Origin of the sequence: Streptomyces sp. SD31, from assembly GCF_052068475.1 — a bacterium.
Lineage (GTDB): Bacteria > Actinomycetota > Actinomycetes > Streptomycetales > Streptomycetaceae > Streptomyces.
The window spans coordinates 1-115343 of record NZ_JBQHCX010000024.1; the positions used below are offsets into that span (position 1 = coordinate 1).

The 115343-nt window shown below is 70.4% G+C and carries 93 protein-coding genes, 1 pseudogene and 2 riboswitches (1 of these 96 running past the window's edge); of the genes and pseudogenes, 53 read left to right on the top strand and 41 right to left on the bottom strand.

Features of this window, described 5'->3' with window-relative positions:
- Nucleotides 1–844, bottom strand: an 844-nt coding sequence (locus ACTMVF_RS38575; protein ID WP_441275752.1) for a maltotransferase domain-containing protein, incomplete at its 3' end; no start/stop codon positions are given.
- Nucleotides 845–1073: 229 nt separating this feature from the next.
- Entirely contained in the window at nt 1074–2276 is a 1203-nt protein-coding gene (locus tag ACTMVF_RS38580; protein WP_441275753.1) for a S8 family peptidase, read from the bottom strand.
- Between the two features lie 341 nt (nt 2277–2617).
- On the opposite strand from ACTMVF_RS38580, the gene ACTMVF_RS38585 reads away from it, so the two are divergent.
- A complete protein-coding gene (locus tag ACTMVF_RS38585) occupies nt 2618–5236 on the top strand; it encodes a glycosyltransferase family 1 protein (RefSeq protein ID WP_441275754.1) in 2619 nt (872 codons plus the stop codon).
- A 26-nt stretch (nt 5237–5262) separates the two neighbouring features.
- Here the strand turns inward: ACTMVF_RS38585 and ACTMVF_RS38590 are convergent, their stop codons facing one another.
- The 10 genes from ACTMVF_RS38590 to glgX all read right to left on the bottom strand — a co-directional run bounded on the left by ACTMVF_RS38590 (nt 5263) and on the right by glgX (nt 23595).
- Nucleotides 5263–5775 carry a DUF1990 family protein gene (locus ACTMVF_RS38590; protein WP_441275755.1) on the bottom strand — a complete coding sequence of 171 codons (513 nt, stop codon included), beginning with the start codon at nt 5773–5775 and terminating at the stop codon, nt 5263–5265.
- A 71-nt stretch (nt 5776–5846) separates the two neighbouring features.
- Nucleotides 5847–7508, bottom strand: coding sequence for a M4 family metallopeptidase (locus ACTMVF_RS38595; protein ID WP_441275756.1), 1662 nt, complete (start codon nt 7506–7508; stop codon nt 5847–5849).
- A gap of 212 nt (nt 7509–7720) precedes the next feature.
- Nucleotides 7721–9787 carry a M4 family metallopeptidase gene (locus ACTMVF_RS38600; protein WP_441275757.1) on the bottom strand — a complete coding sequence of 689 codons (2067 nt, stop codon included), beginning with the start codon at nt 9785–9787 and terminating at the stop codon, nt 7721–7723.
- A gap of 356 nt (nt 9788–10143) precedes the next feature.
- A complete protein-coding gene (locus tag ACTMVF_RS38605; protein WP_441275758.1) occupies nt 10144–12189 on the bottom strand; it encodes an NAD(+) synthase in 2046 nt (681 codons plus the stop codon).
- A gap of 59 nt (nt 12190–12248) precedes the next feature.
- The gene (locus ACTMVF_RS38610) at nt 12249–13994 is read right to left on the bottom strand and encodes an ABC transporter ATP-binding protein (protein ID WP_441275846.1); all 1746 of its coding nucleotides are present in this window, start codon (nt 13992–13994) and stop codon (nt 12249–12251) included.
- Nucleotides 13995–14128: 134 nt separating this feature from the next.
- On the bottom strand, nt 14129–15850 hold the full coding sequence (locus ACTMVF_RS38615) for an ABC transporter transmembrane domain-containing protein (protein WP_441275759.1): 1722 nt from the start codon (nt 15848–15850) through the stop codon (nt 14129–14131).
- Between the two features lie 38 nt (nt 15851–15888).
- Nucleotides 15889–17745: an ABC transporter ATP-binding protein gene (locus ACTMVF_RS38620; protein WP_441275760.1), complete on the bottom strand. Its 1857-nt coding sequence runs from the start codon at nt 17743–17745 to the stop codon at nt 15889–15891.
- Complete coding sequence (locus ACTMVF_RS38625; RefSeq protein WP_441275761.1) at nt 17742–19583, bottom strand: ABC transporter ATP-binding protein; 1842 nt, start codon at nt 19581–19583, stop codon at nt 17742–17744. Before ACTMVF_RS38625 ends, ACTMVF_RS38620 begins: the two co-directional genes overlap by 4 nt.
- Before the next feature lie 203 nt (nt 19584–19786).
- Nucleotides 19787–21208, bottom strand: coding sequence for a sulfatase family protein (locus tag ACTMVF_RS38630; RefSeq protein ID WP_441275762.1), 1422 nt, complete (start codon nt 21206–21208; stop codon nt 19787–19789).
- Between the two features lie 131 nt (nt 21209–21339).
- Nucleotides 21340–23595, bottom strand: a complete 2256-nt coding sequence (glgX, locus tag ACTMVF_RS38635; RefSeq protein ID WP_441275763.1) for a glycogen debranching protein GlgX — start codon at nt 23593–23595, stop codon at nt 21340–21342.
- Nucleotides 23596–23753: 158 nt separating this feature from the next.
- Here glgX and ACTMVF_RS38640 point away from each other — a divergent pair, with 158 nt between their 5' ends.
- From ACTMVF_RS38640 to ACTMVF_RS38665, 6 genes are all read left to right on the top strand, one after another.
- Complete coding sequence (locus tag ACTMVF_RS38640; RefSeq protein ID WP_441275764.1) at nt 23754–24995, top strand: L,D-transpeptidase; 1242 nt, start codon at nt 23754–23756, stop codon at nt 24993–24995.
- 190 nt (nt 24996–25185) lie between these two features.
- Nucleotides 25186–26436, top strand: a complete 1251-nt coding sequence (locus ACTMVF_RS38645; RefSeq protein ID WP_441275765.1) for a L,D-transpeptidase — start codon at nt 25186–25188, stop codon at nt 26434–26436.
- A 191-nt stretch (nt 26437–26627) separates the two neighbouring features.
- Nucleotides 26628–27395, top strand: coding sequence for an enoyl-CoA hydratase/isomerase family protein (locus ACTMVF_RS38650; RefSeq protein WP_128437360.1), 768 nt, complete (start codon nt 26628–26630; stop codon nt 27393–27395).
- 326 nt (nt 27396–27721) lie between these two features.
- Nucleotides 27722–28225, top strand: a complete 504-nt coding sequence (locus ACTMVF_RS38655; RefSeq protein ID WP_441275766.1) for an ATP-binding protein — start codon at nt 27722–27724, stop codon at nt 28223–28225.
- Nucleotides 28226–28697: 472 nt separating this feature from the next.
- A complete protein-coding gene (locus tag ACTMVF_RS38660; RefSeq protein ID WP_441275767.1) occupies nt 28698–29885 on the top strand; it encodes a YncE family protein in 1188 nt (395 codons plus the stop codon).
- A gap of 91 nt (nt 29886–29976) precedes the next feature.
- Nucleotides 29977–30609 carry an ADP-ribosyltransferase gene (locus ACTMVF_RS38665; protein ID WP_441275768.1) on the top strand — a complete coding sequence of 211 codons (633 nt, stop codon included), beginning with the start codon at nt 29977–29979 and terminating at the stop codon, nt 30607–30609.
- On the opposite strand, the gene ACTMVF_RS38670 is transcribed toward ACTMVF_RS38665, so the two are convergent.
- A complete protein-coding gene (locus tag ACTMVF_RS38670) occupies nt 30591–31250 on the bottom strand; it encodes a GNAT family N-acetyltransferase (RefSeq protein WP_441275769.1) in 660 nt (219 codons plus the stop codon). The two genes, ACTMVF_RS38665 and ACTMVF_RS38670, sit on opposite strands and share 19 nt — an antisense overlap.
- Nucleotides 31251–31308: 58 nt before the next feature.
- On the opposite strand from ACTMVF_RS38670, the gene ACTMVF_RS38675 reads away from it, so the two are divergent.
- On the top strand, nt 31309–32223 hold the full coding sequence (locus ACTMVF_RS38675) for a helix-turn-helix domain-containing protein (protein WP_441275770.1): 915 nt from the start codon (nt 31309–31311) through the stop codon (nt 32221–32223).
- A gap of 69 nt (nt 32224–32292) precedes the next feature.
- Complete coding sequence (locus ACTMVF_RS38680) at nt 32293–32511, top strand: EF-hand domain-containing protein (RefSeq protein WP_441275771.1); 219 nt, start codon at nt 32293–32295, stop codon at nt 32509–32511.
- Between the two features lie 53 nt (nt 32512–32564).
- Here ACTMVF_RS38680 and ACTMVF_RS38685 read toward each other — a convergent pair whose 3' ends face one another.
- Entirely contained in the window at nt 32565–33488 is a 924-nt protein-coding gene (locus tag ACTMVF_RS38685; RefSeq protein ID WP_441275772.1) for an AraC family transcriptional regulator, read from the bottom strand.
- A gap of 101 nt (nt 33489–33589) precedes the next feature.
- Here ACTMVF_RS38685 and ACTMVF_RS38690 point away from each other — a divergent pair, with 101 nt between their 5' ends.
- On the top strand, nt 33590–34597 hold the full coding sequence (locus ACTMVF_RS38690; protein WP_441275773.1) for a zinc-dependent alcohol dehydrogenase family protein: 1008 nt from the start codon (nt 33590–33592) through the stop codon (nt 34595–34597).
- A gap of 115 nt (nt 34598–34712) precedes the next feature.
- Here ACTMVF_RS38690 and ACTMVF_RS38695 read toward each other — a convergent pair.
- The 10 genes and pseudogenes from ACTMVF_RS38695 to gcvT all read right to left on the bottom strand — a co-directional run.
- A pseudogene (locus ACTMVF_RS38695) lies at nt 34713–34820 on the bottom strand (MOSC domain-containing protein); the annotation flags it as partial.
- Nucleotides 34787–38413 carry a HEAT repeat domain-containing protein gene (locus ACTMVF_RS38700; protein ID WP_441275774.1) on the bottom strand — a complete coding sequence of 1209 codons (3627 nt, stop codon included), beginning with the start codon at nt 38411–38413 and terminating at the stop codon, nt 34787–34789. The gene ACTMVF_RS38700 and the pseudogene ACTMVF_RS38695, both read right to left, overlap by 34 nt.
- Nucleotides 38414–38474: 61 nt before the next feature.
- Nucleotides 38475–38858: a toll/interleukin-1 receptor domain-containing protein gene (locus ACTMVF_RS38705; RefSeq protein ID WP_441275775.1), complete on the bottom strand. Its 384-nt coding sequence runs from the start codon at nt 38856–38858 to the stop codon at nt 38475–38477.
- 130 nt (nt 38859–38988) lie between these two features.
- Nucleotides 38989–39546, bottom strand: a complete 558-nt coding sequence (locus ACTMVF_RS38710) for a glycoside hydrolase family 25 protein (RefSeq protein ID WP_441275776.1) — start codon at nt 39544–39546, stop codon at nt 38989–38991.
- A gap of 293 nt (nt 39547–39839) precedes the next feature.
- The gene (locus tag ACTMVF_RS38715) at nt 39840–41291 is read right to left on the bottom strand and encodes a family 43 glycosylhydrolase (protein ID WP_441275777.1); all 1452 of its coding nucleotides are present in this window, start codon (nt 41289–41291) and stop codon (nt 39840–39842) included.
- Nucleotides 41292–41492: 201 nt separating this feature from the next.
- Nucleotides 41493–41741 (bottom strand): hypothetical protein, encoded by a 249-nt coding sequence (locus tag ACTMVF_RS38720; protein WP_441275778.1) that lies wholly within the window; start codon nt 41739–41741, stop codon nt 41493–41495.
- A gap of 92 nt (nt 41742–41833) precedes the next feature.
- Complete coding sequence (locus ACTMVF_RS38725) at nt 41834–43201, bottom strand: L-serine ammonia-lyase (protein ID WP_441275779.1); 1368 nt, start codon at nt 43199–43201, stop codon at nt 41834–41836.
- 86 nt (nt 43202–43287) lie between these two features.
- Nucleotides 43288–44559: a serine hydroxymethyltransferase gene (gene glyA, locus ACTMVF_RS38730; RefSeq protein WP_441275780.1), complete on the bottom strand. Its 1272-nt coding sequence runs from the start codon at nt 44557–44559 to the stop codon at nt 43288–43290.
- Between the two features lie 15 nt (nt 44560–44574).
- Nucleotides 44575–44952: a glycine cleavage system protein GcvH gene (gene gcvH, locus ACTMVF_RS38735; RefSeq protein WP_441275781.1), complete on the bottom strand. Its 378-nt coding sequence runs from the start codon at nt 44950–44952 to the stop codon at nt 44575–44577.
- Between the two features lie 165 nt (nt 44953–45117).
- Entirely contained in the window at nt 45118–46239 is a 1122-nt protein-coding gene (gcvT, locus tag ACTMVF_RS38740; RefSeq protein WP_441275782.1) for a glycine cleavage system aminomethyltransferase GcvT, read from the bottom strand.
- Nucleotides 46240–46277: 38 nt separating this feature from the next.
- A riboswitch (glycine riboswitch) is annotated at nt 46278–46400 on the bottom strand.
- A riboswitch (glycine riboswitch) is annotated at nt 46401–46499 on the bottom strand.
- A 169-nt stretch (nt 46500–46668) separates the two neighbouring features.
- Between gcvT and ACTMVF_RS38745 the strand changes: the two genes are divergently transcribed.
- The 9 genes from ACTMVF_RS38745 to ACTMVF_RS38785 all read left to right on the top strand — a co-directional run bounded on the left by ACTMVF_RS38745 (nt 46669) and on the right by ACTMVF_RS38785 (nt 56500).
- Entirely contained in the window at nt 46669–47343 is a 675-nt protein-coding gene (locus ACTMVF_RS38745; RefSeq protein ID WP_441275783.1) for an AAA family ATPase, read from the top strand.
- Between the two features lie 81 nt (nt 47344–47424).
- Nucleotides 47425–48228 (top strand): enhanced serine sensitivity protein SseB, encoded by an 804-nt coding sequence (locus ACTMVF_RS38750; protein ID WP_441275784.1) that lies wholly within the window; start codon nt 47425–47427, stop codon nt 48226–48228.
- Between the two features lie 216 nt (nt 48229–48444).
- Nucleotides 48445–49245: an enhanced serine sensitivity protein SseB C-terminal domain-containing protein gene (locus ACTMVF_RS38755; protein ID WP_441275847.1), complete on the top strand. Its 801-nt coding sequence runs from the start codon at nt 48445–48447 to the stop codon at nt 49243–49245.
- Between the two features lie 362 nt (nt 49246–49607).
- Entirely contained in the window at nt 49608–50606 is a 999-nt protein-coding gene (locus tag ACTMVF_RS38760) for an ABC transporter permease (protein WP_441275785.1), read from the top strand.
- A 58-nt stretch (nt 50607–50664) separates the two neighbouring features.
- Nucleotides 50665–52413 (top strand): ABC transporter substrate-binding protein, encoded by a 1749-nt coding sequence (locus ACTMVF_RS38765; RefSeq protein WP_441275786.1) that lies wholly within the window; start codon nt 50665–50667, stop codon nt 52411–52413.
- A 69-nt stretch (nt 52414–52482) separates the two neighbouring features.
- On the top strand, nt 52483–53490 hold the full coding sequence (locus ACTMVF_RS38770; RefSeq protein ID WP_441275787.1) for an ABC transporter permease: 1008 nt from the start codon (nt 52483–52485) through the stop codon (nt 53488–53490).
- The gene (locus tag ACTMVF_RS38775; protein ID WP_441275788.1) at nt 53487–54578 is read left to right on the top strand and encodes an ABC transporter ATP-binding protein; all 1092 of its coding nucleotides are present in this window, start codon (nt 53487–53489) and stop codon (nt 54576–54578) included. Before ACTMVF_RS38770 ends, ACTMVF_RS38775 begins: the two co-directional genes overlap by 4 nt.
- On the top strand, nt 54575–55780 hold the full coding sequence (locus ACTMVF_RS38780) for an ABC transporter ATP-binding protein (protein ID WP_441275789.1): 1206 nt from the start codon (nt 54575–54577) through the stop codon (nt 55778–55780). The genes ACTMVF_RS38775 and ACTMVF_RS38780 overlap by 4 nt, the downstream gene beginning before the upstream one ends.
- Before the next feature lie 63 nt (nt 55781–55843).
- The gene (locus tag ACTMVF_RS38785; protein ID WP_441275790.1) at nt 55844–56500 is read left to right on the top strand and encodes a trimeric intracellular cation channel family protein; all 657 of its coding nucleotides are present in this window, start codon (nt 55844–55846) and stop codon (nt 56498–56500) included.
- On the opposite strand, the gene ACTMVF_RS38790 is transcribed toward ACTMVF_RS38785, so the two are convergent.
- Nucleotides 56409–57656, bottom strand: a complete 1248-nt coding sequence (locus ACTMVF_RS38790) for an alpha/beta hydrolase (protein ID WP_441275791.1) — start codon at nt 57654–57656, stop codon at nt 56409–56411. The two genes, ACTMVF_RS38785 and ACTMVF_RS38790, sit on opposite strands and share 92 nt — an antisense overlap.
- A gap of 133 nt (nt 57657–57789) precedes the next feature.
- Between ACTMVF_RS38790 and ACTMVF_RS38795 the strand changes: the two genes are divergently transcribed.
- On the top strand, nt 57790–58653 hold the full coding sequence (locus tag ACTMVF_RS38795; protein ID WP_441275792.1) for a thioesterase family protein: 864 nt from the start codon (nt 57790–57792) through the stop codon (nt 58651–58653).
- A 531-nt stretch (nt 58654–59184) separates the two neighbouring features.
- On the opposite strand, the gene ACTMVF_RS38800 is transcribed toward ACTMVF_RS38795, so the two are convergent.
- Nucleotides 59185–59811, bottom strand: coding sequence for a TetR family transcriptional regulator (locus ACTMVF_RS38800; protein ID WP_441275793.1), 627 nt, complete (start codon nt 59809–59811; stop codon nt 59185–59187).
- Between the two features lie 148 nt (nt 59812–59959).
- Here ACTMVF_RS38800 and ACTMVF_RS38805 point away from each other — a divergent pair, with 148 nt between their 5' ends.
- The 3 genes from ACTMVF_RS38805 (at nt 59960) to ACTMVF_RS38815 (ending at nt 62035) form a co-directional block, all read left to right on the top strand.
- Nucleotides 59960–60112, top strand: coding sequence for a hypothetical protein (locus ACTMVF_RS38805; RefSeq protein WP_167364381.1), 153 nt, complete (start codon nt 59960–59962; stop codon nt 60110–60112).
- Nucleotides 60113–60155: 43 nt separating this feature from the next.
- Nucleotides 60156–60434 carry a DUF4190 domain-containing protein gene (locus ACTMVF_RS38810; protein WP_441275794.1) on the top strand — a complete coding sequence of 93 codons (279 nt, stop codon included), beginning with the start codon at nt 60156–60158 and terminating at the stop codon, nt 60432–60434.
- Between the two features lie 425 nt (nt 60435–60859).
- Nucleotides 60860–62035: a cysteine desulfurase family protein gene (locus ACTMVF_RS38815; RefSeq protein WP_441275795.1), complete on the top strand. Its 1176-nt coding sequence runs from the start codon at nt 60860–60862 to the stop codon at nt 62033–62035.
- A 351-nt stretch (nt 62036–62386) separates the two neighbouring features.
- On the opposite strand, the gene ACTMVF_RS38820 is transcribed toward ACTMVF_RS38815, so the two are convergent.
- A complete protein-coding gene (locus tag ACTMVF_RS38820; RefSeq protein WP_301996709.1) occupies nt 62387–63052 on the bottom strand; it encodes an N-acetylmuramoyl-L-alanine amidase in 666 nt (221 codons plus the stop codon).
- 60 nt (nt 63053–63112) lie between these two features.
- On the opposite strand from ACTMVF_RS38820, the gene mnmA reads away from it, so the two are divergent.
- A complete protein-coding gene (gene mnmA, locus ACTMVF_RS38825) occupies nt 63113–64243 on the top strand; it encodes a tRNA 2-thiouridine(34) synthase MnmA (protein WP_441275796.1) in 1131 nt (376 codons plus the stop codon).
- Between the two features lie 40 nt (nt 64244–64283).
- Here the strand turns inward: mnmA and ACTMVF_RS38830 are convergent, their stop codons facing one another.
- Both ACTMVF_RS38830 and ACTMVF_RS38835 read right to left on the bottom strand, forming a co-directional pair.
- Entirely contained in the window at nt 64284–65066 is a 783-nt protein-coding gene (locus ACTMVF_RS38830; RefSeq protein ID WP_441275797.1) for an alpha/beta fold hydrolase, read from the bottom strand.
- A gap of 37 nt (nt 65067–65103) precedes the next feature.
- A complete protein-coding gene (locus ACTMVF_RS38835; RefSeq protein WP_441275798.1) occupies nt 65104–65427 on the bottom strand; it encodes a DUF427 domain-containing protein in 324 nt (107 codons plus the stop codon).
- 50 nt (nt 65428–65477) lie between these two features.
- Here ACTMVF_RS38835 and ACTMVF_RS38840 point away from each other — a divergent pair, with 50 nt between their 5' ends.
- The 9 genes from ACTMVF_RS38840 (at nt 65478) to gatB (ending at nt 76381) form a co-directional block, all read left to right on the top strand.
- Nucleotides 65478–66017, top strand: coding sequence for a TIGR00730 family Rossman fold protein (locus ACTMVF_RS38840; protein ID WP_441275799.1), 540 nt, complete (start codon nt 65478–65480; stop codon nt 66015–66017).
- Nucleotides 66018–66044: 27 nt separating this feature from the next.
- Nucleotides 66045–66734 (top strand): SDR family oxidoreductase, encoded by a 690-nt coding sequence (locus ACTMVF_RS38845; protein ID WP_441275800.1) that lies wholly within the window; start codon nt 66045–66047, stop codon nt 66732–66734.
- Nucleotides 66735–66926: 192 nt separating this feature from the next.
- Nucleotides 66927–67928, top strand: a complete 1002-nt coding sequence (locus ACTMVF_RS38850) for a methionine synthase (protein WP_441275801.1) — start codon at nt 66927–66929, stop codon at nt 67926–67928.
- A gap of 15 nt (nt 67929–67943) precedes the next feature.
- A complete protein-coding gene (gene ligA, locus ACTMVF_RS38855; RefSeq protein WP_441275802.1) occupies nt 67944–70136 on the top strand; it encodes an NAD-dependent DNA ligase LigA in 2193 nt (730 codons plus the stop codon).
- Nucleotides 70137–70408: 272 nt separating this feature from the next.
- Nucleotides 70409–72643 carry a putative bifunctional diguanylate cyclase/phosphodiesterase gene (locus tag ACTMVF_RS38860; protein WP_441275803.1) on the top strand — a complete coding sequence of 745 codons (2235 nt, stop codon included), beginning with the start codon at nt 70409–70411 and terminating at the stop codon, nt 72641–72643.
- Between the two features lie 171 nt (nt 72644–72814).
- Entirely contained in the window at nt 72815–73111 is a 297-nt protein-coding gene (gatC, locus tag ACTMVF_RS38865; protein ID WP_007384860.1) for an Asp-tRNA(Asn)/Glu-tRNA(Gln) amidotransferase subunit GatC, read from the top strand.
- A gap of 7 nt (nt 73112–73118) precedes the next feature.
- On the top strand, nt 73119–74612 hold the full coding sequence (gene gatA, locus ACTMVF_RS38870) for an Asp-tRNA(Asn)/Glu-tRNA(Gln) amidotransferase subunit GatA (RefSeq protein ID WP_441275804.1): 1494 nt from the start codon (nt 73119–73121) through the stop codon (nt 74610–74612).
- Nucleotides 74609–74851, top strand: a complete 243-nt coding sequence (locus tag ACTMVF_RS38875; RefSeq protein ID WP_086767189.1) for a hypothetical protein — start codon at nt 74609–74611, stop codon at nt 74849–74851. Before gatA ends, ACTMVF_RS38875 begins: the two co-directional genes overlap by 4 nt.
- 15 nt (nt 74852–74866) lie before the next feature.
- Nucleotides 74867–76381, top strand: coding sequence for an Asp-tRNA(Asn)/Glu-tRNA(Gln) amidotransferase subunit GatB (gatB, locus tag ACTMVF_RS38880; RefSeq protein ID WP_441275805.1), 1515 nt, complete (start codon nt 74867–74869; stop codon nt 76379–76381).
- A gap of 62 nt (nt 76382–76443) precedes the next feature.
- Here the strand turns inward: gatB and ACTMVF_RS38885 are convergent, their stop codons facing one another.
- Nucleotides 76444–77247: a methyltransferase domain-containing protein gene (locus tag ACTMVF_RS38885; protein ID WP_441275806.1), complete on the bottom strand. Its 804-nt coding sequence runs from the start codon at nt 77245–77247 to the stop codon at nt 76444–76446.
- 188 nt (nt 77248–77435) lie between these two features.
- On the opposite strand from ACTMVF_RS38885, the gene ACTMVF_RS38890 reads away from it, so the two are divergent.
- The 7 genes from ACTMVF_RS38890 to ACTMVF_RS38920 all read left to right on the top strand — a co-directional run bounded on the left by ACTMVF_RS38890 (nt 77436) and on the right by ACTMVF_RS38920 (nt 85348).
- Nucleotides 77436–77822 (top strand): hypothetical protein, encoded by a 387-nt coding sequence (locus ACTMVF_RS38890; RefSeq protein WP_441275807.1) that lies wholly within the window; start codon nt 77436–77438, stop codon nt 77820–77822.
- 211 nt (nt 77823–78033) lie between these two features.
- Complete coding sequence (locus ACTMVF_RS38895) at nt 78034–80280, top strand: MMPL family transporter (protein WP_441275808.1); 2247 nt, start codon at nt 78034–78036, stop codon at nt 80278–80280.
- On the top strand, nt 80258–80863 hold the full coding sequence (locus ACTMVF_RS38900) for a GNAT family N-acetyltransferase (protein ID WP_441275809.1): 606 nt from the start codon (nt 80258–80260) through the stop codon (nt 80861–80863). Before ACTMVF_RS38895 ends, ACTMVF_RS38900 begins: the two co-directional genes overlap by 23 nt.
- A gap of 35 nt (nt 80864–80898) precedes the next feature.
- Entirely contained in the window at nt 80899–81477 is a 579-nt protein-coding gene (locus ACTMVF_RS38905; protein WP_441275810.1) for a hypothetical protein, read from the top strand.
- 207 nt (nt 81478–81684) lie between these two features.
- Nucleotides 81685–81867 carry a hypothetical protein gene (locus ACTMVF_RS38910; RefSeq protein ID WP_441275811.1) on the top strand — a complete coding sequence of 61 codons (183 nt, stop codon included), beginning with the start codon at nt 81685–81687 and terminating at the stop codon, nt 81865–81867.
- A gap of 176 nt (nt 81868–82043) precedes the next feature.
- Nucleotides 82044–85103 carry a helix-turn-helix transcriptional regulator gene (locus ACTMVF_RS38915; RefSeq protein WP_441275812.1) on the top strand — a complete coding sequence of 1020 codons (3060 nt, stop codon included), beginning with the start codon at nt 82044–82046 and terminating at the stop codon, nt 85101–85103.
- A 38-nt stretch (nt 85104–85141) separates the two neighbouring features.
- Nucleotides 85142–85348 (top strand): DUF6191 domain-containing protein, encoded by a 207-nt coding sequence (locus ACTMVF_RS38920; RefSeq protein ID WP_441275813.1) that lies wholly within the window; start codon nt 85142–85144, stop codon nt 85346–85348.
- A gap of 10 nt (nt 85349–85358) precedes the next feature.
- On the opposite strand, the gene ACTMVF_RS38925 is transcribed toward ACTMVF_RS38920, so the two are convergent.
- Both ACTMVF_RS38925 and ACTMVF_RS38930 read right to left on the bottom strand, forming a co-directional pair.
- Entirely contained in the window at nt 85359–86489 is a 1131-nt protein-coding gene (locus ACTMVF_RS38925) for a PQQ-dependent sugar dehydrogenase (protein ID WP_441275848.1), read from the bottom strand.
- A 490-nt stretch (nt 86490–86979) separates the two neighbouring features.
- The gene (locus ACTMVF_RS38930) at nt 86980–87978 is read right to left on the bottom strand and encodes an aldo/keto reductase (protein WP_441275814.1); all 999 of its coding nucleotides are present in this window, start codon (nt 87976–87978) and stop codon (nt 86980–86982) included.
- A gap of 162 nt (nt 87979–88140) precedes the next feature.
- Here ACTMVF_RS38930 and ACTMVF_RS38935 point away from each other — a divergent pair, with 162 nt between their 5' ends.
- The 6 genes from ACTMVF_RS38935 to serA all read left to right on the top strand — a co-directional run bounded on the left by ACTMVF_RS38935 (nt 88141) and on the right by serA (nt 98124).
- A complete protein-coding gene (locus tag ACTMVF_RS38935; RefSeq protein WP_441275815.1) occupies nt 88141–89082 on the top strand; it encodes a 2-hydroxyacid dehydrogenase in 942 nt (313 codons plus the stop codon).
- Between the two features lie 393 nt (nt 89083–89475).
- A complete protein-coding gene (locus ACTMVF_RS38940) occupies nt 89476–92487 on the top strand; it encodes a putative bifunctional diguanylate cyclase/phosphodiesterase (protein ID WP_441275816.1) in 3012 nt (1003 codons plus the stop codon).
- Nucleotides 92488–92724: 237 nt separating this feature from the next.
- The gene (locus tag ACTMVF_RS38945) at nt 92725–94581 is read left to right on the top strand and encodes an acetolactate synthase large subunit (protein WP_441275817.1); all 1857 of its coding nucleotides are present in this window, start codon (nt 92725–92727) and stop codon (nt 94579–94581) included.
- Between the two features lie 25 nt (nt 94582–94606).
- Nucleotides 94607–95131: an acetolactate synthase small subunit gene (gene ilvN, locus ACTMVF_RS38950; protein ID WP_441275818.1), complete on the top strand. Its 525-nt coding sequence runs from the start codon at nt 94607–94609 to the stop codon at nt 95129–95131.
- Nucleotides 95132–95307: 176 nt separating this feature from the next.
- Nucleotides 95308–96306 (top strand): ketol-acid reductoisomerase, encoded by a 999-nt coding sequence (gene ilvC, locus ACTMVF_RS38955; RefSeq protein WP_399109052.1) that lies wholly within the window; start codon nt 95308–95310, stop codon nt 96304–96306.
- Between the two features lie 228 nt (nt 96307–96534).
- On the top strand, nt 96535–98124 hold the full coding sequence (gene serA, locus ACTMVF_RS38960; RefSeq protein ID WP_441275819.1) for a phosphoglycerate dehydrogenase: 1590 nt from the start codon (nt 96535–96537) through the stop codon (nt 98122–98124).
- Nucleotides 98125–98176: 52 nt separating this feature from the next.
- Here the strand turns inward: serA and ACTMVF_RS38965 are convergent, their stop codons facing one another.
- Nucleotides 98177–99709, bottom strand: a complete 1533-nt coding sequence (locus ACTMVF_RS38965; protein WP_441275820.1) for an MFS transporter — start codon at nt 99707–99709, stop codon at nt 98177–98179.
- 85 nt (nt 99710–99794) lie between these two features.
- Between ACTMVF_RS38965 and ACTMVF_RS38970 the strand changes: the two genes are divergently transcribed.
- On the top strand, nt 99795–100379 hold the full coding sequence (locus ACTMVF_RS38970; protein WP_441275821.1) for a TetR/AcrR family transcriptional regulator: 585 nt from the start codon (nt 99795–99797) through the stop codon (nt 100377–100379).
- Here the strand turns inward: ACTMVF_RS38970 and ACTMVF_RS38975 are convergent.
- The 5 genes from ACTMVF_RS38975 to ACTMVF_RS38995 all read right to left on the bottom strand — a co-directional run bounded on the left by ACTMVF_RS38975 (nt 100366) and on the right by ACTMVF_RS38995 (nt 106608).
- The gene (locus ACTMVF_RS38975; protein ID WP_441275822.1) at nt 100366–101046 is read right to left on the bottom strand and encodes an ATP-binding cassette domain-containing protein; all 681 of its coding nucleotides are present in this window, start codon (nt 101044–101046) and stop codon (nt 100366–100368) included. The two genes, ACTMVF_RS38970 and ACTMVF_RS38975, sit on opposite strands and share 14 nt — an antisense overlap.
- The gene (locus ACTMVF_RS38980; protein WP_441275823.1) at nt 101043–102020 is read right to left on the bottom strand and encodes an ABC transporter ATP-binding protein; all 978 of its coding nucleotides are present in this window, start codon (nt 102018–102020) and stop codon (nt 101043–101045) included. The genes ACTMVF_RS38975 and ACTMVF_RS38980 overlap by 4 nt, the downstream gene beginning before the upstream one ends.
- On the bottom strand, nt 102010–103773 hold the full coding sequence (locus ACTMVF_RS38985; protein ID WP_441275824.1) for an ABC transporter permease subunit: 1764 nt from the start codon (nt 103771–103773) through the stop codon (nt 102010–102012). The genes ACTMVF_RS38980 and ACTMVF_RS38985 overlap by 11 nt, the downstream gene beginning before the upstream one ends.
- Complete coding sequence (locus tag ACTMVF_RS38990) at nt 103770–105260, bottom strand: ABC transporter substrate-binding protein (protein ID WP_441275825.1); 1491 nt, start codon at nt 105258–105260, stop codon at nt 103770–103772. The genes ACTMVF_RS38985 and ACTMVF_RS38990 overlap by 4 nt, the downstream gene beginning before the upstream one ends.
- Before the next feature lie 115 nt (nt 105261–105375).
- Nucleotides 105376–106608 (bottom strand): PucR family transcriptional regulator, encoded by a 1233-nt coding sequence (locus ACTMVF_RS38995; RefSeq protein WP_441275826.1) that lies wholly within the window; start codon nt 106606–106608, stop codon nt 105376–105378.
- 173 nt (nt 106609–106781) lie between these two features.
- Between ACTMVF_RS38995 and ACTMVF_RS39000 the strand changes: the two genes are divergently transcribed.
- Together ACTMVF_RS39000 and pruA are read left to right on the top strand one after the other, a co-directional pair.
- Nucleotides 106782–107708, top strand: coding sequence for a proline dehydrogenase family protein (locus ACTMVF_RS39000; protein WP_441275827.1), 927 nt, complete (start codon nt 106782–106784; stop codon nt 107706–107708).
- Nucleotides 107709–107894: 186 nt separating this feature from the next.
- Nucleotides 107895–109526, top strand: coding sequence for an L-glutamate gamma-semialdehyde dehydrogenase (gene pruA, locus ACTMVF_RS39005; protein WP_441275828.1), 1632 nt, complete (start codon nt 107895–107897; stop codon nt 109524–109526).
- Nucleotides 109527–109594: 68 nt separating this feature from the next.
- On the opposite strand, the gene ACTMVF_RS39010 is transcribed toward pruA, so the two are convergent.
- A complete protein-coding gene (locus ACTMVF_RS39010; protein ID WP_441275829.1) occupies nt 109595–109801 on the bottom strand; it encodes a DUF5988 family protein in 207 nt (68 codons plus the stop codon).
- Between the two features lie 87 nt (nt 109802–109888).
- Here ACTMVF_RS39010 and ACTMVF_RS39015 point away from each other — a divergent pair, with 87 nt between their 5' ends.
- Both ACTMVF_RS39015 and ACTMVF_RS39020 read left to right on the top strand, forming a co-directional pair.
- Entirely contained in the window at nt 109889–110446 is a 558-nt protein-coding gene (locus ACTMVF_RS39015) for a GNAT family N-acetyltransferase (RefSeq protein ID WP_441275830.1), read from the top strand.
- A 258-nt stretch (nt 110447–110704) separates the two neighbouring features.
- Nucleotides 110705–110845, top strand: coding sequence for a hypothetical protein (locus ACTMVF_RS39020; RefSeq protein ID WP_383827991.1), 141 nt, complete (start codon nt 110705–110707; stop codon nt 110843–110845).
- 104 nt (nt 110846–110949) lie between these two features.
- Here ACTMVF_RS39020 and ACTMVF_RS39025 read toward each other — a convergent pair whose 3' ends face one another.
- Nucleotides 110950–112524, bottom strand: a complete 1575-nt coding sequence (locus ACTMVF_RS39025; RefSeq protein ID WP_441275831.1) for a purple acid phosphatase family protein — start codon at nt 112522–112524, stop codon at nt 110950–110952.
- A 142-nt stretch (nt 112525–112666) separates the two neighbouring features.
- Between ACTMVF_RS39025 and ACTMVF_RS39030 the strand changes: the two genes are divergently transcribed.
- Both ACTMVF_RS39030 and ACTMVF_RS39035 read left to right on the top strand, forming a co-directional pair.
- Nucleotides 112667–113710 carry a 3-isopropylmalate dehydrogenase gene (locus tag ACTMVF_RS39030; protein WP_441275832.1) on the top strand — a complete coding sequence of 348 codons (1044 nt, stop codon included), beginning with the start codon at nt 112667–112669 and terminating at the stop codon, nt 113708–113710.
- A 262-nt stretch (nt 113711–113972) separates the two neighbouring features.
- Nucleotides 113973–115061 carry a branched-chain amino acid aminotransferase gene (locus ACTMVF_RS39035; RefSeq protein WP_441275833.1) on the top strand — a complete coding sequence of 363 codons (1089 nt, stop codon included), beginning with the start codon at nt 113973–113975 and terminating at the stop codon, nt 115059–115061.
- A 77-nt stretch (nt 115062–115138) separates the two neighbouring features.
- Here ACTMVF_RS39035 and ACTMVF_RS39040 read toward each other — a convergent pair whose 3' ends face one another.
- On the bottom strand, nt 115139–115343 hold the 3' portion of the coding sequence (locus tag ACTMVF_RS39040) for a cytosine permease (protein ID WP_441275834.1). It continues 1256 nt past the right edge of the window; only the last 205 of its 1461 coding nucleotides appear in the window; the start codon falls outside the window, past its right edge; it ends in the stop codon at nt 115139–115141.

Here is a 115343-nt window from a genome sequence, read left to right on the forward strand (position 1 = left end):
GCGGCAGGTAGACCACGTCGAAGCCCATCGCGGCGATCGCCGGGAGCCGGCGCGCGGCGGTGCGGAAGGTGCCGTGGGGGTGCTGCGGGGTGCCTTCGGAGCGGGGGAAGAACTCGTACCAGGAGCCGTACAGGGCCCGCTCCCGCTCGACCAGCAGCGGCAGCGGATCCGACGCGGTGACCAGATCCCGCAACGGATACCGCCCCAACACCGCATCGACCTCCGGCGTCAACGCGGCCGCCAACCGCCAGGCGGCCGGGCGGCTCTCGTCCCGCAGCGCTTCGGCGGCCGCGAGGATCACCGGCTGACCCTCGTCCTCGGGCACGTCGGCGGCCGCCCGCTCGTACAGCCGCGCGCCCTCCTCCAGGACCAGGTCGGTGTCCATGCCGGCCGGGATCTTGATCTGGGCGTGGTGCCGCCAGGTCGTGACCGGATCACCCCAGGCCTCGACCCGGTAGCTCCAGTGGCCGGGCTCGCCGGCGGTGACGGTGGCGCCCCAGCGGTCGGTGCCCGGGGCCAGTTCACGCATCGGTGTCCACGGGCCCGGACGGCCCTCCGGGTCGGTCAGGACGACATTGGCGGCCACGGCGTCATGGCCCTCGCGGAACACGGTCGCCGAGATCTCGAAGGTCTCGCCGGTCACCGCCTTCGCGGGCCTGCGTCCGTGCTGGACGATCGGGCGGACGTCGAGGACGGGTATGCGCCCCACGCCGCCGGCCGTGTCGCTCGCGGAGGGGTGCTCCGGAGTCGGCGGTCCGGGGTCGGCGGTGACGGCGCGGGGCACGGGGGGCGCGTCGGTGCTGGACGTCGGGGGTGAGGACGACTGGTGGTGCATGGCGGGCATGACCGCTCCTGTCCGCGTCAACTTGGGTGGGCGGATGGCTGTGGGGAGGTGGGTCCTGCGTGGGGCGCGCCCGGGGGCGCACAGCTGCGGTGTACCGGAGGAGCCTTCCCACCCTATTCGGGTACGCAATCCGGCACTTTGTTAACTACTCACGCGTATGTCTACACACAAGACCGGCCCCGTTCCTCGGGGAACGGGGCCGGTGTTCGAGGTTGGCCGACAACAGACGCTACGAGCCCGGCACTTGCAGGAGTTTGTTCGGTGAGCCGAGCCCTCTGCCGGAGACCTTGCCGGACGCCGCCTGCGCCACCAACGCCTTGGACACCTGTGCGGGCCCGGCCTTCGGGTGGTCGGCCAGATAGAGCGCGGCCACGCCCGCCGCGTGCGGCGACGCCATCGACGTACCGGAGAAGGTCGCCTTGCCGGTGTCGCTCGCGTACGACGTGGAGGTGATCGAGACGCCCGGGGCGAACAGGTCCAGGGCGGAGCCGAAGTTGGAGAAGCTCGCCCGCGCGTCCTTCTTGTCGGTGGCGCCCACGGTGATGGCCTCCCTCACCGCCGCGGGGGAGTACAGGCCGGCCGGCAGCCCGTCGTTGCCCGCCGCGACCGTGTAGGTGACGCCGGACGCGATGGAGTTGCGTACGGCGGCGTCGAGCTGCGTGTTGCGGTAGCCGCCGAGGCTGACGTTGGCGACGGCCGGCTTCTTCGCGTGCTTGGTCACCCAGTCGATGCCCGCGATGACCTGGGCCGTGGTGCCACCGCCGGCGTTGTCGAGGACGCGTACGGCGACGAGCTTGGCGTTCTTGGCGACGCCGTACTGCTTGCCCGCGATCGTGCCGGCGACATGGGTGCCGTGGCCGTTGCCGTCGCTCGCGGTCCGGTCGTTGCCGACGAAGTCCCAGCCGTAGCTCGCCCGGCCGCCGAAGTCCTTGTGCGAGATGCGGATGCCGGTGTCGATCACGTACACCGTCACTCCGGTGCCCGCGGACTCGGGCCAGGTGTAGCTCTTGTTCAGCGGCAGGTTGCGCTGGTCGATGCGGTCGAGCCCCCAGGTCGGCGGGTTCTTCTGGGTGTGGGCCGGCGTCACACGGGTGTCCTGGACGACCGACGCGACGCGTGAGTCGGCTGCGAGCCGCTTGGCTTGTCTCTCGTTGGCCTGCACGGCATAGCCGTTGAGGACCGTGTCGTAGGTGTGGCTTATTTTCGCCCCGTACTTCTCGGCGAGGCTCTTTCCGGCCGCCGACGGAGCCTTCGTTCCCCCCTTGAGTGTCACCAGGTAACTTCCGCTGACGGAGCCGGGGTCCCCGGCGCCGAGTATCTGCCCCTCCGGTGCGGCGTGCGCGGGCATGGTGGTGGCCGAAAACGCGGCGACACAGGTCACCGCGGTCAGGCCACCGGCCCAGCGCAGACGCCGTATGCGCGTCCGTGCCATGGTGTGAGTCCCCTCCTCAACTCGGCGCACGGCGGCCCTCGTTCGTCGGGTGCACCCGACGTGGACCGGTACGCCACCGTCAGCCTCTCGTGACGTGAGAAGTCGCCACAAGGAGGCCTACGGGGGCGGAATCGGCCATATCGGCTATGAGGGATGCGTAAAGGTTGCGGCGCTTTTCGGACGGACGTGCTCTTTACCACCCACTTGACAGCCGCGACCGGCCAGTGACAGCCACAAAAAGGCACGGTGGTTACGAAGCCCCGCATACCGATACCGTCGGGGGCGATGACGGGACGCACACCGCCGTGCGTCCCCTGCCACGCGCTGCCCGAGGTGGAACCGTGAAGGCGATCCGTCGATTCACCGTCCGTCCTGTCCTCCCCGAAGCCCTCCGGCCGCTGAGCGATCTGGCCCGCAATCTGCGCTGGTCCTGGCATGCCGAGACCCGCGAGCTCTTCCAGTCCGTGGACCCCGAGTGCTGGGCCGCCTCGGGCAACGACCCCGTACGGCTGCTGGGCAGCGTGTCGCCCGGGCGGCTCGCGGAGCTGGCCGAGGACCACGACTTCCTGCGCCGGCTGACCGCGGTCGCCGGTGATCTCGACGACTACGTCACGGGCGAGCGCTGGTACCAGGACCAGTCCGCCGAACTCCCCGCCGCCGTCGCCTACTTCTCGCCCGAGTTCGGCATCACGGCCGCCCTGCCCCAGTACTCCGGCGGCCTCGGCATCCTCGCCGGCGACCACCTCAAGGCGGCCAGCGACCTCGGCGTACCCCTCATCGGGGTCGGACTGCTGTACCGGCACGGCTACTTCCGCCAGACCCTCTCCCGGGACGGCTGGCAGCAGGAGCACTACCCGGTCCTGGACCCCAACGAGCTGCCGGTGGCCCTTCTGAAGGAGCCCGACGGCACCCCCGCCCAGGTCTCCCTCGCCCTGCCCGGCGGCAGGCAGCTGCACGCCCGCGTCTGGCTCGCCCAGGTCGGCCGCGTCCCCCTGCTGATGCTCGACTCGGATGTCGAGGAGAACGACCTCGGCGAACGCGGCGTGACCGACCGCCTGTACGGCGGCGGCAGCGAGCACCGTCTGCTGCAGGAGATGCTGCTGGGCATAGGAGGGGTACGGGCGGTCCGGACGTACTGCCGCCTGACCGGCCACCCGGCTCCCGAGGTCTTCCACACCAACGAGGGCCACGCCGGCTTCCTCGGCCTGGAGCGCATCGCCGAACTCTGTGCCGATGGCCTGGACTTCGACTCGGCGCTGGAAGCCGTCCGCGCCGGCACGGTCTTCACCACCCACACCCCGGTCCCGGCCGGCATCGACCGCTTCGACCGCGAGCTGGTCGCCCACCACTTCGGCCCCGACGCCGAACTGCCGAGCATCGACGTCGAGCGCATCCTCCAACTCGGCATGGAAACCTACCCGGGCGGCGAACCCAATCTCTTCAACATGGCCGTGATGGGCCTGCGCCTGGGCCAGCGGGCGAACGGCGTCTCCCTGCTCCACGGCAACGTCAGCCGCGAGATGTTCTCGGGACTATGGCCGGGATTCGACCCCGACGAGGTCCCCATCACCTCGGTCACCAACGGCGTCCACGCCCCGACCTGGGTCGCCCCCGAGGTCTTCCGCCTCGGCGCCCGCCAGATCGGCGGCCGGCGTACCGAGGACGCGATGACCGTCGGCGGCTCGGACCGCTGGGACGCGGTTGCGGAGATCCCCGACCAGGACATCTGGGAGCTGCGCCGCAACCTGCGCGAGCAGCTGGTGACGGAGGTACGGGCCCGCCTGCGCACCTCCTGGCGGCAACGCGGCGCCGGGACGGCTGAGTTGGGCTGGATCGACGGCGTCCTGGACCCCGACGTCCTGACGATCGGATTCGCGCGCCGAGTCCCGTCGTACAAACGCCTCACGCTCATGCTCCGCGACCGGGACCGCCTGATGGACCTGCTCCTGCACCCGGAGCGGCCGATCCAGATCGTGGTGGCGGGCAAGGCGCACCCGGCGGACGACGGCGGAAAGCGCCTGATCCAGGAGCTGGTGAGGTTCGCGGACGATCCGCGGGTGCGGCATCGGATCGTGTTCCTGCCGGACTACGGCATGGCGATGGCGCAGAAGCTGTACCCCGGGTGCGACATCTGGCTGAACAACCCGCTCAGGCCGTTGGAGGCGTGCGGCACGTCGGGCATGAAGGCGGCCTTGAACGGGTGCTTGAACCTGTCCGTCCTGGACGGCTGGTGGGACGAGTGGTTCCAGCCGGACTTCGGCTGGGCCGTGCCTACCGCGGACGGCACCGGCACGGACCCGGACCACCGCGACGACATAGAGGCGGCGGCGCTGTACGACCTGCTGGAACAACGCGTCACGCCCCGCTTCTACGAGCGCGGCCAGGGCGGTCTGCCGGACCGCTGGATCGAGATGGTCCGCCAGACCCTGACGCTGCTCGGCCCGAAGGTCCTGGCGGGCAGGATGGTCCGCGAATACGTCGAGCGCCTCTACACCCCGGCCGCCCACGCCCACCGGGCGATGACACCGGACGCGGCGCGCGAGCTGGCGGGCTGGAAGGCGCGGGTCCGCTCCGCCTGGCACGGCGTCACGGTCGACCATGTGGAGACGTCCGCCTTGACCCCCACCGCGGAACTGGGCTCGACGCTCGCTCTCCGGGTGCGGGTGGGCCTGGGCGACCTGGGGCCGGACGACGTCGAGGTCCAGGCGGTTTCGGGGCGGGTGGACTCCGAGGACCGCATCGCGGACGCGTCGACGGTGCCGCTGAAGTCGGTGGGGAGCCCGGACGCGGAGGGGCGGTGGGTCTACGAGGGGCCGCTGTCCCTGGACCGCACCGGGCCGTACGGCTATACGGTCCGAATCCTTCCGGCACATCGGTTGCTGGCGTCCGGCGCGGAGTTGGGGTTGGTGGCGGTGCCTTCGGAGGGGACGGGGGAAGGGGCCGGGGTGCTGCTGCGGTGACACATCGGGGAGGGCCGGGGTGTCCCTCAGCTCTCCCCGAACTCGCGCTGGCACAGCTGCCGCAACACGTTGCCGCACCGCCGCGCATAGGCATGCTGCAACCCTCGCGTAGCCGCCCCGCCCGCCCGGGCGTACCACTTGGCCCCCCGGCTGAAGGCCCGCACGGTCAGCCAGACAGTGCCGTCCCCCGTGCGCTCCACGAGGAACGCCTCCTCGCCGCACTCGGGATGGCCGGAAAGCGTCCCGTAGGCCCAGCCGATGCGCCGGTACTCCTCCACCGTCCACACCACCCGGCACGGTGCCTTGATCAGGCCGGCGAGGGTGACTGTGACGTCGACGTCGGGGGCCGCGCGGTCGGCCGAGGCGTCCATGCCGACGCCCATCGCGCGGTGCATCTCCCAGGTCATGACCGCTTCGGCGGCTCTGCGGAAGACCTCCTCGCCCTCGCCTATGCGGGTGCGCACGTGCAGGGGGTGGAAGCCGGGCGGGCAGAAGCCGTGCTCCCGGGTCGCGCCGACGTGGTCGTACGTGAAGGACATGGGTCCCAAGCGTAAGGCGGCACTCGGAGATGCCTTCGTCCCGGGTGCCGCCCCTGTCAACTACGCCTGCTTCAGGTGACGTTGACCGCCGACCAGGCCGACGCCACCGCGTTGTACTCCGTGCTGCCGGACCCGTACAGGGCGGACGCCGCGCTCAGGGTCGCCGTACGGGCGGCCTTGTAGTTGGTCGTCGACGTCATGTACTCGGTCAGGGCCTTGTACCAGATCGCGGCGGCCTTGGCGCGGCCGATGCCGGTGACCGTGGAGCCGTTGGACGTCGGGGAGTCGTAGCTCACCCCGTTGATCGTCTTCGCGCCGCTGCCCTCCGAGAGGAGGTAGAAGAAGTGGTTCGCGGGGCCCGAGGAGTAGTGGACGTCCAGGCCGCCCAGCGAGGAAGACCAGTAGTCGGCCGAGTTGCCGTCCTTGCTCGGCTTGTCCATGTAGCGCAGCGGGGTGCCGTCGCCGTTGATGTCGATCTTCTCGCCGATGAGGTAGTCGCCGACGTCGGACGAGTTCGCCGCGAAGAACTCCACCGCCGTGCCGAAGATGTCGGAGGTCGCCTCGTTGAGGCCGCCCGACTCTCCCGAGTAGTTCAGGCCCGCCGTGTTCGACGTGACGCCGTGGGTCATCTCGTGGCCGGCCACGTCGAGGGAGGTCAGGGGCTTCGTGTTGCCCTCGCCGTCGCCGTACGTCATGCAGAAGCACTGGTCGGACCAGAAGGCGTTGACGTAGGCGTTGCCGTAGTGGACGCGGGAGTAGGCGGCCTTGCCGTCGTTCTTGATGCCGCTGCGGCCGAAGGTGTTCTTGTAGTAGTCCCAGGTCGTCTGGGCGCCGTAGGCCGCGTCGACGGCCGCGCTCTGGTCGCTGGAGGAGCTGGAGGCCGCTCCGGTGCCCCACGTGTCGTCCGCGTCGGTGAACAGCGTGCCCGCGGAGCTGCTGGTGCTGCGTGCCTTGTTGTAGGTCTTGTGACCGCCGCGCGTCGTGTCGTACAGCTGGTACGTCGAACCCGACAGCGTCGTGCCGAGGGTGACCGTGCCGGAGTACACGCTCTTGCCGGTGCCGGTCTCGATGCCCTGGTACTCGTACAGCTTCTTGCCGGTGGCGGCGTCGGTGATGACGTGCAGCTCGTTCGGGGTGCCGTCCTCCTGGAGGCCGCCGACGACCGTCTCGTAGGCGAGGGTCGGCTTGCCGTTCGCGGCCCAGATGACCTTGCGGGGCGCGCTGTCCGCCTCGGTCTTCTCCGAGCCGGCCGCCTTGGCCAGCTTCACGGCCTGGCCCTCGGCCTTGGCCGCGGTGATCGTCGGCTTGAGCGAGGCGACCTTGATGGTGGCCTTCGTCGCCTTGGTGACGCCCTTGGTGGCGCCCGACGCCGACTCGTGGACGACCAGGTCGCCGCCGAGGACGGGGAGGCCCGCGTAGGTGCGCTCGTAGCGGGTGTGGAGCGTGCCGTCGGCGTCCTTGACGACGTCCTTGACGACCAGCTTCTCCTGGGCGCCGAGGCCTATCGCGTCGGCGGTCTCGGGCGCCTCGGCCTGCTGGTCCTTGATGAGGGTGGTGCGGGCCGCGGGAGCCAGCGCGACCGGGACGGCGAGCGGGGTGGCCTTGGTGCCGGCGTCCGCGGGAGCGGCGGCCGAAGTGCCGGTGGTCAGACCGGTGGTGAGGAGGGCTCCGGCCGCCACGGCGGTGGCGATGGCCAGAGTGGTGCGCTTGTGACGCGCGTAGAGGGGGGTCACACGAGCTCCTTATGTGGGGGAAGTGCAGGGAGTGCTTGTGCGGCGGGTGCCCGAAGAGTGACACCTGGGATGCGTACATGTCAGGAGGGTGCGGTGATGTTGGCCGAAAGTTGACTGTCCGGTAAATGTTTCTGACATGTGAATGGGCGCCGCCCCGGCGGGAGTTGAACCCACCGGGACGGCGCCCTGTCCTGGGCAGACCGCGAACGGGCCTACGGGAAGGTGAGCTTCCAGCTGTTGATGTAACCGGTGTCGACGGCCGCGTTGTCCTGGACGCGCAACTTCCAGACTCCGTTGGCGACTTCGGAGGAGGCGTTCACCGTGTACGTGGTGTTGAGGTTGTCCGTGCTGCCGCCGGTGCCGTACCCCTTCAGCGTGTACGCCGAGCCGTCGGGGGCGATCAGGTCCACCTTGAGGTCACCGATGTAGGTGTGGACGATGTCCACGGCGACCTGGAGGTTGGACGGCGCGTTGCCGGTCCGGCCGGAGACCGTGATCGGGGACGTCACCGCCGCCCCGTTGTCCGGAATCGACACGTCGGTTCCGCTCTCGAAGGACGTACCGCCACCGCCGCCGCCCCCGTCGGAGCGCGCGCCCACGTTGACGCCCGCCCAGGCGTCCTGCACCGCCTTGTACTCGGCGCTCGTGGTGCCGTACAGCTCGCCGGTCGCCGCGAGGGTGCCGGTGCGGGCGGCCGCGTAGTTGGTCGTGGAGGTGAACTTGGTGGTCAGCGCGCGGAACCAGATCTTCTCCGCCTTGTCCCGGCCGATGCCGGTGACCGGAAGGCCGTCCGAGGTGGGCGAGTTGTAGGTGACACCGTTGATGGTCTTGGTGCCGCTGCCCTCGGACAGGAGGTAGAAGAAGTGGTTGGCGGGGCCCGACGAGTAGTGCACGTCGATCGAGCCGATGCCCGAGTACCAGGCGTCCTTGGACGAGCCGTCCTTGCTGGGCTTGTCCATGTAGCGCAGCGGGGTGCCGTCGCCGTTGATGTTGATCTCCTCGCCGATGAGATAGTCACCGACGTCGGAGGAGTTGTTGGCGTAGAACTCGACGGTCGCGCCGAAGATGTCCGAGGTGGCCTCGTTCAGGCCGCCGGACTCGCCCGAGTAGTTCAGGCCCGCGGTGTTGGACGTGAGTCCGTGGGTCATCTCGTGCGCGGCCACGTCGATCGACGTCAGCGGGTTGGCGTTGCCCGAGCCGTCGCCGTACGTCATGCAGAAGCAGCTGTCGGACCAGAACGCGTTGACGTAGTTGTTGCCGTAGTGGACCCGGGAGTACGCGCCGACGCCGTCACCGCGGATGCCGCTGCGCCCGTGCACGTTCTTGTAGTAGTCCCAGGTCAGTGCGGCACCGTAGTGCGCGTCGGCGGCCGCGGACTCCAGGTTGGATGGGCTGCCGTTGCCCCAGACGTCGTCGGAGCCGGAGAAGAGGGTGCCGGTCCCCGAGGTACCGCGGTTCAGGTTGTACGTCTTGTGGTTGCCGCGCGCGCCGTCGGTGAGGTTGTACGTCGAACCCGACTGCGTGGTGGTGAGGTTGACCGTGCCGCTGTACACCGTGTTGCCGGTGCCGGTCTCGATCGCCTCCCACTCGTACAGCTTCTCGCCGGTGGTGGCGTCGGTGATGACGTGCAGTTCCTGCGGAGTGCCGTCGTGCTGGAAGCCGCCGACGACCGTCTCGTACGCCACGGTCGGCTTGCCGTTCGCGGCCCAGATCACCTTGCGGGGCGCCCGGTTGACGTCCGGGCTCTTGGCGTCCTCCGCCTTCGCGGCGGCCAGCGCCTGCTTCTCCGCCTTGGCGGTGGATACGGCGGCCTTCGTGGTCGCCGGCTTGATGGCGGCGCGAGTGGCCTTGACGACGGCCTCGGTCGCGCCGGACTTCGCGGTCTCGACGACCAGGTCGCCGCCGAGGACGGGCAGACCGTCGTAGGTCCGCTCGTAGCGGGTGTGGACCGTGCCGTTGCCGTCCTTGAGGACGTCACGGACGACCAGCTTCTCCTTGGCGCCGAGGCCCAGGTCCTTGGCGGTGTCCGCCTTGGTGGCATTGGCCTCGCGTATCAGCGCGGCGCGCTGGGCGGGGGAGAGCTTGACGGACTCCGCGCCCGGTATGACCTTGCCCGCGGCCGACGGTGCCTTCTCCGGAGCTGCGGTGGCGGCGCCCGACTGGACGGCCGCGGCGATCAGGGCGGATACGCCGACGAGGGCGACGGCGGCGGCCCGGCGGTGCGTGGTGTGACGACGCGTCGTGTGGGAGGTGCGTCTGTGGGAGGAACTGTCTCTCAACACTGACTCCTTCTGCGCGGCCGCGGATCACGCGGCCAGGGGAGACCGGCCGGCGGGTGGGCCGTCCGGGCAGAGCGAGGTGCGAGGTGGTACGCAGAACGGCGTGCGCGTGCGGAATGCGACGTGCGCGTGCGGGAGTTCAGCCGCGAGCACCACCGTGTGACGGTGCTGTGGGGTTGCTGTGTCGCGGCCGTGGGAAGAGTGCCAGCTGATTGCGGTTACTGTCAGGACCGCGTCAGGAAGTTGGCCGGAAATCGTTCGTTGTCCGGGAGTTCATGTTCGGTATACGGACCGGAACGGTAGGGGCCCGCCCATCCGAGCCGGATGGATGAGCCCACATGCCCCCGCCGCAGCGCCTACTGCTCGGCGCCCAGCACTTCGAAGCGCTCGAGATCCCGCAGCCACGCATGCGCCGTACCGTCGGACGGTGCCCGCCAGTCGCCGCGCGGGGAGAGCGAACCGCCCGCCGAGACCTTCGGCCCGTTCGGCATGGCCGAGCGCTTGAACTGTGCGAACGCGAAGAAGCGACGGCAGAAGACCTCCAGCCAGCGCCGGATCTCGGCCAGGTCGTACGCCACCCGCTTGGCCTCGGGGAAGCCCGGCGGCCAGGCGCCGGCCTGCGGGTCGTGCCAGGCGTGCCAGGCCAGGAAGGCGATCTTCGACGGCCGGAAGCCGTACCGCAGCACATGGAAGAGCGTGAAGTCGTGCAGCGCATACGGGCCGATCTTGGACTCGGTCGACTGCATCTCCTCGCCCGGCACCAGCTCCGGGCTGATCTCCGTGTCGAGGATCGCGGCCAGCGTCCTGCCGGTCTCCTCGTCGAACTGGCCGCTGGTGATGACCCAGCGGATCAGATGCTGGATCAGCGTCTTCGGCACACCGGAGTTGACGTTGTAGTGGCTCATCTGGTCGCCCACGCCGTACGTCGACCAGCCGAGCGCCAGCTCCGACAGGTCGCCGGTGCCGAGCACGATGCCGCCGCGCTGGTTGGCGAGCCGGAACAGGTAGTCGGTGCGCAGGCCGGCCTGCACGTTCTCGAAGGTGACGTCGTACACCGGCTCGCCGGACGCGAACGGGTGGCCCATCTCCTTGAGCATCAGCCGTGCGGTCGGCGTGATGTCCAGCTCGGCCGCGGTGACGCCGAGCGAGTTCATCAGCTTGTGGGCGTTGTCCTTGGTGTGGTCGCTGGTGGCGAAGCCCGGCAGGGTGAAGGCCAGGATGTCGCTGCGCGGGCGCCCGGCGCGGTCCATCGCCCGGGCGGCGACGATCAGGGCGTGCGTGGAGTCCAGGCCGCCGGACACCCCGATGACCACCTTCGGGCCGCCGATCGAGGCCAGCCGCTGCTGGAGGCCCGCGACCTGGATGTTGTATGCCTCGTAGCAGTCCAGGGCGAGCCGCTCGGCGTCCGCGGGCACGAACGGGAAGCGCTCGACCCGGCGCTGCAGCCCCAGGTCCGCCGTCGGCGGGTTCAGCCGGAACCGCACCCGCCTGAAGTCCCCGGTCCGCGCGGCGTGGGCGCGGCGGTTGTCGTCGAACGTGCCCATCCGGTGCCGCTCCTGCCGCAGCAGGTCGAGGTCGACGTCGGCCACCGCGTACTGGTCGTCGAGCGGGAAGCGGTCCGACTCGGCCAGCAGCACGCCGTTCTCGTAGATCATGGTCTGCCCGTCCCAGGACAGGTCCGTGGTCGACTCGCCCAGACCCGCCGCCGAGTAGACGTACGCCGCCAGACAGCGAGAGGACGCCGCCCGGCACAGCAGCCGCCGGTCCTCGGCCCGGCCCACCGTGATCGGGCTGCCCGAGAGGTTGGCGAGCACGGTCGCACCGGCCAGCGCCGCCTCCGCGCTCGGCGGCACCGGCACCCACATGTCCTCGCAGATCTCCGCGTGCAGGACCAGCCCCGGGACGTCCGCCGCCTCGAAGAGCAGGTCCACGCCGAACGGCACCTCCTCGCCGCCGACCCGGATCGTCCCGCCGCGCTCGTCCTCGCCGGACGCGATCTGGCGCCGCTCGTAGAACTCCCGGTAGTTCGGCGGGTACGACTTCGGCGCGACGCCCAGGATCCGGCCGCGGTGCACGATCACCGCGCAGTTGTAGATCCGGTGGCGATGACGCAGCGGGGCGCCCACGACCAGCACCGGCAGCAACTCCGCCGACCCGGCGACCACGGCCTGGAGCGCCTGCTCCACCTCGTCGAGCACCGCGTCCTGGAGCAGCAGATCCTCGATCGAGTAGCCGGTCAGGCCCAGCTCGGGGAAGACGGCGACGGCGACCCCCTCCCGCGCGCACCGGCGCGCTTGCCGCAGCACCGCCTCGGCGTTGGCCCGCGGGTCGGCGATGACGGTGTGGCCGGTGCACGCGGCGACCCGCGCGAAGCCGTGCTCGTAGATCGACCAGAAGTTCAACGGACTTCCCCAGGAGAAGCGGACAGTGCTGCCACCGAGCATAGATCGCCTGTTCAGGCCTACGCCGTTCCGGGCGAGGCGGGCCGCTCCCCGTGCCACGACCGCCACAGCGCCGCATACGCCCCGTCCGCCGCGACCAGGTCGTCATGGGTGCCGAGCTCGGTGAGGCGGCCGTTCTCCATCACGGCCACGCGGTCCGCGTCGTGCGCGGTGTGCAGGCGGTGGGCGATGGCGATGACCGTGCGGCCCTGCAGTACGGCGGCCAGGGCGCGCTCGGTGTGGCGGGCGGTCGCCGGGTCGAGCAGGGCCGTCGCCTCGTCGAGGATCAGGGTGTGCGGGTCGGCCAGCACCACGCGGGCGAGGGCGAGTTGCTGGGCCTGCGAGCCGTCCGTACGGCAGCCTCCGTCGCCCAGCGCCGTGTCGAGACCGGCGGGCAGCTCCCGCACCCAGGTGTCGGCGCCGACCGCGGTGAGGGCGGCCCACAGCTCCTCGTCCGTGGCGGACGGTTCGGCGATCAGGAGGTTGTCGCGGACCGTGCCGAGGAAGACGTGGTGCTCCTGGGTGACCAGGACGACCTGGCGGCGCAGCTGCTCCGGGCCGAGCGCGACGACCGGGACGCCGCCGACCGTGACCGAGCCGGCGGTCGGCGCGTCGACGCCGGCCAGGAGTCGGCTCAGGGTCGTCTTCCCGGCGCCCGAGGGGCCGACGACGGCGAGGCGTTCCCCCGGCCGTACGGTCAGGTCGACGTCGCGGAGGACCTCGCCGCCGCGGTCGTAGGCATAGCGCACGCCGGTCACGTCGATCCGGTCGTCCGCGGGGGTCGGCGAGTCGGTCTCCGTCGCCCGCGGGGCTCGGGCCAGGCCCTCCACGCGGGCGAACGAGGCGCCGCTGCTCTGCAGTTGCTCGACCCGCATCAGGATCTCGTCCAGCGGTTCGCTCAGCCGTTGCAGATAGAGGGCGGCCGCCACGACCGAGCCCAGGCTCAGCGCGCCCCGCTCCAGCAGCACGCCGCCGAGCAGCAGGACCGTCACCACGGGGACGACGTACGACACCTCGACGGCCGGGAAGAAGACGGTGCGCAGGAACAGTGTGTAGAACCGGGTGCGGCGGGAGGTCTCCAGCGCGTCGCGGCCGGCCGCCACGCGTCGCCGTTCGAGGCGCAGCGCCTCCACCGTGCGGGCGCCGGTCGCGGTCGCCGCGAGGATCTCCGCGACCTCCGAGGTGGCGGCGCCCTCGGCGAGGTAGCCGTCGCGGGCGCGGCGCAGGTACCAGCGCAAGGCCCACCAGATGCCGCCGAAGCCGAGTACTCCGCAGAGGCCGAGCAAGGGGTCCAGGGTGATGACCGCGGCCAGCAGGAACAGTGCCTGTACGGAGTTGATCAGCAGCTCGGGGCCGATGTCGCGCAGGGTCGTGCCGACGAGGGCGACGTCTGTGGTGCCGCGGGCGGTGAGGTCGCCGGCGCCGGCTCGTTCCACGACGGATGCGGGGAGGGCGAGGGTGCGGTCCACGAATTCCTCGCGGACGCGCGCCAGTGTCCGTTCCCCGAACCGGTGGCCGACGTACCGTGCCCAACGGGCCAGCAGCAGCTCGGCTGCTGCGGCCATCAGGATGGCCAGGGCCAGTTTGTCGACGGCCGTCACACCGCCGCCGCGTCTGACTTCGTCGATGATGCGGCCTACCAGCCAAGGGCTCGCCAGGCCGGCGATTGCTGCGAGGGAGTTCAGGGCGAGGGTGGCTGTGAAGGCTTTGGTGTCGGCTCGGATCAGGCGGAGGGCGGCTTGACGGACGTCTCGGGGCTCGGCGATGGGGAGGGTTTGGCGGGGGAGAGCTCGGGACTTGGGGTCGTCTGCCGGGTGCGGGTGCCTCGTGGCTTGTCGCGCCCCGCGGCGGAGCCGCGTATGGACAGGGCCCCGCGCCCCCGGAGGGCGTTGAGCTTCCGTCACCTGACAACCTCCTCGGCGTTCTCGTCCCGTGCCACCAACGCTCGGTAACCCGGCTCCCCGTCCAGCAGTTCGCGGTGTGTGCCCGTCGCCGCCACCTTGCCGTCGACCAAGAAGTGCACCGTGTCCGCTCGGTCCAGGAGCAGGGGGGACGTGGACGTCACCACCGTCGTGCGGCCCTGTCTTTCCGTGTGCAGGCGTTCCGCGACCCGTGCCTCGGTGTGGGCGTCCAGGGCCGACGTCGGCTCGATCGCCAGCAGTACCTCGGGGTCGGCCAGCAACGCGCGGACCAGGCGGACGCGTTGGCGTTGGCCGCCGGAGAGGTTGCGGCCCTGGGCGTCGATCGGGGTGTCGAGGCCGTCGGGCAGGCCCCGGACGATGTCCTCGGCGACTGCCGTGTGGACCGCCCTGGTGACGGCCGCCTCGTCCGGGCCGTCCGGGCCCGCGTGGCCGGCGATCAGCTCCCGCAGCGTGCCCGCGAACAGGTCGGCCTCGTGGTCGGCGACCAGGATGCGGGCCCGCAGCTGCGGCAGCGCGATCTCGCTGAGGGGTACCTCGCCCCAGGTCGCCGCTGACGGGACGTAGCGGCCGAGGCGGTCCACGACGGCAGTGGCGTCGGCCGGCAGCGCGGCGGCCAGGGCGGTCAGGCGGCCCGGCAGCACCCGTACCCCGGACTCGGGGTCGTGCAGCGCCGCCGGCTCCGCGGGCGCGTCGCGGTTGCCGGTGTCGGGCATCGGCTCCAGGCGCAGGAACCGTACGACTCGCCGCGCCGCCACCATGCCGCGCGTGACCTCGTAGACCATGTCGACGACGAACGCCATCGGGCGGACCAGGACCGCCACATAGCCGTAGACCGACACCAACTCGCCCACCGTGATGGCCCCTTGGGCGGCCAGCCGGGCCGCCAGCCATGTCACCACCGCCAGGAACAGCGTCGGCAGCCCCACCCCGAGCGCCTGCACCCAGCTGGTCACCGCCCCGACCCGGTACCCCTGCGCGCGCAGCCGCTGGGAGTCGCGGTGGAAGGCGTCGGCGACCAGGTCCTTGCCGCCGAGGCCGTTGAGGACGCGCAGGCCGCCCGCGAGGTCGGCGATCCGTGCGGTCAGTACGCCCTGCCGCTCCCGGTACTCGGTCTCGGTGCCTTGCAGTCGGCCGAGCAGGGGGCCGACGAGCACGGCGATCGCCGGCATTCCGAGCAGCACCACGACCGCGATCGGCACCGAGACCGACACCAGCAGCACGGCTACCGCGAGGTAGGCGACGATCGCGCCGAAACCGGGGCCGATGACGGTCAAGGAGCTGCTGATCGTGTGGACGTCACCCACCCCGATGGTGACGACCTCCCCGGTCCCGATCCGGCGCGGCAGCGCGGCGCCCAGCCGGACCGACTGCCCGACGAGGACCTTGGTGGTGCGGAAGAGGGCGTCCATCCGCACCCGGGTCATCGTGCGGTGCCGCATGATGCTCAGCCAGGCGTTGAACACATGCACCCCGGCCAGCACACCGGTCCACGTGACCAGCGCCGCGTAGTCACCGGGCGCCAGGCCCTCGTCCACGGCGCGCGAGAGCAGATACGGCGTCGCCGCCAGCAGCACCATCCAGACGGCGGAGATCAGGGACCCGAGGGCGGACCGCCCCACCTGCTGGGTGACCAGCCACCACAGATACCGGGCGCCGCCGCGACAGTCGGGCTCGCCGGGATCCTCGTACGCGTCGATCATCGTGCCCCCGTGCCTCGTTCCGTGCTCGTGCCGTTCGGCTACGCCAGACTGTCCCGCCACGCCCGGTGCAGATCCGCGAACCTGCCCGTCCCCGCGACGAGTTCGGCCGGTGTCCCGTCCTCGACGATCTTCCCGTCCTCCATGACCAGCACACGGTCCGCGATCTCGACCGTGGACAGCCGATGCGCGATGACGACGGCCGTACGCCCGTGCAGGACCGTCGACATCGCGCGCTGCACGGCCCGCTCGCCCGGGATGTCGAGCGAGCTGGTCGCCTCGTCGAGGATCAGCACGGCCGGATCGGCGAGCAACGCCCGTGCGAACGCCACGAGTTGCCGCTGACCGGCGGAGATACGGCCGCCCCGCTTGCGTACGTCGGTGTCGTAGCCGTCGGGGAGAGAGCTGATGAAGTCGTGCGCGCCGATGGCCTTCGCCGCCTGCTCGATCTCCTCGCGGGTGGCGTCGGGCCGGCCGATGGCGATGTTCTCGGCGACCGTGCCGGAGAACAGGAACGCCTCCTGGGTCACCATCACCACCCCGCGCCGCAGTTCGGGCACGGCCAGCTCGCGCAGGTCGACCCCGTCCAGCAGGACCCGGCCCTCGGAGGGGTCGTAGAACCGGGCGAGCAGTTTGGCCAGCGTCGACTTGCCCGCGCCGGTGGAGCCGACGACCGCGACCGTCTGCCCGGCCGGGATCGTGAGGTCGAAGCGGGGCAGCACCTCGCCGCCGGTGCGGTAGCCGAACCGGACGCCGTCGAAGACGACCTCGCGGCCGGGGTGCCGCGACTCGAGTGCCGGGAGCTGCTGGGGTGCGGACGGCTCGGGCACGGACGGCGTCTGGGCCAGCAGTCCGGCGATCTTCTCCAGGGAGGCCGCCGCCGACTGGTAGGAGTTGAGGAACATGCCGAGGCGGTCGATCGGGTCGTACAGCCGCCGCAGATACAGGACCGCCGCCGCCAGCACACCCAGCGCCAGCGAACCGCTCGCGACCCGGTAGGCGCCCCACAGCACGATCCCCGCGACGGCCGTGTTGGCGACCAGACGCGAGCCGATGACGTAACGGGCCATCTCCAGCAGCGCGTCGCCGTTGGTCCGCTCGTGCCGCTTGTTGAGTACGGCGAAGTCGGCGTCGTTGGCGGCCTCGCGACGGAAGGCGCGCACCGGGCGGATGCCGTTCATGGTCTCGACGAACTTGACGATCACGGCCGCGATGGCGGTGGACCGCAGCCGGTACACCCGCTTGGCGCGCCGCTGGTACAGCCGTACGAGTCCGTACAACGGCACGAACGAGGCGACCGCGACCGCGCCGAGGCCCAGGTCCAGCCAGAGCAGCATCGCCGAGATGTAGACGAAGGACAGGATGACGGTGACGAGCTCCTGCAGGCCCTCGCTGAGCAGTTCGCGCAGGGACTCCACGTCCGTGGTGGAGCGGGAGATGAGCCGTCCCGAGGTGTAGCGCTCGTGGAAGTCGATGCTCAGGGCCTGGGCATGGCGGAAGATACGGCCGCGCAGGTCGAGCAGCACGTCCTGGTTGACGCGGGCGGAGGCGAGGATGAACGCGTACTGCAGGGCCCCGGCGGCCGCGGCGCACAGCAGATAGCCGACCGCGACGGCGATGATCGGCCCGTGGTCGGCGCGCCGGAACGCGGGTACGGCCTCGTCGATGGCGTACGCGACGAGCAGCGGGCCCGCCTGGACGGCCGCCTGCTGGAGCAGCAGGAGCAGCGTGGTGAAGGCGACGCGGGCCTTCATCGGGGCGAGCAGGGAGCGCAGGAGGGCGGTGGTGGCGCCCGGGGGAGTGGGCAGGACATCGCGGTCGAAGGGGTCGCGGGCGTCGCCGGACTGGTTCTTCGGGCTGTCCTTGGCCGGGGCGTCGGCCGTGGTGGGCGCCGTCATCGGTGGACCTCCTCGCCGGTTCCGTCCGCTCTGTCTGCTTCATCCGTGCCGTCCGTGCCGTCCGTGCCGTCCGCTCCGGCCATGAGATGGGCGTACTCGGCGTTGGTGCGCAGCAGTTCGTGGTGGGTGCCGACGGCGGCGATACGGCCGCCGGAGAGCAGGGCCACGCGGTCGGCGAGCAGCACGGTGGACGGGCGGTGGGCCACGATGAGGGCGGTGGTCTCGGCGAGCACCTCCCGCAGGGCGGCCTCGACGGCGGCCTCGGTGTGCACGTCGAGCGCGGAGAGCGGATCGTCCAGGACGAGGAAGCGGGGCCGGCCGACGACGGCCCGCGCGAGCGCCAGCCGCTGCCGCTGACCACCGGAGAGGCTGAGGCCCTGCTCGCCGACCTGGGTGTCGGTGCCCTGCGGAAGCGCGTGCGCGAAGTCGGCCTGCGCGACCCCGAGCGCCCGCGCCAACTCGGCTCCCCCGGCGCCGTCCCCGGCCCCCATCAGCACGTTCTCGCCCACGCTGGCCGAGAAGAGCGTGGGCTCCTCGAAGGCGACGGCGACAAGCGAGCGCAGCTGTTCTCGGGTCATCGCGGTGATGTCCTCGCCGTCGAGCGTGATCCGCCCGGACGTCAGCTCGTGCAGCCGGGGCACGAGCGCGGTGAGCGTGGTCTTCCCGCTGCCGGTGGCCCCGACGAGGGCCATGGACTCGCCGGGGCGGATGTGCAGGTCGATGTGGTCGAGGACGGGAGGGGAGCCGGTGGGGGCGTCGGGGTAGCGGAAGCGCACGTCGTGGAAGCGCAGTCCGAGGTCGGCGCGGTCGTCCGCCGCTGCCCGGACCCCCGGGTCCTCGGGGTTCTCGTCCATCACCTCGAAGTACCGCTCGGTCGCGGTCGCCGCCTCCTGGCTCATCGCCAGCAGGAACCCGATCGACTCCACGGGCCACCGCAGCGCGAGAGCCGTCGACAGAAACGCCACCAAGGTGCCGGCCGACAGCACCCCGTCGGCGACCTGCACCGTCCCCACCACCAGCGCCGCCCCGATGGCGACCTCCGGCAGCGTCACGATGACCGCCCAGATGACGGCCAGCAGCCGGGCCTTGCGCAACTCCGTGCCCCGCAGCGTCCGCGACAGCTCACGGAACGCGCGCGCCTGACTGCGATGCCGCCCGAACCCCTTGATGATCCGGATCCCGAGCACACTCTCCTCGACGACCGTGGTCAGATCGCCGACCTGGTCCTGCGCCCGCCGCGCCACGGCGGCGTACCGCTTCTCGAAGACGAAGCACATCGCCATCATCGGCACGGCGGGAGCGAGGATCACCAGGCCCAGCGTCCAGTCCTGGAGCAGCATGATGATCACGCCGACGAGGATCGTCACGCTGTTGACCAGCAGGAACGTCAGCGGAAACGCGAGGAACATACGCAGCAGCATCAGATCGGTCGTGCCCCGCGACAGCAACTGCCCCGACGGCCACCGGTCGTGGAAGGCCACCGGCAGCCGCTGCAGATGCCGGTACAGATCCGCCCGCATCCCCGCCTCGACGCCCGCCAGCGGCCGTGCCACCAGCCACCGCCGCAGCCCGAACAGCAGCGCCTCCCCGAGCCCGAGCAGCAGCAGATACAGCGCCCCGAGCCACACACCGGCCGGATCCCGGTCGGCGACGGGCCCGTCCACCATCCACTTCAGGACGAGCGGAATGAACAACCCGGTACACGAGGCGAGCACGGCCACGAACGCGGCCGTGAACAACCGCGCACGCACCGGCCGGATGTACGGCCACAGGCGCAGCAGCGTACGTACGGCGGAACGATCCGACCTGTCCTCGGCGGTGACACGTGTAGTGGACATCAGCAGCGAGCCTACGGATCGCCACTGACACTGCCCACCGAGTTTTGGCCGGACCGGGATCGGCCCTACGACCTGGTGTTCGAGGGTCGTACAACCTTGCCCGGTAAGTCGTGGGCCGCCATCACCGTCGAGTGCGTCGAGGGCCTGCGCGTCCCCGGAGCGGGCCGGATCCGGGTGACCGGCCTCGACCCCGTCGCCGAGGGCTAGCCCGGGTAGGGCAAGAGAGTGCTGTCGACCTTCTCCCACGCGGCCTTCAGCTCGGCCAGCAACTTCGGCTTGTCCGGCGCGAGGTCGGCCTGTTCGCGCAGGTCGGCGCCGAGGTCGAAGAGGTGGTCGGTGCCGTCGGCGTCCTGGTAGTACTTCCAGTCGCCGCGCCTGAGCGCCCGATTGCCGCGCACCCGCCAGAACAGGTCCCGCTCCGGCAGCTCCTCGCCCCGCAGCAGGTAGCCGGCGAGGCTCGTGCCGTCCAGCGGGTACGCCGGGTCGGGGCGGGCGCCGCCCAGCTCCAGCAGGGTCGCCGTCCAGTCGGGGGAGAACAGCGGTTCATGGCTGACCTGGTGGCCGTCGATCCGCTCCGGCCAGCGGACGATCGTCGGTACCCGGATGCCGCCCTCCAGCAGGGCGGCCTTCTCCCCGCTCAGCGGCCACAGATACGACCAGCGCTCGCCGCCGTTGTCGCTGGCGAACAGCACCAGCGTGTTCTCCTCCTGCCCGGAACGCCGCAGGGCGGCGAGCACCTCGCCGACGGCCGCGTCCAGACTCTGCACCATCTGCGTGTACTTCTCGACCGAGCCGCCGTCGTAGTGCCGCAGCGCGGTGCCGATCTCGATCTGGTTCTTCGCGGCGCGGATCTTCTGCTCGATCTCGGCGCCCGTCTCCGCGTCGCCCTCCGCGAGCCACGGCCAGTGCGGGGTGGTGAAGTTGAGGTTCAGCAGCCAGGGCCGGTCATGGTCCCGGCCGACGTACGCGACGGCCCGCTCGGTCAGGATCTCCGTGTAGAAGCGCAGGTCCTTGTAGGTGGCGTCGCCCTCGTAGAGGTCGTATTCGCCGAACTGGCCGAGCTTGGAGAAGTATTCCAGCACGCCCCCGAAGTTCCCGAAGAACTCGTCCCAGCCCGACTTGACGGGGCTGTAGTCGGGCAGGAAGCCGCAGTGCCACTTGCCGATCAGCGCGGTGGCGTAGCCCGTCTTGCGCAACAGTGAGGCGAGCGTGGGGTGGTTCGGGTCCAGCCCCTGCGCCCGGTCGGCGATGGGCTCGGCCAGCCCGCCCGGCGTACGGCCCGGATACCGCCCGGTGTAGAGGCTGAACCGGGTCGGCGAGCAGGTCGCGGAGCCGGAGTACGCGTTCGTGAACCGCACCCCCTGCCCGGCCAGCCGGTCCAGGTGCGGGGTCTTGATGTGCGGGGCGCCGTACGAGGACAGGTCGGCCCAGCCGAGGTCGTCGCCGAGGATGACGAGGAGGTTGGGGCGCTTGCCGGAGGCGGCGGGGCGGGCCTTGAAGGGGCGCTCGGCGGGGGCGGCTGCCACGGCGTCGGCGGCTTCGGCCGCGGTGGTCGTACCGGCGACAGCGGTCACGGCGCCACCGCCGACGAGACCACCGAAGGCACGGCGGGATATCTCAGGCATGCCCGTCAGTCGATCAGCGCGCCGGGCCCCATGACCAGGAATCCCGCGCGGAGTTCATGGGACTGAAACGCCCCCTCAGCAAACCGCCCTCAGCAAACCGCCCGCAGCAACCGCCCCTCGGCGCACCGCCCTCAGTCGAGCACCCGCAGCAGCAGCACCGCCCGCGCCGGCACCGTGATCGCCGCCCCCGCCCGATGCTCCACGCCCGGCGCCTCCCCCTGCTCCTCCCGCGACGTGTCGACGACCACCTCGTACCGCTGCGCCCACGGCGGCCCCGGCAGCACGAAGCTCACCGGCCGGTCCCCGGCGTGCAGGACGGCCAGGAAGCTGTCGTCGAGGATCGGCGCCCCTCGCTCGTCGCGGCCCGGGATGTCCCGCCCGGACAGATACATGCCCAGCGTGGCGGCGGGCGCGTACCAGTCCCGTTCCGTCATCTCCGAGCCGCGCAGCGTGAACCAGGCCAGGTCCCGCAGCCCGTCGGCCGAGTGCGCCCGCCCGGAGAAGAACGCCCGCCGGCGCAGCACGGGATGCCGGTGCCGCAGCTCGATCAGCCGGGAGGTCAGGTCGAACAACGCCTTCCAGCCCGGCTCCTGAAGCAGCCCCCAGTCCAGCCAGCTGATCTCGTTGTCCTGGCAGTACGCGTTGTTGTTGCCCCGCTGGGTGCGCCCCAGCTCGTCACCCGCGACCAGCATCGGCACGCCCGTCGACAGCAACAGGGTCGTCAGCAGGTTGCGCAACTGCCGCCGCCGCAGCGCCCGGACGCGCTCGTCGTCCGTCTCGCCCTCGGCCCCGCAGTTCCAGGACCGGTTGTCGTTCGACCCGTCCCGGTTGCCCTCCCCGTTCGCCTCGTTGTGCTTGCGCTCGTACGACACCAGGTCCCGCAGCGTGAAACCGTCGTGCGCGGTCACGAAGTTGACCGAGGCGTACGGCCGCCGCCCGCCCCACGCGTACAGGTCGCTGGACCCCGACAGGCGGTACCCCAGATCCCGCACGTCCGGCAGCGCGCCCCGCCAGTAGTCCCGTACGGCATTGCGGTATCGGTCGTTCCACTCCGTCCACAGCGGCGGAAAGGCGCCCACCTGATATCCGCCCGACCCCACGTCCCACGGCTCGGCGATCAGCTTCACCCGGCGCAGCACCGGATCCTGCGCGATCACCGCCAGGAACGGCGACAGCATGTCGACGTCGTGCATGGAACGGGCCAGCGCGGCCGCCAGATCGAACCGGAAACCGTCCACCCCCATCTCCGTCACCCAGTACCGCAGCGAGTCGGTGATGAGCCGCAGCACGTGCGGCTGGACGACGTGCAGCGTGTTCCCGCAGCCCGTGTAGTCGGCGTACCGGCGCGCGTCCGACTGCAGCCGGTAGTACCCCCGGTTGTCGATGCCCTTCAACGACAGCGTCGGGCCCAGCTCGCCCGCCTCCGCCGTGTGGTTGTAGACCACGTCGAGGATGACCTCGATCCCGGCCGCGTGCAGGGCGTGGACCATCCGCTTGAACTCGCCGACCTGCTGACCGGTCGTACCGGAGGCGGCATAGGCGGCGTGCGGGGCGAAGTAGCCGATGGAGTTGTAGCCCCAGTAGTTGCGCAGGCCCTTGCGCAGCAGATGGTCCTCGTGCGCGAACTGGTGCACCGGCAGCAGCTCCACCGCCGTCACGCCCAGCTTCACCAGGTGCTCGATCGCCGCCGGGTGCGCGAGACCGGCGTACGTGCCCCGCAGCTCCTCCGGAATCCCGGGGTGCAGCTTCGTGAACCCTCGTACATGTACCTCGTAGATCACCGAGTCGGCCCACGGCGTCTTCGGCCGGCGGTCGTCCGCCCAGTCGTAGTCATCGTGGACGACGACACCCTTCGGGACGTACGGCGCCGAGTCCCGGTCGTCGCGCACGGTGTCGGCGACATGCTGCTGGGGCCAGTCCCGGACATGCCCGTACACCTCGGGCGGCAGACTGAAGTCGCCGTCCACCGCGCGCGCGTACGGGTCGAGGAGCAGCTTCGCCGGGTTCCAGCGGCCGCCCGTCCATGGGTCCCAGCGGCCGTGCACCCGGTAGCCGTAGCGCTGACCCGGCATGACACCCGGCACGAAGCCGTGCCAGATCTCGTGCGTCAGCTCGGTGAGCTTGGCCCGCGTCTCCCTGATCTCATCGCCGCGCTCGTCGAAGAGACACAGCTCGACCGCTTCCGCTCCCCCCGCCCACAGCGCGAAGTTGGTGCCCGCCACCCCGTCCGGGCCGACCCGGAAGCGGGCGCCGAGCGGCACGGGCGTGCCCGGCCACACGGGCACGGCAGGGGCCTTGCGCCGCGCGCCGTTCACGACGGCGGCCGGGCGCCCCTCCTCAGCGGCGACCGCACCGGCCACCGCCTCCTGCTCGGCTGCGCTCGACACCTGTCGGCCTCCCACGGCTCAGGGACCACACGAATGGGGAGGAAGAGCCCACGGTGTCCCGTCCGCGGCTCCCCGTCGCGTCGTCCTCCCCACTGTTCTGCCCACCGGGTGGCTCGCACTCACGTTTCCCCAGGGCCGCCCCGATCGTTGGGGTCTTCGTGAGGCACGTACAAGGGCGCGCGCGGCGCGCGGGGGCCGTGTTGGCCGCCGTACTGACATGGGCCGGCCTGCTGGCCGGGGTGGCCGGCTGCACTGCGGACGGCGGCGGCGGCGACCAGATGCTGGGCAAACCGCCGGCGCCCGAGGACGTCATCCGGGTCACGCCCGACGACCGCAGCAAGGGCGTACGCCCCGACGACAGGCTGCTCGTCCGGGTGGCCGGCGGGCGCCTGGAGTCGGTCGAGGTCGTCAAGTCCCAGGACGCCCAGGAGTCCCCGGTGCCCGGGCACATCTCCGAGGACGGCCGGCGCTGGGAGCCCGAGGACCCCGGACTTGCGCTGGCCGCCAAGTACACGATCGACGCGGTGGCCGTCGACGGCCAGGGGCGTCGCAGCGCACGGCACACGACCTTTACCACGTACGTCCCCGAAGAGCGGTTCATCGGATACGTCACCCCGGAGAACCGCTCCACCGTCGGCACCGGAATGATCGTCTCCCTGGAGTTCAACCGGGAGATCGAGAACCGGGCCGCCGTCGAGCGCGCCGTGCAGGTGACCGCCGAGCCGGCCGTGGACATCCGCCCGCACTGGTTCGGCAGGGCCCGCCTCGACTTCCGCCCCGAGCACTACTGGAAGCCCGGCACCCAGGTCACCGTCGCGCTGCGCCTGCGGGACGTCGAGGGTGCGCCCGGCGTGTACGGGCTGCAGTACAAGACGTTCTCCTTCACCGTCGGCCGCCACCAGGTCTCCCTGGTCGACGCGGCCCGGCACACCATGGAGGTACGGCGCGACGGCGAACTGCTCACCACCGTGCCGATCACGGCCGGCGCACCCAAGAACACCACGTACAACGGCAAGATGGTGGTCACCGAGATGCTCGAGCTGACCCGGATGAACGGCGCCACGGTCGGCTTCAAGAAGGCCAACGGCAAGAGCGAGTACGACATCCCGGACGTCCCGCACGCCATGCGGCTCACCGACTCCGGCACCTTCCTGCACGGCAACTACTGGGCGGACGCCTCGGTCTTCGGACGGAGCAATGTCAGCCACGGGTGCGTGGGGCTCAGGGACGTCAAGGGCGGCGGCTCCGAGACGCCCGCGGGCTGGTTCTTCGACCGCAGCCTGATCGGTGACGTCGTCGAGGTCGTCCGCAGCAACGACAAAAAGGTCGCTCCCGACAATGGGCTCGGAGGATGGAATATGGGCTGGAAGGAGTGGAAGGCGGGGAGTGCGGTGAAGTAATAGGACAGGGGGGTGAGTTGCTCGACCAACCGGCTATCTGCCGATGTTGGAACGGAACGGTGACAAACGCGCGGCGTCGACGCCCTGGCCTTGTGGTTAATATGCGCCGGTGCGCGCGATCAGCCGCGCGGGGGAGCGGGTTTGGCCAGGTCCGACAGGGCCTGGGGCCCGGGGGGAAGGGGAGAAGGACTTGAACGTGCGGCCGATATCGGGGGCGTCGGTTGACGCGGTGTACGCGGGCGGCAGGCGTCGGCGCAAGGGGATGGCGGCCCTGGCCGGAGTGATGCTGCTCGCCGTCACCGCATGTGGCGGGGGCGGGGGATCGGACTCGGGGGCCGGCGCCGGCAAGGGCAAGGACTCCGGCACGGCCGAGGCCAAGAAGTCCCAGGCCGTCGTCACCATAGCTCCGGGCGACGGCGCCAAGTCCGTCGACACCAGCGGTGCGCTGAAGGTGACCGCGGCCAAGGGCAAGCTCACGGACGTCGAGGTCAAGGACGCCAAGGGCAACGCGATCGACGGCAAGATATCCGGCGACGGCGCCACCTGGACGCCGTCCACGCACCTCGCCGCCGCCACGGCGTACACGGTGCACGCGGTCGCCAAGGACGCCGAGGGCCTGGAGGCGGCCGAGGAGGCCGACTTCACCACCCTGACCCCGAAGAACACCTTCCTCGGCACCTTCACGCCGGAGGACGGCTCCAAGGTCGGCGTCGGAATGCCGTTCTCCCTCCGCTTCACCCGGGGCATCACCAACCCCGAGGACGTCGAGAAGGCGATCACCATCAAGACCGAGCCGGCCGTCGAGGTCGCGGGCCACTGGTTCGGCAACGACCGCCTCGACTTCCGTCCCGAGAAGTACTGGAAGGAAGGCACCAAGGTCACCGTCGACCTCAACCTCGACGGCGTCGAGGGCCGCCCCGGCGTCTACGGCGAGCAGGACAAGAAGGTCTCGTTCACCATCGGCCGCAACCAGGTCTCGATCGTCGACGTGAAGACCAAGAAGATGAAGGTCACGCAGGACGGCAAGGTCATCAAGACCATCCCCGTCACCACCGGCAAGCCCGGGTACGACACCTGGAACGGCCAGATGGTCATGACCGAGAAGTTCGTCGAGACCCGCATGAACGGTGACACCGTCGGCTACGACGGCGAGTACGACATCGAGGACGTCCCGCACGCCACCCGCCTGACCGACTCCGGCACCTTCATCCATGGCAACTACTGGGGCGGCGGCGCCTTCGGCAACTACAACGCCAGCCACGGCTGCATCGGCCTGCGCGACGTCAAGGGCGCGTGGGACAAGGGCACCCCGGCCGCGTGGTTCTTCAACCACTCGATGATCGGCGACGTGGTGGTGGTGAAGAACTCCAACGACGCGACGGTCGCTCCCGAGAACGGCCTGAACGGCTGGAACATGTCGTGGGAGAAGTGGAAGGCGTAGGAAAGGCGTAGGAAAGGCGTAGGCCTACGGCGATCTGCGGCCCCGGAGCTGTGCCTGGATGTCAGGTACGGAACCGGGGCCGTCGCCGTTGGTCCCCGTGCTGTGTCTGTCTGGGGCAACCCCCAGACCCCCGGCCGAGTGTGATGGACCGCACCGGACCGGTTTCCGTTAGTCCCCGTTAACCTGCTGGCATGACCGTGAATCTCGAAGTCGCCGAAGGCGTCGGCACCCTCCGCCTCGACCGCCCGCCCATGAACGCGCTGGACGTCGCCACCCAGGACAGGCTCAAGGAACTCGCCGAGGAAGCGGGCCGTCGTGACGACGTACGGGCCGTGGTGATCTACGGCGGGGAGAAGGTGTTCGCGGCCGGCGCGGACATCAAGGAGATGCAGGCCATGGACCACACGGCGATGGTCCTGCGCGCGCGGGCCCTGCAGGAGTCGTTCACGGCGGTGGCCCGGATCCCCAAGCCGGTCGTGGCGGCCGTGACGGGCTACGCGCTCGGCGGCGGCTGCGAGTTGGCGCTGTGCGCGGACTACCGGATCGCCGGGGACAACGCCAAGCTGGGTCAGCCGGAGATCCTGCTCGGCCTGATCCCGGGCGCGGGCGGCACCCAGCGGCTGGCCCGCCTGATCGGCCCGTCGAAGGCGAAGGACCTGATCTTCACGGGCCGTATGGTGAAGGCCGACGAGGCGCGGGAGCTGGGCCTGGTGGACCGCGTGGTGGCGCCGGACCAGGTCTACGCCGAGGCACACGCCTGGGCGGCGAAGCTGGCGCAGGGCCCGGCGATTGCGCTCCGCGCGGCGAAGGAGTCGATCGACACGGGCTTGGAGACGGACATCGAGACAGGCCTCGCGGTGGAACGGGGCTGGTTCGCGGGGCTGTTCGCGACGGAGGACCGGGAGCGGGGGATGCGGAGCTTCGTGGAGGAGGGTCCGGGCAAGGCGAAGTTCCTCTGACGGCCGGCGGGAGCCGATAGGCGAGACCGGGCCCGGCAAAAGTCCGGCCCCGAAACTCCCCCGAATCACTTGCAATTGACGGGGTGTCTGATCCGGGTCCCTCGATGGAGCGGTTTATGGCAGCCTTAAGGCGACCTTAAGCGTGCCTTGTCGAGGGAGCCCGTCGATTGCCTGCAGTAGACCCTTCGCCGCAGGTCGGAGGGGCTGTGGGCGACGCCGAACTGCCACTGTCATATGCCAACGGAGTCCGCCGGAATGGGGGGTTCCGGGGGGCGTATTCCGCCGGAACGGCCCCGGACGGCCCTGTCGACGGCCATGATGGGGGCATGGCGGGGCTGGAGGGTATCGAACAGCCGCGGGGACACAGCCGTGCTGCCGCGGCGCGCTGGTCGCCGGCGGCCGAGGACGAAGCTGCCTCCAAGGTGTTGGAGCTGTTCGGCAATCCCACGGAGGCGGAGGTTCCGCTCCCGTCCCGCCCCGAGTCCGCGGCGACGGCGCGGCGACTGGCCCAGGTGGTGGTGCTGCGCCAGTGGGGCCTGACCCCGAAGATGACGGAGGACGTGGTCCTGCTCGTCTCCGAACTGGTCGGCAACGCCGTCCGCCACACCGGCGCTCGCGTCTTCGGCCTCCGCATGCGCCACCGCCGCGGCTGGATCCGTATCGAGGTCCGCGACCCTTCCCGCGGCCTGCCCTGCCTGATGCCGGTCCAGGAGATGGACATCAGCGGCCGGGGCCTGTTCCTGGTGGACAAACTCGCCGACCGCTGGGGCGTGGACCTGCTGCCACGCGGCAAGACAACGTGGTTCGAGATGAGGGTGGCGGACCGCTAGCCCGCGACTCTCGGCATGCCTGGCGTCCGAGGCCGACCCCCATCCGATCCTGAACCCCCACCCGCCCGCAGGGGCTTGGCTTCTCGGTGCGGTCTCCGCGCCCCTCGGCCGGTCTGGCGCCTGCCGCCGCCCCCCGCACCATCCCGAATCTCCGCCCGCCGGCAGGTGGCTTCGCTTCTCAGTGTGGTCCGCGTCTCTCGCCCCCCCACCCGCAGTGGCTGCCACTCCCGACGGTCACTTCCGACGCCGGCCCCAGCGGGGTCGAAGGGGCGGAGCCCCTTCAAGGATGGGACGGGTAGGGGCGGCGGGGGTGAGAACACCCAGGCGACGACGACCCGCACAGACCGCTTATCGAGTGAATCATGCGTTTTTAGACGTAATCCTCATTAAATGGTCGAGTGATCACTACCGACCGCCGCCCCGGCCACGCAGCCCCGGTCGCCGCCCTCCCGCCGTACTGGAAGAACTGCCGATGAACCTCCTCCACCGCATCCTCCTCGCCGGCACAGGCCTACTCGCGCTCGCCGCCTGCGGCACCGAGTCCGCCAAGGACAAGACCCGGCCCGCCCCGGACCCCCGCGGCGGCACCCAGGCCGCCATCCCCGCGCCACCGAAGAAGAAGCCCCTCGACGGCCTCCCCGGCATGCCCCCCGTCCTCGACCCGAAGGACGTCTACGCCGCCGACCGCCCGGGCAAGCTCTCCCCGGTCGTCAAGGACTTCCCGTCCCGCGTCTACGTCCCCAACACCGAGTCGGACACCGTCTCCGTCATCGACCCCAAGACGTACGAGATCATCGAGACGATCCCCGTAGGCCGCCAGCCCCAGCACGTCGTCCCGTCCTGGGACCTGAAGACCCTCTGGGTCAACAACAACCGCGGCCACACCCTCACCCCCATCGACCCGAAGACCGGCAAGGCGGGCAAGGAGGTCGAGGTCCACGACCCCTACAACCTCTACTTCACCCCCAACGGCAAGTACGCCGTCGTCATGGCCTCCCTCGACCGCGAACTCGTCTTCCGCGACCCCCACACCATGAAGCGGATCAAGACCGAGCCGGTCACCTGCTACGGCGTCAACCACGCCGACTTCTCCCTCGACGGCCGCTACTTCATCGTCTCCTGCGAGTTCAGCGGCGAGCTGCTGAAGGTCGACACGGAGAAGATGAAGGTCGTAGGCCAGCAGAAACTGCCCTTCGACGGAGCCATGCCGCAGGACGTGAAGGTCTCCCCGGACGGCAAGCGGTTCTACATCGCCGACATGATGGCCGACGGCATGTGGGTCCTGGACGGCGACAAGTTCACCGAGCCCACCCTCCTGCCCACCGGCAAGGGCTGCCACGGCCTCTACGTCAGCCGCGACTCGCGCGAGATGTACGTCTCCAACCGCGGCGAGGGCAGCGTCTCCGTCTTCGACTTCCCCAAGAACAAGCTCACCAAGAAGTGGCACCTCCCCGACGGCGGCAGCCCCGACATGGGCGGCGTCTCCGCCGACGGCAAGGTGCTGTGGCTGTCGGGCCGCTACGACTCCGAGGTGTACGCCATCGACACCCGCACCGGCGAGCAACTCGCCCGTATCCCCGTCGGCAGCGGCCCGCACGGCCTCGCCGTCTACCCGCAGCCGGGCCGCTACTCCCTCGGCCACACCGGCATCTTCCGCTAGCCGTAGTCCAGTTGACCTGCGGTCAGTGGACACGCCGCCGTACGGGTGACGTTCCACGCCCCGCCGCCACGGGCCCGGGATCGTGCTCCTCATGATCACAACTCGCCTGCGGCGGCGGGCCGCTGCCGCCGTCCTGTCCCTCTCGGCCGTCCTCGCGACGACGGCCGCCACGGCTCCCGAGACCGTCCTCGCCTCGGCTCGCACGACCGCCGTCAAGGCCGCCGCCCCCACCCCGGCCGCCTGCCCCGCCCAGTACGACGACAAGATCAAGGCCGCCGTCGACCGCCGCGTCGACGTCGACCGCATCACCCCCGAACCCGCGTGGCGCACCACCTGCGGCACGCTCTACCGGGCCGACGGCCGCGGCCCGAACATCGTCTTCGAGGAGGGCTTCAAGCCCAAGGACGTCGTGAACGGCCAGTACGACCTGGAGCAGTACGTCCTGGTCAACCAGCCCTCCCCGTACGTGTCCACGACCTACGACCACGACCTGTACAAGAACTGGTGGAAGTCGGGCTGGAACTACTACATCGACGCCCCAGGCGGCATCGACGTCAACAAGACCATCGGCGACACCCACAAATGGGCCGACCAGGTCGAGGTCGCCTTCCCCGGCGGGATCGCCCGGAAGTACATCATCGGCGTCTGCCCGGTGAACAAGACGACCAAGGTCGAGATCATGAGCGGCTGCCAGAGCAACCCGCACTACGAGGCCTGGCACTGACGCCCACGGGGCGGGTGCAGTAGTGCCTCCGCGCCCACCGGCCGGTAGCCGGCCGCCAGGAACGCCCGCATGCTGCGGGCGTTCCCCGGCGCGACCTGCGCCCACAGCGGCTCCGTGACCAGATGCCGGGCGGCGGTCACCAGCCGCCGCCCCAGCCCCCGGTGCCGTACGTTCTCGTCCACCTCGACCGAGACCTCCAGCCGCCCGGCGACCCCGCGCCCCATCACCAGCACGCCGCCCTCCGCTGCCCAGGCGCGCACGTCGTCGCGCCGCCGTCGGGCATGGGCGATCCGGGGGTGGTCGGCCTCCTCGATCTCCGTCAGCGCGAGCGGCGGCTCACCCGGCAGCGGGGCGCCGACAAGAACCGCGTCGATGGTCTCGGCCGTACGCCCCGTCCGCTCCATGAGGGCCGCCAGGAAGCGCGGGTTCATCGGCGCGGCCAGGGCGTCGCAGTCGACGTCGCGCAGTGCCGCGTACACCCACCCGGGATCCTCGTCGGTGAAGACGACGGAGTGCGCGGTGAAGGCGAGGACGCCCGCGTGCCGGGGGGAGGGCTGGGGGACCACCGTCGTACGGCCGTCCGCGGGCGGGAAGACACCCCGACCCGCCGCGTCGAGAACGTCCCGCAGGGTCTCCGCCACGACCGCCCCCGTCCCGCTCCTTGAGTCTCCACCCACTGGAAGGCCCACACTCGCAGACATGATCGAAGACGGCACCGGACTTCTCACCATCGGCGACCTGGCCCGGGCCACCGGACTGACCGTGCGGACGATCCGTTACTGGTCCGACGAGGGCGCCCTGCCCCCGGTGACCCGCTCCTCGGGCGGCTATCGCCTCTACGACGCCGAGTCCGTCGCCCGCCTGGAGCTGATCCGCACCCTGCGCGAACTGGGCCTGGGCCTGGACGACGTACGGAAGGTCGTCAGCGGTGAGAAGGACGTGGCGTCGGTCGCGGCCACGCATGTCGCCGCACTGGACGCGCAGATCAGGTCGCTGAAGGCGACCCGTGCGGTGCTGTCGACCGTGGCGCGACGCGGCTCGACCGCTGAGGAGATGACGTTGATGAACAAACTGGCGAGGCTGTCGGCCGCCGAACGGCGCCGGATCCTGGAGGAGTTCGTGGACGAGATGTTCCACGGACTGGACACGGCGGACCCGGCGATCCGCGAGCGGATGCGGACCATGACCGTGGACCTGCCGGACGAGCCGACGACCGAGCAGGTGGATGCCTGGGTGGAGCTGGCCGAGCTGCTGCGGGACCCGGAGTTCCGGGCGCACATGCGCACCGTGGCCGAGTTCAACGCGGCCGGCCGTGGGCCCGAGGCGCCCGCCGGGGCGTCGATGTGGTTCGCGCGGAAGCTGGTGCGGTCGGCGGCCGAGGCACGGCAGCACGGGGTCGCCCCCGAGTCGCCCGAGGCGGAGCGCATCCTGCGGGAGCTGCTCGGCGACGCGGACCCGGCCGACGTACTCGAACGCCTGAAGGCCGGCGCGAACGACAAGGTCGCCCGCTATCGCGAGCTGCTGGCCGTCGTGAAGGGCCAGGGAACCGCTTCGGCGCACCGCGCGGAGTTCACCTGGGTGGTCGCCGCACTGGAGGCGCGGGCGGGCAGTTAATCTGACCTGCGGCAGTGAGCCGGCACAACACGACAGACGCGAGTAGTACGCGAGTAAAGGGGCGGATCGGTGGGGCACATCGACATCGAGGAAGCACGCAAGCAGTTCGAGCGCATCGATGCGGACGGCGACGGCACCATCACCGCCGCCGAGTTCAAGTCCGCCCTGGCCCAGGGAGGCGACTGGAACGTCACCGAGGCGGTCGCCGAGGCGATCATCAAGAGCCGCGACCTGAACGGTGACAAGCTCCTGTCGTTCGACGAGTTCTGGTCCTTCCTGAACAAGTGACGTATGAAGGAGGGGGCCCGCTCGCCGCTGCCGTGGTGAGCGGGCCCCCTTCGTCACGCCGACCGTCTGCGGTACTGCCCCGGCGCCACCCCGTACTCCCGCTTGAAGGCCTTGGCGAAGGCGAACTCCGAGGCGTAGCCGGTGCGTTGGGCGACGGTCCGCAGGGGAGTGTCGTCCGCGCGCAGCAGCCGGCCCGCCGTCGTCATGCGCCACCAGGTCAGATACGTCAGCGGAGGCTCGCCCACCAGCGCCGCGAACCGCCGGGCGAAGGCCGCGCGGGAGAGGCCGGCGCGGGCGCCGAGTTCCTCGACCGTCCAGGGGTGGGCCGGGTCGCCGTGGATGCAGCGCAGGGCCGCCGCGATCGCCGGGTCGGCGAGGGCGGCCGCCCAGCCCGTGGGGTGCCCGCAGCCGTGCCGCTCGCGCAGCCACCAGGCGCGCAGGATGTACAGCAGCAGGGTGTCCAGGAGCGAGCCGACGATCGTGTCCGAGCCCGGCTGGGGCTCCTCCAGTTCCGCGCCCAGCAGTTCCACCGCCGTCCTCAGTGAGCGGTGGGCGCCGACGCGGGTGGGGAGGTGGACGACGTCCGGGAGTTCGGCGAGGAGCGGGTGCGCGCGGGAGCGGTCCAGCATGTACGCGCCGCACAGCAGGACCGTCAGCGGGCCTGAAGGGGCTGGGGCGGCGGGCGCTGCCTCGGGCCACGTGCCGTCGGGCGAAGGCCGTACCTCCTCCAGCGGTACGTCGAGCCCGCTGGCCAGCCCGTACTCCCGGCCCTGCGCCAGGAACACCACATCGCCGGGCCCCATCGCCACCGGCTCACCCGCCGCCGGGATCAGCCATGCCGACCCCTGCAGCACCACATGGAACCCCGTCCCGTCCGAGGCCGGGAAGCCCATCCCCCAGGGCGCGTACAGGTCCTGGCGGCCGGAGTGCGGGCGGCCGGTGCGCATGGCGGCGATGGCGTCGCTGAGTACGTCCATGTCCGCACGGTAGCCGGTGGACCGACAGGTGAGACGTACGGACAGGAAACCAAGACCGGCGGACATGGATCGTCTTGCGGGCCCCTCATAGCGTCGTCTGCATGCCAACCACCGCACGCACAGTGCTCTTTCACGAGATCGGCGGACCCGAGGTACTGACCGTCGAGGACGTGCCCGTCCCCGAACCGGGCCCCGGCCAAGTCGCCGTCCGTATCGAGGCGTTGGGCCTCAACCGCGCCGAAGCCCTCTTCCGCGCCGGGACCTACTACTACCAGCCCGCCCTCCCCGCCTCCCGCCTCGGCTACGAGGCCTCCGGAGTCGTCGAGGCGATCGGCGAGGGCGTCACCGAACTCGCCGTCGGCGACCCGGTGATGACCGGGCCCGGCATCGAGATGAGCGCACAGGGCGTGTACGCGGAGCGAGTCGTGCTCCCCGAGACCGCTGTCCTGCGGCGCCCTGCCTCGGTGGACGCGGTGACGGGGGCCGCGGCCTGGCTGACGTACACGACGGCGTACGGCGCCCTGCTGGAGACCGCGGGTCTCAGGCCCGGCGACCATGTCCTGATCACCGGCGCGTCCAGCGGTGTCGGCACGGCGGCGATCCAGGTCGCCCGGCGCATCGGGGCGATCCCGCTCGCGACGACTCGCACGGCGGCGAAACGCCAGCAACTGCTGGACCTGGGGGCCGCGGAAGTGATCGTCTCCGGTGAGGCGGACGGCGGCACGGAGACGGTCGCCAAGGAGACCAGGCGCCTCACCGACGGTCGTGGCGCCCAGGTCGTCTTCGACGCGATCGGCGGCCCCGCGTTCCGGCACCTCGGCGACGCGCTGGCCGAGGACGGATCCCTCGTCATCTACGGCTGGCTGGACCCGCGCCCCGCCGAAATCCCGCGGACCTGGCCCTTCACCATCCACACGTACGCCAACTTCAGCCTCACCACCACCCCCGCCGGCCGCCGCCGCTCCAGTGCCTTCCTCAACGCCGGCCTCGACGACGGCGGCTTCCGGCCGGCGATCGCCGAGGTCCTCGACGGCCTGGAGGCGATCCGTGACGCGCACCGCCTGATGGAGTCCAACACGCACACGGGCAAGATCGTCGTACGGCTCTGACGCATACCGGCGGGTCTACGTCACACGATCTCCAGGGGCCGGTGAGGCCCGTCCGGCAGCTCGACGCCGATCGGGTCCCCGGCCCGCACGGGTGGTGACGTTCTCACCGAGCTCTCAACTCCGCAGGGATGAGGTGCACCTGCCCCGGATTCGGCTGCGAGGGATCGTTCCGGATCCGGAACCGATGCTTCACGGTCGCACTCGAGTGCACATCACCCTCGACTCGACGAGAGCCTGGTCGGGGCCTGGCGGGAGCCAGGAGAGGACCAGGGGGTAGCGGTGCGCGAGCTCCTCGTAGCGGGCACGGACCTCGTCCACGGTGAGGCCCGTGGCATGGGTGCATGCCAGCAGGCTTCGCTCGGTCAGTTCTTCAGCGGGGTCGATACCCGGTGGCAGGTCGTCGCGGTCGTGGGACAGGAGCACTCGGTCGACCCAGTCCGGCTCACAGACGGCGAGAGACCAGAGAGCCTGCTCCCGCGTCGACGGCCGGCTGTCCTGCATGTCCTGGTGCAGCGCTCGACTCGCTTCGGTATCTCCCAACGCGGCGAGGGGGCCGAGTATCGACACCGTGTCCTCGTGTGCCGTGCCTCTACGCAGGTTCGCCAAGGGCTGCATCGCTCTTGGATCACCGAGCCGGGCCAAAGCCGTGACGACCGCCTGGCGCGGCCTGCCGTCCGCGGCGGTGAGGCCGGCCAGCAGAGGCTCCACCGCCCTGGTGTCACCGAGCTCACCCAGAGCCCTCACGACGGACATGCGAGGTTCGCCGTCCTGGTCGTAGAGCACAGCGAGCAGGGGCTCCACTGCTCGTTGGCCGCCGTGTCGCCCGAGGACCTCGATGACATCCTCGTCCGGACTGTGCCCGGAGTGCGCGAGTACCTCCAACAAGTGGTGCACTGTTTCCGAACCGCCGACCCGGCCCAGTCCTCTGATGACTCGTTGACGATGCTCGCCCTTCAGCTCGGGAAGTATGCCCAGAAGGGGTTCCTCGATCTGCCGGCTGTGCAGCCGCGCCAAGATCCTGACCGCGTCCAGGCGGACTCCTTCGTCCTCGTGATCGAGGAAAGGGAGCACCGGGTCGACATCGTTGCGGAAAATGGCCGCATAGCTGAATCCGAGCTGTTGGCGGCTGCGAGGCTCGTCGTGGTCGAACCATGTCATCACCTTGGCGGCGAGCCCCGGGTGCCGTTGTCCCACTTCGGGGTCGAAGGACCACAGCAAGAAGCGCACGGTGTCCAGGGGGAGGAAGCCGAGGGTATCCACGGCGTGTACCAGTGTGTCGACCTCCTCCGTCGTGGGCTGCCAAGGCCCGTTGGAGTTGACCAGGGGGCTGTATGCGGTGAGCCAGCCGAGACCCAAGGCTGCTGCTGTTGCCTCGCACGGCCCGCGGGAGAGCATGGCGATGAGCCGCGACACCAGGTTGGGGACCAGCACGGCGTTGCCCGAGTACGCGACGTGTGTGAGAGCGAGAGCTGCCTCGATCGCGACCTCGGCCTGTGGGTCGGACAGCAGCGCGACACGGTCGCGTATCCAGTCCTCGAGTCCGGCCTGGTCCGTGGGCGCGGCCATACCCGCCACCATCGCGGCCACCCCGGCAAAGCGCCTGGAATCGCCGGTGGCCCGCAACCAGGTGCTCACGATGCGATGGCTGACAACGGCACCCCAAAGCGAGTTCGCGATCTCTTCGGCAGCCGCGTCGGCGACGCTCGCCGCGCTGGCTCTGTTGCCGTCCCCTCGCTTGAGGATGCCGATGAACCGGTCGATGATTTCCAGCGCCACCTCCTCACTGACGTTGGGCTCGTCCGAGAGGCAAGAGCACGCGAGCCCCGCCCGCGCCCTGGCAGTGGTGTCGGAGTCCTCGCCCGGCAGTGGGCGAACGACGGCGAGCAGCACGCTGTCCACGTCGTCGTCGTTGCATGACATCACGCACAGGCGGATGGCCTCACGCCACTGCTCGGCGACGACGATGTCGTCACCGAAGATCGGGGAACTCGCGGGCGACGTCTGGGCGGCGAGTGCGGCGACCCGGTCCGCCAGGGGCTTCCTCCGATCCCTTCCGGGGAACCTCCCTTCCACCAACGCGAGCCCGGCGAGATACTCCTGAAACGTCAAGTGACGGAACTCGAACACGGGCACCAGTCGGCCGCGGTGGCGCACATGTCCCGCTTCGGCGATGATTCCCGTTCTGCCTTCGAGGAGGCGCAGGAAGGCCCGCGCGGAGTGCTGCCGGGCCGCCCGGACCGTCGGGAACTCCCGCCGCATGCGTTCCAGCGTGTCGATGACCTCGTCCTCGCGCAGCTGCTGGACCCCGGCGTCACACATGGAGTAGGCCAGATACTGGAGTTGGGGGAGCGCTTCATAGCGGTCCAGCCGCTCGTCCACGTCACTGCGCCAGTTGAGCAGCACGTCCACCGCTTCCCGGTAGAGATCCGCCCGACGGCTCGGCAGCTTGCCGACCTTCTTCTTCACCAGTGCCATCGTCGTGAGCAGCATCGGGTTCCCGGTGAGGCGCTCGATGCGGTCCGTGCTGTGGATGTCACGTATGAGCTCCTCCGCCGCGATGTCCCGGCGGGCCGGGGACTCGGTCACCGTGCACCAGCGCCGTGCGAAGTCGTCCTTGTCCTCGGGAGTGAGATCGAGCACCGTGACGTGCTCGAACCCCCGGGTGATGCGCAACCCCATCTCCTTGTACCCCACGATCCTGGAGGTGACGATGATGGACGCATCGGGCTGGGCGACATGTATCTGCTCGATCTGCCGGCAGAACCGCGCCCGCAGAGCCGGGTTGGAGATCTCGTCCAGGCCGTCGATCAGCAGCAGCACGCGCCCGTCCCGTAACCCGGTCAGCAGGACGTCCGTAAGGTTCCCGGCCTCCTGCTCGGAGAACCCCGACTTGCGCAGATGGCGGCGGACGATCTCCTCCAGTGGTCCGATGCCCGCCTTCTCGTCCATGTCCCGGCACCTGATGAGCAGCGGCAGCCAGTCGGTGTCGGGCAGGGTTCCCACATCCGGCAGTTGACGCCAGTCCGGGTCCGACCTCAGGCGGAGCAGGTACGCCGTGGCGATCCACCGCAGCATGGTGCTCTTGCCGGCCCCCGGGTCCCCCAGGACCACGAGCCGCTTGGAGGTCCCGAGCCGCTCGCCGATGGAGGAACGAGTGCCGCGCTCGCCGTCGTCGCCGGAGGCCCCGCGGCGGGTTTCGATGCTCCCGAGCTTGTTGTTGAGGTCGTCAGGGTCGATCCCCGGGGGAATTTCGACGCGGACCCGGAGGGAGACGTAGAGGCTGCGGAGCAGCAGTTCCTTGGTGACCAGATCGCGGTCGCCGATGGGAAGGTTGGCGAGGTCCACGATGTCGTACGTCTTGAGGGCGATGTCCCGGTAGCGCTGTTCGAGGTCGTCCCGCCGGCGATGCGGCCCCGTCCCGCCCGTCGGGTAGTACACCGACAACGCCTCGATCAGGTCGGACATCGCCTTTCCCGGATCCTGCCAGTAGGGCGCTGCCTTGCTGTCGAGGGCGAGGAGGTCCAGGAAGGCGTCCTTCTCCATCTTCAGGGCGAAGATCCTGGCGTGGGAGTGTTTCCTGGCGGCGTTGACGAGGCGGTACGCCCATCCGGTCCCGGCGGCCGCCACCGTGCCGCAGATGACGACGGGGCTTCCCTGGGCGATCACCTTCGAGGCTTCCTCGGCCAGTGATTCACCGACGAGGATCGCGCCGTGGTGCACGACACCGTATCCGGCCCGCCGGATGGGTTCGGCGATCTGCTCGGCGAGGCTCTCGTCGCCCTCCGCGTGCGCCAGCAGGACTTGGACCACGCGCATTCCCCCGAGTTGGACGACTTGTACGGCTTCAGGGCTTCGGCGGGTCAGCCGATCGCCTCGGTCAGCGGATGGCCTTGATCAGCTGAGTTACTCCGAGATCCCAGTCCACCGACATATCCGCGTACTTGATGTCGGAGAGGATGGCGGGAGGCGAGCCACCGAACTTCACCGGCAGGATGTGTACGTCGCAGCCCTCGAGCTTGCGGTGCAGGGCGGACATCCACTCCCGTGACGTCCAGGGGCTCATGACGCCGCTCGTCGAGTAGCACAGGACCAGATAGGCGGCGCCCTCCAGCCCGGAGTTCATCCGCTCCACCACGGAATCGCCCAACTGGATGTTCCACTCGTCGAACCAGACATCGTGTCCGGCGGCGGAGATGTCCCGCGCGAGCCGGTCCGCCTGTGCCGCGTCGTCCTTACGGTGACTGATGAAGACGTTCGCCATGTTCGTTCCCATCACCTGGACGCGGCCGAAGGGCGCCTCGGCTCTGCCCGGGCGTCGGTCTTCCCATGCTACTTACCGCTTCGTCCGCACGTGACTCCTTCGCCTCAAGCACCCTGCCGGATATGGCGGTTCACGCGTTCTCGGCCCACTCCCGCAGCGCCGCCTTGCTGGCGAAGTCCGCGACGTTCTTGTCCAGCGGGTCGTCGGTGTACTGGTGGAAGCGCCACTTCGCCTTGATGCGCGGCTTGCCCGCCGCGACATAGTCGGCGATCCAGAGGCCGTCGCCGGCATACGACGTGGTGTCCACGTTGAGCCAATAATTCCGATTGCAGTAGAGGACGACCGGATTGTTCGGCCGCTTCTCCTTCACCTTCCGGATGAAGAGGTCCTTCTCCGCATTGCTCGCATGCGTCCCCTCGCTCGTCGTCTCCCAGTCGACGGCGAGGATGTCGCCCGCTCTCTCAGGGGCCTTGCTGACGAAGTACTCCGCCTGGGCCGAGAGGTTGCCGGGCCAGAGGAAGTGGTAGAAGCCGACGACCAGGCCGGCGTCGCGGGCGCGCTTGGTCTGGGCGGCGAGCTTGGGGTTGATGTAGGAGCGGCCCTCCGTCGCCTTGATGAAGACGAAGGAGATGCCGTCGGTGTTGTAGGTCGACGACTGGTATGCGCTTACGTCGATGCCGCGCAGCATGGGGGGACTCCCTGAAGTGCTGGTGGGGGACAGGGGTTGGATCTGGTGTATGCCCCACCGTGGCACGGCTGACGCGTCCCTTACATGGAACGGTCAACATTCGATGATGTTGACCGCCGGCCCGCCCCGCGCCGTCTCCTGGGCTTCAAGGACCCAGAGGGAGTCGGCGCCCTTGGCGATGCAGGAGACGCCGACGAGCTGGCCGCCATGGGCAACTCCCGCCGTAGACGCGACACACCACGGTTCCGGTACCCGCAGCGGGTACCGGAACCGTGGTCCGCTCATCCGGTCCGTCAGCTGACGGGCCGGAGCTGCCACTGCTGGCAGTTGTTGTTCAGCCAGGACCAGAGGCGTACGTCGGCGCCGTCGCCGGTGCCGCAGTTGGCCACGTCGGCGACCTTGCCGCTGTTCTCGTTCACGATCCGCACGTAGTCACCGGTGGCGGTGTGGATGAGGCGGAACCGCTGGCAGTTGTTGTTCAGCCAGGACCACTGCCGGATGTCGGTGCCGTCGGCGGTCGCGCAGGCGGCGGTGTCCATGGCCTTGCCCGTCCTGACGTTCACCAGCCGGCTGGTGTCGTCGGCGAGGTCCTCGATCCGCCACTTCTGGTTGGTGCTGCCGTTGCAGGTCCACTGGACGATGTTCGTACCGTCGGCGGTGTTGCCGCCCTCGACGTCCAGGCACTTGCCGCTGTTGCGGTTGACCAGGGTGTACGCGGTCGGGGTGGCCGCCGTCTCCCCGGAGGGGCCGGGCAGTGTCGTGCCGAGGGCGACCGGGGTGCCGAAGTTCGGCGTGCCGTCCGCGTTCCAGGTGAACTTCTGCGCGCGGGTGGTGCGGTTGTTGTCGCAGCCGTCCGTCGAGGTGTCGTTGCGGGCGTGGTAGACGATCCAGTTCTCCGTGCCGTCCGGCGAGGTGAAGAAGCCGTTGTGGCCGGGGCCGTGGACGTTGGCCGCGCTGTTCCGCTGGAATACGGGGGTCTGCTTCTTCGTCCAGGAGGAGGCCTGCAGCGGGTCACTGCCGGTCAGTTCCAGTTGGCCCAGCTTGTAGTCGGGGGTCCAGCAGCCGCTGGCGGAGTAGACCAGGAACGTCTTGCCGTTCCGCTGCAGAGCCTCCGGGCCCTCGTTCACCGTGCCGCCCTGGCGCTCCCAGCTCAGGGTGGGCTGCGAGATGGTGCGCAGCGTGCCGCTGACGGTGTAGGGGTTGCTCATCGGGGCGATGACGAGGTTCTGGGTGCCGTTGGTGGTGTTGGCGCTGCCCACCATGTACAGGTTGCTGCCGACCTTCAGAACGCTGGCGTCGATGAGCCAGGGGTCCGAGTCGGTGGGCTTGATCTTGTTCTTGTAGACGTACGGCCCCATGGGGTCGGAGCCCACGCTTTCCAGCACGTGGGAGCGCTGGGTGCCGAGGTAGTCGCTGACGCAGGCGCCACCGACGTAGTACACGTACCACTTGTTGTTGAAGAAGTGCATCTCGGGAGCCCAGAAGTTGCAGCCCCGAGAGGTGTCGGTGTCCTTCCACACCTGCACGCTGGGCGCGGTGGCGAGCCCGGCGAGGGTGGGCGACTTGCGTATGGTCAGCACGTCGGACCAGGACGTGGTGATCAAGTAGTAGTTGCCGTTGTGGAACTCGATCCAGGGATCGGCGCCCTTTTGCGACTTGACCGGATTGGTGAACGGCCGCCCGTCGGCGGCGGAGGCGGGCTGGATGGTGGCGCCCAGCAGCAGGGTGAGTACGGCGATGACCATCGCCGTCCACCTCCCTCTGCGGGGGCGGGCTCCCGCGCGGGTGCGGATCACTGTCGTCGTCCCTTCGTCAGCCGATCCGAAAACCTCCTTGTTCGACATATCGAACTCGGTTCGGAACTTCGGCCAGAAATTACGGCCTCGTCTTCCGGCCGTCAATACTTACGTCACAGTGGCCCCAATGGTTACGCGAAACCCCGGCACTCAGGCCTGTGGCGGGAGGGCCGGCTGCGCGCACTGGCCCGACTGGTGTGTGCCCAACCTCGTGGTGGCCTTGGTCGGTCCTCCGATGACGGAGAGGGCGCCCAACTCGCGTGCGATGTGCTGGAGTTCGCCGACCCCGCTGCGTCCGTCTCGGCGCAGGTAGCGGCCGAGCGCGGACAGGGCGAGGGTCTCGCCGATACGGCTGCGGTGGCGCATCGCGTCAACGACGCTGCGCGCTGCGTTGTACACGGAGACGGTCTCTCCGGGACTTTCCGCCGCGTAAGCAGGAAAGGCCCCGACAGCGCTGAAAGACACGAACGCGCTGTTCAGGGCCTGTTCCCTCAGCACTCGATGATGTTGACCGCCAGCCCGCCCCGAGCCGTCTCCTTGTACTTCACCGACATGTCGGCGCCCGTGTCCTTCATCGTCTTGATGACCTTGTCCAGGGACACCTTGTGCGAGCCGTCCCCGCGCATCGCCATCCGCGCCGCCGTGACCGCCTTCACCGCGGCCATGCCGTTGCGCTCGATGCAGGGGATCTGGACGAGGCCGCCGACCGGGTCGCAGGTCAGGCCGAGGTTGTGTTCCATGCCGATCTCGGCGGCGTTCTCGACCTGTTCCGGGGAGCCGCCGAGCACCTCCGCAAGGGCGCCCGCCGCCATCGAGCAGGCCGAGCCCACCTCGCCCTGGCAGCCGACCTCGGCGCCGGAGATGGACGCGTTCTCCTTGAAGAGCATGCCGATGGCGCCGGCGGCCAGCAGGAAGCGGACGACTCCGTCCTCGTCCGCCCCCGGCACGAAGTTGATGTAGTAGTGGAGGACCGCGGGGATGATCCCGGCCGCGCCGTTGGTCGGGGCCGTCACCACGCGGCCGCCCGCCGCGTTCTCCTCGTTCACGGCCATCGCGTAGAGCGTGATCCACTCCATGGCGAGCGCCTTCGGGTCGCCCTCGGAGCGCAGCTTGCGGGCCGTGTTCGCCGCCCGGCGACGAACCTTCAGGCCGCCCGGCAGGATGCCCTCCCTCGACATCCCCCGTGACACGCACTCCCGCATCACCCGCCATATCTCCAGCAGGCCCGCGCGGATCTCCTCCTCCGTGCGCCAGGCCCGCTCGTTCTCCAGCATCAGCGACGAGATCGACAGGCCCGTCTCCCGCGTCAGGCGCAGCAGTTCGTCGCCCGTGCGGAAGGGGTACTTCAGGACCGTGTCGTCGAGTTTGATGCGGTCCGCGCCGACCGCCTCCTCGTCGACGACGAATCCGCCGCCCACCGAGTAGTAGGTCTTGGACAGGAGCTCCCCACCGGACGCGTCGTACGCCCAGATCGTCATGCCGTTCGCGTGGTAGGGGAGTGCTTTACGGCGGTGCAGGATCAGGTCGTCGTCGAAGGAGAACGGGATGTCGCGCTCGCCGAGCAGACGCAGCAGGCCCGCTTCCTTGATCGCCTCCACCCGCTCGTCCGCCGTCTCCACGTCCACCGTGCGCGGCGAGGCGCCCTCCAGGCCGAGCAGCACCGCCTTGGGGGTGCCGTGACCGTGGCCGGTCGCGCCCAGGGAGCCGTACAGCTCGCATCGTACGGACGCGACGGAGTCCAGCAGGCCTTCGTTGCGCAGGCGGCGGGAGAACATGCGTGCCGCGCGCATCGGGCCGACCGTGTGGGAGCTGGACGGGCCGATGCCGATCGAGAACAGGTCGAAGACCGAGATGGCCACGGGGGGACTCCTCAATACGGGGGTGGTGCCAGGGGGTGGGGTGTCCCGTTCTCCTACGAGTGTGCGGGACACCCCACAAAAAGGAACTACTTGTTCAGACCGGGGTACAGCGGGTGCTTGTCCGCCAGGGCCCTGACTCGGGCCTTGAGGGACTCGGCGTCGTAGGACGGCTTGAGCGTCTCGGCGATGACGTCCGCGACCTCGGCGAAGTCGTCGGCCTCGAAGCCACGGGTGGCGAGGGCGGGCGTGCCGATGCGCAGGCCCGACGTCACCATCGGCGGGCGCGGGTCGTTCGGGACGGCGTTGCGGTTGACCGTGATGCCGACCTCGTGCAGCCGGTCCTCGGCCTGCTGGCCGTCCAGCTCGGACTCGCGCAGGTCGACCAGGATCAGGTGCACGTCGGTGCCGCCGGACAGGACGTTCACGCCGGCCGCACGCGCGTCGTCGGCCGTCAGCCGCTCGGCGAGGATCTTCGCGCCCTCGACCGTACGACGCTGACGCTCCTTGAACTCCTCGCTGGCGGCGACCTTGAAGGAGACCGCCTTGGCCGCGATCACGTGCTCCAGGGGGCCGCCCTGGAAGCCCGGGAAGACGGACGAGTTCAGCTTCTTCGCGAAGTCCTTCTTCGCGAGGATGATGCCGCCGCGCGGGCCGCCCAGCGTCTTGTGGGTGGTGGAGGTGACGACGTCCGCGTACTCGACCGGGTTCGGGTGCAGACCGGCGGCCACCAGGCCCGCGAAGTGCGCCATGTCGACCCACAGGTACGCCTCGACCTCGTCGGCGATCCGGCGGAACTCGGCGAAGTCCAGCTGCCGCGGGTACGCCGACCAGCCCGCGATGATCACCTTCGGCCGGTGCTCCTTGGCGAGCCGCTCGACCTCGGCCATGTCCACCCGACCGGAGTCGTCCACGTGGTACGGGACGACCTTGAACTGCTTGCCGGAGAAGTTCAGCCGCATCCCGTGGGTGAGGTGGCCGCCGTGGGCCAGGTCCAGGCCGAGGATGGTGTCGCCGGGCTGGGCCAGGGCGAACAGGGCGGCCTGGTTGGCGGAGGCGCCGGAGTGGGGCTGGACGTTGGCGTACTCGGCGCCGAACAGCTCCTTGACCCGGTCGATGGCGATCTGCTCGGCGACGTCGACGTGCTCGCAGCCGCCGTAGTAGCGCCGGCCGGGGTAGCCCTCGGCGTACTTGTTGGTGGCGACCGAGCCCTGGGCCTCCATGACCGCGACCGGCGCGAAGTTCTCGGAGGCGATCATCTCCAGGGTGGACTGCTGGCGCTCCAGCTCGGCGTCGAGCGCGGCGGCGACGGCCGGGTCCAGCTCGTGCAGGGGCGTGTTCAGAAGCGACTTGTCAGACATGGGGGATACGGCTCCTCAGCCGGTGGTGTGGGCGTCGTACTCGTCGGCGGAGAGCAGGTCGGCCGGCTCCTCCGTGACGCGTACCTTGAACAGCCAGCCGCCCTCGAAGGGGGCGGAGTTCACCAGCGCCGGGTCGTTCACCACGTCCTCGTTGATCTCGGTGATCTCGCCGGTGACCGGGGAGTACAGGTCCGAGACCGACTTGGTCGACTCCAGCTCGCCGCAGGTGTCACCCGCGGTCACGGTCGAGCCGACCTCGGGGAGCTGGGCGTAGACGACATCGCCGAGCGCGTTGGCCGCGAACTCGGTGATGCCGACCGTCGCGACGCCGTCCTCGGCGGTCGACAGCCACTCGTGCTCCTTGCTGTAGCGCAGCTGCTGGGGGTTGCTCATGGCCTGAATTCTCCTGTACGCGCGGGAGTGGTGAGGGATGGGGGACTGCTGGAAACGTGCGTGAGCAGCGGAAATGTGCGCGGGGTCACGCACGGGCCGCTGTCGGTCTGTACTTCTCGGCCAGTCCGGTGCTTCCGGTTCCCGGCCAGTGTGCTGCTTGCGGCGTTACTTCTGCCGCTTGTAGAACGGCAGCGCCACGACCTCGTACGGCTCGTGGCTGCCGCGGATGTCCACGCCGACCCCGGCCGTGCCCGGCGCCGAGTGCGCCGCGTCGACGTACGCCATCGCGATCGGCTTGCCCAGCGTGGGGGAGGGGGCACCCGAGGTGACCTCGCCGATGACCTCGCCGCCGGCGACGACCGGGTACCCGGCGCGCGGGACGCGACGCCCCTTCGCGACCAGGCCGACCAGGACGCGGGGCGGGTTCGACTCGGCACGGGAGGCCGCTGCGGCCAGCGCCTCGCGCCCGACGAAGTCGCCCTCCTTCTCGAACTTCACCACCCGGCCGAGCCCGGCGTCGAAGGGGGTGAGGGAGGTCGACAGCTCATGGCCGTACAGCGGCATGCCCGCCTCCAGGCGCAGCGTGTCCCGGCAGGACAGCCCGCACGGGACCAGGCCGACGCCCTCGCCCGCATCGGTCAGCGCCCGCCACAGCTCGACGGCGTGTTCCGGCTTCACGAACAGCTCGAAGCCGTCCTCGCCGGTGTAGCCGGTGCGCGCGATGAGGGCGGGCACGCCGGCGACGGTGCCGGGCAGTCCGGCGTAGTACTTCAGGCCGTCGAGGTCGGCGTCGGTGAGGGACTTCAGGATGCCGGGGGACTCCGGGCCCTGGACGGCGATCAGTGCGTAGGCGTCGCGGTCGTCGCGCACCTCGGCGTCGAAGCCGGCCCTCCGCTCGGTCAGCGCGTCCAGCACGACCTGGGCGTTGGAGGCGTTGGCGACGACCATGTACTCGGTCTCGGCGAGCCGGTAGACGATCAGGTCGTCCAGGATGCCGCCGTCGGCCCGGCAGATCATGGTGTAGCGGGCGCGGCCCACGCCGACGGAGGCGATGTTGCCGACGAGGGCGTAGTTCAGCAGCTGAGCCGCCTCGGGCCCCGTCACGGTGATCTCGCCCATGTGGGAGAGGTCGAACAGGCCGGCCCTGGTACGTACGGCGTTGTGCTCGTCGCGCTCGGAACCGTAGCGCAGGGGCATGTCCCAGCCGGCGAAGTCGGTCATCGTCGCGCCGAGCGAGCGATGCAGGGCATCGAGCGCGGTGTGACGGAGTTCTTCTGTACTGCTCATCGGACGGTTGTCTCCCAAGGGATGACGGGCGAGGTCGTTCCTCCCCATCTGTCATCGGAACCTGAGAGGTTCGCCACGACCGCCACAGGGACGATCACGGTTTGCACCTTGGGTGGAGCCACGCATCTCGAAGGAGACAGCGGCCCGCTTTTCAGATGTGCCTCGCCCGCGCGGTAACGGGGCCTGAGAGATTCAAGGGAGGGACTTGCTCCTTCGGCGCCCCGGCGATGCACTGCCAGGGACTCTCCCGCGCGGATTCAAACGGCCGGTATGCAGTTGGCGCGCACATCATTGCATGCCGGGACCGGTCTGCGGCAGGCCACGTCTGTAACCGGCTTGTGGCAGGAAGCGAACAAAAACCGAGAGATCCTCTATTACCTTCTCTTTACGCTCAGTGGGGATGGGTACCCCTGACCCCAGAGGAGGACGATGACGGTGAACCGCACGACGGCGTACGCCACGACCTCGGGCATCGCGCTGCCCAAGCAGCCCGCGGCCCCGGCCGCCGAAGCCCGCGGTACGCGCCTCGCACCCGTGGTCCGCGACCTGCGCGAGCGTTCCGGCCACAGCCCGCACGCCCTGCTCTTCGGCCCCGAGGACCTCGTAGTGATCACCGGCCTGCCCGGCAGCGGCAAGTCGACGCTGATGCGCCGGACCGTGAAGGGCATCGGCATCGACTCCCAGGACACCCGGGACCGCTGGGCCGCCCGCATGCCCCGCTTCCTCCCCTACGCCGTCTACCGCCCCCTGGTCCGCCTGGCGCACTACGCCGGACTGCGCCGAGCCCTGCGCTCCGGCGAGGGCGTCGTCGTACATGACTGCGGTACGCAGGCCTGGGTGCGCGGCTGGCTGGCCCGCGAGGCCCGCCGCCGTGACGGCACCCTGCATCTGCTGTTGCTCGACGTCCCTCCGGGCACCGCCCTGGAGGGCCAGCGCGAGCGCGGCCGGGGCGTCTCCCGCTATGCCTTCCTGCGCCACCGCAGAGCGGCCGCCCGCCTGCTGCGCTCGGTGGAGAAGGGCCATCTGCCCCAGGGCTGCGGCTCGGCGGTGCTGATCGACCGGGAGGCGGCGGACGTCCTGCGCCGGATCGACTTCACGGGCTGAGCGGCCGTAGACCTGCGCGGAGTGGTCACCCGCTAGCCTTTTGAGCCACAGCAGCGGTTCACAGCAGGCGGTTGAGCGTAGATGGACTTCCCAGCGGACCTCCCGGCGGATCTCCCCGCGGACTTTCCGGCACCGGCACACCCCCATCCACACGGCGGGTGGCCCGGCAACGAACTGGAGGAGGTGCTCTCGGCCTCCCTCGGCGTGCCCTCGGCGGGCGGCCGGATCATCGAGGTGCTGGGCCGCAGCTTCGTCTGGGTGCCCCTGCCGGGCGGCGGCGGCCCGCACAGCGGCCCGCTGGACCTGCCCACGGTGGAGATCGGAGGCCAGGCGTACGTCCCGGTCTTCAGCTCCGAGGAACAGTTCCGCCAGGTCGTCGGCTCCCATATGTCGTACGCCGTCGCCCCCGCCGTGGAGTTCGCCCGCGGTCTGCCCCCACAGGTGGGCATCGCCCTGAACCCGGACGGCGTGGTCGGCGTGCCGCTGCCCCCGGCGGCGGTGGCCGATCTGTGCCGGGTGGGCCGCACCCCGCTGGACGGCCTCAACTCCGGCGGCCGCGTCAAGCTCTACGAGCCCGACTGGCAGGACGACCCGATCGACTTCCTCGCGGCGGCGTCGGCCGAGTTCGCCGAAACCGGCGTGGTCGTGACGGCCCGCCGCTGCCTGGCGGCGATCGAGACGGCCGACCCGGTGATGTTCATAGGCGTGGAACTCTCCCACTGGGAGGGCGACCTGCGCGCCGCCCCCATGGACGCCCTCGCCCGAGCCCTGGGCCGGGCCCCGGCCCAGTGGCCGGTCAACCTGGTCCTGTTGGACGTGGCCCACGACCCGGTGATCGACTGGATGCGCCAGAAGGTGCGTCCCTTCTACCAGCGGGACCTTTGAGCGCCCCCTGGACGAAGCGCCCCTGAAAGGGGCGCGGGGCTGTATACATGTGCGGCTCCGCCGCGTGGGCGCGACCCACCACAATGGACCCGCACCCCGCAGACCACACCAAGTCCCGAGCTCTCAACGGCTCTCCCGGCGGAGCGCCTAAGCTGGGCTCATCACTCGGTCGGCCAAACCGACGGAGTCACGACGTTTCCCGAAGGGGCGGTAATGGTGAGCGCGAGCGGCACCACCTCGACCGGTCAGGTCGAGCACATGCTGCGCCAGGTGACGCCCGGGCGCTACGACGCCTACGAGGCCCTCCTGCGCGCGCTCGCGACCCCGTCCACCGGCCAGGTCTGGATGCTGCTGTGGCACGGTCAGGCCGGCTCCCCGGACGCCCAGTACGGAAACATGGAGGTCGACGGCCACGGCTACGCCCCGTGCGTCACCTCCGCCCAGGAGCTGTCGGCCAGCGGCTGGAACCGCTCGTACGAGGTGGTCGACGGAGTCGACGTGGCCCGCACCCTCTACCCGGACCACTACGGTCTCTGGCTGAACCCGCACGCCCCGGGCGGCGGCGTCGGCATCCCGTGGCTCGACCTGCGCCGCATCGCCACCGGCCTGGACCGCCAGCCCGCCGGCCCGCTGCGTCTGTCCGAGCCCGGCATCGAGATCCCGCAGTTCTACGCCCTGCTCGCGCAGAACGCCCACCGCACCCCGGCCGTCCGCTCCCTGCGCCGCGCCTGGGTGCAGCCCGCGCTCGGCGCGCCGTACCTCGCCATCGGGCTCGACGTGTACGACACCAGCCCGCCCGCCGTGGACTCGGTGCGCTCGATGATGCTGCAGTCGATCGGCGCCTGTCCGGACGGGCTGCCGGTGTCGACCGTGGCGATGTCGGACGAGTACGACCCGGTCGCCATGTGGATGCGGGCGAGCGCACGCCCCTTCTACGACCGCGAGGCACACGCCCCCGCCCCCGCGCAGGCGCCGGCCGCCGGCTACGGCTACCCACCGGCACAGGGCCGTTACTGATCATCCGGCGGCTAACCTACTGTTCAGTCCGCAGCCCGGCTGTCGTAGCCGTAAGCGCCCGTCGACTTCGGTTTCGCAGGTAGATCTCCGCGCGTAGATACGATCGGAAGGTCCCGGTCCATCCTCATACGCCCCGACTGGCCCGCGTCCGGCCGTCGCTACCCACTGTTCGGATAACGGAACCCCCCAGACAGCATCACGGTTGCGCATACTTTCCCCGCCAACTCTGGCAACAGATCGCTAAAGCGTTGAAGACTCCCCGCAAGACACGGGCCAGGTCGGTCCTGTGTGCGAGTGGAAGCAACCGCTACAGCGGCAGCCAGGGGGCCGACAACCGTCGGCCGAGAGGGGTCAATCTCACCGTGACGGCACCGATCGAGACAACCGGATCGCAGGCCGGGGCCCAGCCCGAGGCCGTGCTGAAGGGTGTCGAGTCCAAGCAGATCGAGGGCCGGTCTCTCGGGCAGATCGCCTGGACCCGCTTCAAGAAGGACAAGGTGGCCGTCGCCGGAGGCGTCATCGTCATCCTGCTGATCCTGCTGGCGGTGCTCTCCCGACCCATCCAGGCCCTCTTCGGGCTGGACCCGAACGCCCTGAACCAGGACCTGATCGACCCCAACACCTCGCTGCCCAAGGGCGACTTCGGCGGCATGAGCTGGGAGCACCCGCTCGGTGTGGAGCCGAAGTTCGGCCGCGACATCGCCACCCGCATCCTCGAGGGCTCCTGGGTCTCGCTGGTCGTCGCCTTCGGCGCCACGATCCTGTCCAACACGATCGGCGCGGTCCTCGGCGTGGTGGCCGGCTACTACGGCGGCCGGGTCGACACGATCATCAGCCGGATGATGGACACCTTCCTGGCGTTCCCTCTCCTGCTGTTCGCCATCTCCATCTCGGCCACCCTGCAGGGCGGTGCCTTCGGGCTGCAGGGCCTGCCGCTGCACATCACTGTGCTGATCTTCGTCATCGGCTTCTTCAACTGGCCCTATCTGGGCCGTATCGTGCGCGGCCAGACGCTGGCCCTGCGCGAGCGGGAGTTCGTCGACGCCTCGCGGGGGATGGGGGCCAAGGGGCCCTACATCCTCTTCCGGGAGCTGCTGCCGAACCTCGTCGGCCCGATCATCGTCTACTCGACGCTGCTCATCCCGACCAACATCCTCTTCGAGGCGTCCCTGAGCTTCCTCGGCGTCGGCATCCAGCCCCCGCAGGCGTCCTGGGGCGGCATGATCAGCCAGGCGGTTCCCTATTACCAGGTCGACCCGCAGTACATGATCGTGCCCGGTCTGGCCATCTTCGTGACCGTCCTGGCGTTCAACCTGCTCGGCGACGGTCTCCGTGACGCTCTCGACCCGCGCAGCCGCTGACCCGCGGCCGCGGTGCGAGTCCAACAGATTTCCGACAATGGAGGGGAAGCGGACCATCATGCGAAGGTCAACGCTGGCCGCAGTGGCGGCTATCGGCAGTGCGAGCCTGCTGCTCTCGGCATGCAGCAAGGCCGATGACGGCAGTGAGAACGGAAACAAGTCGGCTGGGGCCAACGCAGCGACCAAGGGTGTCGTCAACGCCTCCACCCAGAAGGGGGGCACGGTCACGTACGAGTACTCGGACGTGCCGGACTCCTTCGACCCGGGCAACACGTACTACGCGTACATGTACAACCTCAGCCGGCTCTACGCCCGCCCGCTGATGACCTTCAAGCCCGCCGCGGGCGAGGCCGGCAACGAGCTGGTCCCGGACCTCGCGGCGAGCCCCGGTGAGCCCAGCGACGGCGGCAAGACCTGGACGTACAAGCTGCGTACGGGCCTGAAGTACGAGGACGGCACACCGATCACCTCGAAGGACGTCAAGTACGCCGTCGAGCGCTCCAACTTCGCGCGTGACGTGCTCTCGCTCGGCCCGAACTACTTCCAGCAGTTCCTCGAGGGCGGCGACAAGTACAAGGGCCCCTACAAGGACAAGAGCGCCGAGGGCCTGAAGTCCATCGAGACGCCGGACGACAACACGATCGTCTTCCGTCTCAACCGCGCCTTCCAGGAGTTCGACTACCTGGTCGCGACGCCGCAGACGGCTCCGGTGCCCCAGGCCAAGGACAAGGGCATCGACTACGTCAAGAACATCGTGTCCTCGGGCTCGTACAAGTTCCAGAGCTATGAGGAGGGCAAGCAGGTCGTCCTCGTCCGCAACGAGAACTGGGACCCGAAGACGGACCCGCTGCGCAAGCAGTACCCGGACAAGATCGTCGTCAAGCTGAAGGTCAACGCCGAGACCATCGACCAGGACGTCCAGGCCGGTACGGCGATCGACCTCGGCGGTACGGGTGTCCAGGCCGCGACCCAGGCGAAGGTCGTCAACGACGCCTCGCTGAAGGCCAACACGGACAACACCTTCGGTGGCCGCCTGGTCTACATGGCGATCAACACGCAGGTCGCGCCGTTCGACAAGGTCGAGTGCCGCAAGGCCGTCCAGTACGCTATCGACAAGGTCTCCGTGCAGACCGCCGAGGGCGGCCCGATCCGCGGTGACATCGCCACCACCGTCCTGCCGCCGGACATCCCCGGCTACGAGAAGGCGGACGCCTACGCCACCAAGGGCAACAAGGGCGACGCCGCCAAGGCCAAGGAGCAGCTGAAGGCCTGCGGCAAGTCGAGCATCAGCACCAACATCTCGGCCCGCAGCGACCGCCCGCAGGAGATCGACGCGGCCACCGCGATCATCGCCTCGCTGAAGAAGGTCGGCATCAACGCCAGCCTGAAGCAGTACCCGTCGGGCAAGTACTTCACCGACTACGCGGGTGTGCCGGAGTTCGACAAGAAGCAGAACATCGGTCTGCACATGATGCAGTGGGGTGCCGACTGGCCCTCCGGCTACGGCTTCCTGCAGCAGATCCTGCACGGTGACGCGATCGGGGCGTCCGGCAACACCAACCTCTCGTACATCAACGACAAGCAGATCAACGAGCTGCTGGAAAAGGCCATCGCCACCGAGGACGAGACCGAGCGCAACAGCCTGTACGCGCAGATCGACAAGCGCGCGATGGACCAGGCCGCTCTCGTTCCGCTGACCTACTTCAAGGTCCTGCTGTACCGCCCGGCCAACTTCACCAACCTGGTGTCCACGGCGGCCTTCAGCGGTCAGTACGACTACCTCAACATCGGCACGACCAAGAAGTAGCCCCGGAAGGCAGGTGAAGGCTTTGGTGCCCGTGGGCTTCGCAGCCCGCGGGCACCGGCGCCGGTCCCCGTGATCTCGTACATCCTCCGTCGGACGTTCGCGGCAGTGATCCTGCTGCTGGTCGTCACCGCGGTCACCTTCGCGATCTTCTTCCTGCTGCCACGGCTCGCCGGCCAGACCGCCGACCAGCTCGCGCAGCAGTACCTCGGCAAGAGTCCGTCGAAGGCAGACATCCTCGCGGTCAAGCAGAACCTCGGTCTGGACGACCCCCTGTACGTCCAGTACTGGCACTTCATCAAGGGGATCGTGGCCGGCGCCACCTACGACCTGGGCCCCACCACCACACACTGCAGCGCGCCCTGCTTCGGCTACTCCTTCAGGACCCACGTCGAGGTGTGGCCGCAACTCACCTCGCGCATTCCGGTGACCCTCTCGCTGGCCGTCGGCGCCGCTGTGATGTGGCTGGTGTCCGGCGTCGTGATCGGCGTGATCTCCGCGCTCAAGCCCGGCAGCTTCTTCGACCGCACCTTCATGGGCATCGCGCTCGCCGGTGTCTCGCTGCCCATGTTCTTCACGGGTCAGCTCGCCCTGTTCCTCTTCACCTTCCAGTGGCCGATCTTCGGCCGCACCTATGTGCCGTTCACAGAGAATCCGGCCCAATGGGCCAACACACTCTTCCCGGCCTGGTGTTCGCTCGCCCTCCTGTACTCCGCGATCTACGCCCGGCTCACCCGCTCGGGCATGCTGGAGACGATGAGCGAGGACTTCATCCGCACGGCCCGCGCCAAGGGCCTGCGCGAGCGCAATGTCGTGGCCCGCCACGGGCTGCGGGCCGCGCTGACCCCGATCATCACCGTCTTCGGCATGGACCTGGGCCTGCTGCTCGGCGGCGCCGTGATCACCGAGAAGGTCTTCTCGCTGCCCGGCATCGGCCAGTACGCGGTGCAGGGCATCACCGACAACGACCTGCCCCCGATCCTCGGCGTCACCCTGCTCGCCGCCTTCTTCGTCGTGATCGCAAATCTCCTGGTGGACCTGCTCTACGCCGCCGCCGACCCGCGCGTGAGGCTCTCGTGACCGAACTGTCCAAGACCGGTGCCGCCGTGGGCGAGCCCTCGCCCGCGAACGCGCCCGACGCCTTCCTCGCGGTCCGTGACCTCAAGGTGCACTTCCCGACCGACGACGGCCTGGTCAAGTCCGTCGACGGGCTCAGCTTCCAGGTGGAGAAGGGCAAGACCCTCTGCATCGTCGGTGAGTCCGGCTCCGGTAAGTCCGTCACCTCGCTGGCGATCATGGGCCTGCACCGGCTCGGCGCGCGCGGCAAGAACGTGCGGATGTCCGGCGAGATCTGGCTCGGCGGCAAGGAGCTGGTTTCCGCCGCCCCGGACGAGGTGCGCCGGCTGCGTGGCCGCGACATGGCGATGATCTTCCAGGACCCGCTGTCCGCGATGCACCCGTACTACACGATCGGCAGCCAGATCGTGGAGGCGTACCGGGTCCACCACGACGTCAACAAGAAGACCGCGCGCAAGCGGGCCGTCGAGATGCTCGACCGGGTGGGCATCCCCGAGCCGGACAAGCGCGTCGACAACTACCCGCACGAGTTCTCCGGCGGTATGCGCCAGCGCGCGATGATCGCCATGGCGCTCGTCAACAACCCCGAACTGCTCATCGCGGACGAGCCGACCACCGCCCTCGACGTGACCGTCCAGGCGCAGATCCTCGACCTCATCCGGGACCTGCAGAAGGAGTTCGGCTCCGCGGTCGTCCTCATCACCCACGACCTCGGCGTGGTCGCCGAGATCGCCGACGACGTCCTGGTGATGTACGGCGGCCGGTGCGTGGAGCGCGGCACGGTCGACGACGTCTTCGAGCGCCCGCAGCACCCGTACACCTGGGGCCTGCTCGGCTCGATGCCGCGCATCGACCGGGAGACCTCCGAGCGGCTCATCCCCGTCAAGGGCCAGCCGCCGAGCCTCATCAACGTCCCCTCGGGCTGCGCTTTCCACCCCCGCTGCCCGTACGCGGACATCCCCAAGGGCGATGTCACCCGTACCGTGCGCCCGGAGCTCCAGCAGGTCGGCGGCGGGCACTTCTCCGCGTGCCACCTCTCGCAGGAGGACCGTACGCGGATCTGGACCGAAGAGATTGCGCCGAAGCTGTGAGTGAGACGAAGAAGACGGACGAGGCGAAAACCGGCGAGGCGAAATCCGGCGAGGCGAAAGCCGGCGCCGCTTCCGACGAGCGAGAGGTGCTCCTCAAGGTCGAGGGCCTGCAGAAGCACTTCCCGATCCGCAAGGGCGTGCTCCAGCGTCAGGTCGGCGCGGTCAAGGCCGTGGACGGCATCGACTTCGAGGTGCGCAAGGGCGAGACGCTCGGCGTGGTCGGCGAGTCGGGCTGCGGCAAGTCGACCATGGGCCGGGTCATCACCCGCCTCCAGGACCCGACCGGCGGCTCGATCCACTTCGAGGGCCAGGACATCACGCGGCTGAGCACGGCCGGAATGCGCCCGCTGCGGCGGGACATCCAGATGATCTTCCAGGACCCGTACGGCTCCCTGAACCCCCGGCACACCATCGGCGGCATCGTCTCGGCGCCGTTCCGCCTCCAGGGCGTAGAGCCCGAGGGCGGGGTGAAGAAGGAGGTCCAGCGGCTCCTGGAGCTGGTGGGCCTGAGCCCCGAGCACTACAACCGCTACCCGCACGAGTTCTCCGGCGGCCAGCGCCAGCGCATCGGCATCGCGCGGGCGCTCGCGCTCAAGCCCAAGCTGGTGGTGGCCGACGAGCCGGTCTCCGCGCTGGACGTGTCGATCCAGGCGCAGGTCGTGAACCTGATGGACGACCTCCAGCAGGAGCTCGGCCTCACGTACGTGATCATCGCGCACGACCTCTCCGTCGTACGGCACGTCTCGGACCGTATCGCGGTGATGTACCTCGGCAAGATCGTCGAACTCGCCGACCGCACCTCGCTGTACGAGGCGCCGATGCACCCGTACACCAAGGCCCTGATGTCGGCCGTGCCGGTGCCGGACCCCAAGCGCCGGGGCACCAAGAGCGAACGCATCCTGCTGCGCGGCGACGTGCCCTCGCCGATCTCCCCGCCGAGCGGCTGCCGCTTCCACACGCGGTGCTGGAAGGCGACCGAGATCTGCCGGACGACGGAACCGCCGCTGGCGGAGCTGAGGCCCGGCCAGCGGGTGGCGTGCCACCACCCGGAGAACTTCGAGGACCAGCAGCCGCAGGACACGGTGCTGCTGTCCGTGGCCAAGGAGGCCGCGACGCTGGTGCCGGACGAGGTGTCCACGGAGCCGTCCGCCGTGCCGTCCACCGAGCCCTCCACCGAGCCCTCCAAGGACGAAAGCAAGTAACCGCACTCGGGCCCCCGCCTTGCTTTGCAAGGCGGGGGTCTTTGGTTGCGCAAGAATGTGCGAGTGCTCCAGCAATTGTTCAGCCCGTCCGTCCAGCACACGCTCGACCTGATCGGCATCTTCGTCTTCGCCATCTCCGGCGCCCTGCTGGCCGTCCGCAAGAACTTCGACGTCTTCGGCATCGCCGTCCTCGCCGAGGTCACCGCCCTGGGCGGCGGGCTGTTCCGGGATCTGATCATCGGCGCCGTACCACCGGCCGCCTTCACGGACCTGGGGTACTTCCTCACCCCGCTGCTCGCCGCGCTGCTCGTCTTCTTCCTCCACCCGCACGTGGAGCGCATCCAGACCGGAGTGAACGTCTTCGACGCGGCGGGCCTCGGCCTGTTCTGCGTCGCCGGGACGACGAAGGCGTACGACTACGGCCTCAACCTCACCGCGTCCGCCTGCCTGGGCATGGCGACCGCCGTGGGCGGCGGTGTGCTGCGGGACGTCCTGGCCAACGAGGTGCCGTCACTGCTGCGTTGGGACCGCGACCTGTACGCGGTCCCGGCGATCGTCGGCTCCACGATGGTCGTCCTGTGCCTCCACTACGACGCCCTGAACCCGTTCACCAGTGCCCTCGCGGTCGTCACGGCCTTCGTGCTGCGGCTGCTGGCGATGAGGTTCCACTGGCGAGCTCCGCGTGCCTGGAACCGGAGGTCGACGGTGCGAGAGGAGTAGTCCCGCCGGAGCCCGGCGCCGTACGGACCTGCGGCTGCGTGCCCATCACCTCGGTCAGCCAGCGGAACGCGGGGACCACCTGCGGCTTCCACAGTGCCATGGTGTGGCCGCCCGCGCTGCTCGGGATGAACACCACGTCCACGGTCGTGGGCGCCTTCGCGACTCGCTGGAGGGCCAGGGCCGCCTCGTACCCGTCCTTCGGCTGACCGGACAGATAGAGCGCCACGCGAGGCGGGACACGGGACTCCTTCAGGAGCATGTACGGGTTGTTCGCGGCCCGCAGGGCCGGGGACTTGCCGGCCAGCGACTGGGGCACGGCGGCGGGGTCGTTGTAGCCGGACATGCTGACCGCGGCCCGGTAGCGGTCGGGGTGCGCGACGGCCAGCTTCGCCGCGCAGTGCGCGCCCGCCGAGTACCCGGCGACCGCCCAGCCGTCCGGCGCCGACTGGGCCCGGAAGTTGTCCATGACCATCTTCGGCACGTCGATGCTGAGCCAGCTGTCGGCGTTCACCTGGCCCGGGATGTTCGCACAGCCGGTGTCCTTGCCCGGCAGCAGCGTGGTGCGCGGCGAGACGATGATGAACGGCTCGATCTGCCCGCTGCGCATCAGCGGCGCCAGCTGCTGGGGCGCGTCCATGGTCCCGAACCACGCCTTCGACGAGCCCGGGTAGCCCGGCAGCACCTCGACGACCGGGAACTTGTGGTTGCGGTAGGCGGGGTCGCGGTACTGCGGCGGCAGCCAGACGTTGACCTCGGCGTGCACTCCGGACACCCGGCCCTTGAGCTGGGTGACCAGCACCCCGCCCTCCGCGCGCATGCCGGGTCCCTTGCCCGGCTTGAAGGCCTGCCGGACCTTGGGCAGCTTCTCCAGCGCGATGCCGCCGGTGCCGGTCGAACCGAGGTCGGCGGCCTCGTGCACATGGTTGCTGGTGCCGAGCAGGTCGCCCCAGTTGTCGTACAGCTGGTTGGAGTTGTTGACCAGTGTGAAGACCAGGGCGACCGCCGTGCCCTGCGCGAACAGCAGCATCAGCATCCGGGCGGCGCCCCGCAGGACCTTGGGTCCGCGCACCCGTGACCAGAGGACCAGCGGCAGCGCGACGGCGACGACGCACAGCACGATGAGCGTGTAGAGGAACGGGGTCCCGGTGAGACTCATGTCCTCATAGAGGGGGAGAGCGGTCTCCGGGTTTCGGACGAGCGGGGGCACTTACCGAAAAGTTGCTCACACCTCATCGACAGCTCACACAGGAAAGCTACCGCTTAGTAGTTAGCTGTTGTACCATTCAGCCATGCCAGAAGCAGCCTCCGCCCCGACGGCCCTGCAGGCCACGATCGGCGACAGCGAGTTCGATCGCGACACCGCGCTCACCGCGCGCGCACCCGGCGTCTACGACATCGACCTCTCGGCCGGCTGGACCATCATCAGCGCCGTCAACGGCGGCTATCTGCTGGCCGTCCTCGGCCGCGCCCTCGCGGACGCCCTCCCGCACAGCGACCCGTTCACCATCTCCGCGCACTACCTGACCGCGTCCCAGCCGGGTCCGGCGGTCGTCCGCACGGACGTGGTGCGCACGGGGCGGACGCTGTCGACCGGCCAGGCCTCGCTCTTCCAGTACGACGCCGAGGGCAACGAGATCGAGCGCATCCGCGTCCTCGCCTCCTACGGCGACCTCGACTCCCTCCCCGACGACGTCCGTACGACGGCCAAGCCGCCGGTGTTCTCGCCGATGGAGCACTGCTTCGGCCCGGAGGACGGACCGGCCCCCGTCTCGGGCAGCTCGGCCCTCACCGACCGTCTGATGCTCAAGGTCGACCCGTCCACCCTCGGCTGGGCCCTCGGTCAGCCGTCGGGCAAGGGCGAGATGCGGGCATGGTTCGGCCTCGCCGACGGCCGTGACGCCGACCCGCTCTCGCTGCTGCTGGCGGTGGACGCACTGCCCCCGACCGCCTTCGAGCTCGGCATCTCCGGCTGGGTCCCGACGGTCGAACTCACCGTGCACATACGGTGCCGCCCGGCCCCGGGCCCGCTGAGAGTCTCGATCACGACGCGCAATCTGGCGGGCGGCTTCCTGGAGGAGGATGCCGAAGTCTGGGACAGCGCGGACCGGTTGGTGGCGCAGTCGAGGCAGTTGGCGCGGGTAAGGCTCAGCTGAAGCGCCCAGCCCGCGGTCGGAAACGCGCACGTCAGCGCGGTGTCTTTAGGGACGCTTTGCTTCGCGCACAGGCCCCTTACGGCAGGGCCCCAAGGGCTCCCTGAGCGGCGTTGGTTGAGTTCACGCACAGGACTTCCTCATCTTCCTTGAAGCTGTTCCTCATGAAGCGTGCGCGTCTCCTCCCCGCCGTGGCCCTGCTGACGCTCTCGCCCCTGGCTCTGGCGGCCTGTGCGTCCGGCGACTCGTCGTCGACCTCGGGGGCGTCCGGGACTCCCTCGGGTGCGCCGAGCGGTGCCCCCGGCGGGGGCAGGGCGGCGGCGGTCAGGGTGGCCCCGGCGGTGGCCAGGGCGGCGGGGCGGCGTCGAGCGGCGCGCCGAGCGCGGCGGCCACGGCGACCAAGAGCTGACGCGGAACGCCGTAAGGCGGGGTGGCACGTCCGCCATGCGGCAGGGCTGGCGCTTTCGCCATGCGACAGGGGCGGCACTTCCCGTACGCCGGGGGTGCCGCCCCTGTCGTTCGTGCTGCCGGTTCTCAGTCCAGCCAGTGCTCCCGGCCGATGCTGATCAGCCGCATCTGGCGGGTCGCGACCTGAGCGACGCGCCGCCGCTCCTCCTCCGGCGCCTCCAGGGCGTCCAGGAACAGCGAGGCCGTCATCAGCATCTGGTCGACGTAGAGGTCGGCGAGCATGAGGAGGTCGTCGTCGTTCCAGCCTGCGGAGAGCGGGTCCTTGGTGAGCGCGGCCTTCACTTCCTCGGCGAAACGGGCCAGTTGGTCCTGGATCGCCTCCCGCACGGACTGCACTCCGCCGTGCCGCTCGCGGGCGATGAAACGGACGTGGGCCGGGTGTGTGGCGACGTGCTGGGCGATCAACCCGACGGCGCGCTCTATGCGTTGGTCGCTGTCGCCGGAGGACGAGACGATCGTGCGGATCATCGGGTGCAGGCTGCCCAGCGCCTCCTCGACGAGGGCGACACCGAGGTCCGCGGTGGAGCGGAAGTGCCGGTAGAAGGCCGTCGGGGCGACGCCGACGGCGCGGGTCACCTCGCGCAGACCGAGACTGCTCAGGCTCTGCTCCTCCAGCAGTCCCAACGCCGCGTCCAGCAGCGCCTGTCGGGTCTTCTGTTTCTGGGCCTGCCGAAGGCCGAGGGTGTGACTCATGCCATGCAGTTAACAACTGTTCTCTGGAATTGAAAAGCCGTGGGACGCGCTAGACTTGGGAGTCAGTGAACAACTGTTACTACAACTGTTCACCGAGACGTAACGAGAGAGATCGACGAGAGAGATCTCGAAGGGGGACCCGAATCCCATGTTGTTCCTCGTCGCTGCACTCCTGCTGCTGGGCGTGCTGCTGGGCACCGTGGCCCACGCACCGCTCGCCTTCACCGCTGTGGCCGCCGCCGTGATCGCCGCCTGGCTGGGCATCTTCGCCGCCCGCGAGCGCCGCGCCCGCCGCAACTGACTCCACTCACCGCACCGCACCGACTCCTCGGGAGCTGATACCCATGCAACTCACCGCACCGGCCACCGCCCGCCCCGGCACCCGCGATCGCACCCGCGACGCCGACGGCATGGCCGTGGCGTCCTTCATCCTCGGCCTCCTCGGCCTGCTGGTCTTCAACATCTTCCTCGGCCCGACCGCCATCGTCCTGGCGGCAGTGGCCCTGTGGCGCGGCACGCAGCGCCGCGGCCGCGCGTTCCTGGGCATGGGCCTCGGGGTCGCCGACCTGCTGGTCCTCCTGGCGTTCATGCAGATGGACAACACGCTGTCCTGGAGCTTCTAGCCGCAGCCAACGGAGCTACGACCTGGCGGCGAGCGGCCGGGGGCGAGCCGCAGCCGCGAGCCGAGCTGCGGACCTGCCGAGCCGCCGACTTGCGCCCGCGCCGAGCACGGGTCCGCCGAGCGCCGACCTGCCGACTTGCCGAGCGCCGAGCCGCGGACCTGCCGAGCCGCCGACCTGCCGACGCGCCGAGCACCGGTCCGTCGAGCGCCGACCCGCCGAGCGCCGACCCGCCGTAGGCAGTCGTTCCGCAGCGGAACGGGTGGGCACGGCCTGCAGCGCCGGGCGCATCGCCACCGAGCCTCGGGACGACGCCGACGAGCGCGCAGGACCTGAGCTGCACCCGGGCACCTTGACGCGGGGCCTTTCACACCCGGGGCACCTTGACGCGGGGCCCTTTACCAGCGCCCCTTAGAATCGTGGCCACCATGGCTTACCTCGACCACGCCGCGACGACGCCCATGCTCCCGGAGGCGGCAGAGGCACTGACCGCCCAGCTGAGCGTCACCGGCAACGCCTCCTCCCTCCACGCATCCGGCCGCCGCGCGAGGCGAACCGTCGAGGAGGCCCGCGAAACGCTCGCGGAAGCGCTCGGCGCCCGCCCCAGCGAGGTCGTCTTCACCTCCGGCGGCACCGAGGCCGACAACCTCGCGATCAAGGGCCTGTACTGGTCCCGCCGCGACGCCGCCCCGGCAGGAACGCGCACCCGCGTCCTCGCCAGCCCCGTCGAACACCACGCCGTCCTCGACGCCGTCCACTGGCTCGCCGAACACGAGGGCGCCACGGTCGAGTACCTCCCGGTCGACTCCTACGGCCGAGTCCACCCGGACGCCCTGCGCGAGGCCATCGCCCGCAACCCCCACGACGTCGCCCTGGCCACCGTGATGTGGGCCAACAACGAGATCGGCACGGTCATGCCGATCCGAGAACTGGCCGACGCGGCAAGGGAGTTCGACGTCCCGCTGCACGCCGACGCCGTCCAGGCCTTCGGTCAGGTCCCCGTCGACTTCGCCGCCTCAGGGCTGGCCGCGATGACGGTCTCCGGCCACAAGATCGGCGGCCCGTACGGCATCGGCGCCCTGATCCTCGGCCGCGACCAGACCCCCGTACCCGTCCTGCACGGCGGCGGCCAGGAGCGCCACGTCCGCTCCGGCACCCTCGACGTCCCCGCGATCGCCTCCTTCGCGGTCGCCGGCCGCCTCGCCGCCGAGCAGCGCGAATGGTTCGCGAGCGAGATCGGCGCCCTGCGCGACGCCTTGGTCGAGGCGGTCCGTACGGCGGTCCCGGACGCGATCCTCGGCGGCGACCCGGCACCCGGCGGCCGCCTCCCGGCCAACGCGCACTTCACCTTCCCGGGCTGCGAGGGCGACTCCCTGCTCCTGCTCCTGGACGCCCAGGGGATCGAGTGCTCCACCGGCTCCGCCTGCACCGCGGGCGTCGCCCAGCCCAGCCACGTCCTCCTGGCCACCGGCACCGACCCCGACCTGGCCCGCGGCACCCTCCGCTTCTCGCTCGGCCACACCTCGACGGAGGCCGATGTCGAGGCGGTCGCCAAGGCGATCGGCCCGGCGGTGGAACGGGCGCGGGCGGCGGGACTGACGTAGGGAGCGCAGGGGCCACACGTGTTCCGCCGGGGCGCGCGGGGTCCTCCACGCGCTCTTGCCTCCACCGCCGACGCCCCCGAAGTCACCCTGTGGCTCGGGCGTGGCGCTGTACGACATCCTCCTCGGACTCGGACTCGGACTCGGACTCGGACTCGGCCTCGTCGCCGGAGTCGTGGCCCTCCACGCGGACGGAGGGCACCACCGTCGGCCGGACCCTTGTCGGCTACCTCTGCGCGTTCCTGATCGCCTCCGCGCTCGTCCTCGCCGACACCTTCCCCCGACTGTGGCGGGGCGCGCTCGGGCAGGGGCTGCCGCCCGCCGTGGCCCTGGTCGCCGCCCTGCTCCGACCGCTCAGGCCTCCGCCGCAGGAGCCTCCCGCACGAGCTTCATGTACCGGTCCCAGTCCCAGTGCTCCCCGGGATCCGTGTGATCGGTCCCCGGCACCTCCACGTGCCCGATGATGTGCTCGCGGTCGACGGGGATGTCGTAGCGCGCGCATATCCGGGCCGTGAGCCGCGCCGAGGCCTCGTACATCTCGTCCGTGAGGTCCTGCGGCCGGTCCACGAAGCCCTCGTGCTCGATGCCGATGCTGCGCTCGTTGTAGTCGCGGTTGCCCGCGTGGTACGCCACGTCCAGCTCGCGGATCATCTGCGTGATGTGGCCGTCCTTGCGGACGATGTAGTGCGCCGCCGCGCCGTGCTCCGGGTCCTGGAACACCTTCACCGCGCTGTCGAAGCTGCCCTGGGTGACATGGATGATCACCATGTCTATGCCGTAGTCGTCCGGACGGTCGGCCATCCGCCAGTTCGCGTCCGACGCCGCCACCCACCGCGCGCCGGCGTAGTCGACCTCGCCCTCCTTGCGCGGCTTCTCCACGCCCGGCACCCGCCACCACAGCCGCGCCAACTCGTCGCGGGCCAGCACGGCCGAGCCCACCGCGGCCGCCGTCCCGCCGATGAGCAACGCACGACGCCCGACCTTCCGGTCGCCGTCCTTCGAAGCCTTCCGCTGTCCCATGTGATCGTCAACGGATACTCGCGGGCCCTGGTTCCCGCGCCCCCGTACCCTGGAAGGGTTATGACTCACACCGCGCAGCCCTCCCGCCCCCTCCGCGTCCTCGCCGCCATGTCCGGCGGGGTCGACTCCGCCGTCGCCGCCGCCCGTGCGGCCGAGGCGGGCCACGACGTCACCGGCGTCCACCTCGCACTCTCCGCGAACCCCCAATCCTTCCGCACGGGCGCGCGGGGCTGTTGCACCATCGAGGACTCCCGTGACGCCCGCCGTGCCGCGGACGTGATCGGCATCCCGTTCTATGTGTGGGACCTCGCCGACCGCTTCCGGGAGGACGTGGTCGAGGACTTCATCGCCGAGTACGAGGCCGGCCGCACCCCGAACCCCTGCCTGCGCTGCAACGAGAAGATCAAGTTCGCGGCCCTGCTGGACAAGGCGCTGGCCCTCGGCTTCGACGCGGTCTGCACCGGCCACTACGCCACCGTCGTGCTGAACGACGACGGCACACGAGAGCTGCACCGCGCCTCCGACATGGCCAAGGACCAGTCGTACGTCCTCGGCGTCCTGGACGAGAAGCAGCTGGCGCACGCGATGTTCCCGCTCGGCGACACGCTGACGACGAAGGACGAGATCCGCGCGGAGGCCGAGCGCCGCGGCCTGGCGGTCGCCAAGAAGCCCGACTCGCACGACATCTGCTTCATCGCCGACGGCGACACCCAGGGCTTCCTCGCGAACCGCCTCGGCAAGGCGGAGGGCGACATCGTCGACGAGTCGGGAGCCAAGCTCGGCACCCACGAGGGCGCGTACGGCTTCACCATCGGCCAGCGCAAGGGCCTGCGCATCGGCACCCCGGCCGCCGACGGCAAGCCCCGCTACGTCCTCGACATCTCGCCGGTGAACAACACGGTGACGGTCGGCCCCGTGTCCGCCCTCGACGTCAGCGCCCTCACTGCCATCAAGCCCCGCTGGTGCGGCGCCGCCCCCACCGGCCCCGGCACCTACACCGCCCAGCTGCGTGCCCACGGCGGCGAGACAGAGGTGACGGCCGAGCTGATCGACGGCTCCCTGGAGGTCACGTTCACCGAGCCGGTCCGGGGCGTGGCACCCGGCCAGGCCATCGTCCTGTACGACGGCACGCGCGTGGTGGGGTCGGCGACGATCGCGTCCACGGTGCGGGCGACGGCGGGCGTGGCCTGAGCACAGGCGGGCGCCACGCGCGTGTGCGGACCGGTGCGGCTCACCCCCCGAAGAACTCCGCCAGCACCGGCCCGAGGACGTCCGGCTCGACCATGTGGGTCTGTCCCTCCAGGCTCCGATACGTCCCCTCGGGAACCGTCTCCGCGACCGCCCGGGTCGCCTCGCGCATCCAGGAAGGACTCGCGCCGCCCGCCACGGCCAGCACCGGCACCGTGATCGAAGCCAGTCGCGCCCGGGGCAGCAGACCGTCGCCCATCACGGCGTTGTCGTAGGCGAGGCTCGGCGCGATGGTCTCCATGCCGGCCCACATGGGGGACTGGCGGGCGCCCTGGATCATCTGCTCGGCCATCCCGGTCAGCCGCAGGAACAGCTCGACGGCATCCCCGCGCCGACCCTGCGCGAGCGCCTCGGCCAAGTGCGCGGTGTACTCGGAGTGCTTTACGGCACCGCCCTCCAGAAAGTCGGCGAACGGCACCTCGTACACGGCGACCTGACGCACCGGGAGTCCGCTCGCCGCCGCCTCCAGCACCAGCGCACCGCCCGACGAGATGCCGCACAACGCCGCCTCGCCGCCCACCGCCTCGATCAGCGCGGCAAGGTCCTCGACCTCGCGCTCCACCGCGTACGGTGCCTTGTCACCGCTCTCACCGCGCCCCCGCCGGTCGTACGCCACGACGCGGAAGCGTTCCGACAGGGGCACGGCCAACGGTGCCACGGTGCCCCCGGTGGACATGGCCCCGCTGACGAGGATGACCGCAGGCCCCTCGCCGGTGCTCACGTAGGCGATGGAGGTACCGTCCGCCGAAATGGTCTTCTTGTCCATGCCTGTGCAGATTGCCGTACGGCACGGATCTAATCGCTCACGACACTTCGACTTCGTAGAAGCAGAGGTGGTCCTTGATCTCGGCCACGTCCGGTTTCGGATCCGGGTAGGCCCAGACGAGGTCGGCCGCGTCCGGCAGCGACCAGTAGGAGGCCGTTCCCTTGAACGGGCAGTAGGTGTGCGTGTCGGAGGGGGTCAGCAGGTCCAGCCGTACGTCCTCGGCCGGGAGGTAGTAGCGCACCGGACAGCCCGTCTCCCGCAGGAGAAGGGGCCGGTCGGTCTCCGCCAGGACCTGGTCGCCGTGGACGACCCGTACCCGCTGCGTGCCCTGCTCGATCGTGATCGTGTGTCCGTCAGCCATATCCGAACAGCGCTCGCGGGTGCCGGGTTCTTCCCGCGTACGGTGGCCCCATGCGAATCTGCGTCTTCCTCTCCGCCGCCGACCTCGACGACCGTTACACGCGCCCCGCGCGCGAGTTCGCGAAACTCCTGGGCAAGGGCGGGCACACGCTCGTGTGGGGCGGCTCCGACGTGGGTCTGATGAAGGTCGTGGCCGACGGGGTGCAGGAGGCGGGCGGCCGGCTCGCCGGCGTCTCCGTGGAGTTCCTGGCCGCGAAGGTCCGCCCGGGCGTCGACGAGATGGTGATCGCGAAGGACCTCGCCGAGCGCAAGAAGCTGCTCCTGGAGAAGGCCGACGCGGTGGTGATCATGGTCGGGGGCACGGGGACCCTGGACGAGGCCACGGAGATCCTGGAACTGAAGAAGCACGGCCACACGGACATGCCGGTGGTCCTGCTCAACACCGAGGGCTTCTACGACGGCCTGAAGGAACAGTTCCGCCGCATGGAGGACGAGGGCTTCCTGCCCTGTCCGCTGACCGACCTGGTGTTCTTCGCGGAGGAGCCGGTGGGGGCGCTGGCCTACCTGGAGGAGAGCCAGGGCGTGGAGTGAACTCCGACTGATGCGAGCATGGCGGGCATGGCTACACATGTGATCACCGGAGCGGGCTCCGGCATCGGCGCGGCCGTCGCCCGCCGCCTGCACGCGCGCGGGGACGAACTCGTCCTCCACGCGCGCGACGCGGGCCGCGCGAAGGAGCTGGCGGCGGAGTTCCCCGGCGCGAAGACGCTGGTCGGCGATTTGGCGGACCCGGACAAGCTGTCCTGGGCCTTCTCGCACCAGACGCTTCCGGACCGGGTGGACTCCCTGCTGCACATCGCCGGGGTGGTGGACCTGGGCCCGGTGGGCGACCTGACGCCGAAGTCCTGGCGCCACCAGCTGAACGTCAACCTGATCTCCCCGGCCGAACTGACCCGCCACTTCCTCCCCCAACTCCGCGCCGCCCGCGGCCACGTCGTCTTCGTCAACTCGGGCGCCGGCCTCAACGCCCACGCCGACTGGGCCGCGTACGCCGCGTCGAAGCACGGCCTGAAGGCCCTGGCGGACTCGCTCCGCCACGAGGAACACGCCAACGGCGTCCGCGTCACCACCGTCTACCCCGGCCGCACGGCAAGCCCCATGCAGGCCAAGGTCCACCAGCAGGAGGGCAAGGAGTACGACGCGTCGAAGTGGATCGACCCCGAGTCGGTGGCGACGACGATCCTGATGGCCCTGGACCTACCGAGGGACGCGGAGGTCAACGACCTGACGGTGCGACCGGGGCGGTGATCTCGCCCCCGCCGCCCCCAGACCCCCGCTTCGGCCCTGAACGGGCCTCGTCCTCGAACTCCCCCAGAGGGGGGGCACCCCCGGACGGGCTGAGTACGTCAGCCCCTCCGGCGTTTGAGGAGCGGAGCCCCCTGGGACGGGACGGGACGGGTAGGGGCGGCGGGGGCGAAAACAATACGTAGGCTTCACCGCGTGAACGAAAACCCCACCTTCGCCCCCGCCACCGGCGTCGGTTCCATGCCAGGCACCGATGCCCGTGAGGCAGCCAAGACCGTCACCGGGTCCTTCGAGGACTTCCCGTTCCTCGCCGAACTGCCTGCCCGCGGCCCCGGCGCGGACATGATCGGGCGGACCGCCGGGATGCTGGTCGAGCTGTACGCGCGCGTGGAGCCCAGCGGCTGGCGGATCGGGGACCGGCCGGGGCGGGACACCAGGCGGGCCCGGTCGTGGCTGGGGGAGGACCTGGACGCGCTGGAGGAGTTCACCCAGGGGTACGAGGGGCAGCTGAAGGTCCAGGCCGTGGGGCCCTGGACCTTGGCCGCCGCGCTGGAGCTGAGGAACGGTGAGGCCGCCCTCTCCGACCCCGGCGCCTGCCGCGACCTCGCCGCCTCGCTCGCCGAGGGCCTGCGGCTGCACCTGGAGGAGATCCGGCGGCGCGTCCCCGGTGCCCAACTCGTCCTCCAGCTCGACGAGCCCTCCCTCATCGCCGTACTGCGCGGCCAGGTCAAGTCCGCCAGCGGCTACCGCACCCACCGGGCCGTGGACCGGCAGCTCGTCGAGTCGACCCTCCGGGACGTCGTCGGGGTTCACGGCGACGGCCCCGTCGTGGTCCACTCGTGCGCACCCGACGTCCCGTTCGCGCTGCTGCGCCGGGCGGGCGCGGCGGCGATCTCCTTCGACTTCTCGCTCCTCACCGAACGTGACGACGACGCGATCGGCGAGGCGGTGGAAGGGGGTACCCGGCTCTTCGCCGGTGTCGTCCCGGGCACGGACGGCCCATTGTCAGACCCTGCCGGTAGCGTCATGGGTGTCAGGACGTTGTGGCGCAGGCTGGGGCTGTCACCGGGGCTTCTCGCGGAGGCGGTCACGCTCACGCCGTCGTGCGGACTCGCGGGGGCCTCCCCGGAGTACGCGCGCAAGGCGCTCGCCCACTGCGTCCGGGCGGCGAGATCCCTCGCGGACAACCCAGAGTAACGGGAGGACAACACGGTGGCCGGCGACAAGCAAGCGGAGACGACGGTGCCCGCCGAGGCGCGGGAGAAGCACGCGAAGCTCGCTGAGCAGATCGAGGAGCACCGCTTCCGGTACTACGTGAAGGACGCTCCCGTCATCAGCGACGCGGAGTTCGACAAGCTCCTGCGCTCGCTGGAAGCGCTGGAGGACGAGTATCCGGAGCTGCGCACCCCGGACTCGCCGACCCAGAAGGTCGCGGGCGCCTACGAGACGGAGTTCACGGCGGTCCAGCACCGCGAGCGCATGCTGTCGCTGGACAACGCCTTCGACGACCTGGAGCTCGCCGCCTGGGCCGAGCGCGTCCACAAGGACGTCGGCACTTCGAAGTACCACTTCCTGTGCGAGCTCAAGGTCGACGGCCTCGCCGTCAACCTCACCTACGAGCACGGCCGCCTCACCCGCGCGGCGACCCGGGGCGACGGCCGCACCGGCGAGGACATCACCCCCAACGTCCGTACGATCGCGGACATTCCGGACCGTCTGAAGGGCGACCGCATCCCCGACCTCGTGGAGATCCGCGGCGAGGTCTACTTCCCGATGGAGAAGTTCGAGGAGCTCAACGCCCGCTTGGTCGGGGCCGGCGACAAACCCTTCGCCAACCCGCGCAACGCGGCCGCCGGTTCGCTCCGCCAGAAGGACCCACGCGTCACCGCGACCCGCCCGCTGCACATGGTCGTCCACGGCATCGGCGCCCTGGAGGGCTTCGACGGCATGACCCGCCTGTCGGAGGCGTACGACCTGCTGAAGACCTGGGGCCTGCCCACCGCCCGGCACAACAAGGTGGTCGACGACCTCGACGGCGTGCGGGAGTTCATCGCGTACTTCGGCGAGAACCGCCACTCCGTGGAGCACGAGATCGACGGGGTCGTCGTCAAGCTCGACCAGATTCCCCTCCAGGGCCGGCTCGGCTCCACGTCGCGCGCGCCGCGCTGGGCGATCGCGTACAAGTACGCGCCGGAGGAGGTCAACACCAAACTCGTCAACATCCGCGTGGGCGTGGGCCGTACGGGCCGGGTGACGCCGTACGCCCAGGTGGAGCCGGTCACGGTCGCGGGCTCGGAGGTCGAGTTCGCCACCCTGCACAACCAGGACGTCGTGAAGCTGAAGGGCGTCCTCATCGGCGACACCGTCGTGCTGCGCAAGGCCGGTGACGTCATCCCGGAGATCCTCGGGCCCGTCGTCGACCTGCGCGACGGCAGCGAGCGCGAGTTCGTGATGCCGGCCGAGTGCCCCGAGTGCGGTACGGCGCTTCGGCCCATGAAGGAGGGCGACGTCGACCTGCGTTGCCCGAACGCCCGCACCTGCCCGGCCCAGTTGCGCGAGCGCCTGTTCTACCTGGCGGGCCGCAAGGCGCTGGACATCGAGCACTTCGGCTATGTCGCGGCCGCCGCGCTCACCAAGCCGTTGGAGCCGGCCGAGCCGCCGTTGGTGGACGAGGGCGACCTGTTCGACCTGACCGTCGAGCAGCTGCTGCCCATCAGGGCGTATGTCCTCGACCAGGACAGTGGGCTGCCCAAGCGGGATCCGAAGACCGGCGAGGAGAAGATCGCCACGGTCTTCGCCAACCAGCAGGGCGAGCCGAAGAAGAACGCGGTCGCGATGCTGGAGAACATCGCAGCCGCCAAGGAGCGCCCGCTCGCCCGGATCATCACCGGCCTGTCGATCCGTCACGTCGGCCCGGTCGCCGCCGAGGCGCTGGCCCGCGAGTTCCGCTCCATCGACCGCATCGAACAGGCCAGTGAGGAGGAGTTGGCGAACACCGACGGTGTGGGCCCCATCATCGCCGCCTCGCTCAAGGAGTGGTTCGCCGAGGAATGGCACCAGGAAATCCTCCGCAAGTGGAAAGCCGCCGGCGTCCGCATGGAGGAAGAGGGCTCCGGCGAGGACGAGGGGCCGCGTCCGCTGGAAGGGCTTACCGTCGTCGTCACCGGCACGCTGGAGCACTTCACCCGCGACGGTGCCAAGGAGGCACTGCAAAGTCGTGGAGCGAAGGTGACCGGTTCGGTTTCGAAGAAGACGTCTTTTGTTGTCGTAGGTGACAGCCCTGGGTCCAAGTACGACAAGGCCATGCAGCTCAAGGTGCCTGTTCTGAACGAGGACGGCTTCAATGTCCTGTTGGAACAGGGGCCCGAAGCGGCGGCCGAAGTTGCTCTGCCCACAGCGGAGTAGCGGTTGAAGGCCACCGGATCGGCGCATACCAGATGCATACGGGTGGCTAGGGCGCATTCGGGCAACCGTTGACGACCGGTGCCCGTGGAAGCCTTCTGCGGCCTACTGTTGAGGGGTGCGCCTGCCGTGCCCAGCTGCGGTTGGGGCATCCCCTTGCTCTGAGAGGGCTTTCAAGGGCGAGGGGAAGGGTTTTCCAACGCGGTGCCGTTGAAGGTAGTTGTCGGGCATCGGGCCGCGTGGCGTGGGCACCGCCGGCTGTGAGAGGGACGGGAATGGAACCGACCGAGAGCGCCGCCCCGAACTCACGGCTGCGCCGGATGGCCGGCGTGTGGCGGGAGTGGGCGACGCGGACCGCGGAGCGTTCGCGCTCGGAAAGAGGCGCGGAGAGCGCCGCCGGGCAGCGCACCGCGACGGAGGGTCGCACCACCGTGCAGCTCGGCGCCGAGCACTCCACCGATCTGCAGGGCTCCGAGCAGGAACGGCACCTGTCCTGGCCCGCGCTGCCCGCGGCGGTCGTCGCGGCGGCCGGGTTCGTCCTCGGCGCCGGGTTCTACCGGGCGTTCACCGGCCACCACGCCCTCTTCCCGTCCGGCACCGTCGGCTGGTCGCTGGCCGTGCTGACCGGCATCATCGTCGGCCACCTGGTCGCGCTCGGCCGCGCCCGCTGGTGGGGCGGCACCGGCTCCGGCGCCGCCCTCACCCTCGCCGTGCTGATGCTGTACGGCTGGGTGCCCGCCGGCATGGTCAGCCTCACCGTCGTCGTCCTGGTCGGCACCGCCCGCCGGGGCCGCTGGCGCCAGGGCGTGCTGCACGGCGCGGTCGACATCCTCGGCATCGCCGCCGGGGCCCTCGTGCTGGCCGCCTTCGGCCGCGTGCCGACCGTCGAGAACCCCTTGAACCCCGACACCTGGACGCTCTACACCGCCCCCGGCGTGGTCCTCGTCGCCGCCGCCTATCTCGCGGTCACCCGGGTCCTGCTCTGGTATCTGCACGCCCCGCGCGGCGGCCTGCCCACCGTCGCCCGCACCGCGCTGGTCAGACAAGGTCTGGTCGCTGTCGCCCTGCTCGGCATCACACCGCTGGTGTGTGTGGTCGCCACCGCCAAGCCCCTGCTGCTGCCGCTGTTCTCCATCCCCCTCATCGCCCTCGACTCCACCCTGTGGATCGCGCGGGCCAGGGCGGAGGAGCAGCTGCGCGATCCGCTGACCGGACTGCCCAACCGGCAGTGGCTGCTGGAGCGCATCTGGACCGCGCTCGACGACGCCGAGCGCATCGGCGCCCGGTCCGCCCTGATGCTGATCGACCTCGACCGGTTCCGTTCGGTCAACGACACGCTCGGTCATCTCGCCGGTGACCGGTTGCTGTTGCAGATAGCTGACCGGCTGCGCCTCGCCCTGCCCCGCGGAGCGGAGGCCGCGCGGCTCGGCGGCGACGAGTTCGCCGTCTTACTGCCCGTGGCCGACTCCACCACGTCCGCGACCCGGGTCGCCCGCGGCCTCGTCACCGCCCTCAGCTCCCCGCTCGACCTCGACGGGCTCACCCTGGTGCTGGAGGCGAGCGCCGGCGTCGCCGTCTTCCCCGACCACGCCCTCGACGCCGAGGGGCTGCTGCGGCGCGCGGACGTGGCGATGTACCAGGCGAAGCGGGACCGCACGGGCGTAGAGGTCTACGAGTCGAAGCGGGACTCCAACACGCCGGACCGGCTGGGCCTGCTGGGGGATCTGCGCCGGGCCCTGGACGCGCACGAGGTCGAGCTGCACTACCAGCCGAAGGTCCGCTTCGACGGACAGGTCGCCGGTCTGGAGGCCCTGGTGCGCTGGGTGCATCCCGAGCGGGGGAAGGTGCCGCCGGACGAGTTCATAGCGATCGCCGAGTCCTCGGGGCTGATGCCGCACCTGACCGAGTACGTGCTGGAGACGGCGCTCGGACAGGTGGCGCGGTGGCGTGCCCAGGGCCTGTACGTGCCCGTCGCGGTCAACGTCTCACCGCGCGACGTCCACACCCCCGGATTCGCCGGCTCCGTCGCCGCGCGCCTGGCCCGGCACGGCGTCCCGGCGGGAGCGCTCCAGCTGGAGATAACGGAACACGTCCTCCTGGAGGACCCGCAGCGCGCCGCCGACACCCTCGCCGGGCTGACCGGACACGGCGTGAAGATGTCCCTGGACGACTTCGGCACGGGCTACTCGTCCCTCGTGCACCTCAGACGGCTGCCGGTGAGCGAGCTGAAGATCGACCGCTCGTTCGTGGCGAGGCTGGCGGTGGACAACGAGGACGCGGAGATCGTGCGCTGCACGGTGGACCTCGCACATTCGCTCGGCCTGCTGGTGGTCGCCGAGGGCGTCGAGGACGACGAGACGTGGGAACGCCTGCGGGACCTGGGCTGCGACGCCGTACAGGGATGGCTGGTCGCGGCGGCGATGCCGCCCGAGGAGACGACGGCGTGGCTGCGGGCGCGGGGTTCGCGGGGGTGGGTGCGGCCGAAGGCGGCGCTTCCTGCGGCGGAGTGAGTTCGAGGCACGGGGGGCGTAGCGACCTTCCCGCGCGTAGGAGTTCTGGGCGCCAACGGCTCACCTGCGCGTTGCAGTACGGCACCCCGGGGGAAACTGTTTCACGGGCATCAGCCCCCGCCCCATAGGATTGGCCCCAAACCACACACTCTCACCCCAGAGGATCGCTGCATGCCTGGCATCACGCGCGAGGAGGTCGCCCACCTCGCCCGGCTGGCGCGTCTGGAGCTGAAGCCCGAAGAGCTTGAACACTTCGCGGGACAGCTGGACGACATCATCGGCGCGGTGGCCCGCGTCAGCGAGGTCGCCGACCAAGACGTACCGCCGACCTCTCACCCGCTGCCGCTGACGAACGTCATGCGCGCGGACGAGGTCCGTCCCTCGCTCACCCCCGAGCAGGCGCTCTCCGGCGCCCCGGCCCAGGAGCAGCAGCGTTTCAAGGTGCCGCAGATCCTGGGGGAGGACTAAGACCACCATGACGGACATCATTAAGCTCACCGCCGCCGAGACCGCCGCGAAGATCGCCTCCGGCGAGCTCACCGCGGTCGAGGTCACCGAGGCCCACCTCGCCCGCATCGAGGCCGTCGACGAGAAGGTGCACGCCTTCCTGCACGTCGCCCGCGAGGGCGCCCTGGCCCAGGCCCGTGCCGTCGACGAGAAGCGGGCCAGGGGCGAGAAGCTCGGTCCGCTGGCCGGCGTTCCCCTCGCGCTCAAGGACATCTTCACCACCGAGGGCGTTCCGACGACCGTCGGTTCGAAGATCCTGGAGGGGTGGATCCCGCCGTACGACGCCACCCTCACCAAGAAGCTCAAGGCCGCTGACGTCGTCATCCTCGGCAAGACCAACATGGACGAGTTCGCCATGGGGTCGAGCACCGAGAACAGCGCGTACGGGCCGACCGGCAACCCCTGGGACCTCACCAAGATCCCCGGCGGGTCCGGCGGTGGTTCCGCCGCCGCGCTCGCGTCCTTCCAGGCGCCGCTCGCCATCGGCACCGACACCGGCGGCTCCATCCGCCAGCCGGCCGCCGTCACCGGCACGGTGGGCGTGAAGCCGACGTACGGGGCCGTGTCCCGTTACGGCATGGTCGCCTTCTCCAGCTCCCTGGACCAGGGCGGGCCCTGCGCCCGTACGGTCCTGGACGCGGCCCTGCTGCACGAGGTCATCGCCGGGCACGACCCGTTCGACTCCACCTCCATCGACGCCCCGGTCCCGCCGGTCGTCGAGGCCGCCCGCAACGGCAGCGTCGAGGGCATGCGCGTCGGCGTGGTCAAGCAGTTCCGCGGCGAGGGCTACCAGGCCGGCGTCATCCAGCGCTTCGACGAGTCCGTCGCTCTGCTCAAGGAGCTGGGCGCCGAGATCGTCGAGCTGGACTGCCCGTCCTTCGACCTCGCGCTCTCGGCGTACTACCTGATCGCGCCCTCCGAGTGCTCCTCCAACCTCGCCCGCTTCGACGGCCTGCGCTACGGCCTGCGGACCGGCGACGACGGCACGCACTCCGCCGAGGAGGTCACCTCCCTCACCCGTGAGGCGGGCTTCGGCCCCGAGGTCAAGCGCCGCATCATGCTCGGCACGTACGCCCTGTCGAGCGGGTACTACGACGCGTACTACGGCTCCGCCCAGAAGGTCCGTACGCTCATCACCCGCGACTTCGAGAAGGCCTTCGAGCAGGTCGACGTGATCGTCTCGCCGACGACGCCGACCACCGCCTTCGCGATCGGCGAGCGTGCCGACGACCCGATGGCGATGTACCTCGCCGACCTGTGCACCATCCCGACCAACCTCGCGGGCAACGCGGCCATGTCGCTGCCCTGCGGTCTGGCTCCGGAGGACAACCTCCCGGTCGGCCTGCAGATCATCGCCCCGGCGCTGAAGGACGACCGGCTGTACAAGGTCGGGGCGGCCGTAGAGGCGGCCTTCGTGGAAAGGTGGGGTCACCCGCTGATCGAGGAGGCTCCGTCGCTGTGAGTAAGGCACTGTCCAAGGCCAAGGGCTTCAAGAAGTCCAAGTCCGGCCTGTACCTGTCCATGGCCACCACCGCGTTCGGCGCGGTCAGTGTCGCCAAGCAGGCCAAGCTGGCCCGCACCGAGAGCGACACGCTGCGCCTGATCGACGCCGCCGTGTCCGCCGCCGCGATCGCCACCGGCCTCGCCATCCTCTACCGCGAGCTGAAGCGGCTGGGCGACGACGACGTCCTGCTGGGCTGAGAGGGAAGTTTCACCGTGACCACCACGACCGACCTGGTGTCGTACGAGGACGCACTCGCGTCGTACGACCCCGTCATGGGCCTTGAGGTCCATGTCGAACTCGGCACCAAGACCAAGATGTTCTGCGGCTGTTCGACCGAACTCGGTCAGGACGCCAACACGCAGACCTGCCCCGTCTGCCTCGGCCTGCCCGGCGCGCTCCCGGTCGTCAACGCGACCGGCGTCGAGTCCGCGATCAAGATCGGTCTCGCGCTGAACTGCGAGATCGCCGAGTGGTGCCGCTTCGCCCGGAAGAACTACTTCTATCCGGACATGCCGAAGAACTTCCAGACCTCCCAGTACGACGAGCCGATTGCCTTCAACGGCTACCTGGACGTTCAGCTGGAGGACGGCGAGACCTTCCGTGTGGAGATCGAGCGCGCCCACATGGAGGAGGACACCGGCAAGTCGACCCACGTGGGCGGCGCGACGGGCCGTATCCACGGCGCCTCGCACTCGCTGCTCGACTACAACCGCGCCGGCATCCCCCTCATCGAGATCGTCACCAAGCCGATCGAGGGCGCGGGCGAGCGTGCCCCCGAGGTGGCGAAGGCGTACGTCCGTGAGCTGCGCGAGCTCATCAAGGCGCTCGGTGTGTCGGAAGCCCGCATGGAGATGGGGCAGATGCGCTGCGACGTGAACCTGTCGCTGCGCCCGAACGGCACCGAGAAGTTCGGTACCCGCTCGGAGACGAAGAACGTCAACTCGCTGCGGTCCGTGGAGCGTGCGGCCCGTTACGAGATCCAGCGGCACGCGGCCGTGCTGAGCAGCGGCGGGACGATCATCCAGGAGACCCGGCACTTCCATGAGGACACGGGGTCGACGACCTCGGGCCGCGTGAAGGAAGAGGCCGAGGACTACCGGTACTTCCCCGAGCCGGACCTGGTGCCGGTGGCCCCCTCGCGCGAGTGGGTCGAGGAGATCCGGGCGGCGCTTCCCGAGCTGCCGCTGGCCCGTCGCACCCGGCTCCTCGCGGAGTGGGGCATCTCGGCCACCGACATGCAGGCGATCCTCAACGCCGGCGCCCTGGAGCCGATCGTCGCCACGATCGACGCGGGTGCCGACGCGGCCTCCGCCCGCAAGTGGTGGATGGGTGAACTCGCCCGCAGCGCCAACGAGTCGGGCAAGTCGCTCGACGAGCTGGCCATCACCCCGGCGCAGGTCGCCCGGGTCACCGAGCTGGTCTCGAAGGGTGACCTGAACGACAAGTTGGCCCGCCAGGTCATCGAGGGCGTTCTCGCGGGCGAAGGCACCCCGGACGAGGTCGTCGACAAGCGCGGTCTGAAGGTCGTCTCCGACGAGGGCGCCCTCACCACCGCCGTCGAGGAGGCCATCGCCGGCAACCCGGGCATCGCCGACAAGATCCGTGGCGGCAAGGTGGCCGCGGCCGGCGCCCTGGTCGGCGCGGTCATGAAGGCGACCCGGGGTCAGGCCGACGCGGCCCGCGTCAAGGAGCTGATCCTGGAGAAGCTGGGCGTCAGCGAGGGCTGATCCCAGTTCTTCCACAGCCTCTGGGGTGATGCACAGGCCTGGTGCATCACCCCAGCTGCTGTCTAGGTGCGGCGTCCTACGACCCGTACGAAGCCCAGCGTGCGGCCCTGGTCCGCCCGCACCATCTCACCGACCTCGCGGGCCATGGTGCGATGGAACTCCTCCGGGCTCTCCTCGGCGATCACATCGCACCACAGCAGCCAGTCCCGCCAGCCGTCCGGCTGCCAGTCGGCCGTCTCGACCTCGACGGTGCCACTGCGGGCCCAGTGCCGACGCCACCAGTCGGCGGTGTGAAAGCACCAGAAGTCGGGCTGCCACCACTGCTTGAGATGCTCCGGCGGCTCGATGCCGTCCGGCTCCTCACGCAGGGCCGGTACGACGACCCCGATCCGCCCGCCCGGCTTGAGCAGCCGGGTCAGCGTGGGCAGATACAGGTCGTTCGTGCCGAAGTACTGGTAGGCGTCGATGCTCACGATCGCGTCGAAGCTGCCTTCGGCGAACGGCAGGTCGTGCGCCTCGGCGTGCACGGGAAGCACACGGTCGGCGAAACCGGCCTCGGAGATGCGCTGCGCGTTCTCGTCCGGCTTGACCCACAGGTCGGCCGCGGTGACCTGGGCGTGGAACTCCCGGGCCAGGAAGACCGAGGTCATCGCCCGGCCGCAGCCCAGGTCGAGGACGCGGGCACAGGGGCGCAGGGCTTCCAGGCCGAGGGCGGGGGCCAGCCACTCCAGCAGCCACAGTGCGTTCGGGCCCATCTGGTTCTCGATGACCCAGCGGACGTCGTAGCCGTTGCTGCGCGGGTAGCGGGCGTGGGTCAGCCGCTGGGTGAGGTCCTCACTCGAGGTCCTCGGGGTGATGTCTGGCATCGGTGAACGGGCTCCTTGAGTCCTGGAAGACGGAGAGGGATACGGAGGAGCTCGGCCGGACGCTCAAACAATGCACCTGCCCAGGTCGGCGGCGGTGTGCCGCGGCAACGGCTGACCTTCGGAAGCTAGCAGCCCGCTCTGCGGACCCGCATCCGGTTTCTCAGCGCGACGCGCTACGCTCGCCCGCCATGAGTGGACGCGGTGATTCCGAGATATCCGAGACGAGGGAGGACCGGACCGAAGCGCCCGAGGACGAGCGCGTCGAGGAACCGGAGGACGTCGAGGAACCGGAGGATGTCGAGGAACTGGAAGATGTCGAGGACCCCGCGCAGGTGGCGCGGCGGGCCCGCTGGGCGGCTGCTGTCGCCGGGATGCTTCTGGCCCTCGCCGGGCTGTCCGCGTCGGTGATACGGGCCACCGGGTCCGCGCCGGCCCTCGTCCCGGCCGCCTATGCGTGCGGCGCCGCCGTCTGCGCGCTCGCCGCTTTCCTCGGCTCGCGGGGACGTACGCGCCGGGCGCTGTGGCTGCTCGTGACCGGCGTGATGGTGATGGCACTGGGGGATCAGTTCGACTGATGTGAAAGCCGTCACTCACGAACGACAGAGTGGCCGTTACTGTCCTGTGATCTGCCTCCCACTCGTGTGAATAAACCCACGAACGCGGCAAACGATCATTTTCGCCTGCGAGAGTTTGCTTCACATCGCTCACGCGTTCTTTGCGGGCTGTTCACTTCATGAACGACTGTTCCCGGTCAAAGATCCATAAATCGTCCCTGGGAGCTCGTTCGTGGCAGCCCTTGCGCGCTGGTGTGTACAACGCCGCCTCCTCCCCCTCCTGCTGTGGCTCCTGGCCTTCGGCGGGGTGAGCGCGGCCGCCGCCGTCACGGGCTCCGCCTACTCGAACGACTACGAGGTCCCCGGCACCGAGTCGGGCCGCGCCACCCAGCTCCTCGAGGACGGTTTCCCCGGCCTCGGCGGCGACAGTGACACCGTCGTCTGGCACACCGACTCCGGCACGGTCCGCGCCGCCGACGTCGAACAGACCATGACGCGCACCCTGCACGAGATCGCGGACCTGCCCGGCGTCGCGGCCGTGGGCAGCCCGTACGACAAGCAGGGCGCCGCCCAGATCAGCGAGGACGGGCACACGGCGTACGCCACCGTCACCTTCGACGTCGGCGCCGAGACCCTCGACAAGGGTGAGGCGCAGGCCGTGGTGAGCGCGGCCAAGGCCGCCGAGGCCGACGGACTCCAGGTGGAGCTGGGCGGCAGCGCCGTCGGGCTCACCGAGTCGCCGGGCGGGCATCTCGCCGAGGTCGTCGGGGTGGCCGTCGCCGCCCTCGTGCTGTTCCTCGCCTTCGGCTCGCTCGCCGCCTCACTGCTGCCCATCGCCACCGCACTGGTCGGCGTCGGCACCGCGTACGCCGGGATCGTGCTGCTCGGGCACGCCATGACCGTCGCCGACTTCGCACCCATGCTCGGGATGCTCATCGGGCTGGGCGTCGGCATCGACTACGCGCTGTTCATCGTCACCCGGCACCGGCGCGGCCTGAAACGCGGGCTGTCCGTCACCGAGTCGATCACGAACGCCGTGGCGACCACCGGACGCGCGGTCGTGTTCGCGGGTGCCACGGTGTGCATCGCCCTGCTCGGGATGCTGATCCTCCGGCTCGGCTTCCTCAACGGCGTCGCGATAGCCGCGTCCCTGACCGTGGTCCTGACGGTCGCGGCCTCCGTGACCCTGCTGCCCGCCCTGCTGTCCTTCATCGGCATGCGTGCCCTGAGTCGCCGCGAGCGGCGCCGGCTGACGGAGCACGGCCCCGAGCCCGAGCTGCCGACCGGGTTCGCCGCCCGCTGGTCGGCGTTCGTGGAGCGCCACCCCAAGGTGCTCGGCGCCATCGCCCTGGCCGTCATCACGGTCCTCGCACTGCCCACCCTCGGCCTGCGCCTGGGCACCTCCGACCAGGGCAACAACCCCGAGTCCTCCACCACCCGCCAGGCCTACGACCTCCTCGCCGACGGCTTCGGCCCCGGCGTGAACGGCCCCCTCACCCTGGTCACCAAGGTCGACGGCGGCGACGACAAGCTCGCCCTCGACAACCTCGACGCCACCCTGCGCACCACCGAGGGCGTCGCGTCGGTGACCCCGGTGACGTACGACTCCGGCGGCGACACCGCGTATCTCACCGTCGTACCGGAGTCGTCCCCGCAGTCGCAGCAGACCAGTGACCTCGTCGACCGGCTGCGCTCCGAGGTCCTGCCACGCGCCGAGACCGGCACCTCGCTCGATGTGCACGTCGGCGGTATGACGGCCGGCTACGACGACTTCGCCGACGTGATCGTCGGCAAGCTGCCGCTGTTCGTCGGCGTCGTCATCGGCCTGGGCTGTCTGCTGCTCCTGCTGGCCTTCCGGTCCGTCGGCATCCCGCTGAAGGCCGCCGTGATGAACGTGGCCGCGGTCGCCGCCGCGTTCGGCGTCGTCGTCGCGATCTTCCAGTGGGGGTGGGGGAGCGAGCTGCTGGGGCTGGGCCGCGCGGGTCCGATCGAGCCCTTCCTCCCGGTCATCATGGTGTCGGTGCTGTTCGGCCTCTCCATGGACTACCAGGTCTTCCTCGTCAGCCGGATGTACGAGGAGTGGCTGGAGACCGGTGACAACCGGCGGGCCGTCCGGGTCGGCCTCGCCGAGACCAGCCGGGTGATCAACTCCGCCGCGGTCATCATGATCTCGGTGTTCCTCGCCTTCGTCCTCAGCGGCGACCGGGTGATCGCCATGTTCGGCATCGCGCTGGCCGCCGCCGTCGCCCTGGACGCCTTCGTCCTGCGCACACTCCTCGTCCCCGCCCTGATGCACATGCTCGGCGGCGCCAACTGGTGGCTGCCCCGCTGGCTCGACCAGCGCATGCCGCGCATCAGCATCGAGCCGCCCGAGTCCCGTGCCGCCCATGAGAGGCTGGCCGCCGTGACGGACGCCGAGGTGGCGGACGTGCTGGCGGGGGAGGAGCGACAACGGGATGTACGCGATATCGCTGGGTGACGACGGAGCCGAACTGCGGCCCCTTGAGCCATGGCATGCCCAGGAGTTCCTCGCCCACCTGGAGCGGGGGAGGGACTTCATCAACCAGTACGTCCCCTTCGGCTCCAAGGCCGTCGACGTGGACTCCGCGCGCGAGGCACTCCAGCGGTACGCCGACATGCGCGCCGCCGACACCGGATCCCTGCACGGCATCTGGCTGGACGGAAAACTCGTGGGCGGCGTGCTCTTCCTCAACTTCGAGGCGGAGAACGCCAACTGCGAGGTCGGCTGCTGGCTGGAACCCGCGGGCACCGGGCGCGGGCTCGTCACGCGCGCGATGCGCGTGCTCATCGACTTCGCGATCGAGCAGCGCGGCATCCACCGCGTCGAGTGGATCGCCTCCGCCGGGAACACGCCCAGCCTGAACGTGGCCCGGCGCCTCGGCATGACCCGCGACGGCGTGCGGCGGGAGAGCTACCCCTATCGTGGGGTGCGGCACGACCTCGAGGTGTGGTCGATCCTGGCCCCCGAGTGGCGTGAGGCACGCGCGCGTGCCGCCCACAACGACCATGAAGAGTCCTCTCGATCATCACTCGATCATTAAGAGACCTCTCAGACAGCGTCCGTACGGTGCGAGGCATGGGAACGAAGACAGTGGACGAGACCGGCGCCGGCAGCGGCACCGAGGTGAAGACCGACGAGGAGAAGGTGGACGTCGTCAAGACGACCGACGCCACCGGCTCCGCCGACGCCGACCAGGCGACGGAGACCGACGAGACCGAGGAAGAGGTGGCCGCCGAGGCGCCGGAAGAGGGCCCCTCCGGCGTCGGCCAGGGCGCGGGCGCGGTCGTCTCCGCGGCGCTCGGCCTTGTCTCCCTGAGCGGCGGTTGGCTCGGTACGGTCGCCTCGGCGCGGCAGTCCCTCTACGCCCAGCTGGAGTCCTCGACGTCGTCGTCCCAGAACGTCTCCAAGCTCCTTGAGCAGGGCTACGGGGACGCCTGGAACGCCACCGCCCTGTGGGCCGGCGCTTTCGCGCTCGTCGCGCTGATCGTCGGCGTCGTCGTGCTCGCCCGGCCCGCGTTCGGGGCGCCCGGCAAGCCGCAGGCCGTGTGGATCAAGTCGGTCGCCTGGGGCGGCGTCTCGCTGGGCGTCATCGGCCTGCTCCTGGCCGTACTCAAGTACACCGACGTCCTGCTCGGCGTGCCGTCAGTGGGCTGAATCACCGCAGGTCCCGAGGGGCCTCAGGGCTGCCGTAAGCACATCGGACGGCGCTCTGAGGCCCCTTAGGCGTGTCTTGGGCACCCCCCGCCGCCGAAGATGCGGAACTCTCCCGATGTGGCGGACCCGCCTGGGAGACGAAGGTGGAGGCATCGCGACAAGCGAGCCCGACATCCGACTCTCACCAGGAAAAACGAGGGATCCACCATGTACGAGTACGAACTCCAGCAGCTCCGTGCCGCCGAACTGATCCGCCAGGCCGAGCACGAACGCCTGGTCCGCGAGGCCGTCCGCGGCCGCCGCGCCGCGAAGCGCTCCGCTGAGGGCGCGGCGGCCGCGGAGGCGCATACGTGGCGCCTCCGCAGGCATCGGCAGCCACGCGCCGCGTGAAGGCGGGGGAGACGGGGGAGACGGGGCTGAAGGGCGGCGCCGGTCCGCCTGTCTCAGCCTGTCCGGGGGTGCCCCCTCCGGGGGAGTTCGAGGACGAGACCCGTTCAGGGTCGAAGCGGGGGTCTGGGGGCGGCAGCCCCCAGAAAACCGGTGCCGGGCTGTCAGGGGCGCGTGCGATGCTCGGCCCCGTGGAGAGCAGGTCTGTCAGTCCCGTGTTCGTCGGCCGCACAACCGAGTTGGAGACCCTGAACGGCGCCCTCGCCCTTGCCGCCGGAGGCAACCCGCAGGCGTTGATGATCGGCGGTGAGGCCGGGGTCGGCAAGACGCGGCTCGTCGAGGAGTTCACCGCTGCCGCCGACCGCGCGGGCGCCGTCGTCGCGCTCGGCGGCTGTGTGGAGATCGGCGCCGACGGGCTGCCCTTCGCGCCGTTCTCCACCGCGCTACGAGCCCTGCGGCGCGCACTCCCGGGCGAGCTTGCCGACGCGGCCGCAGGGCAGGACGAGGAACTGGCCCGGCTGCTGCCCGAGTTGGGCGATCCGGCACTGTCCCGCGGGACGGACCGGTCCGACGAGGAGGGCATGGCCCGCCTCTTCGAACTCACCGCCCGTCTGCTGGAGCGCGTCGCCACCGGCCGCACGGTCGTCGTCGCCCTGGAGGACCTGCACTGGGCCGACGCCTCCACCCGCCACCTCCTCGCCTATCTCTTCCGCACCCTGCGCACCGGCCGCCTCGTCGTCCTGGCCACCTACCGCTCCGACGACATCCACCGCCGCCACCCGCTGCGTCCGCTCCTCGCCGAACTCGACCGGCTGCGCGCGGTCCGCCGTATCGAAGTCGGCCGCTTCAACCGCGCCGAGGTCGGCCGCCAGATCGCCGGCATCCTCGCCACCGAGCCCGACCCGGCCCAGGTCGACGAGATCTTCGAACGCTCCGACGGCAACGCCTTCTTCGTCGAGGAGCTCGCCGTCGCCGCCCACGAGGGCTGCCGCACCGGCCTCACCGACACCCTGCGCGACCTGCTCCTCGTGCGCGTGGAAGGGCTGCCCGAGGCTGCCCAGCGGGTCGCCCGGATCGTCGCCGAGGGCGGCTCCACCGTCGAGTACCGGCTGCTCGCCGCCGTCGCGGGGCTCGCCGAGGACGACCTCATCGAGGCGCTGCGGGCGGCCGTGAACGCCAACATCCTCATCGCCGCACCCGGCGGCGACGGCTACCGCTTCCGCCACTCCCTGGTCCGCGAGGCCGTCGGCGACGACCTGCTGCCCGGCGAACGCTCCCGCCTCAACCGCCGTTACGCACAGGCCCTGGAGGCCGACCCGACGCTCGTCCCGCCCGACGAGCGCGTCATGCGCCTGGCCAGCTACTGGTACCACGCCCACGACCCGGCCAAGGCCCTGCCCGCCGTCCTGGACGCCTCCGTCGCCGCCCGCCGCAGGCACGCCCACTCCGAGCAACTGCGGCTGCTGGAACGCGCGATGGAGCTGTGGGACTCCGCACCCGAGGACGTCCGGGCCACGCTGCGCCCGGTCGACTACACCGAGGTCTATCCGCCCAGCGGCTGCGATCCCGCGACCACACCCCTGCGCTACCTCGACCTGATGGCCGAGGCCGCCGTCGCCGGACGGCTGTGCGGGGAGCGCGAACGCGCCCTGAAGATCACCAAGCGGGCCCTGCGCCTCCTGGAGGACGAGGGCGGCGATCACCTGCGCGCCGCCTGGTTCTGGGTCCAGCGCTCCCGCCTGGTCGAGGCCCTGGCCCGCGGCGACGGCTGGCAGGAACTCGGCACCGCAAAGGAACTGGTGCGCGGCCTGCCGCCGTCCGAGGTGCACGCGGAGGTGCTGGCCACCACGGCCAACTGGGCGATGCTGCGCGATCCCGGCCCCGAGGCCATGTCGGCCGCCGAGCGCGCCGTCGAGTACGCGCGCATGGTGGGCGCCGAGGACATCGAACTGAACGCCCGCCTCACACTCGGCCAACTCCTGGTCGACGCCGGGCACATCGAGGCCGGACTGGCCCAGATGTACGAGGTCAGGGACGAGGTGACGGCCCGCGGCCTGACCACCGTGGTGGGCCGCAGCCATGTGAACCTCCCGTCCGTCCTGGAAGGCATCGGCCGCTCCGAGGACGCCGTCGGCATCCTGCGCGAGGGCCTGCGCCTCACCCAGGAATGGGGCCTGCGCGACTCCGAGGCGTGGGTCTGGGCGAACCTCGCCAAGTCACTGATCTCCCTCGGCCGCTGGGACGAGGCTGCCGAAGCCGCGGTCAACGCCCAGCAGACGGGGCAGTCGGCCAGGCCGCGCGGCGGCGGCTCCAACAGCCTCGCCCACCTCGCGCTCGCCCGCGGCGACATCGCCGAGGCCGCCCGCCATCTGGCCGCCGGCCGCGCCGCCTACGGCACGCACGACCCCATGCCCCAGAACAGCCTGCGGATGTCCTGCCTCGCCATCGGCACAGCCGCTGCCGAGGGCCGCCTCCTCGACGCCCGCGCAGAGGCCGACCGGGTTCTGAGCGCCGGTTTCCCGCCCGGCAGCCAGCGCTACGCCTGGCCGCTGCTGCTGGCCGCCGCCGTCGTCGAGTCCGACGCCCGCGTCCACGCGCTGCCCGCCGCACAGCAGGGTCGCGCCGCCTACCTGGAACGGCTCTTCGAGGCCACCCGCAAGCTCACCACCGGCGCACCCCTGTGGCTGGCCTACGAGAAGTGGACCCGAGCCGAACTCGCCCGGGCCGAGAACCGGGACACCCCCGACACCTGGTCTGACGTGATCACCGCCTTCGAAGCCCTGGAGCGCCCCTACGACCTCGCCCGGGTCCGCCACCGACTGGCCGAGGCCCTGCTCGCGATCGGTGGCGAGGACGAGCGCGCCCGCGCCACGGAACTGCTCCGTCTGACCCGAGCCACCGCCGTCCACCTCGGTGCCCGCCCGCTCGCCGACGCCGCGACCCACCTGGCCCAGCGAGCCCGCCTCACCCTCACCGCAGCCTCTTCCCCGCCCCCGACCGACCCGGCCGACTCCCTCGGCCTCACCACCCGGGAACGAGACGTCCTGCGCCTGGTCTCCGCCGGCCGCACCAACCGCCAGATCGCCGGGGAACTCTTCATCTCCCCGAAGACGGCCAGCGTGCATGTGTCGAACATCCTGGGGAAGCTCGGCGTCTCAGGGAGGGGCGAGGCGGCCGCGGTGGCACATCGGATGGGGTTGTTTCCGGCCGAAACGCTCAGGTCTGGCACGAGTGGCTGAGGTTTACGCTGTAAAGGACGATGGCCCCGGGAGGCTCCGTGTTCAACGCGTTCGAGGAACTCTTCGCACCCGGCCGCAAACACACCCGCGACGAACAGAACCGTCTGGAACTGACCCGTGAGGACGTCGGCGACAACGACCCCGGGCGCGGACCGATAGATCTCGCGTCCGGGAAGGTGGTCGTACGGCGGCCCGAGCCGTCGGCCGGGGAGGACGACGAGGACCTGGGCGACGGGGAGGCGTGAGGGCGGCTCCTCAGCTCACCTGCACCTCCAGGATTCTGTCGTCCCCGTCCTTCGGGCTGCCCCGGCCGTCCGTGTTGCTCGTCGTCACCCACAGTTTGTCGCCGCCCGCCGACACCACCGTCCGCAGTCGGCCGTGCTCGCTCTCCAGGAAGGCCTGGGGGTCCGCCGATGCCTCCGTGCCGTTCAGAGGGACGCGCCACAGGCGCTGGCCCTTCAGGCCGGCCATCCAGACTGAGCCCTCGGCGTAGGCGATGCCGCTGGGGGAGGCATCGTCCGTGCCCCACTGAGCCAGTGGGTTGTGGTACTGGGCGTCGTCGGACTTGCCCTCGACCTCCGGCCAGCCGTAGTTGTCGCCCGGCTTGATCGCGTTCAGCTCGTCCCAGGTGTCCTGGCCGAACTCCGCGGCGAACAGGCGCTGTTTGGCGTCCCAGGCCAGGCCCTGGACGTTCCGGTGGCCGTACGAGTACACGGGGGAGTCGGGGAAGGGGTTGCCCGGGGCCGGTTCACCTTCCGGCGTCAGGCGCAGGATCTTGCCGCCCGTGGACTCCTTGTCCTGGGACAGGCCCGTGTCGCCGCTCTCGCCCGTGCCCGCGTACAGCATCTTGTCCGGGCCGAAGGCGATCCGGCCGCCGTTGTGGATGAAGCCCTTGGGGATGCCCTTGAAGATCGTGTCGGGGGCGCCCAGTTGTTCGCCGGACGGCTTCTGCTCGTCGTACAGCATCCGGACGATGCGGTTGTCCGAGGCAGAGGTGAAGTACGCGTAGATCATGTGGTCCGAGGCGTAGTCCGGCGACAGGGCCAGGCCCATGAGGCCGCCCTCGCCCGCCGGTGACACCCCCGGCACCTCGCCCAGCTCGGACTTCTTGCCCGTCTCGCCGTCGATCCGCGTGATCGTGGCCTCGTCGCGGGAGGAGACGAGCAGGTCGCCGTCGGGGAGCGGGGCCAGGCCCCAGGGCGTGTGCAGGCCCTCGGCGACCGTGCGCAGCACCTTGACCGAGCCCTGTGCCGGCGGGGTCTCCTCGGTCCGGGACGGCGGCGACCCCGAAGCCGTGGTGCTCGATGCCGCGCTCCCACCCTGCCCCGGTGATCCCCCGTCTTCGGAGGAACAGCCGACCGTCAGCAGGAGCGCGGCCGTGGCCATTGCGGCCGTCACAACTCGACGTTGCACGATCAAGGTCCCTTCGAAGCGGCGGAGTTCTACTTTTCTTACACCGCTCGCGCCTCACAGGTTCCCGATCCATGAACCTTGAATCACCCTCGCCCGGCCTCCGCCCGGCGGCGGGCGCGGACACTGGCCCCCGGCCACGCCTCGCGCGGCCTCCGCCTGGCGCCTCGCGCGGCCTCCGTCTGGCTCTCGCGCGGCCGTCGTCCGGCCCCCGTCCGTCCCAGGCCGGTTCCGCTCCGTCCCGGGAGGTGCCGGACCTGAGCCCGGCGAACGTCGTCCCGGGGCCCCTGTGGCGTCAGTGCCAGGATCGCTTGCAGGATCTCTGCGGGATCAGTCCGGACCCCGACGGCTGTGCCGTCAGCCCAGCCCCCGACAGCTGTGCCGTAAGTCCCGGACCCCGACGGCTGTGCCGTCAGCCCAGCCCTCGACAGCTGTGCCGTCAGTCCAGACCCCGACGGCTGCGACCTCAGTCCCAGGACCCCAGCGCCCGCGGCAGCTCCGCGGCCTCCGTCAGGTCCTCCGCCGTCAGCCGCACCCCCTCTGCCCCGGCGTTCTCGGTCACCCAGCGCTCCTGCTTCGTCCCGGGCACCGGAACCACGTGCCGACCCTGGGCCAGCACCCATGCCAGCGCCACCTGCGCGGGCGTGACCCCGTCCCCGTGCCGGGCGGCTATGCGGCGCAGGCCGGCCACTATCGGCTGGTTCGCCGCCATCATCTCCGCGGTGAAGCGCGGGTGCCGGGCGCGGACGTCGTCCGGTTCGAAGCCCTGGCCCGGGGTCAGCGTGCCCGTGAGGAAGCCGTTGCCCAGCGGCATGGCCGCCAGAAAGCCGACGTCGCGTGCCTCGCACCACGGCAGCAGCGTCTCCAGGGCCTCCGGCGACCACACCGACAGCTCCGCCTGCACGGCGCTCACCGGAAAGACCTGCTGTACCCGCTGCAACTGGCGGATCGTCGCGTCGTGCAGGCGGGTTCCCGAGCGGCGGCCACCCCGCGCACCCATCGCGCACAGCCCCAACGACCGTACTTTTCCGGCCTGGACGAGCTCCGCCATCGCGCCCCACGTCTCCTCGACCGGGACTTCGGGATCCGCGCGGTGCAGTTGGTAGAGGTCGATGACGTCCGTCTGCAGGCGGCGCAGAGAGGCGTCGCAGGCCCGCTTCACATAGCCGGGGCGGCCGTTGGCCACGATGTGCTGTTCGCCCACCAGCAGGCCGACCTTGGTCGACACGAACGCGTCCTGGCGGCGCTCCTTCAATACCCGACCCAGCAGCAACTCGTTGGTGAACGGCCCGTACATGTCAGCCGTGTCCAGCAGCGACGAGCCCAGATCGAGCGCCCGGTGCACCGCCCTGAGCGACTCCTCGCCCCGCTGCCGCGACGAGCTGTACGCCCAGTTCATCGGCATGCACCCGAGCCCGACGGCTCCCACCGCGAGTGCCGCCGCGCCCAACGTCCTGCGCTCCACCTGGCCGTAACCCTCCCTCTTCCGGCACCCCAACCTAACCTCTGCACACCTGTTCGCCTGACCTAGGCCCTTCCAGGGGGCCATGCCGGGGTCGCGGGGTCTGATCAGGAGCCGTTGATTTTCTCCGGCCTGACCCGCCGGGAAGGCCCTAGCCTCCAGGGCATGACTCCTGATGTGTGGCTCCCCATCCCGCCGGAAGAGATCGAGGGCCTCCCCGAGGGCCCGAACTACCGCTTCTGGGACGGCGCCGAGGACTTCCCCGCCGACCCGGCGGAGTGCGCCTTCTACGTCGTCCCTTACATGAAGGCGCCCGCGCTCGGGCAGCGTCCGCTGCCGGAGATGAGCTCGGTGCAGGTCGTGCAGACGCTCTCCGCCGGCATCGACCATGTGGAAGCGGGCCTCAAGCACCTGCGGCCGGGCGTGAAGCTGTGCAACGCGCGCGGGGTGCACGAGGCGAGCACCGCCGAGCTCACCCTCACGCTGATCCTCGCCTCGCTGCGCGGCGTCCCCGACTTCGTTCGGGCGCAGGACAAGGGGGAGTGGCTCGGCGGATTCCGGCCCGCGCTGGCGGACAAGAGTGTCCTCATCGTGGGATACGGCTCGATCGGGGAGGCGATCGAGGACCGGCTCGCACCCTTTGAACTGGCGCGGGTGGCGCGCGTCGCGCGCTCTGAGCGCACCACGGCGCGCGGACCCGTGCATCCGCTCACCGAACTGCCCGCCCTGCTCCCGGAAGCGGACGTCGTCATCCTGTCCACGCCCCTGACGGACGCCACCCGGCACCTGGTCGACGCCGACTTCCTGGCCCGGATGAAGGACGGCGCGCTGCTGGTCAACGTCGCCCGTGGCGCCGTCGTCGACACCAAGGCGCTGCTCGCCGAGCTGGAGACCGGGCGGGTCACCGCCGCCCTGGACGTCACCGACCCCGAGCCGCTGCCCCGGGAACACCCCCTGTGGCGTGCGCCGGGCGTGCTGATCAGCCCGCACGTGGGCGGACCGACATCGGCGTTCCTGCCGCGCGCGAAGAGGTTGCTGGTGGACCAGTTGAGTCGTTATGTGAACCGGGAGCCCTTGCGCAACGTGATCCTTACGACGGGCGCGTAATCCGTTTCGAGCACCCTCCGCAACCCCCCGGAAGCGGTCCGTACTCGCATATGCGCTGGTCGTCACGGAGCGTAGAGGCGCTATGTCCCTGAGTGACGAGACTGGTGTATCGTCCGGACAGGGGTTGCGCCGCGTACGTTCGGCGCCGGGGATGGATATTTCAGATTTGTGAGGGGGGCGACGGGCGATGCACGGCCTTTGGACCAACGACCCGACGCGACGGGGCCGCCGCCGGCGACCCTGGCGGACGTCCGCGCGCAGACGGGGCCACCACGGCGCTCACGGCTGCTGTCACAGCCATCACCACCGCAGGCACAGCAGCCGCAGGCGGCATGCGCACACAGCGCACCGGGGCCCTCGGGACCCGGGGGCGGCGCGGACCGGGAGGGCCCGGTGAGCGCGCCACCGTCTCCCACGACCACCCTGGACGGGGCGCTGCGGGCACAGACCTCGTCGGCGGCGATGCTGCCCCGCCGACCGTCCTTCGGCGGCGGCTCGGGGTTCGTCCCCCAACTCGTTCTGGCCCTGCTGTGTGCGGGTTACGCCCTCGGTTCCGCGGTCGGCTGGGGCTCTGACCAAGTCGCGCTGATCATGGGCGACTTCGGGCTGGCCGCCGCGGCCGGCGCCGCCGCCGTGTCCTGCTTCCGCTACGCCCGTAGCCGCCATATCCGGTTTCGGCCGGCCTGGCTGCTGTTCGCCCTCTCCTCGGCCATGGCGGCCCTCGGCAACCTGGTCTGGGGGTGGTACGAGGTCGTCCTCGAACAGCCCGTGCCCAGTCCCTCCTACGCCGACGGGTTCTTCCTGTGCTTCGCGCCGCCCGCCATCGTGGGACTCCTGGTGCTCGCCAAGCGGCCGGTGACGAAGGCCGGCTGGGTCTGCCTCGGGCTGGACGCCTGGCTGATCGGCGGCTCGCTGCTGACCCTGGCGTGGAGCCTCGCGCTCGCCCAGGCGGCCAAGCTCGACTCGAACGGCGGGGCGAGCGTGGCGCACACCGCGCTCTCGCTCGCCTACCCGCTGCTCGACATCGCCCTGGTCAGCATGGTGCTCGCGCTGCACTTCCGCCGCTCGTCGGCGAACCGCACCGCAGTCAACACCGCGATCGGCGCGCTCGCCCTGACCGTGATGTGCGACGCCCTGTTCACCTCGCCGCTGCTGCACAACAGCTACCGCTCCGGTCAGCTGCTGGACGCGGGCTGGTTCGCCGGCTCGCTGCTGCTGGCGTACGCCCCGTGGGCCGCGCCGCGGAACGCGGAGGCCGAACGGCAGGACGGGTCGGGGCACACGCGCGTGGTGCACGAGCACGTTCCCGGACAGCGCGGTGCAAGCCATCACCACCCGCCCGCGCAGGGAGGTGATCACAGCCGGTACCCGGCCAACCGGCCGATCGCCGGCTCCCTGGCCGCGCTCACGCCGTACCTCGCCGCCGCCGTCTGCACGCTGGGGATCCTCTACAACGTGCTCAACGGCCGCAGCGTCGACCGCGTGGTCCTCATCACCGGCGGCACGGTCGTACTGGCCCTCGTGGTGCGCCAGGGCATCATGCTGCTCGACAACATCACCCTCACCCAGGAGCTGGCGCAGAAGGAGAACCACTTCCGCTCCCTGGTGCAGGGCTCCAGCGACGTCATCATGATCGCCGCACCCAACGGCATCCTCCGGTATGTCTCCCCGGCCGCCGCCGGGGTCTACGGCCGCACCGCCGAGGAGCTGGTGGGTACGGAACTGGCCAATCTCATCCACCCGGAGGACCTGGGCTGCGTGGTGCACGAGGTGCGCCGCTTCCTCGCCGCCAGCCCACTTGAGGAACCCACTACGCGCATCGAGTGCCGCTTCCGGTCCGGCGAGGACGGGTGGCTCAACGTCGAGTCGACCGTCAACCGCCACCACGGCGGCCTCATCTTCAACAGCCGGGACGTGACCGAAAGAGTGCGCCTGCAGGCGCAGCTCCAGCACAACGCCGAGCACGACCCGCTCACCGACCTGCCCAACCGCGCGCTGTTCACCAAGCGCGTGCAGCAGGCTCTGTCCGGTCGCCGTGCCTCCGACCGGGGTCTGGCCCTGCGCAACACGGCCGTCCTCTTCATCGACCTCGACGGCTTCAAGGGCGTCAACGACACGATCGGACACCAGGCCGGGGACGAGTTGCTCGTCCAGGCCGCCCGCAGGCTCCAGGAGGCGGTCCGGGGCGGGGACACCGCGTCCCGGCTGGGCGGCGACGAGTTCGCGGCCCTGATCGCCGGGGACAACACCCGTGACCGCACCGCCCGCGAACGGCACATCCTGGAGCTCGCCGACCGCCTCAGAATGACGCTGTCGCAGCCGTATCTCATCGACGGCAACGATGTCCGTGTCAATGCCTCCATCGGTGTCGCCTTCGCCGAGCCGGGCCTCGGCGCGGGGGAGCTGCTGCGCAACGCCGACCTGGCCATGTACCGCGCCAAGGCGGGCGGCAAGGGGCGGGTCGAGCTGTACAAGCCGCAGATGCAGCAGGACGTCGTACGCAAGGCGGAGCTGGCCACGCGGCTGCGTGCCGCGCTGCACGACGGTGAGTTCGCGCTGCTGCACCAGCCGGTGGTGTGTCTGGAGGACGGCCGGATCACGTCGGTCGCCACCCAGGCGCGCTGGCGGTCCTCGCAAGGGGTGCTGTTCACGCCCGCCGAGTTCCTGCGGGTGGCCGAGGACAGCGACAAGACCGCCGAGCTGGGCCGCTGGATGCTGGAGGAGGCCGTCGAGCAGGCCGCCGAGCGCGCCGCGACCGGGCTCGCCGTACCCGTCGCCGTGCGGTTGGGTGCGCGCCGGCTGCTGGACCGGTCGACGCCGCTCGGCTCGATCGAGGCGCTGCTGACCCGGCACGGGCTGCCGTCCGGATCGCTGATCATCGAGCTGTCCGACCTCGACCCCCGTGTCTCGCTGGATGAACTGGAGCGCCGCCTGAGCGGCCTGCGCAGAGCCGGTGTCCGGATCGCCCTGGACGGCTTCGGCAGCGGTTACGCGGCGCTCACGGCCCTGCGCCGGCTGCCCGTCGACGTGGTCAGGCTCGACCGCGGTCTGGTCGAGGGAGTCGTCGAGTCCGCGCGGTTGCACAAGATCACCAGTGGGCTGCTCCGGATCGCCGGTGACCTCGGGCTGCAGTCCGTGGCCGACGGCGTGGACCTGCCGGAACAGGTGGTCGCCCTGCGTGCGATGGGGTGCACGCACGGGCAGGGCATGGCGTTCTCCGGTCCGCTGGACGAGTACCGGCTCCGCCGGGCGCTCGGTTCCGGCCGCTATCCGGTACCGCACGGGCCGGCGGAGCCCGCGTTCGCGGGAGGCGGGTCAGGGGTGTACACCAGTGGTGTGACCGCTGTTCTCGGAGGCGGCAGTGCCCTTCGCTCACATAATGAGACTCCCGTCCCACCTACTTGACAGTGGGTGCGTGCCGGGGAGAGGGTCAGTGCCATGCGCACCCGAATTCTCGTACTTGGAAAGCGCGTCGGCTGAAGCTGGTGACGTCCGGTCAGACCCGGAACTCCCAGCGACCCCACCCGGCGCGCTCCCCTCGCTTGCCTTATGGCACGAGGGGTTTTTTGTTGCACAGGCGCGAATCGTGCAGCATCGAAACTCCGCCCAAACCTCGCAAAAACCCTCAGCATCGAGAAGAGAATGCCGATGACCGAGCAGGCCACCGGGGCCCATCACCCGCAGCCGCGGCCCCGATCCGGAGGACACCAGTCCGCCCCCGAGCACGTCACGGGTGCGCAGTCCCTCATCCGCTCTCTCGAGGAGGTCGGGGCCGACACGGTATTCGGCATTCCCGGCGGTGCGATCCTTCCGGCGTACGACCCGCTGATGGACTCCACCAGGGTCCGCCACGTCCTGGTCCGCCACGAGCAGGGCGCCGGCCACGCCGCCACCGGTTACGCGCAGGCCACCGGCAAGGTCGGCGTCTGCATGGCGACCTCCGGCCCCGGCGCCACCAACCTGGTCACGCCGATCGCCGACGCCCACATGGACTCGGTGCCGCTCGTGGCGATCACCGGGCAGGTGGCCTCGAAGGCGATCGGCACGGACGCCTTCCAGGAGGCGGACATCGTCGGCATCACCATGCCGATCACCAAGCACAACTTCCTCGTCACCAAGGCCGAGGACATCCCGCGGATCATCGCGCAGGCGTTCCACATCGCCTCCACCGGCCGCCCCGGCCCGGTCCTGGTCGACATCGCCAAGGACGCCCTCCAGGCGAAGACCACCTTCTCCTGGCCGCCCACCATGGACCTGCCCGGCTACCGGCCCGTCACCAAGCCGCACGCCAAGCAGATCCGTGAGGCCGCCAAGCTGATCACCGCCGCGAAGCGTCCCGTCCTCTACGTCGGCGGCGGTGTCATCAAGGCCGGCGCCACCGCCGAGCTGAAGGTCCTCGCCGAACTCACCGGAGCGCCCGTCACCACCACCCTGATGGCGCTCGGCGCATTCCCCGACAGCCATCCGCTGCACGTGGGAATGCCGGGCATGCACGGTGCGGTCACCGCCGTCACCGCGCTGCAGAAGGCCGACCTGATCGTCGCCCTCGGAGCCCGCTTCGACGACCGCGTCACCGGCAAGCTGGACAGCTTCGCCCCGTACGCCAAGATCGTCCACGCCGACATCGACCCCGCCGAGATCGGCAAGAACCGCGCCGCCGACGTGCCGATCGTCGGTGACGCCCGCGAGGTCATCGCCGACCTGGTCCAGGCCGTCCAGAAGGAGCACGCCGAGGGCCACCAGGGCGACTACAGCGCCTGGTGGAAGGACCTCAGCCGCTGGCGCGAGACCTACCCGCTCGGCTACGACCAGCCCGAGGACGGCTCCCTGTCCCCGCAGCAGGTCATCGAGCGGATCGGCCAACTCGCCCCGGAGGGCACGATCTTCGCGGCGGGCGTCGGCCAGCACCAGATGTGGGCGGCGCACTTCGTCCAGTACGAGAAGCCCGCCACCTGGCTGAACTCCGGCGGCGCCGGAACCATGGGCTACGCGGTCCCGGCCGCGATGGGCGCCAAGGCCGGAGCCCCGGACAAGGCCGTCTGGGCGATCGACGGCGACGGCTGCTTCCAGATGACCAATCAGGAGCTGACCACCTGCGCCCTGAACAACATCCCGATCAAGGTCGCCATCATCAACAACGGCGCCCTCGGGATGGTCCGCCAGTGGCAGACCCTCTTCTACAACCAGCGCTACTCCAACACCGTGCTGCACAGCGGCCCCGAGGCCGACGGCAAGCAGCCGAGCGCCGGCACCCGCGTCCCCGACTTCGTGAAGCTGTCGGAGGCCATGGGCTGCTACGCGATCCGCTGTGAGTCGCCGGAGGACCTCGACAAGGTCATCGAAGAGGCGAACTCCATCAACGACCGCCCGGTCGTCATCGACTTCATCGTCCACGAGGACGCGATGGTCTGGCCGATGGTCGCCGCCGGCACCTCCAACGACGAGATCATGGCCGCCCGGGACGTCCGCCCCGACTTCGGCGACAACGAAGACGACTGAGAGCCGTAGGTAAAGGAAGCAGACCATGTCCAAGCACACGCTCTCCGTCCTGGTGGAGAACACGCCGGGCATCCTCGCCCGGATCGCCGCCCTGTTCTCCCGCCGCGGCTTCAACATCGACTCGCTCGCGGTCGGCGTCACCGAGCACCCCGACATCTCCCGCATCACCATCGTGGTGAACGTCGAGGACCTCCCGCTGGAGCAGGTGACGAAGCAGCTCAACAAGCTCGTCAACGTGCTGAAGATCGTCGAGCTGGAGCCGGGTTCGGCCGTTCAGCGCGAACTCGTTCTGGTGAAGGTGCGCGCCGACAACGAGACGCGCTCCCAGATCGTCGAGATCGTCCAGCTGTTCCGCGCCAAGACCGTCGACGTCTCCCCGGAGGCCGTGACGATCGAGGCCACCGGCTCCAGCGACAAGCTGTCCGCCATGCTGAAGATGCTGGAGCCGTACGGCATCAAGGAACTCGTCCAGTCCGGCACGATCGCGATCGGCCGCGGTTCCCGTTCGATCACGGACCGGTCGCTGCGCGCCCTGGACCGCTCGGCCTGAGCCCCGTACGGCCCGTCGCGGCTTGCCGCACGGCCGACTCGTAGAAGATTCACGTACGACCGGAATCGGGCGGTCGGCGAGCCACCGGCCGCCCGCATTCCGAGACCCCAAGACCTCCCTCACCCCCGCCGTCATACGGTGGGACGCAACACCCGCACACAAGGAGAGAACCCAAAGTGGCCGAGCTGTTCTACGACGCCGACGCCGACCTGTCCATCATCCAGGGCCGCAAGGTCGCGGTCATCGGTTACGGCAGCCAGGGCCACGCCCACGCGCTGTCGCTCCGTGACTCGGGTGTCGACGTCCGCGTCGGTCTGCACGAGGGCTCCAAGTCCAAGGCCAAGGCCGAGGAGCAGGGCCTGCGCGTGGTGACCCCCTCGGAGGCCGCCGCCGAGGCCGACGTCATCATGATCCTCGTCCCGGACCCGATCCAGGCCCAGGTCTACGAGGAGCACATCGCCCCGAACCTGAAGGACGGCGACGCCCTGTTCTTCGGCCACGGCCTGAACATCCGCTACGGCTTCATCAAGCCCCCGGCCGGCGTCGACGTCTGCATGGTCGCCCCGAAGGGCCCGGGTCACCTGGTGCGCCGCCAGTACGAGGAGGGCCGCGGCGTTCCGTGCATCGCCGCCGTCGAGCAGGACGCCACGGGCAACGCCTTCGCGCTGGCCCTGTCGTACGCCAAGGGCATCGGTGGCACCCGCGCCGGCGTCATCAAGACGACCTTCACCGAGGAGACCGAGACCGACCTGTTCGGTGAGCAGGCCGTTCTCTGCGGTGGTACGGCCGCGCTGGTCAAGGCCGGTTTCGAGACGCTGACCGAGGCCGGCTACCAGCCGGAGATCGCGTACTTCGAGTGCCTGCACGAGCTGAAGCTGATCGTGGACCTCATGTACGAGGGCGGCCTGGAGAAGATGCGCTGGTCGATCTCCGAGACCGCCGAGTGGGGCGACTACGTCACCGGCCCGCGGATCATCACCGACGCCACCAAGGCCGAGATGAAGAAGGTCCTCGCCGAGATCCAGGACGGCACCTTCGCCCAGGCCTGGATGGACGAGTACCACGGCGGTCTGAAGAAGTACAACGAGTACAAGACGGCCGACTCCGAGCACCTGCTGGAGACCACCGGCAAGGAGCTGCGCAAGCTCATGAGCTGGGTGAACGAGGAGGCGTAAGCCTCAGCCGACGGGGCCGGAGCGTGCAGCTCCGGCCCCGTTGTCCAACCCGTCGCATCACGGACGGGTGATCCTTACGCAGAGGCGTAAGACGACCTCCGCCGCGCCACTAGACTGGCGCACAACATACGCGTCAGGCCCACAGCGTCGTGCGTCTCCACGCGGCTAGCCCCTCCACCGCCTGCGGCCGTCGGGACGGCCGTCCGCATTGGACTTGTGAGGACTCACGTGAGCTCGAAACCCGTCGTACTCATCGCTGAAGAGCTGTCGCCCGCCACCGTGGACGCGCTTGGCCCCGACTTCGAGATCCGCCACTGCAACGGAGCAGACCGAGCCGAACTGCTCCCCGCCATCGTCGACGTGGACGCGATCCTGATCCGCTCCGCCACCAAGGTCGACGCCGAGGCGATCGCCGCCGCCAAGAAGCTCAAGGTCGTCGCGCGAGCCGGCGTCGGCCTGGACAACGTCGACGTCTCCGCCGCCACCAAGGCCGGCGTGATGGTCGTCAACGCCCCCACCTCGAACATCGTGACTGCGGCCGAGCTGGCCTGCGGTCTCCTCGTCGCCACCGCCCGCCACATCCCGCAGGCCAACGCCGCGCTGAAGAACGGCGAGTGGAAGCGCAGCAAGTACACGGGTGTGGAGCTCGCCGAGAAGACCCTCGGTGTCGTGGGTCTGGGCCGGATCGGTGCGCTGGTCGCTCAGCGCATGTCCGGCTTCGGCATGAAGGTCGTGGCCTACGACCCCTACATCCAGCCCGCGCGGGCCGCCCAGATGGGCGTCAAGGTGCTGTCGCTGGACGAGCTGCTCGAGGTCTCCGACTTCATCACCGTCCACCTGCCCAAGACCCCCGAGACCGTCGGCCTCATCGGCGACGAGGCGCTGCGCAAGGTCAAGCCGAGCGTGCGCATCGTCAACGCCGCGCGTGGCGGGATCGTCGACGAGGAGGCGCTGTACTCCGCCCTCAAGGAGGGCCGGGTCGCCGGTGCCGGTCTCGACGTGTACGCGAAGGAGCCCTGCACGGACTCCCCGCTCTTCGAGTTCGACCAGGTCGTCGCCACCCCGCACCTCGGTGCCTCCACCGACGAGGCGCAGGAGAAGGCCGGTATCGCCGTCGCCCGCTCGGTGCGCCTCGCCCTCGCAGGTGAGCTCGTGCCCGACGCGGTGAACGTCCAGGGCGGTGTCATCGCCGAGGACGTCAAGCCGGGTCTGCCGCTCGCCGAGCGCCTCGGCCGTATCTTCACGGCGCTCGCCGGTGAGGTCGCGGTCCGCCTCGACGTCGAGGTCTACGGCGAGATCACCCAGCACGATGTGAAGGTGCTGGAGCTCAGCGCCCTCAAGGGTGTCTTCGAGGACGTCGTCGACGAGACGGTGTCGTACGTCAACGCCCCGCTGTTCGCGCAGGAGCGCGGCGTCGAGGTGCGGCTGACCACCAGCTCGGAGGCCACCGACCACCGCAATGTCGTCACCGTGCGCGGCACGCTGGCGGACGGCGAGGAGGTCTCGGTGTCCGGCACGCTGGCCGGCCCCAAGCACCTGCAGAAGATCGTCGCGGTCGGCGACTACGACGTGGACCTCGCGCTCGCCGACCACATGGTCGTCCTGAAGTACGAGGACCGTCCGGGTGTCGTCGGCACCGTCGGCCGCATCTTCGGTGAGGCGGGCATCAACATCGCCGGCATGCAGGTCTCGCGTGCCGTCGCCGGTGGCGAGGCGCTGGCCGTCCTGACCGTCGACGACACGGTGCCCGCCGGGGTGCTGACCGAGGTCGCCGAGGAGATCGGGGCGACGTCCGCCCGTGCGGTGAACCTGGCCTGACGCTTCATGACGAACGCCGGGTGGCTGAGGATCCTCAGCCACCCGGCGTTCGTCATGCCAGGACCTTGTCCGGTTCCGGGGTCTTCGCCGACTCCCGCACGTGCACCCGCCGCAGTGTGACCGCCGCCAGCACCGCCGCGCCCGCCAGCACCACGGCACCGGCGATCGCGGCGCCCTGCATCCCCTCGGTGAACGCCTCCCGCGCGGCCGCGGCCAGCCCCGGGACCTGATCGGCGACCGCCAGCGCGCCGCCCAGCGTCTCGTGCGCCACGCCGGGCGCCGATGCCGGGATCTCGTGGCGGTAGATCGCCGTACCGATGGAGCCGAGGACCGCCATGCCCAGCGCCCCGCCGAACTCCGCACCCGTCTCCATGAGGGAGGACGCGGTGCCCGCCCGCTCCACCGGGGCGGTGCCCAGCGCGAGGTCCATGATCTGGGACATGGCCGTGACGCCTCCGACGGCGAGGACCCCGCACGCCGTCAGCACCAGCCACATCGAGTCCGTTCCGGCCAGGGCCAGGAGCGCGAAGCCGAACGCGGCGAGCGCGAAGCCCGCGGTGACGACATGGGCGCGGTCGACGCCCTTCTGCACCAGCTGCGTCGCGATCGGTGCCGCCGCCCCGATCGGCACCGACGGCAGCAGCGCCCACAGGGCTGCCTCCAGCGCGCCCATGCCGAGGACCGACTGGAGGTACTGCGTGGTGAAGTAGGTCGAGCCCACCACCCCGAACATGCAGACGAGGTTGAGGCCGACTGAGGGGGCGAAGCCCCGTCCCTGGAACAGGGCCGGCGAGATCATCGGCGCCGCGGCCGTGCGCTGGCGGTGGACGAAGAGGGCCGCGAAGAGCAGGCCGACGGTGATCGAGACGACGTAGCGGACGTTCCAGCCCTCGGACGGGATCTCCTTGACGCCGTAGATCACGGGAAGCACCGCTGCCATCGACAGCGGAACGCTCAGCCAGTCGAAGCGGCCGGGCTCGGGGTTCCTCGACTCGGGGAGCAGGATCGGCCCGAGGACCAGCAGCAGTGCCATCGCGGGCAGGTTGACCAGGAAGACCGAGCCCCACCAGAAGTGCTCGACCAGCACCCCGCTCATCACCGAGCCGAGCGCGATCCCGGCCGTCATCACGCCGGACCACAGGCCGACCGCCTTCGCGCGCTGGGCGGGGTCGGTGAACATCGTGCGGAGCATGGCCATCGTGGACGGCATCAGGGTCGCGCCGCCGATGCCGAGGACCGCGCGGGCCGCGATCAGGGTCTCGGCGCTGTTCGCGTACGCCGCCACCAGCGAGGCGGTGCCGAAGGCGGCGGCGCCGATCAGCAGGAGGCGGCGGTGGCCGATGCGGTCGCCGAGCGAGCCCATCGTCATCAGCAGGCCGGCCAGGACGAAGGCGTAGATGTCGAAGATCCACAGCTGCTGGGTGCCGGTCGGCTCCAGGTCCGCGCTGATCACCGGGATCGCGAAGTACAGGACCGAGACGTCCATCGAGACCAGCAGCAGCGGGAGCATCAGCACGCCGAGGGCGGTCCATTCGCGGCGGCCGGCGCGGCTGGGGGGAGGCGTGGTCGTCGGTTCGGTTGTCATGGCAGGGAAATGTACGCGCGTCTTAAACACTTGTCTAGGACGGTTGTATATGACGGCTGTATGGATCGAAGGTAGGGTGGTCGGCATGGGACACCGTGAGGATCTGCTCGAAGGCGCCAAGCGCTGCCTGCTGGCGAAGGGGTTCGTGCGGACGACCGCGCGCGACATCGTCAAGGAGTCCGGGACCAACCTGGCGTCGATCGGCTACCACTACGGGTCGAAGGACGCGTTGCTGGCGCAGGCGTACGTGTCGCTGGTCGAAGGGCTGGGCGACGCCTTCGAGGGCGACGGGACCGCCGGGATCACCGCCGAGCCGGGCTCGATCGAGCGGTTCCAGGAGGTGTGGTCGAACATCATCGGCACCATGCGGGAGCCCGGCTCGGTGTGGCGCCTCAGTGTGGAGATCACCGCCATGGGCGATCAGTTGCCCCAGGTGCGCGACCATCTCTCCCATGCCCAGCTGGAGGCCGGGCGCGGCATCATCCCGCTGCTCATGGGCGGGCGTGAGGAGGATGTCCGGGACGAGACCGTGGACACCCTCGGCAAGTTCTATCTGACCCTGATGACCGGACTCATCCTCCAGTGGACCTTCGACCCCAAGACCGCGCCCAGCGCGGAGCAGCTCACCGAGGGCCTGCGCCAGGTGATCGAGGCCGCTACGCGGAAATGACGCGCCCGTCACGCATCTCGATCGCCCGGTCCGCGAAGTGCCGTACGACCGCCCGGTCGTGGCAGATGAACAGGTAGCCGAGGCCGAGGTCGTCCTGGAGGTCGGCGAGCAGGTTCAGCACGCCGGCCCGCACGGAGGGATCGAGGGCCGACACCGGCTCGTCCAGGACCAGCAGGCGTGGCTCGGAGGCCAACGCGCGGGCGATTCCGGCGCGTTGGCACTGTCCGCCGGAGAGCTCGTGCGGGTGGCGGTCGCCGTACGACGGGGCGAGGCCCACCCGGTCGAGGAGTTCGGCGACACGGGCCGGGCCGTCGGCGGCGCTCCAGCGGCCCTGCACCTTCAGCGGTTCGGCCACCGCGTCGCGGATGCGGTGGCGGGGGCTCAGGGAGCCGAACGGGTCCTGGAAGACAGGCTGCATGCGCGGGCGCAGCGGGCGCAGCTCGCGTTCGGTGAGGGTCGTCAACTCCCGTCCCTCGAAGACCACCTCACCGGCGGCCGGGCGGCGCAGCTGGAGGACCGCGAGGGCCGTGGAGGACTTGCCGCAGCCGGAGGGGCCGTTCAGGGCGAGGGTCTCACCGGCGGCCAGGGTGAACGAGACATCGTCGACCGCGGTGGCGTCGCCGTAGCGGACCATGAGGTGGCGGACGTCGAGCAGGGCGTCACTCATGCGGGCTGCCGCTCCTCTTCCTGTCCTTGGAACAACTCCGTTGCCGGGTGGGGGAGTTCCGCCCAGTGGTGGCAGGCCACCAGGCGTCCTTCCACCTCCTGCGGCTCCGGTTCCCGCGCACGGCAGGCGTCCGCCGCGAGTGGGCAGCGCGGGGCGAAGGCGCAGCCCGGTGGGAGTGCGCCCGGGGCGGGCGGGGTGCCGCGCAGGGCGGGCAGGCGGCGGCCCGGGGGCGCGTGCTGGGGGAGGGAGGCCAGCAGGCCCGCCGTGTACGGGGCGCGGGGGCGGTCCAGCACCTTGCCCGCCGGGCCCAGTTCGGTGAGGCGGCCGGCGTACATCACCAGCACGCGGTCCGCGCGGTCCCGTACGACGTCCATGTCGTGGGTGACGAGCACGAGCGCGGCCCCCACCGCCTCCCGCTGCTCGGCGAGCACCCGCAGCACCTGGTCGCGGTGCTCCTCGTCCAGGGCGGTGGTGGGCTCGTCGGCGACGACGATGTCGGGTTCGTTGATCGTCGCCATCGCGATGACCGCGCGCTGCCGCATACCGCCGGAGTACTCGTGCGGATACGCCCGTGCCTTGCGGGCGGCGTCCGGGATGCCGACCCGGTCGAGCGCGGCGACCGCCCGGGCCCGGGCCTCCTTGCGGGAGACGCGAGCCACCGACCGTACGGCGGCGGCGAGTTGGTCGCCGACCGGGTGCACGGGGGACAGGGCGGACAGGGCGTCCTGCGGGACGAGGGAGATGCGGCGGCCGCGGTGGGCCGCGAGGTCCGGCTCGATCGTCCCGCTCGTCGTCGCGCCGCGGGGCAGCATGCCGAGCAGCGCCCGGGCGGTGAGGGACTTGCCGGCGCCCGATTCCCCCACCAGGGCGAGGACTTCGCGCGGACGGACATCGAAGGTCAGACCGCGTACGGCCTCGACTCCGTCGAAGGCGATGCGCAGGTCGTGTACCGACAGCAGTGCGTCAGACGGCAACGGGGGCTTCCTTCCTCTGCTCGGCCGGAGTGGCTCGCCTTGACCTGCGGCCCTGTACGGCCGCCGCCCCCGACACCGCCAGCCCCGCCAGCAGGGCCAGCGCGACGGCCGGGGCGAGGGCCGCCCAGGGGGCGCGTTCGACGTAGGCGCGGGACTCGTCGAGCAGCAGGCCCCACTCGGGGGTGGGCGGCTGGGCGCCCAGGCCCAGGAAGCCGAGGGAGGCCAGGGCGAGGGCGATACCGGGCAGGCGCAGCAGGGCGTGGCGGGCGACGGGCGCGGCGACGGACGGCAGGACGTGCCGGGTGAGGATCCACCACGGGGTCGCGCCCATGGCTCGCTGGGCGGTGAGGAACGCCGACGCCCGGACCTCCTGCACCAGGGCCGCCGCGTGTGCGGACAGCGCCGGCCACGAGATCAGGGCGACCGCGAGGGCCGCACCGCGGGTGCCGGGGCCGGCCGCCGCGGCGACCAGGATGCCGACGATCACCGGGGGCAGGGCGTTGGCGATGTCGGCCGCGCCCGCCGCGATGCCGGGCAGGAAGCCCAGGGCGAGGGCGACGAGCAGGCTCAGCACACAGATGGCGGCGGCCGTGCCGACCGTCGAGGCGGCGCCGTGGCCGAGCCGGGCGAGGACGTCGCGGCCGAGGGCGTCGGTGCCGAGCGGGTGCGCCCAGGAGGGCGCGGCCAGCCGGGCGGTGGTCTGCACGGTGTACGGGTCGCGCAGCAGGCCCCAGCCTATGGTCACGGCGAGGACGGTGAACAACGTCAGCGGGATCGCCGGGTGCGTACGGACCGGACGTGCCGGCGGCAGCGTCAGCCCGGCGTCACGCAGAGCGGGGCCCAGCAGCCGACGCCGTACCGCCACCGCCACCGCGCCCGCGACCAGGCCGAGCAGCAGCAGCGCCAGGACGGAGCCCTGGAGCAGCGGCAGGTCCTGCGACTTGGCCGCGCCGAGCGCCGTACGGCCGATGCCGGGCACCGCGAACACCATCTCCACCGCGACCGCGCCTCCGGTCAGGCCGACGGCGACCATCCCGAACTGCGGTACCAGGGGCGGCAGTACGCGCTTGAGGGCGGCCGCCGAGATCGTCGTACGGCTCACCCCCGCACCCCGCCACAGCTCCACCCACCGCTCGTCGAGCACGGCGGGCAGCGCGTCCGCGACCAGCCGGCCGAGCAGACCGCCCGCCGGGACACCGAGGGCGAGCGCGGGCAGCACCAGGTACTCGGGGCCCGCCCAGCCTGCCGTCGGCAGCCAGCCCAGCCACACCCCGCACACCAGCAGCGCGACCGTGGCCAGCAGGAACTCGGGGATCGCGGCGAGCATGGCGGCGAAGGCACCGGCCGATCCGCGCCCCCGCACCAGCACCGGGGCCACCAGCACGGCGGCCAGCAGGACCGCGACGCCGAGCGCGGCGCCCATCAGGCCCAGCGACACCTGGAGGCCGGCGACGACGGACGGCAGGACGTCGGTTCCGGACACCCAGGAGGTGCCGAAGTCGCCGTGCAGCAGGTCCGAGGCCCAACTCCCCAGCAGGGAAAGGGGACCGGCGTCCAGGCCGAGGTCCTCGCGGATCGCGGACAGGGCCTCCTCGGTCGCCTCCTGCTCGGCCGACCGGGCGCGCAGCACGGTCAGCGCCGGGTCCCTCTGCGAGAGCCAGGGCAACAGGCCGACGGTGGCCAGGACGGCGACGAGACAGACGAAGCGGGTCAGCCCGGCCGTACCGACCGCCTTCCTCGCCCGGCCCTTCACTTGACGTACGTGTCGATCGTGACGAGCTCACGCTCGCGCGGGTCGTGCGCGGCGTCCACGACACCGGCGGCGTCGCCCTGGATCACCCGCTCGTGGAGCATGGGGACGGCTGCGTCCTCGGCGAGCACGGCGGCCTCGGCCGCGATGATCGCCTTGCGGCGGGCGTCGCCCGTCTTCGTCTCGCCGGCCTTCTTCAGCTCGGCGTCCACGGAGGAGTCGGCGAGCTGGGAGAGGTTGAAGGAGCCGTCGGAGGCGAAGTCGCTGTACAGGTAGGCGACCGGATCGCCGGAGTCGAGGACGGTGGCGCGGGAGAGGATGAACGCGTCGAACTTGCCCGCCAGGGCGTCGGATTCGATGTTCGCGTACTCGCGGACGTCGAGCTTCACCTTGAACCCGGCCTTCTGCAACTGCTGCTGCAGCGTGGCGGCGACCTCGGGCAGTTCGGCCCGGTCGGTGAAGGTGCCGATGGTGATCGTCGTGCCGTTCGGCTTGCCGGCCTTCGTGTGCTTGACGGGTGTGCGCAGGTCGGCCGCCCACGGGAGCGCGGGCCCGAGCAGCCCCTTGGCGACATCCGCCCGCCCCTCGTACACGCCCTCGACGATCGACTTGGCGTCGATCGCCTCCCGGGCGGCGGCGCGCAGCGAGGCGTCCTTGAAGACGCCGTTCTCGGTGTTCAGGTAGAGCGTGTTGGTGCGCGGCATCGGGACCTCGGTGATCAGGTCCTGGTCGAGCACGGCGGCCTGGGAGACCGGAATCGCCTCGACGATGTCGGCCTCGCCGGTGCGCAGGGCGGCGGCGCGGGCCGTGCCGTCCGGCACGAACGTGGCGTCGATTCCCGAGGCCTTGGCCTTGCCGCCCCAGTACGCGTCGTAGCGGTCGAGGGTGGCGGAGGAGGTGCCGTTGACCTTGACGAGTTCGAAGGGGCCGGTGCCGGCGCCGACGGGGTTCACCACCTTCCCCTGGTAGGCCTTGGCGGCCAGGATCGACAGCTGGGGAGAGCTCAGCCGCTGCGGGACGAGGGGATCCTCGGTGCCGGTGGTGACCGTGACCGTGTCGGCGTCCTCGGCCTTCACGGTCAGCTCCACGCCGTCGAGGATGCGGGGCTTGGGGGAGGCGGTGGCGGCCTTGGTGAGCGACCGCACGACGGCGTCCGCGTCGAGCTTGGTGCCGTCGTGGAAGGTGACGCCGTCGCGTATGTCGAAGCTCCAGGTGCGGCCGGACTGCTGCCACTTGGTGGCGAGCGCGGGCTGGGCGTCGCCTTCCTTGTCGAGCTTCACCAGGGTCTCGGCGGTCGACCAGCGGGACAGCTTGAACGCGTCGTCGCTCAGCGGGGACAGGCCCGAGCGGGGCGGCAGCATGTGCGCGACCCGGATGCGGTTGCCCTCGGCGGCCGCCTCATCGGACCCCGCCGACGAGAAACAGCCGGTGAGCAGGGCGGAGGCCGCGACGGCCGCGGTGAGGGAGAGGGGACGAACGGGGAGGCGCACGGGACACTCCGTAAAGGCGTGGTCAAAGGTTGAACGCGCCACGAACCGTAGCATGATGACAATCGTTTTCATAAGGCTGGGCTTGCCTGGTCAGAGCCCGATCACACCTGGCCGGTCAGAGCCGCGCGCCCTTCAATCCCATGTGCAGCAACAGCCGGTCCTCCCCGTCGTCCAGGTCCAGGCCCGTGAGCTGTTCGACGCGGGAGAGGCGGTAGTACAGGGTCTGGCGGTGGATGCCGAGCTCGGCGGCCGTGCGGCCGGCCTGGCCCGCGCAGTCCAGATAGACCTCGGCGGTGCGGGCCAGTTCGTGGTGGGTGGGGGAGAGGAGCGGGGCGAGCGCGGGATCGTGGAGGGTCTCCGAGGAGAGGGAGGTCAGCAGGCGGTACGGCCCGATGCGCGACCACTCGGCCACCGGTCCGAACCGCGGTTCCGCCAGGGCCGCGCGGGTCGCGGCCGATGCCTCCTGCCAGACGGCGCCCAGATCGGCGAGGCCGGAGCGCGGTTCGCCGAGGCCGGCCGCCACCCGCGCCCGGCCAGGCGTGGACGACCGCGAGGGCGCCTGGGCCGGGCCCTCCTTCAGCAGCCGGGACGCCGCCGCCAGCGCCGCCGTGCGCACCTCGGATGAGCGCAGCCGCACCAGCACCGCCAGGCTCTGTCCGGCCGCCCCCCACGGCACCGTGCACAGCGCCGTCGCGTGCGGCACCGTACGCACGGACGGGGCGTCGTCGGGGTCGGCCGAGGGCCAGGGGGCCACGCAGACCACCGTATGGACGCCGTCCGCGCGTGCGCCGAGGGCCGTGCGCAGCTCGGCGACCGCCATGTCGCCCTGCCACCCCCGCTCCGCGGTCAGCGCCGCCCGCAGCTCCCGGCTCAGATCCGCCCCGTGCTGCGCCTCGTCCGCGAGCAGCGCCCCGATCCGGGCGGTCACCTCCATCGCCCCCGAGAGCTGGTGCTCGGTCGGCCCCGGATCGTCGTCGAGGAGCCAGACGTAGCCCAGCACCACACTCCTGTGGCGTACCGGGAGGCAGATACGTCCGCGGTACACCCCGGCCTCCGGTGTCGGCGGGATGCGGACCGGGCCGGTCGCCCGCGTGATGCCGAAGCCCTCGAACCAGGTCCGCACCGCCGCAGTGGAACGGCGCGTCAGGATCGAGCGGGTGCGGACCGGGTCCAGGGCGGACGCGTCGAGTTCGCCTTCGCTGTCGTACGCGCCGAAGGCGATCAGCTCGAAGTCCCGGTTCTCCAGGGTCGCGGGCGCGCCCAGTAGCTCCGAGAGCTCGTCGACCAGCTCCTGGTAGTCGTCCTTGCGGTCCTTGGATTCCGGCGTCACCCGGGCATTCTCCCGCATTTCCGCGAGGCCTTCATACATCTGTCTGAGATCTGTGGCACGGATGCGTGACAGCTGTCGATGGCCGCCGTTCGGAGGGATCCTTAGGTTTCACGGTGGTTCTCCGTGCCGTACCCGGAACATCACTTATCGGGGTGTCGGCCGTCATTCGGCTGTGTTTGTGGAGGTGCCCCGTGCTGGGTCCCGTGATTCTCGCCGCGTCGCGCAGCGACCGGATGCGACGCCTGATCTCGGCGGCTCCGGGGACGAAGCAGGTCGTCGACCGGTTCATCCCCGGTGAGACCGTCGACGAGGTCGTGCCGATCATCCAGGAGCTCACCGGCAAGGGCCTGGAGCTGACGATGGACGTCGTCGGCGAGGACATCACCCGTCCCGAACAGGCCGCCGCCGCCCGGGACGCCTATCTGCTGCTCATCGACCGGATCAAGGACCTGGAGCTCGGCGAGCGCGTCGAGGTGTCCGTCAAGCTGTCCATGTTCGGGCAAGCACTGGAGGGCGGCCACGAGCTGGCGCTCGCCAATGTCCGCCCGGTCGTCGAGGCGGCCGCCGCGATCGGTACGACCGTCACGCTCGACGCGGAGGACCACACCACCCTCGACTCGATGTTCGCCATCCACGAGGAACTGCGCAGGGACTTCCCGGGGACCGGCTGCGTCATCCAGGCCTACCTGTTCCGCACCGAGGCCGACGCCCGCCGCCTCGCCGCGAACGGCAGCCGCGTACGGCTCGTCAAGGGCGCGTACAAGGAGCCCGCCGAGGTCGCCTACCAGCAGAAACACGAGATCGACAAGGCGTACGTCCGGGTCCTCAAGGTTCTGATGGAGGGCGCCGGGTACCCGATGATCGGGTCCCACGACCCGCGCCTGATCTCCGTCGCCCAGGAACTCGCGCGGCGCGCCGGGCGAAAGCTCGACGAGTACGAGTTCCAGATGCTGTACGGCATCCGCAGCGACGAGCACCTGCGGCTGGCCGCCGAGGGCCACCGCATGCGCGTCTACACCGCCTACGGCACCGACTGGTACGGCTACTTCATGCGCCGACTGGCGGAGAAGCCGGCCAACCTGCGCTTCTTCGTCCGCAGCATGCTCACCCGAGGTTGAGGAATGACGCACGCACAGAGGTTTTTCTGCCGGGGGTCCGGGGGTTGTCCCCCGGGAAGGCACAGTATGCGCCGACTTGCGGAGAAGCCGGCCAACCTGCGCTTCTTCGTCCGCTCGATGGTCAGCAAGGGCTGAGCCCCACACAACGGCTCGCAACACACCGCTCAGTAAGGAGTTACGGAACCCATGGACGCTGTGACCCAGGTCCCCACCCCCGTCAACGAGCCGGTGCACGGCTACGCCCCCGGCTCGCCCGAACGCGCCCGGCTGGAGGTCAAGCTCAAGGAGCTGGCCGAGAACCCGATCGACCTGCCCTGCACCATCGGCGGCGAGAAGCGGCTGGGCGGCGGTGAGCGGTTCGACGTCGTGCAGCCGCACAACCACAAGGCCCGCCTCGGCACCTACGGCAACGCCACCCAGCAGGACGCCCAGGACGCCATCGACGCGGCCCTCGCCGCCGCGCCGGCCTGGCGTGCGATGTCCTTCGACGACCGCGCCGCGATCATCCTGCGCGCCGCCGAACTGCTCTCCGGCCCGTGGCGCGAGACGCTGGCCGCCTCCACGATGCTCGGTCAGTCGAAGACCGCCCAGCAGGCCGAGATCGACACGCCCTGCGAGCTGATCGACTTCTGGCGCTTCAACGTCAAGTACGCCCGTGACCTGCTCGCCGAGCAGCCCCCGGCGAACTCCCCGGGCGTGTGGAACCGCCTCGACCACCGCCCGCTGGAGGGCTTCGTCTACGCGATCACGCCGTTCAACTTCACGGCGATCGCGGGCAACCTGCCGACGGCCCCGGCCCTCATGGGCAACGTCGTCGTCTGGAAGCCGTCCCCGACCCAGACCCACGCCGCCGTGCTGCTCATGCAGCTCCTGGAGGAGGCCGGTCTGCCCAAGGGCGTCATCAACCTCGTCACCGGCGACGGCATCGAGGTCTCCAAGGTGGCTCTTGAGCACCGTGACCTCGCGGGCATCCACTTCACCGGCTCGACCAAGACCTTCCAGTACCTGTGGAAGACGGTCGGCAACAACATCGAGAAGTACCGCTCCTACCCGCGCATCGTCGGCGAGACCGGCGGCAAGGACTTCGTCGTCGCCCACCCGAGCGCGGACCGCGCGGTACTGAAGACCGCCCTGACCCGCGGTGCCTTCGAGTACCAGGGCCAGAAGTGCTCGGCGACCTCCCGGGCGTACATCCCGGCGTCGATCTGGAACTCCGGCTTCAAGGAGGAGTTCGCCGCCGAGGTCGACTACCTCACCATGGGTGACGTCACCGACCTGTCCAACTTCATCGGCGCCGTCATCGACGAGCGTGCCTTCGCCAAGAACAAGGCCGCCATCGACCGCGCGAAGTCCGACCCGACCTGCACGATCGTCGCGGGCGGTTCCTACGACGACTCGGTCGGCTACTTCGTCCGCCCGACCGTCGTCGAGTGCACCGACCCGGAGAACGAGGTCTTCACGACCGAGTACTTCGGCCCGTTCCTCGCCGTGCACGTCTACGAGGACGACAAGTACGACGAGATGCTGGAGCAGATGGAGTCGGTGTCCGCCTACGCGCTGACCGGCTCGGTCATCTCCGGTGACCGTGCGGCGGCCGCGTACACGATGGAGAAGCTGCGCTACGCGGCCGGCAACTTCTACATCAACGACAAGTCGACCGGCGCCGTCGTCGGCCAGCAGCCCTTCGGCGGCGGCCGCGCCTCCGGCACCAACGACAAGGCCGGCGCCCCGCAGAACCTGATGCGCTGGACGCTGACCCGCGCCATCAAGGAGACGCTGGTCGCGCCGACCGACTACACGTACCCGCACATGGGCTGACACCCCCACACATCTGGGAAGGCCGGGTCCCGAACGGACCCGGCCTTCTCGGGCTGTGGGGGGACGGGCTACTCGGCGATCTCCGTACGCTCCCACCACTCGTACACCGGCAGCCTGCCCTCCGGTGTGTCCGCGTGCCGTGGAGTCGGCCTGAAGTGCTCGTACCCACCGCGCAGCCTGATCTTCGCGTCCGGGCCGGGGGACGGAGTCGGCACGATCCGTTCGGGCAGGTCGTCGGGGCCGCCCTCGAGGAACACTTTCGACATGTCGTTCATGAGTTCACCGGTTCCCCTCGGCCGGACCCGGCCTCCCGCGCCCCGCGCAGGATCAGCCGAGTGGGCGATCCCCCCGATACTGGTCGGATGACCACGCCCGCATCCGCCGTCACCCCGCGCACCGCCCACACCGCCGACCTCACCGCGGCCGAACTGCGCGCGATCCGCGCCCTGTTGGACGACGCCTTCGACGGCGACTTCTCCGACGAGGACTTCGAGCACGGGCTCGGCGGTATGCATGCCCTGGTCCAGGACGACGCCGGACGGCTCGTGGCGCACGGTTCGGTGATCATGCGGCGGGTGCGGCACCGGGACCGGTGGCTGCGGGTCGGGTACGTCGAGGCGGTGGGCGTACGGTCCGACGCGCGTCGGACGGGGCTCGGGGGCCGGGTGATGGCGGAGCTGGAGCGGGTGATCGACCGGGCGTACGACGCCGGGATGCTGTCCGCGAGTGACGAAGGGGCCGCGCTGTACGCCGCTCGTGGCTGGGAGGTGTGGGGCGGGCGGGTCTGCGCGCTGGGGCCGCAGGGCGTGGTGCGTCTGCCGGACGAGGAGGGGAGCACGTTCGTGCGGCCCGCCCTCGCCGGTCCGCTCGACCCGGCGTTCGAGCTGGTCTTCGACTGGCGGGACGGCGACGTGCTCTGACGGCCCGGCGATAAAAGCGCAGGTCAGTGACGTGTGACCCAGTCCACCGTCTCAGATAGTAGGAAGTCCGAGTAATTGTGGAGACAGACGCGCTGTCCTCCCTTAGTTTTGTAGAAGCCGAACGTCTCGCTCGATCAAGCGAATGGCGGTCGTGAGCCGGGCCCCGTGCAGGCAACCCCTGCGGCACCGCTCCCCGCCCCACCCGGCGTCTCGTAACCCCTGTCTGCACTCCCGAATTGTCGAAGGAGTCGATTTCCCATGGCCGAGACGACCGCCCGCCGTCGAGTCCGTCACCTCTCCCGTACGACCGAGTCCGACCGCAAGAACGCCGCAGCCGCGCTCCAGCGTGCGCTGGACCGCCGGGACAACGGCGGCGCCACAGGACACCAGGCCGCGTAGGTAGTGCCGCGACAGGCCGTCGTTCGTCTGCGGCTTCGTCGTGGCGGGTCGCGCCCGCGCGGCGGAGCCGCATATCGAGCACAGCCCCGCGCCCTTTGGGGGCGCTACCGGCGCCGTACCTCGAAATGGTCGACGCGTTCGCCGCTCGGCGTCAGCGCCGACACCTTCAACCGAGGCTTCGCGCCGCTCTCCGCCTCCACCGCGAGGAAGGAGAAGCCCCGGTAGCGCACCCGCGACCACTGCACGCTCTCCGTCCTGGTGTCGCGTGACTTGGTCCACTTGAAGGAGTCGACCGACTCCCGCTCGGTGACATGGCCCTCGTAGCTCTCCTCGACGCCCTTCGGGAAGCCGTACAGGTCCTTGCCGCCGCCGCCCGCCGTGACGTACACGATCCCGTCCCGCGTCGGGTCCGTCGTCGCGCCGATCGGTACCGGCGCGCCGACCTCACCGTTCAGGATCGCGTCCGTCCGCTCGTACACGTGGTTGTGCCCGTTGATCACCAGGTCGACCTGGTGCTTGGCGAAGAGCGGCACCCACTCGGCGCGGATGCCCCCGTCGGAGGCGTGCGTCGAGGTCGAGTAGGCGCAGTGGTGGAAGTAGACGACGATGAAGTCGACCGAGCGATCGGCCCGCAACTCGCGGAGCCTGCGGTCCAGCCACTTCGTCTGGCGCCCTTCCGTGTAGCCGAAGTTGGCGGGGATCTCGTACGACACGTCGTTCGCGTCCAGCGCGACCACCCCGACGTTGCCGTACGTGAACGAGTACACCCCCGGCGCCGTACGCGGGTCGAAGCCGCTGTCCGGGAGGGAGAAGCGGGCGAGTTGGCCGCCGTAGCCGTCGGGCGAGTACCAGGCCTCCATGTCGTGGTTGCCGGTGGTCACCATCCATGGCACCGACTTCGCCACCGACTCGGTCTGCTTGAGGAACACGTCCCACATGCCCGCCTGGAACGCGTCCGAGTCCTTGCCCTTGCCGGTCGGGTTCGCGTAGCAGATGTCCCCGGCGTGCAGATGGAAGGCGGGGTCCTGGCGCAGCAGGGCGCGGTCGTTGTCGGCGGCGTGCATGCCGACGCCCTGGTCGCCGAACGCGGTGAACACGAACCGCTCGGGCGGGGACGCGGGCGCCGTGCGGAAGGAGGCGATCGTGGGCCTGCGCTCCGGGGACGCCGGGTCGAAGCCGGCGTGCCCGACGCCGTAGTAGTACGTCGTGCCCGGCCGCAGCCCGTCCAGGGCCGCGTGCAGGTAGTACTGCTCGACCGCCGCGCTCACCCCCGCCACCTCCGGGGTCTTCAGGTCGCGCAGCTCCGCCTCGATCCGCCGGTCCAGGTCGTCCGGGCGCAGACCGATCCGGACGTACGGCCCCCGCACCGCGGCCGGCACCTGCCAGGAGATGCGCATCTGCGTCTTGGGGTCGGCGCCGAAGGCGAGGTGGCGGCCGAAGGGGGCGACGACGGAGCCGGGCACCTTAGTGGTGGCGGAGGCGGGGGGTTTCGAGGCGGTGGTCGTCCCCGATGTCGAACATCCCGTCAGCAGTCCGCCCGCCAGCGTTCCGCCCGCCACCGCCGAGGCCGTCACCAACGTGCGGCGCCGCACCAGCTTGGTGCGCAGGTACTCGTGCTGTTCGGCCATGCTCATCCGGCGCGCGAGCTGAGGGGGGATGCCGAAGTCGGGAAGGTCCATGGCGGTGAAGTTCCCAGCGAACGCCAACGCCAGCTCTACATACGGGTGAACGCCAGTCGAAGGGCTGACGCCCGACCGCTCGACACTGTCCGTATGGCGGACATGCCGTGTCATCCCATGGGACGAGGAGTAGGGTGCCGACATGTCTCGCAGCCTCAATCTCGCAGTGATTCCCGGTGACGGCATCGGCCAGGAGGTCGTGGCCGAAGGCCTGAAGGTCCTCTCCGCCGTCCTTCCGCAGGATGTGAAGCTGGAGACCAAGGAGTACGACTTCGGCGCCAAGCGCTACCACGCGACCGGTGAGACCCTCACCGACGCCGATGTCGAGGCGCTCAAGAAGCACGATGCCATCCTGCTCGGCGCGATCGGTGACCCCTCGGTCCCGTCCGGCGTCCTGGAGCGCGGTTTCCTGCTCAAGCTGCGCTTCCTGTTCGACCACCACGTCAACCTGCGTCCGTCGAAGCTCCTCCCGGGTGTCGCCACCCCGCTCGCCGGTCAGCCGGAGATCGACTTCATCGTCGTCCGCGAGGGCACCGAGGGCCCGTATACGGGCAACGGCGGCACCATCCGCAAGGGCACCCCGCACGAGGTCGCCACCGAGGTCTCCGTCAACACCGCCTTCGGTGTCGAGCGCGTCGTCCGCGACGCCTTCGCCCGTGCCCAGGCCCGCCCCCGCAAGAAGCTGGCGCTCATCCACAAGAACAACGTGCTGGCCTTCGCCGGTCACCTGTGGACGAACATCTTCAACCAGGTGGCCGAGGAGTTCCCCGACGTCACCACCGAGTACATGCACGTGGACGCGGCGACCATCTACCTGGTCACGCAGCCCGAGCGCTTCGACGTGATCGTCACCGACAACCTCTTCGGCGACATCATCACCGACCTCGCCGCGGCCGTCTCCGGCGGCATCGGCGTCGCCGCGAGCGGGAACATCAACCCCAGCGGCGAGTTCCCGTCCATGTTCGAGCCCGTCCACGGCTCGGCCCCGGACATCGCCGGCCAGGGCAAGGCCGACCCCACCGCCACGGTCCTGTCCGTCGCCCTGCTCCTGCGCCACCTCGGCTACGACGCCGAGGCCGCCCGCATCGACGAGGCCGTCTCCACCGACCTCGCGGAGCGCACCGGCAAGCCCGCCCGCTCCACGTCGGAGATCGGCGACGCGCTGGCCGTACGAGTAGCCGGCTGACCTGCCGAGCCACTCGAATCTCTCGAAGCCGTCGGGTCACTGCGCACCCGGCGGCTTCCCCATGTCCGCCGCCGGGTGTCACCATCATCCCCTGGGTCGCGATTCACGCCGATCACGCCGATTTCTTCCACGGCTCCCGCTTGCGATAATCGAACGCGGAGCCGCTGAATGAGGGAATGCTCGGACGTCCTAGCACTGGCCACTGACAGTACTGGCGTGAGCGCGGCCCGCCACAATCAAAACCGGTGAAGGACATCTACTCATGACGACGCCCACGATCGAGCTCAAGCCCTCCGCCAGCCCGCTCGCCGCCGCAGAGCGCGAGGCGATCCTGGCCAACCCCGGCTTCGGCCGCCACTTCACCGACCACATGGTGACGATCAAGTGGACCGAGGGCCGCGGCTGGCACGACGGCCAGCTCGTGCCGTACGCGCCGATCTCCCTCGACCCGGCCACGATGGTCCTGCACTACGCGCAGGAGATCTTCGAGGGCCTCAAGGCGTACCGACAGCCCGACGGGTCCGTCGCCAGCTTCCGCCCCGAGAAGAACGCCAAGCGCTTCCAGGCCTCCGCCCGCCGGCTCGGCATGCCGGAGCTGCCGGTGGAGACCTTCATCGAGGCGTGCGACGTGCTGGTGAGCCAGGACCAGGCCTGGGTCCCGGCGCACGGTGGCGAGGAGTCCCTCTACCTGCGCCCGTTCATGTTCGCGACCGAGGTCGGGCTGGGTGTGAAGCCCGCGAGCGAGTACCTCTTCATCGTCATCGCCTCCCCGGCCGGCGCCTACTTCCCCGGCGGCGTCAAGCCGGTGTCCATCTGGGTCTCCGAGGACCACGTCCGCGCCGTGCCGGGCGGCATGGGCGACGCGAAGACGGGCGGCAACTACGCCGCCTCCCTGCTGGCCCAGGCCGAGGCCGCCGCCGAGGGCTGCGCCCAGGTCTGCTACCTCGACGCGGTCGAGCGCAAGTGGGTCGAGGAACTCGGCGGCATGAACCTGTACTTCGTGTACGGCGACAAGATCATCACCCCCTCCCTCACCGGCTCCATCCTGGAGGGAGTCACCCGCGACTCCCTCCTCACGGTCGCCCGTGACCTCGGCTACGAGGCCGAGGAGGGCCGTGTCTCCGTCGACCAGTGGCAGCGCGACTCCGAGAACGGCACCCTCACCGAGGTCTTCGCCTGCGGTACGGCCGCGGTCATCACGCCGGTCGGCACCGTGAAGCGCACGGGTGCGCAGTGGCAGCAGAGCGGTGGGGAGCCCGGCGAGGTCACGCTGAAGCTGCGCGAGGCGCTCCTCGACATCCAGCGGGGCACTGCCGTGGACCAGCACGGGTGGATGCACAAGCTGGGCTGACCCGTCGCTCGGCGTCGAGGCCGGGGTCTGGGGCTGCCGCTCCCAGACCCCCGCTTCGGCCTGAACGGGCCTCGTCCTCAAACTCCCCCAGAGGGGGCACCCCCAGACGGGCTGGTGTGGCCGACCGGCACCGAGTTGTCGGCCTCGGCTTCCGCCTTCACGGAACCCGGGGCCGACAGCAGGTACACCACACCGCCCACCACCCCCGACAGCAGGAAGCTGCAGTCCACCCCGCCGGTCAGACTCACCAGCGGCCCCTCGTACGACGGCAGCGCCACCGCG

Bases quoted from the DNA above. Each gene is read 5' to 3' on its own strand.
- ACTMVF_RS38580 (WP_441275753.1), bottom strand. From the start codon at position 2,276: ATGGCACGGACGCGCATACGGCGTCTGCGCTGGGCCGGTGGCCTGACC.
- ACTMVF_RS38590 (WP_441275755.1), bottom strand. From the start codon at position 5,775: ATGTCCTTCACGTACGACCACGTCGGCGCGACCCGGGAGCACGGCTTC.
- ACTMVF_RS38615 (WP_441275759.1), bottom strand. From the start codon at position 15,850: ATGATCGACGCGTACGAGGATCCCGGCGAGCCCGACTGTCGCGGCGGC.
- ACTMVF_RS38620 (WP_441275760.1), bottom strand. From the start codon at position 17,745: ATGACGGCGCCCACCACGGCCGACGCCCCGGCCAAGGACAGCCCGAAG.
- ACTMVF_RS38625 (WP_441275761.1), bottom strand. From the start codon at position 19,583: ATGTCCACTACACGTGTCACCGCCGAGGACAGGTCGGATCGTTCCGCC.
- ACTMVF_RS38630 (WP_441275762.1), bottom strand. From the start codon at position 21,208: ATGCCTGAGATATCCCGCCGTGCCTTCGGTGGTCTCGTCGGCGGTGGC.
- ACTMVF_RS38650 (WP_128437360.1), top strand. From the start codon at position 26,628: ATGACCGTGAATCTCGAAGTCGCCGAAGGCGTCGGCACCCTCCGCCTC.
- ACTMVF_RS38655 (WP_441275766.1), top strand. From the start codon at position 27,722: ATGGCGGGGCTGGAGGGTATCGAACAGCCGCGGGGACACAGCCGTGCT.
- ACTMVF_RS38660 (WP_441275767.1), top strand. From the start codon at position 28,698: ATGAACCTCCTCCACCGCATCCTCCTCGCCGGCACAGGCCTACTCGCG.
- ACTMVF_RS38665 (WP_441275768.1), top strand. From the start codon at position 29,977: ATGATCACAACTCGCCTGCGGCGGCGGGCCGCTGCCGCCGTCCTGTCC.
- ACTMVF_RS38675 (WP_441275770.1), top strand. From the start codon at position 31,309: ATGATCGAAGACGGCACCGGACTTCTCACCATCGGCGACCTGGCCCGG.
- ACTMVF_RS38685 (WP_441275772.1), bottom strand. From the start codon at position 33,488: ATGGACGTACTCAGCGACGCCATCGCCGCCATGCGCACCGGCCGCCCG.
- ACTMVF_RS38690 (WP_441275773.1), top strand. From the start codon at position 33,590: ATGCCAACCACCGCACGCACAGTGCTCTTTCACGAGATCGGCGGACCC.
- ACTMVF_RS38700 (WP_441275774.1), bottom strand. From the start codon at position 38,413: ATGCGCGTGGTCCAAGTCCTGCTGGCGCACGCGGAGGGCGACGAGAGC.
- ACTMVF_RS38705 (WP_441275775.1), bottom strand. From the start codon at position 38,858: ATGGCGAACGTCTTCATCAGTCACCGTAAGGACGACGCGGCACAGGCG.
- ACTMVF_RS38710 (WP_441275776.1), bottom strand. From the start codon at position 39,546: ATGCTGCGCGGCATCGACGTAAGCGCATACCAGTCGTCGACCTACAAC.
- ACTMVF_RS38715 (WP_441275777.1), bottom strand. From the start codon at position 41,291: ATGGTCATCGCCGTACTCACCCTGCTGCTGGGCGCCACCATCCAGCCC.
- glyA (WP_441275780.1), bottom strand. From the start codon at position 44,559: ATGTCTGACAAGTCGCTTCTGAACACGCCCCTGCACGAGCTGGACCCG.
- gcvH (WP_441275781.1), bottom strand. From the start codon at position 44,952: ATGAGCAACCCCCAGCAGCTGCGCTACAGCAAGGAGCACGAGTGGCTG.
- gcvT (WP_441275782.1), bottom strand. From the start codon at position 46,239: ATGAGCAGTACAGAAGAACTCCGTCACACCGCGCTCGATGCCCTGCAT.
- ACTMVF_RS38745 (WP_441275783.1), top strand. From the start codon at position 46,669: ATGACGGTGAACCGCACGACGGCGTACGCCACGACCTCGGGCATCGCG.
- ACTMVF_RS38750 (WP_441275784.1), top strand. From the start codon at position 47,425: ATGGACTTCCCAGCGGACCTCCCGGCGGATCTCCCCGCGGACTTTCCG.
- ACTMVF_RS38765 (WP_441275786.1), top strand. From the start codon at position 50,665: ATGCGAAGGTCAACGCTGGCCGCAGTGGCGGCTATCGGCAGTGCGAGC.
- ACTMVF_RS38790 (WP_441275791.1), bottom strand. From the start codon at position 57,656: ATGAGTCTCACCGGGACCCCGTTCCTCTACACGCTCATCGTGCTGTGC.
- ACTMVF_RS38795 (WP_441275792.1), top strand. From the start codon at position 57,790: ATGCCAGAAGCAGCCTCCGCCCCGACGGCCCTGCAGGCCACGATCGGC.
- ACTMVF_RS38800 (WP_441275793.1), bottom strand. From the start codon at position 59,811: ATGAGTCACACCCTCGGCCTTCGGCAGGCCCAGAAACAGAAGACCCGA.
- ACTMVF_RS38805 (WP_167364381.1), top strand. From the start codon at position 59,960: ATGTTGTTCCTCGTCGCTGCACTCCTGCTGCTGGGCGTGCTGCTGGGC.
- ACTMVF_RS38810 (WP_441275794.1), top strand. From the start codon at position 60,156: ATGCAACTCACCGCACCGGCCACCGCCCGCCCCGGCACCCGCGATCGC.
- ACTMVF_RS38815 (WP_441275795.1), top strand. From the start codon at position 60,860: ATGGCTTACCTCGACCACGCCGCGACGACGCCCATGCTCCCGGAGGCG.
- ACTMVF_RS38820 (WP_301996709.1), bottom strand. From the start codon at position 63,052: ATGGGACAGCGGAAGGCTTCGAAGGACGGCGACCGGAAGGTCGGGCGT.
- mnmA (WP_441275796.1), top strand. From the start codon at position 63,113: ATGACTCACACCGCGCAGCCCTCCCGCCCCCTCCGCGTCCTCGCCGCC.
- ACTMVF_RS38830 (WP_441275797.1), bottom strand. From the start codon at position 65,066: ATGGACAAGAAGACCATTTCGGCGGACGGTACCTCCATCGCCTACGTG.
- ACTMVF_RS38835 (WP_441275798.1), bottom strand. From the start codon at position 65,427: ATGGCTGACGGACACACGATCACGATCGAGCAGGGCACGCAGCGGGTA.
- ACTMVF_RS38840 (WP_441275799.1), top strand. From the start codon at position 65,478: ATGCGAATCTGCGTCTTCCTCTCCGCCGCCGACCTCGACGACCGTTAC.
- ACTMVF_RS38845 (WP_441275800.1), top strand. From the start codon at position 66,045: ATGGCTACACATGTGATCACCGGAGCGGGCTCCGGCATCGGCGCGGCC.
- ACTMVF_RS38860 (WP_441275803.1), top strand. From the start codon at position 70,409: ATGGAACCGACCGAGAGCGCCGCCCCGAACTCACGGCTGCGCCGGATG.
- gatC (WP_007384860.1), top strand. From the start codon at position 72,815: ATGCCTGGCATCACGCGCGAGGAGGTCGCCCACCTCGCCCGGCTGGCG.
- gatA (WP_441275804.1), top strand. From the start codon at position 73,119: ATGACGGACATCATTAAGCTCACCGCCGCCGAGACCGCCGCGAAGATC.
- ACTMVF_RS38885 (WP_441275806.1), bottom strand. From the start codon at position 77,247: ATGCCAGACATCACCCCGAGGACCTCGAGTGAGGACCTCACCCAGCGG.
- ACTMVF_RS38890 (WP_441275807.1), top strand. From the start codon at position 77,436: ATGAGTGGACGCGGTGATTCCGAGATATCCGAGACGAGGGAGGACCGG.
- ACTMVF_RS38900 (WP_441275809.1), top strand. From the start codon at position 80,258: ATGTACGCGATATCGCTGGGTGACGACGGAGCCGAACTGCGGCCCCTT.
- ACTMVF_RS38905 (WP_441275810.1), top strand. From the start codon at position 80,899: ATGGGAACGAAGACAGTGGACGAGACCGGCGCCGGCAGCGGCACCGAG.
- ACTMVF_RS38910 (WP_441275811.1), top strand. From the start codon at position 81,685: ATGTACGAGTACGAACTCCAGCAGCTCCGTGCCGCCGAACTGATCCGC.
- ACTMVF_RS38915 (WP_441275812.1), top strand. From the start codon at position 82,044: ATGCTCGGCCCCGTGGAGAGCAGGTCTGTCAGTCCCGTGTTCGTCGGC.
- ACTMVF_RS38925 (WP_441275848.1), bottom strand. From the start codon at position 86,489: ATGGCCACGGCCGCGCTCCTGCTGACGGTCGGCTGTTCCTCCGAAGAC.
- ACTMVF_RS38935 (WP_441275815.1), top strand. From the start codon at position 88,141: ATGACTCCTGATGTGTGGCTCCCCATCCCGCCGGAAGAGATCGAGGGC.
- ACTMVF_RS38945 (WP_441275817.1), top strand. From the start codon at position 92,725: ATGCCGATGACCGAGCAGGCCACCGGGGCCCATCACCCGCAGCCGCGG.
- ilvN (WP_441275818.1), top strand. From the start codon at position 94,607: ATGTCCAAGCACACGCTCTCCGTCCTGGTGGAGAACACGCCGGGCATC.
- ACTMVF_RS38965 (WP_441275820.1), bottom strand. From the start codon at position 99,709: ATGACAACCGAACCGACGACCACGCCTCCCCCCAGCCGCGCCGGCCGC.
- ACTMVF_RS38970 (WP_441275821.1), top strand. From the start codon at position 99,795: ATGGGACACCGTGAGGATCTGCTCGAAGGCGCCAAGCGCTGCCTGCTG.
- ACTMVF_RS38975 (WP_441275822.1), bottom strand. From the start codon at position 101,046: ATGAGTGACGCCCTGCTCGACGTCCGCCACCTCATGGTCCGCTACGGC.
- ACTMVF_RS38995 (WP_441275826.1), bottom strand. From the start codon at position 106,608: ATGCGGGAGAATGCCCGGGTGACGCCGGAATCCAAGGACCGCAAGGAC.
- pruA (WP_441275828.1), top strand. From the start codon at position 107,895: ATGGACGCTGTGACCCAGGTCCCCACCCCCGTCAACGAGCCGGTGCAC.
- ACTMVF_RS39010 (WP_441275829.1), bottom strand. From the start codon at position 109,801: ATGAACGACATGTCGAAAGTGTTCCTCGAGGGCGGCCCCGACGACCTG.
- ACTMVF_RS39015 (WP_441275830.1), top strand. From the start codon at position 109,889: ATGACCACGCCCGCATCCGCCGTCACCCCGCGCACCGCCCACACCGCC.
- ACTMVF_RS39020 (WP_383827991.1), top strand. From the start codon at position 110,705: ATGGCCGAGACGACCGCCCGCCGTCGAGTCCGTCACCTCTCCCGTACG.
- ACTMVF_RS39025 (WP_441275831.1), bottom strand. From the start codon at position 112,524: ATGGACCTTCCCGACTTCGGCATCCCCCCTCAGCTCGCGCGCCGGATG.
- ACTMVF_RS39030 (WP_441275832.1), top strand. From the start codon at position 112,667: ATGTCTCGCAGCCTCAATCTCGCAGTGATTCCCGGTGACGGCATCGGC.
- ACTMVF_RS39035 (WP_441275833.1), top strand. From the start codon at position 113,973: ATGACGACGCCCACGATCGAGCTCAAGCCCTCCGCCAGCCCGCTCGCC.